The 93,889-nt window shown below is 70.7% G+C and carries 93 protein-coding genes (1 of these 93 only partly in view); 68 read left to right on the plus strand and 25 right to left on the minus strand.

Annotation, left to right across the window (positions count from 1 at the left end):
• Positions 1-287, minus strand: the beginning of a protein-coding gene (locus GPA04_RS10420) for an ABC transporter permease (protein ID WP_156224021.1). The gene continues 559 nt to the left of window position 1, outside the view; the window shows 287 of its 846 coding nt (coding positions 1-287); the start codon lies at positions 285-287; the stop codon falls past the left edge of the window.
• Positions 280-1,059, minus strand: coding sequence for an ABC transporter permease (locus GPA04_RS10425; RefSeq protein ID WP_170299356.1), 780 nt, complete (start codon positions 1,057-1,059; stop codon positions 280-282). Before GPA04_RS10425 ends, GPA04_RS10420 begins: the two co-directional genes overlap by 8 nt.
• Positions 1,060-1,655: 596 nt before the next feature.
• On the opposite strand from GPA04_RS10425, the gene rpsL reads away from it, so the two are divergent.
• The 4 genes from rpsL (at position 1,656) to tuf (ending at position 6,029) form a co-directional block, all read left to right on the plus strand.
• Positions 1,656-2,030, plus strand: a complete 375-nt coding sequence (gene rpsL, locus GPA04_RS10430) for a 30S ribosomal protein S12 (RefSeq protein ID WP_156224023.1) — start codon at positions 1,656-1,658, stop codon at positions 2,028-2,030.
• Positions 2,030-2,500: a 30S ribosomal protein S7 gene (gene rpsG, locus GPA04_RS10435; protein WP_156224024.1), complete on the plus strand. Its 471-nt coding sequence runs from the start codon at positions 2,030-2,032 to the stop codon at positions 2,498-2,500. Before rpsL ends, rpsG begins: the two co-directional genes overlap by 1 nt.
• Before the next feature lie 72 nt (positions 2,501-2,572).
• A complete protein-coding gene (gene fusA, locus GPA04_RS10440) occupies positions 2,573-4,675 on the plus strand; it encodes an elongation factor G (RefSeq protein ID WP_156224025.1) in 2,103 nt (700 codons plus the stop codon).
• Between the two features lie 160 nt (positions 4,676-4,835).
• Positions 4,836-6,029, plus strand: a complete 1,194-nt coding sequence (gene tuf, locus GPA04_RS10445; RefSeq protein WP_156224026.1) for an elongation factor Tu — start codon at positions 4,836-4,838, stop codon at positions 6,027-6,029.
• Between the two features lie 71 nt (positions 6,030-6,100).
• Here the strand turns inward: tuf and GPA04_RS10450 are convergent, their stop codons facing one another.
• Positions 6,101-7,162, minus strand: a complete 1,062-nt coding sequence (locus tag GPA04_RS10450; RefSeq protein ID WP_277754299.1) for a sensor histidine kinase — start codon at positions 7,160-7,162, stop codon at positions 6,101-6,103.
• A 16-nt stretch (positions 7,163-7,178) separates the two neighbouring features.
• A complete protein-coding gene (locus GPA04_RS10455; RefSeq protein WP_156224028.1) occupies positions 7,179-7,862 on the minus strand; it encodes a response regulator transcription factor in 684 nt (227 codons plus the stop codon).
• Between the two features lie 88 nt (positions 7,863-7,950).
• On the opposite strand from GPA04_RS10455, the gene GPA04_RS10460 reads away from it, so the two are divergent.
• Positions 7,951-8,592, plus strand: a complete 642-nt coding sequence (locus tag GPA04_RS10460) for a D-alanyl-D-alanine carboxypeptidase family protein (protein WP_156224029.1) — start codon at positions 7,951-7,953, stop codon at positions 8,590-8,592.
• A gap of 110 nt (positions 8,593-8,702) precedes the next feature.
• Here the strand turns inward: GPA04_RS10460 and GPA04_RS10465 are convergent, their stop codons facing one another.
• On the minus strand, positions 8,703-9,470 hold the full coding sequence (locus tag GPA04_RS10465) for a hypothetical protein (protein ID WP_156224030.1): 768 nt from the start codon (positions 9,468-9,470) through the stop codon (positions 8,703-8,705).
• Between the two features lie 928 nt (positions 9,471-10,398).
• Between GPA04_RS10465 and rpsJ the strand changes: the two genes are divergently transcribed.
• The 26 genes from rpsJ to GPA04_RS10595 all read left to right on the plus strand — a co-directional run bounded on the left by rpsJ (position 10,399) and on the right by GPA04_RS10595 (position 29,225).
• Entirely contained in the window at positions 10,399-10,707 is a 309-nt protein-coding gene (rpsJ, locus tag GPA04_RS10470; protein ID WP_015883628.1) for a 30S ribosomal protein S10, read from the plus strand.
• A gap of 11 nt (positions 10,708-10,718) precedes the next feature.
• Positions 10,719-11,387, plus strand: coding sequence for a 50S ribosomal protein L3 (gene rplC / locus GPA04_RS10475; RefSeq protein ID WP_156224031.1), 669 nt, complete (start codon positions 10,719-10,721; stop codon positions 11,385-11,387).
• Positions 11,384-12,070 carry a 50S ribosomal protein L4 gene (gene rplD, locus GPA04_RS10480; protein ID WP_156224032.1) on the plus strand — a complete coding sequence of 229 codons (687 nt, stop codon included), beginning with the start codon at positions 11,384-11,386 and terminating at the stop codon, positions 12,068-12,070. The genes rplC and rplD overlap by 4 nt, the downstream gene beginning before the upstream one ends.
• Positions 12,067-12,366 (plus strand): 50S ribosomal protein L23, encoded by a 300-nt coding sequence (gene rplW / locus GPA04_RS10485; RefSeq protein WP_156224033.1) that lies wholly within the window; start codon positions 12,067-12,069, stop codon positions 12,364-12,366. The genes rplD and rplW overlap by 4 nt, the downstream gene beginning before the upstream one ends.
• A gap of 33 nt (positions 12,367-12,399) precedes the next feature.
• Positions 12,400-13,230 (plus strand): 50S ribosomal protein L2, encoded by an 831-nt coding sequence (gene rplB / locus GPA04_RS10490; protein ID WP_156224034.1) that lies wholly within the window; start codon positions 12,400-12,402, stop codon positions 13,228-13,230.
• A gap of 14 nt (positions 13,231-13,244) precedes the next feature.
• Complete coding sequence (rpsS, locus tag GPA04_RS10495; protein WP_156224035.1) at positions 13,245-13,526, plus strand: 30S ribosomal protein S19; 282 nt, start codon at positions 13,245-13,247, stop codon at positions 13,524-13,526.
• A 56-nt stretch (positions 13,527-13,582) separates the two neighbouring features.
• A complete protein-coding gene (gene rplV / locus GPA04_RS10500) occupies positions 13,583-13,957 on the plus strand; it encodes a 50S ribosomal protein L22 (RefSeq protein WP_156224036.1) in 375 nt (124 codons plus the stop codon).
• 2 nt (positions 13,958-13,959) lie between these two features.
• The gene (rpsC, locus tag GPA04_RS10505; protein WP_156224037.1) at positions 13,960-14,805 is read left to right on the plus strand and encodes a 30S ribosomal protein S3; all 846 of its coding nucleotides are present in this window, start codon (positions 13,960-13,962) and stop codon (positions 14,803-14,805) included.
• Positions 14,806-14,808: 3 nt separating this feature from the next.
• Positions 14,809-15,225 carry a 50S ribosomal protein L16 gene (gene rplP, locus GPA04_RS10510; protein WP_156224038.1) on the plus strand — a complete coding sequence of 139 codons (417 nt, stop codon included), beginning with the start codon at positions 14,809-14,811 and terminating at the stop codon, positions 15,223-15,225.
• 3 nt (positions 15,226-15,228) lie between these two features.
• Positions 15,229-15,471 (plus strand): 50S ribosomal protein L29, encoded by a 243-nt coding sequence (rpmC, locus tag GPA04_RS10515; protein ID WP_156224039.1) that lies wholly within the window; start codon positions 15,229-15,231, stop codon positions 15,469-15,471.
• Positions 15,472-15,482: 11 nt separating this feature from the next.
• Entirely contained in the window at positions 15,483-15,782 is a 300-nt protein-coding gene (gene rpsQ / locus GPA04_RS10520) for a 30S ribosomal protein S17 (RefSeq protein ID WP_156224040.1), read from the plus strand.
• Between the two features lie 82 nt (positions 15,783-15,864).
• Positions 15,865-16,233 carry a 50S ribosomal protein L14 gene (gene rplN, locus GPA04_RS10525; RefSeq protein WP_156224041.1) on the plus strand — a complete coding sequence of 123 codons (369 nt, stop codon included), beginning with the start codon at positions 15,865-15,867 and terminating at the stop codon, positions 16,231-16,233.
• 3 nt (positions 16,234-16,236) lie between these two features.
• Complete coding sequence (gene rplX / locus GPA04_RS10530) at positions 16,237-16,575, plus strand: 50S ribosomal protein L24 (RefSeq protein ID WP_156224042.1); 339 nt, start codon at positions 16,237-16,239, stop codon at positions 16,573-16,575.
• A complete protein-coding gene (gene rplE, locus GPA04_RS10535; protein ID WP_156224043.1) occupies positions 16,575-17,162 on the plus strand; it encodes a 50S ribosomal protein L5 in 588 nt (195 codons plus the stop codon). Before rplX ends, rplE begins: the two co-directional genes overlap by 1 nt.
• Before the next feature lies 1 nt (position 17,163).
• Complete coding sequence (locus GPA04_RS10540) at positions 17,164-17,349, plus strand: type Z 30S ribosomal protein S14 (protein ID WP_156224044.1); 186 nt, start codon at positions 17,164-17,166, stop codon at positions 17,347-17,349.
• Between the two features lie 77 nt (positions 17,350-17,426).
• Positions 17,427-17,825, plus strand: coding sequence for a 30S ribosomal protein S8 (rpsH, locus tag GPA04_RS10545; protein WP_156224045.1), 399 nt, complete (start codon positions 17,427-17,429; stop codon positions 17,823-17,825).
• 11 nt (positions 17,826-17,836) lie between these two features.
• Positions 17,837-18,376 carry a 50S ribosomal protein L6 gene (gene rplF, locus GPA04_RS10550; protein ID WP_156224046.1) on the plus strand — a complete coding sequence of 180 codons (540 nt, stop codon included), beginning with the start codon at positions 17,837-17,839 and terminating at the stop codon, positions 18,374-18,376.
• Between the two features lie 2 nt (positions 18,377-18,378).
• Complete coding sequence (gene rplR / locus GPA04_RS10555) at positions 18,379-18,759, plus strand: 50S ribosomal protein L18 (protein ID WP_156224047.1); 381 nt, start codon at positions 18,379-18,381, stop codon at positions 18,757-18,759.
• 37 nt (positions 18,760-18,796) lie between these two features.
• On the plus strand, positions 18,797-19,483 hold the full coding sequence (rpsE, locus tag GPA04_RS10560; RefSeq protein ID WP_156224048.1) for a 30S ribosomal protein S5: 687 nt from the start codon (positions 18,797-18,799) through the stop codon (positions 19,481-19,483).
• Positions 19,480-19,665: a 50S ribosomal protein L30 gene (rpmD, locus tag GPA04_RS10565; protein WP_156224049.1), complete on the plus strand. Its 186-nt coding sequence runs from the start codon at positions 19,480-19,482 to the stop codon at positions 19,663-19,665. Before rpsE ends, rpmD begins: the two co-directional genes overlap by 4 nt.
• A gap of 1 nt (position 19,666) precedes the next feature.
• Entirely contained in the window at positions 19,667-20,176 is a 510-nt protein-coding gene (gene rplO / locus GPA04_RS10570; RefSeq protein WP_156224050.1) for a 50S ribosomal protein L15, read from the plus strand.
• A gap of 117 nt (positions 20,177-20,293) precedes the next feature.
• Positions 20,294-21,607, plus strand: a complete 1,314-nt coding sequence (gene secY / locus GPA04_RS10575; protein ID WP_156224051.1) for a preprotein translocase subunit SecY — start codon at positions 20,294-20,296, stop codon at positions 21,605-21,607.
• Positions 21,604-22,182 carry an adenylate kinase gene (locus tag GPA04_RS10580; RefSeq protein WP_156224052.1) on the plus strand — a complete coding sequence of 193 codons (579 nt, stop codon included), beginning with the start codon at positions 21,604-21,606 and terminating at the stop codon, positions 22,180-22,182. The genes secY and GPA04_RS10580 overlap by 4 nt, the downstream gene beginning before the upstream one ends.
• A gap of 322 nt (positions 22,183-22,504) precedes the next feature.
• Complete coding sequence (locus GPA04_RS10585) at positions 22,505-23,995, plus strand: sugar transferase (RefSeq protein ID WP_156224053.1); 1,491 nt, start codon at positions 22,505-22,507, stop codon at positions 23,993-23,995.
• A 124-nt stretch (positions 23,996-24,119) separates the two neighbouring features.
• Positions 24,120-24,545: an FAD synthase family protein gene (locus tag GPA04_RS10590; protein WP_156224054.1), complete on the plus strand. Its 426-nt coding sequence runs from the start codon at positions 24,120-24,122 to the stop codon at positions 24,543-24,545.
• 264 nt (positions 24,546-24,809) lie between these two features.
• Positions 24,810-29,225, plus strand: coding sequence for a DNRLRE domain-containing protein (locus GPA04_RS10595; RefSeq protein ID WP_162458584.1), 4,416 nt, complete (start codon positions 24,810-24,812; stop codon positions 29,223-29,225).
• Between the two features lie 91 nt (positions 29,226-29,316).
• Here GPA04_RS10595 and GPA04_RS21435 read toward each other — a convergent pair whose 3' ends face one another.
• From GPA04_RS21435 to GPA04_RS10620, 5 genes are all read right to left on the minus strand, one after another.
• Positions 29,317-31,377, minus strand: a complete 2,061-nt coding sequence (locus tag GPA04_RS21435) for a glycoside hydrolase family 71 protein (RefSeq protein WP_206674191.1) — start codon at positions 31,375-31,377, stop codon at positions 29,317-29,319.
• Between the two features lie 293 nt (positions 31,378-31,670).
• Positions 31,671-32,930 (minus strand): MATE family efflux transporter, encoded by a 1,260-nt coding sequence (locus tag GPA04_RS10605; RefSeq protein ID WP_162458586.1) that lies wholly within the window; start codon positions 32,928-32,930, stop codon positions 31,671-31,673.
• Complete coding sequence (locus GPA04_RS10610; protein WP_156224058.1) at positions 32,876-33,619, minus strand: CDP-alcohol phosphatidyltransferase family protein; 744 nt, start codon at positions 33,617-33,619, stop codon at positions 32,876-32,878. The genes GPA04_RS10605 and GPA04_RS10610 overlap by 55 nt, the downstream gene beginning before the upstream one ends.
• A complete protein-coding gene (locus GPA04_RS10615) occupies positions 33,616-34,770 on the minus strand; it encodes a glycosyltransferase (RefSeq protein ID WP_156224059.1) in 1,155 nt (384 codons plus the stop codon). Before GPA04_RS10615 ends, GPA04_RS10610 begins: the two co-directional genes overlap by 4 nt.
• Complete coding sequence (locus GPA04_RS10620; protein WP_156224060.1) at positions 34,767-35,333, minus strand: LbetaH domain-containing protein; 567 nt, start codon at positions 35,331-35,333, stop codon at positions 34,767-34,769. Before GPA04_RS10620 ends, GPA04_RS10615 begins: the two co-directional genes overlap by 4 nt.
• 214 nt (positions 35,334-35,547) lie before the next feature.
• On the opposite strand from GPA04_RS10620, the gene gmd reads away from it, so the two are divergent.
• The 4 genes from gmd (at position 35,548) to GPA04_RS10640 (ending at position 44,953) form a co-directional block, all read left to right on the plus strand.
• Positions 35,548-36,576, plus strand: coding sequence for a GDP-mannose 4,6-dehydratase (gene gmd, locus GPA04_RS10625; protein WP_156224061.1), 1,029 nt, complete (start codon positions 35,548-35,550; stop codon positions 36,574-36,576).
• Complete coding sequence (locus GPA04_RS10630; RefSeq protein WP_156224062.1) at positions 36,573-37,556, plus strand: GDP-L-fucose synthase family protein; 984 nt, start codon at positions 36,573-36,575, stop codon at positions 37,554-37,556. The genes gmd and GPA04_RS10630 overlap by 4 nt, the downstream gene beginning before the upstream one ends.
• A gap of 294 nt (positions 37,557-37,850) precedes the next feature.
• On the plus strand, positions 37,851-43,442 hold the full coding sequence (locus tag GPA04_RS10635) for a LamG-like jellyroll fold domain-containing protein (protein WP_156224063.1): 5,592 nt from the start codon (positions 37,851-37,853) through the stop codon (positions 43,440-43,442).
• A gap of 47 nt (positions 43,443-43,489) precedes the next feature.
• Positions 43,490-44,953, plus strand: a complete 1,464-nt coding sequence (locus tag GPA04_RS10640; RefSeq protein ID WP_156224064.1) for a glycerophosphodiester phosphodiesterase — start codon at positions 43,490-43,492, stop codon at positions 44,951-44,953.
• 11 nt (positions 44,954-44,964) lie between these two features.
• Here the strand turns inward: GPA04_RS10640 and GPA04_RS10645 are convergent, their stop codons facing one another.
• Together GPA04_RS10645 and GPA04_RS10650 are read right to left on the minus strand one after the other, a co-directional pair.
• Complete coding sequence (locus GPA04_RS10645; protein ID WP_156224065.1) at positions 44,965-46,188, minus strand: glycosyltransferase; 1,224 nt, start codon at positions 46,186-46,188, stop codon at positions 44,965-44,967.
• Positions 46,189-46,198: 10 nt separating this feature from the next.
• Positions 46,199-47,749 (minus strand): hypothetical protein, encoded by a 1,551-nt coding sequence (locus GPA04_RS10650; RefSeq protein ID WP_156224066.1) that lies wholly within the window; start codon positions 47,747-47,749, stop codon positions 46,199-46,201.
• Between the two features lie 128 nt (positions 47,750-47,877).
• Between GPA04_RS10650 and GPA04_RS10655 the strand changes: the two genes are divergently transcribed.
• The 11 genes from GPA04_RS10655 to GPA04_RS10705 all read left to right on the plus strand — a co-directional run bounded on the left by GPA04_RS10655 (position 47,878) and on the right by GPA04_RS10705 (position 59,403).
• The gene (locus GPA04_RS10655) at positions 47,878-49,395 is read left to right on the plus strand and encodes a tyrosine-protein kinase domain-containing protein (RefSeq protein ID WP_156224067.1); all 1,518 of its coding nucleotides are present in this window, start codon (positions 47,878-47,880) and stop codon (positions 49,393-49,395) included.
• Between the two features lie 3 nt (positions 49,396-49,398).
• Entirely contained in the window at positions 49,399-50,034 is a 636-nt protein-coding gene (locus GPA04_RS10660; RefSeq protein WP_156224068.1) for an arsenate reductase/protein-tyrosine-phosphatase family protein, read from the plus strand.
• A gap of 151 nt (positions 50,035-50,185) precedes the next feature.
• Positions 50,186-52,648 (plus strand): LuxR C-terminal-related transcriptional regulator, encoded by a 2,463-nt coding sequence (locus GPA04_RS10665; RefSeq protein WP_156224069.1) that lies wholly within the window; start codon positions 50,186-50,188, stop codon positions 52,646-52,648.
• Positions 52,645-55,182, plus strand: coding sequence for a LuxR C-terminal-related transcriptional regulator (locus GPA04_RS10670; RefSeq protein ID WP_156224070.1), 2,538 nt, complete (start codon positions 52,645-52,647; stop codon positions 55,180-55,182). Before GPA04_RS10665 ends, GPA04_RS10670 begins: the two co-directional genes overlap by 4 nt.
• Positions 55,183-55,411: 229 nt before the next feature.
• Positions 55,412-55,633 carry a translation initiation factor IF-1 gene (infA, locus tag GPA04_RS10675; protein ID WP_156224071.1) on the plus strand — a complete coding sequence of 74 codons (222 nt, stop codon included), beginning with the start codon at positions 55,412-55,414 and terminating at the stop codon, positions 55,631-55,633.
• A 13-nt stretch (positions 55,634-55,646) separates the two neighbouring features.
• Positions 55,647-55,760 (plus strand): 50S ribosomal protein L36, encoded by a 114-nt coding sequence (rpmJ, locus tag GPA04_RS10680; RefSeq protein WP_156224072.1) that lies wholly within the window; start codon positions 55,647-55,649, stop codon positions 55,758-55,760.
• A 130-nt stretch (positions 55,761-55,890) separates the two neighbouring features.
• Complete coding sequence (rpsM, locus tag GPA04_RS10685) at positions 55,891-56,265, plus strand: 30S ribosomal protein S13 (protein ID WP_156224073.1); 375 nt, start codon at positions 55,891-55,893, stop codon at positions 56,263-56,265.
• A 38-nt stretch (positions 56,266-56,303) separates the two neighbouring features.
• The gene (gene rpsK, locus GPA04_RS10690) at positions 56,304-56,711 is read left to right on the plus strand and encodes a 30S ribosomal protein S11 (protein ID WP_156224074.1); all 408 of its coding nucleotides are present in this window, start codon (positions 56,304-56,306) and stop codon (positions 56,709-56,711) included.
• Between the two features lie 98 nt (positions 56,712-56,809).
• Positions 56,810-57,814 carry a DNA-directed RNA polymerase subunit alpha gene (locus GPA04_RS10695; protein WP_156224075.1) on the plus strand — a complete coding sequence of 335 codons (1,005 nt, stop codon included), beginning with the start codon at positions 56,810-56,812 and terminating at the stop codon, positions 57,812-57,814.
• A gap of 33 nt (positions 57,815-57,847) precedes the next feature.
• Positions 57,848-58,561 (plus strand): 50S ribosomal protein L17, sunset domain variant, encoded by a 714-nt coding sequence (gene rplQ, locus GPA04_RS10700; protein ID WP_156224076.1) that lies wholly within the window; start codon positions 57,848-57,850, stop codon positions 58,559-58,561.
• 122 nt (positions 58,562-58,683) lie between these two features.
• Positions 58,684-59,403 (plus strand): alpha/beta fold hydrolase, encoded by a 720-nt coding sequence (locus tag GPA04_RS10705; RefSeq protein ID WP_156224077.1) that lies wholly within the window; start codon positions 58,684-58,686, stop codon positions 59,401-59,403.
• Between the two features lie 3 nt (positions 59,404-59,406).
• On the opposite strand, the gene GPA04_RS10710 is transcribed toward GPA04_RS10705, so the two are convergent.
• Positions 59,407-60,180, minus strand: a complete 774-nt coding sequence (locus GPA04_RS10710) for an ROK family protein (protein ID WP_156224078.1) — start codon at positions 60,178-60,180, stop codon at positions 59,407-59,409.
• Between the two features lie 56 nt (positions 60,181-60,236).
• Between GPA04_RS10710 and truA the strand changes: the two genes are divergently transcribed.
• A complete protein-coding gene (truA, locus tag GPA04_RS10715; protein ID WP_156224079.1) occupies positions 60,237-61,088 on the plus strand; it encodes a tRNA pseudouridine(38-40) synthase TruA in 852 nt (283 codons plus the stop codon).
• On the opposite strand, the gene GPA04_RS10720 is transcribed toward truA, so the two are convergent.
• On the minus strand, positions 61,081-61,539 hold the full coding sequence (locus GPA04_RS10720; protein WP_241680727.1) for a DUF5709 domain-containing protein: 459 nt from the start codon (positions 61,537-61,539) through the stop codon (positions 61,081-61,083). The genes truA and GPA04_RS10720 overlap by 8 nt on opposite strands.
• 324 nt (positions 61,540-61,863) lie before the next feature.
• On the opposite strand from GPA04_RS10720, the gene rplM reads away from it, so the two are divergent.
• From rplM to GPA04_RS10740, 4 genes are all read left to right on the plus strand, one after another.
• Entirely contained in the window at positions 61,864-62,307 is a 444-nt protein-coding gene (gene rplM, locus GPA04_RS10725) for a 50S ribosomal protein L13 (protein ID WP_156224080.1), read from the plus strand.
• Positions 62,308-62,333: 26 nt separating this feature from the next.
• A complete protein-coding gene (gene rpsI, locus GPA04_RS10730) occupies positions 62,334-62,828 on the plus strand; it encodes a 30S ribosomal protein S9 (RefSeq protein WP_156224125.1) in 495 nt (164 codons plus the stop codon).
• Between the two features lie 112 nt (positions 62,829-62,940).
• Positions 62,941-64,293 (plus strand): phosphoglucosamine mutase, encoded by a 1,353-nt coding sequence (gene glmM, locus GPA04_RS10735; RefSeq protein ID WP_156224081.1) that lies wholly within the window; start codon positions 62,941-62,943, stop codon positions 64,291-64,293.
• Between the two features lie 187 nt (positions 64,294-64,480).
• Positions 64,481-65,203 (plus strand): DedA family protein, encoded by a 723-nt coding sequence (locus tag GPA04_RS10740; RefSeq protein WP_241680728.1) that lies wholly within the window; start codon positions 64,481-64,483, stop codon positions 65,201-65,203.
• A gap of 7 nt (positions 65,204-65,210) precedes the next feature.
• Here the strand turns inward: GPA04_RS10740 and GPA04_RS10745 are convergent, their stop codons facing one another.
• Positions 65,211-66,677: a carboxylesterase/lipase family protein gene (locus GPA04_RS10745; protein ID WP_156224082.1), complete on the minus strand. Its 1,467-nt coding sequence runs from the start codon at positions 66,675-66,677 to the stop codon at positions 65,211-65,213.
• A 1-nt stretch (position 66,678) separates the two neighbouring features.
• On the minus strand, positions 66,679-67,632 hold the full coding sequence (gene coaA, locus GPA04_RS10750; protein ID WP_241680729.1) for a type I pantothenate kinase: 954 nt from the start codon (positions 67,630-67,632) through the stop codon (positions 66,679-66,681).
• A gap of 97 nt (positions 67,633-67,729) precedes the next feature.
• Between coaA and glmS the strand changes: the two genes are divergently transcribed.
• The 7 genes from glmS to rimI all read left to right on the plus strand — a co-directional run bounded on the left by glmS (position 67,730) and on the right by rimI (position 74,594).
• On the plus strand, positions 67,730-69,589 hold the full coding sequence (gene glmS, locus GPA04_RS10755; protein WP_156224084.1) for a glutamine--fructose-6-phosphate transaminase (isomerizing): 1,860 nt from the start codon (positions 67,730-67,732) through the stop codon (positions 69,587-69,589).
• A gap of 13 nt (positions 69,590-69,602) precedes the next feature.
• The gene (locus GPA04_RS10760; protein ID WP_156224085.1) at positions 69,603-70,013 is read left to right on the plus strand and encodes a holo-ACP synthase; all 411 of its coding nucleotides are present in this window, start codon (positions 69,603-69,605) and stop codon (positions 70,011-70,013) included.
• Entirely contained in the window at positions 70,010-71,518 is a 1,509-nt protein-coding gene (locus tag GPA04_RS10765; protein ID WP_156224086.1) for an NAD(P)H-hydrate epimerase, read from the plus strand. Before GPA04_RS10760 ends, GPA04_RS10765 begins: the two co-directional genes overlap by 4 nt.
• 270 nt (positions 71,519-71,788) lie before the next feature.
• On the plus strand, positions 71,789-72,913 hold the full coding sequence (gene alr, locus GPA04_RS10770; protein WP_156224087.1) for an alanine racemase: 1,125 nt from the start codon (positions 71,789-71,791) through the stop codon (positions 72,911-72,913).
• A gap of 2 nt (positions 72,914-72,915) precedes the next feature.
• Complete coding sequence (tsaE, locus tag GPA04_RS10775) at positions 72,916-73,404, plus strand: tRNA (adenosine(37)-N6)-threonylcarbamoyltransferase complex ATPase subunit type 1 TsaE (RefSeq protein ID WP_194238952.1); 489 nt, start codon at positions 72,916-72,918, stop codon at positions 73,402-73,404.
• Between the two features lie 9 nt (positions 73,405-73,413).
• Positions 73,414-74,088, plus strand: coding sequence for a tRNA (adenosine(37)-N6)-threonylcarbamoyltransferase complex dimerization subunit type 1 TsaB (tsaB, locus tag GPA04_RS10780; protein ID WP_156224089.1), 675 nt, complete (start codon positions 73,414-73,416; stop codon positions 74,086-74,088).
• Positions 74,085-74,594 (plus strand): ribosomal protein S18-alanine N-acetyltransferase, encoded by a 510-nt coding sequence (rimI, locus tag GPA04_RS10785; protein WP_241680730.1) that lies wholly within the window; start codon positions 74,085-74,087, stop codon positions 74,592-74,594. Before tsaB ends, rimI begins: the two co-directional genes overlap by 4 nt.
• Here the strand turns inward: rimI and GPA04_RS10790 are convergent.
• Together GPA04_RS10790 and GPA04_RS10795 are read right to left on the minus strand one after the other, a co-directional pair.
• Entirely contained in the window at positions 74,509-75,471 is a 963-nt protein-coding gene (locus GPA04_RS10790) for a permease prefix domain 1-containing protein (protein WP_156224090.1), read from the minus strand. The genes rimI and GPA04_RS10790 overlap by 86 nt on opposite strands.
• Positions 75,468-75,812, minus strand: coding sequence for a PadR family transcriptional regulator (locus GPA04_RS10795; RefSeq protein ID WP_194238951.1), 345 nt, complete (start codon positions 75,810-75,812; stop codon positions 75,468-75,470). The genes GPA04_RS10790 and GPA04_RS10795 overlap by 4 nt, the downstream gene beginning before the upstream one ends.
• Positions 75,813-75,997: 185 nt before the next feature.
• Between GPA04_RS10795 and GPA04_RS10800 the strand changes: the two genes are divergently transcribed.
• Positions 75,998-79,039, plus strand: a complete 3,042-nt coding sequence (locus tag GPA04_RS10800) for an alpha-mannosidase (RefSeq protein WP_156224091.1) — start codon at positions 75,998-76,000, stop codon at positions 79,037-79,039.
• Between the two features lie 33 nt (positions 79,040-79,072).
• Here GPA04_RS10800 and GPA04_RS10805 read toward each other — a convergent pair whose 3' ends face one another.
• On the minus strand, positions 79,073-79,852 hold the full coding sequence (locus GPA04_RS10805; RefSeq protein ID WP_156224092.1) for an SH3 domain-containing protein: 780 nt from the start codon (positions 79,850-79,852) through the stop codon (positions 79,073-79,075).
• A gap of 75 nt (positions 79,853-79,927) precedes the next feature.
• On the opposite strand from GPA04_RS10805, the gene GPA04_RS10810 reads away from it, so the two are divergent.
• From GPA04_RS10810 to GPA04_RS10820, 3 genes are read left to right on the plus strand one after another with little or no spacing between them, the layout of a single operon-like run.
• Positions 79,928-80,794: a sulfurtransferase gene (locus GPA04_RS10810; protein WP_156224093.1), complete on the plus strand. Its 867-nt coding sequence runs from the start codon at positions 79,928-79,930 to the stop codon at positions 80,792-80,794.
• Positions 80,795-80,821: 27 nt separating this feature from the next.
• The gene (gene tsaD, locus GPA04_RS10815; protein ID WP_156224094.1) at positions 80,822-81,889 is read left to right on the plus strand and encodes a tRNA (adenosine(37)-N6)-threonylcarbamoyltransferase complex transferase subunit TsaD; all 1,068 of its coding nucleotides are present in this window, start codon (positions 80,822-80,824) and stop codon (positions 81,887-81,889) included.
• On the plus strand, positions 81,886-83,544 hold the full coding sequence (locus GPA04_RS10820; protein ID WP_241680731.1) for a glycoside hydrolase family 3 N-terminal domain-containing protein: 1,659 nt from the start codon (positions 81,886-81,888) through the stop codon (positions 83,542-83,544). Before tsaD ends, GPA04_RS10820 begins: the two co-directional genes overlap by 4 nt.
• A gap of 4 nt (positions 83,545-83,548) precedes the next feature.
• Here GPA04_RS10820 and GPA04_RS10825 read toward each other — a convergent pair whose 3' ends face one another.
• From GPA04_RS10825 to GPA04_RS10835, 3 genes are read right to left on the minus strand one after another with little or no spacing between them, the layout of a single operon-like run.
• Positions 83,549-84,049 (minus strand): HAAS signaling domain-containing protein, encoded by a 501-nt coding sequence (locus tag GPA04_RS10825; protein ID WP_156224095.1) that lies wholly within the window; start codon positions 84,047-84,049, stop codon positions 83,549-83,551.
• Entirely contained in the window at positions 84,046-84,390 is a 345-nt protein-coding gene (locus GPA04_RS10830) for a PadR family transcriptional regulator (protein WP_241680732.1), read from the minus strand. Before GPA04_RS10830 ends, GPA04_RS10825 begins: the two co-directional genes overlap by 4 nt.
• Positions 84,391-84,447: 57 nt before the next feature.
• Positions 84,448-84,966, minus strand: a complete 519-nt coding sequence (locus GPA04_RS10835) for an rRNA adenine N-6-methyltransferase family protein (protein ID WP_156224096.1) — start codon at positions 84,964-84,966, stop codon at positions 84,448-84,450.
• Between the two features lie 125 nt (positions 84,967-85,091).
• On the opposite strand from GPA04_RS10835, the gene GPA04_RS10840 reads away from it, so the two are divergent.
• The 5 genes from GPA04_RS10840 (at position 85,092) to GPA04_RS10860 (ending at position 89,489) form a co-directional block, all read left to right on the plus strand.
• Positions 85,092-85,826 (plus strand): hypothetical protein, encoded by a 735-nt coding sequence (locus GPA04_RS10840; RefSeq protein WP_156224097.1) that lies wholly within the window; start codon positions 85,092-85,094, stop codon positions 85,824-85,826.
• An 85-nt stretch (positions 85,827-85,911) separates the two neighbouring features.
• The gene (locus tag GPA04_RS10845; protein ID WP_156224098.1) at positions 85,912-86,850 is read left to right on the plus strand and encodes an ABC transporter ATP-binding protein; all 939 of its coding nucleotides are present in this window, start codon (positions 85,912-85,914) and stop codon (positions 86,848-86,850) included.
• A complete protein-coding gene (locus GPA04_RS10850; protein ID WP_156224099.1) occupies positions 86,847-87,605 on the plus strand; it encodes an ABC transporter permease in 759 nt (252 codons plus the stop codon). The genes GPA04_RS10845 and GPA04_RS10850 overlap by 4 nt, the downstream gene beginning before the upstream one ends.
• Positions 87,606-87,618: 13 nt before the next feature.
• Positions 87,619-88,869, plus strand: a complete 1,251-nt coding sequence (locus GPA04_RS10855; RefSeq protein ID WP_156224100.1) for a sensor histidine kinase — start codon at positions 87,619-87,621, stop codon at positions 88,867-88,869.
• Positions 88,866-89,489 carry a response regulator gene (locus GPA04_RS10860; protein ID WP_156224101.1) on the plus strand — a complete coding sequence of 208 codons (624 nt, stop codon included), beginning with the start codon at positions 88,866-88,868 and terminating at the stop codon, positions 89,487-89,489. Before GPA04_RS10855 ends, GPA04_RS10860 begins: the two co-directional genes overlap by 4 nt.
• Here the strand turns inward: GPA04_RS10860 and GPA04_RS10865 are convergent.
• The 3 genes from GPA04_RS10865 to GPA04_RS10875 are packed head-to-tail and all read right to left on the minus strand — an operon-like array spanning position 89,486 to position 92,461.
• Positions 89,486-90,637 carry a glutamate--cysteine ligase gene (locus GPA04_RS10865; protein ID WP_156224102.1) on the minus strand — a complete coding sequence of 384 codons (1,152 nt, stop codon included), beginning with the start codon at positions 90,635-90,637 and terminating at the stop codon, positions 89,486-89,488. The genes GPA04_RS10860 and GPA04_RS10865 overlap by 4 nt on opposite strands.
• 4 nt (positions 90,638-90,641) lie before the next feature.
• Positions 90,642-91,238 (minus strand): pyridoxamine 5'-phosphate oxidase family protein, encoded by a 597-nt coding sequence (locus tag GPA04_RS10870; protein ID WP_156224103.1) that lies wholly within the window; start codon positions 91,236-91,238, stop codon positions 90,642-90,644.
• A 20-nt stretch (positions 91,239-91,258) separates the two neighbouring features.
• Complete coding sequence (locus GPA04_RS10875) at positions 91,259-92,461, minus strand: class I SAM-dependent methyltransferase (protein WP_156224104.1); 1,203 nt, start codon at positions 92,459-92,461, stop codon at positions 91,259-91,261.
• Positions 92,462-92,605: 144 nt separating this feature from the next.
• On the opposite strand from GPA04_RS10875, the gene GPA04_RS10880 reads away from it, so the two are divergent.
• Positions 92,606-93,760, plus strand: a complete 1,155-nt coding sequence (locus tag GPA04_RS10880; RefSeq protein WP_156224105.1) for a branched-chain amino acid ABC transporter substrate-binding protein — start codon at positions 92,606-92,608, stop codon at positions 93,758-93,760.
• Positions 93,761-93,889 lie beyond the last annotated feature (129 nt).

A 93,889-nucleotide genomic window follows, 5' to 3' on the forward strand; every position in this document is an offset into this window, starting at 1 on the left:
TGGCCGACGAGGAGGTCCGCGAGGCTGAAGCTCAGGCTCGCCAGCCCGAACAGCAGCGCGAGGCCGGCGAAGTCGAGCCCGCCGAGCACGCTGATCGAGGAGAAGATCACGTACACCTCGGCGAACTCGATCAGCCCGACACCGAAGGAGCCGAGGACGTCGAGCGCGAACGAGCGTCGGTACGCGAGCTGCGACCTCAGCCGCGACGAGACCAGGGCGCGGTACGGCCCGAGAAGGCCACCGGCCGCCGTCGGCCTCCTCGATCCTGCAGCCGAGAGGTCAGCCACCCTGCACCACCAGCTTGCGCGTCCCGAGGGTCCACACCAGGCGCCCGGCGAGCAGCACCCCGGCGGCCCACGCGATCTGGACCCCGACCACCCCGAGCGCGTCGACGCCGGTGACGCGGCCCATGATCACGTCGATCGGAGCCTGCAGCATCGAGGGGAACGGTGTTGCAGCCGCCACGGCGGCCATCCAGCCCGGGAACCAGTGCACCGGCACGACCAGCCCGCAGAGGATGTTCGAGGTCATGAGGTAGAGCGTCGCGGCGCCACGCATCTCGATCAGCCAGAAGGCCGCGAGGCTGACCAGCCAGCGGCAGGCGAAGGAGACCACGACGGCCAGCACGACGCTCACCATCCCCAGCACGTAGGGGAGCAGCTGACCTGGCAGGGCCAGCCCGGTCACCAGGGCGCCGACGAGCAGCGGCGGGGCGCCCCGCGGGACCAGGCTGAAGGCGGCTCGACCGAGGTCGGCGCAGAGGTAGGCGAGCTGCGGGTCGACGGGGCGGGAGAGGTCGACGGCGATGTCGCCGGAGCGGATCCGGTCCACCAGGTCGTTGGACCAGAACACGTTGACCGGAGCGATCAGCGCCTGCGCCAGCCAGGCGTAGGTGGCGCCCTCGATCGCGCCGTAGCCGGCCAGGGTGCCACCCGCGGCACCGACCGCCCCCATCGTGATCGCGGCCTTGATCAGGCCGAAGACGGTGTTGGTGACAGCGCCGGCCAGTGCCGCGCTGCGATAGGCCGACCAGCGCTTCCACCCCGTCTGCGTCAGCACGGCGAGGGCGGCTACGGACACAAGCGCGAGAACTTACCGGGCCCCGAGGGCTGCGTCAACGGATGGGCGCGAAGGCCCCGAGTGCCGACGTCGATCACGAAGATCGGGCCATCACGACCGAGATCCTCGCGATCGCCGTGACCGCGTGATCGTGACCGTGCACGACAAGCAGTACGCTGACATCGAGCGCGCCGAGGCTCGTCTGGGTGTGGACCCGGGTCGGGTGGTCGGTGTCGATCCCGGTCTCGCTCGCGAATCACTGTGATCTCGGCCTCCCCGGGCGGATTGCTCCCGTCGGCGGCTTCCGAGCATCCCCATCCGTGTTGTACCCTGGACGACGGTGCCCGCTGAGGCGGGCTCTCGCGTGTGCGCAGTTTGGCTCGCGCGTCGCACCTGAGGGGCGACGCAGCGGTCGAGCGGCACGGCGGTCGTCCGACCGGCCGAGCGCACCGACCATCGCTTCGCAGCGGTGACCGGTGCGTCCTGCCAGCCGGCGCGACACGCCCGGGCGCGGGGGTCATGCAACGGCCGGGTAGTAGAAGACAAGACGTAGCGGTACCGAAGAGCAGTACCTCGAGACACGGGACGGAGACCCAGTGCCCACCATTCAGCAGCTGGTCCGCAAGGGCCGCAGCGCCAAGGTCGGCAAGACCAAGACGCCTGCCCTCAAGGGCAGCCCGCAGCGCCGCGGCGTGTGCACGCGCGTGTTCACCACCACGCCCAAGAAGCCGAACTCGGCGCTCCGCAAGGTCGCCCGCGTGAAGCTCTCCAGCGGCATCGAGGTCACCGCCTACATCCCCGGTGTCGGCCACAACCTCCAGGAGCACTCCATCGTGCTCGTGCGCGGCGGTCGTGTCCGCGACCTGCCGGGTGTGCGTTACAAGATCGTCCGCGGCGCGCTCGACACCCAGGGTGTTCGTGGCCGCCAGCAGGCTCGCAGCCGTTACGGCGCCAAGAAGGAGAAGAAGTAATGCCTCGTAAGGGCCCGGCCCCGAAGCGGCCGCTCGCGATCGACCCGGTCTACGAGTCGACCACCGTCACCCAGCTCGTCAACCGCGTGCTGATGGACGGCAAGAAATCGACCGCCGAGCGGATCGTCTACGACGCGCTCGAGGGCGTCCGCAGCAAGACCCAGCAGGAGCCGGCCACGGTTCTCAAGCGTGCGCTCGAGAACGTGCGTCCCACGCTCGAGGTCCGCTCGCGCCGCGTCGGTGGCGCCACCTACCAGGTGCCGGTCGAGGTTCGCACCGCTCGTCAGACCACGCTCGCGCTGCGCTGGCTCGTCGACTACGCCCGCGCTCGCCGCGAGAAGACGATGACCGAGCGCCTCATGAACGAGATCCTCGACGCCAGCAACGGCCTCGGCGCCGCTGTCAAGCGCCGCGAGGACACCCACAAGATGGCTGAGTCCAACCGGGCGTTCGCGCACTACCGCTGGTAGTCCGCCGCGGCCGCCGCGCTGACCCGCGCGTGGCCGCTCATTCGTGCTCAACACCACCAGAAAAGGGCAACCGTGGCACAGGACGTGCTGACCGACCTGAACAAGGTCCGCAACATCGGCATCATGGCGCACATCGACGCCGGCAAGACGACGACGACCGAGCGGATCCTGTTCTACACCGGCGTCAACTACAAGATGGGCGAGACCCACGACGGCGCCTCGACCACCGACTGGATGGAGCAGGAGAAGGAACGCGGCATCACGATCACCTCCGCCGCGGTGACCTGCTTCTGGAACGACAACCAGATCAACATCATCGACACCCCCGGGCACGTCGACTTCACCGTCGAGGTGGAGCGCAGCCTGCGTGTGCTCGATGGCGCGGTCGCCGTCTTCGACGGCAAGGAGGGCGTGGAGCCCCAGTCGGAGACCGTGTGGCGGCAGGCTGACAAGTACAACGTCCCCCGCATCTGCTTCGTCAACAAGATGGACAAGCTGGGCGCGGACTTCTACTTCACCGTCGACACGATCATCAACCGCCTCAAGGCCAAGCCGCTGGTCATCCAGCTGCCCATCGGCGCCGAGAACGACTTCGAGGGCGTCGTCGACCTGGTCGAGATGCGCGCACTCACCTGGCGTGGCGAGACCGAGCTGGGCGCAGCTTGGACCACCGAGGAGATCCCCGCGGACCTCGTCGAGAAGGCCGAGAAGTACCACGCCGAGCTCATCGAGGCCGTGGCCGAGACCGACGAGGAGCTTCTCGAGAAGTACCTCGGCGGCGAGGAGATGACCGTCGCGGAGATCAAGGCCGGCATCCGCAAGCTCACGATCGCCGGCGACGCGTTCCCGGTGCTGTGCGGCTCGGCGTTCAAGAACAAGGGCGTCCAGCCCATGCTCGACGCCGTGATCGACTACCTGCCGACCCCGCTGGACGTGCCCTCGATCGACGGGCGCGACCCGAAGGACGAGGAGAAGGTCGTCGAGCGTCACGCCGACGAGAACGAGCCGTTCTCGGCGCTGGCGTTCAAGGTGGCGGCGCACCCCTTCTTCGGCAAGCTCTTCTACGTCCGGGTGTACTCCGGCAAGATGAGCTCCGGTTCCCAGGTCCTCAACGCGACCAAGGGGAAGAAGGAGCGCATCGGGAAGATGTTCCAGATGCACTCCAACAAGGAGAACCCTGTCGAAGAGGCGCACGCGGGTCACATCTACGCGTTCATCGGCCTCAAGGACGTCACCACGGGCGACACGCTCAGCGACATCAACGAGCCGGTCGTGCTCGAGTCGATGACGTTCCCGGAGCCCGTGATCTCGGTCGCGATCGAGCCGAAGACCAAGGGTGACCAGGAGAAGCTCTCCACGGCCATCCAGCGTCTGTCCGACGAGGACCCGACGTTCCAGGTCAGCCTGAACGCCGAGACCGGTCAGACCGTGATCGCCGGCATGGGCGAGCTCCACCTCGACATCCTCGTCGACCGCATGCGGCGCGAGTTCAAGGTCGAGGCGAACGTGGGCAAGCCCCAGGTCGCCTACCGCGAGACCATCCGCCGCACCGTGGAGAAGCACAGCTACACCCACAAGAAGCAGACGGGTGGGTCCGGTCAGTTCGCGAAGATCCAGATCACGCTCGAGCCCCTCGACTCCGAGGCGGGCGAGATGTACGAGTTCGTGAACGCGGTCACCGGTGGGCGCATCCCGCGCGAGTACATCCCGAGCGTCGACGCAGGTATCCAGGACGCGATGGGCAGCGGTGTCGTGGCGGGCTACCCGATGGTCGGCATCAAGGCCACGCTCGTCGACGGCGCCTACCACGAGGTCGACTCCTCGGAGATGGCGTTCAAGATCGCCGGCACGATGGCGCTCAAGGAGGCCGTCCGCCTCGCGGACCCGTGCCTGCTCGAGCCGATCATGGACGTCGAGGTGCGTACGCCCGAGGAGTACATGGGCGACGTGATCGGCGACGTGAACTCGCGCCGCGGTCAGATCCAGTCGATGGACGACGCGACCGGCGTCAAGGTCATTCGCGCGCTGGTGCCGCTGTCGGAGATGTTCGGCTACATCGGTGACCTGCGGTCGCGGACCCAGGGTCGTGCGGTGTACTCGATGCAGTTCAGCAACTACGCGGAGGTCCCCCGGAACGTCGCCGAGGAGATCGTCGCGAAGACTCGCGGCGAGTAGGGCCAGCGCCCTACCCGCCGGGGGACGCCGTCGGACCAGTGCTGACGGCGTCCCGTACCAACCAAGATCAATCCAGTCGTAGGATCTACAAGGCCCACACTCCGGCAAGCCCGCCGGGAGATGGACACAACACCTACCCGAGTTCCAGGAGGAACCCACAGTGGCGAAGGCCAAGTTCGAGCGGACCAAGCCGCACGTCAACATCGGCACCATCGGTCACGTCGACCACGGCAAGACCACGCTGACGGCGGCCATCACCAAGGTGCTGGCGGACAAGTACCCCGACCTGAACACGTTCACCCCGTTCGACCAGGTCGATAACGCTCCTGAGGAGCGTCAGCGCGGTATCACGATCAACGTCTCGCACGTCGAGTACCAGACCGAGAAGCGCCACTACGCGCACGTCGACGCGCCGGGTCACGCCGACTACATCAAGAACATGATCACCGGTGCTGCTCAGATGGACGGCGCGATCCTCGTGGTCGCCGCCACCGACGGCCCGATGGCGCAGACCCGCGAGCACGTGCTGCTCGCCCGCCAGGTCGGTGTCCCCTACCTGCTGGTCGCGCTGAACAAGTCCGACATGGTCGACGACGAGGACATCCTCGAGCTCGTCGAGGTCGAGGTGCGCGAGCTCCTCACCAGCCAGGAGTTCGACGGCGACAACGTTCCGGTCGTGCGCGTCTCGGGCCTCAAGGCTCTCGAGGGCGACCCGGAGTGGGTCAAGTCGGTCGAGGACCTCATGGAGGCCGTCGACGAGAACGTCCCGGACCCGGTCCGCGACATCGACAAGCCCTTCCTCATGCCGATCGAGGACGTCTTCACGATCACCGGTCGTGGCACCGTCGTCACCGGTCGCGTCGAGCGCGGCAAGCTCAACGTGAACGAGGAGGTCGAGATCGTCGGTATCAAGACCACCGCGATCAAGACCACCGTCACCGGCGTCGAGATGTTCCGCAAGCTGCTCGACTACGCCGAGGCCGGCGAGAACGTCGGTCTGCTCCTGCGCGGCACCAAGCGCGAAGAGGTCGAGCGCGGCCAGGTCGTCGTGAAGCCGGGTTCGATCACGCCGCACACCAACTTCGAGGCCCAGGTCTACATCCTGGCCAAGGACGAGGGTGGGCGTCACAACCCGTTCTACTCGAACTACCGCCCGCAGTTCTACTTCCGCACCACCGACGTCACCGGCGTCATCACGCTGCCCGAGGGCACCGAGATGGTCATGCCTGGTGACAACACCGAGATGTCGGTCGAGCTGATCCAGCCGATCGCCATGGAGGAGGGCCTCGGCTTCGCCATCCGTGAGGGTGGTCGCACCGTCGGCTCCGGCCGTGTGGTCAAGATCCTCAAGTGATCTCCGCCGGGCCTGAGCCCGGCACCCCGCGAAGGGCCCGTCGACCTCGGTCGGCGGGCCCTTCGCCGTACTCAGGCGGCCGCGGCGGGCAGGTGGACGCTCGCGCTCATGCCGCCGTCCACCCGAGCGTCCAGGGTGAGCGTGCCGCCGTGGGCCCGGGTGATGCTCGAGACGATCGCCAGACCCAGGCCGACGCCGGCTGCGGCGTCGTCGCGGACGCGCTCGGAGCCACGCTGGAACGGCTCGGTCAACGTCGACAGGCGCCGGGGGTCGAGCACCTCGCCCGTGTTGGCGACCGTAAGGACCGCCGACTGCGCGTAGCGCGCCACCGTCACCCACACCGTGCCGCGGCCGGGGAGGTTGTGCACGATCGCGTTGTGCACGAGGTTCGTCGTGAGCTGGAGCAGGAGCGAGCGGGACCCGGTGGTCGCGGCGAGCTCGCCCGAGGCCTCGATGGTGATCCCGCGCCGCTCCGCCAGCGGCAGCAGCAGCTCCACCGCTTCCTCGGCGACCAGGGAGAGGTCGAGGGGCTCCCGTTCGACGGGCTTGCCGTCGGTCCGGCTGAGCAGCAGCAACGCCTCGGTGAGCGCGATGGCGCGGGCGTTGACCGCGTGGAGGCGTTCGACGAGCACCTCCACGTCCCGGTCGGGGTCGGTCCGGGCGACCTCCAGCATCGCCTGCGTGATGGCGAGCGGGGTGCGGAGCTCGTGCGAGGCGTTGGCGGCGAAGCGCTGCTGCTCGGCCACCTGGGCCTCGAGGCGGCCCAGCATCGAGTCGAAGACGTCGGCGAGCTCGCGGAACTCGTCCTGGGGGCCGGGCAGCCGGATCCGGTGGCTGAGCGACCCGGTCGCCGCCAGGCGGGTGGCCGCGGTGATCCGGGTGAGCGGCGCGAGCATCCGCCCGGCGAGGACCCAGCCGCCGAGCAGGCCTCCGAGCAGCAGGCATCCCATGGCGACGCTCGCTCGCGGAAGGAACGCGTCGACGAGGTCGGAGCGGTTGGGCACGAAGGGGCCCCTGGTGTTGATCGGACCGTCGGGCACGTACCGGAGCAGGAACAGCCACACGACCGCGAGCAGCAGCGCGCCGGTCAGCGTGACGAATCCCGCGTAGCTCAGCGTGAGCTTTCCCCGCACGCTGAGACCGGGCGCCCTAGCCACCCCTGCGCCCGGCCACCGGTTCCTCGATGCGGTAGCCCACGCCGGGAACCGTCGCGATGACCCACGGCTCACCGAGCCGCTTCCGCAGCGCGGAGACGGTGATCCGCACGGCGTTCGTGAACGGGTCGGCGTTCTCGTCCCACGCGCGCTCCAGCAGCGCCTCGGCGCTGACGACCCCGCCCTCGGCAGCGACCAGCACCTCGAGCACGGCGAACTGCTTCCTCGTCAGAGCCACGTAACGGCCGTCCCGGTAGACCTCGCGCCGGAACGGGTCCACCCGCAGCCCGGCGATCTCGCGCACGGGTGGTCGGGCGTGCGTGCTCCTGCGGTCGAGCGCACGGAGCCTGAGCACGAGCTCCTGCATGGCGAACGGCTTGGTGAGGTAGTCGTCGGCGCCGAGGCCGAAGCCGGTGGCCTTGTCGTCCAGCCGGTCAGCGGCCGTGAGCATGAGGATCGGGGTGCCGCTCCCGGACGCGACGATGCTCGCCGCGACCTCGTCCCCGGAGGGCCCCGGGATGTCGCGGTCCAGCACGGCGACGTCGTAGCGGTTGAGGGCCAGCAGCTCCAGGGCCGAGTCGCCGTCGCCGGCGGTGTCGGCGGCGATCGCCTCCAGGCGCAGCCCGTCGCGGATGGCCTCGGCCAGGAACGGCTCGTCCTCGACCACCAGCACCCGCATGCTGCGAGATCCTACGAGGCGGCGTATATCGGCGGCGTATCGAGAACCGCGTACGGTCCGGCAACACCCTCGCGTGTGCCATGGACGCATGGAGAGAACCACCGCATCGTCCACGCGAGCTCGCGACAGATCGAGGTGGGCCGCCGTCATCGGCCTCGCGACCGCAGCGGCGGCCATCGGGTTGGCGGGCTGCCAGGCGGCGTCGCCGATGCACGACCGCGACCCCGGCGGCGAGGGTGCCACCACCACGACCACCGCGACCGCCGACGGGATCATCGACACCTCCGACGGCGTGCTGCCCGCAGGCGTGTCCGTGCGCGACGACTCCTATCCCGGGGTCGCGCGGCTGGCCCCCGACCTTCTCGAGGCGCTTCGGCTCGCTGCCGCGGACGCGGGCGCCGACGGGGTCGCGGTGCACGTCACCAGCGGGTGGCGGTCCGCGGAGTACCAGGACCAGCTGCTGCGCGAGGCAATCGTGGAGCACGGATCCGCCGCGGAGGCCGCCCGCTGGGTCGCCACGGCGGAGACGTCGGCGCACGTGTCGGGGGACGCCGTCGACATCGGTCCCTACGACGCCATCTCCTGGATGCAGCAGCACGGGGAGGGCTACGGGCTCTGCCAGATCTACGGCAACGAGGCATGGCACTACGAGCTGGTGCCCGAGGCGGTCGACGAGGGCTGCCCACCCCCGTACACCGACCCCACCCAGGATCCGCGGCTGCACGGCTGACACCGCGCCGCCCACCCCGGTCGCGCCGCCCACTCCGGCTGTGCGCACGGCCAGGTAGTACGTTCCAGCCGAGGTAGTACCTGGCACAGTGCTACCTGGGGCAAGGAGTGCTACCTCGAGGTTGTGCGCGGGAGAAGGATGGTCGGTCCCTGCAGCAGTGGCCGCGGCGTGAGCGCCACCCGCGTGGATGGCGGGAACTTCGACAACATCCACATCGCCGCGGCCCGGCGGTCCTTGAGCCGATCCTTCATCACTCGATGTACCGCGACGCCGGTGCTCGCGATGGCGTCTTCCCGGACCTTCTCTGCGGCGATCGCCCGGACGATGCTCTGCGGCTCGTTGCCATACTTGTCGACGCCGTCGTACTCGAACGTGACGGCACGGCTGGACCAGTCCTCGGCGGACTTCAACCACGCCAGATCGCTGAAGTAGGTGGCTCCGTCGATGGACTGCTCCCACTCGAGAACCGGTTCGGGGAGCCCGATCGACAGCGCGAGCCAACGCAGCTGTGATTCCCGTGCTGAGCCGGCGAGCCCGTTCGCGTATGTCAGAACCTCCCTCGCTCGAACGACGTTGCGCCCGGGCCCGATGCCTTGCAGAAGTGCCGTGAGGTGATCGAGCAGCACGGCCTGTCGGGCGAGTGAATCCTCTCGGCGGAACTTGTCGACGTGCGCGAGAGCCTTGAGCGCTGAGTCGACGGTGATGAGCGCGTTCATCGGGGACAGACTGCGTGCGCAGTCGATGATCGTCGTGTCCTCGCGCACAACGGGGAGCCCTGCCACCTCGACGATGTCCGACGGTGTCAGTGCGGGCCGTGCATGCCTGCGGATGTCGCTCTGGCGGGCGCTGCTCGGCTTGGGGATCTGGACGATCTCCACGGTGCCCGGATCGACCGGGCACTCCCAGCCGAAGAGGTTGGCGGCCGTCGCGTGGCTGAACGCGTACAGACCGGTGAGCCGCTTGCTCACGGCGACGCACCTGGCCAGGTTCTGTTGGCGAGCCCGTTGCCACACGGGCGTGGCCGGCCCAGGTGGCGCGTATGCCCCACGGCGTACGCGCTCGATCTCGCCGGTACGCGCCAGCTCTCGCAGCGCTTGGTAGCCGTACTCCTGGGCGGTCAGGACGTGCGGCAGGTTCGGCGGACGCATCGGCGCAGTCTCCACCGGAAGGCGCGGCCGCCGGGGGTTCCGAACCGGGGTGCTGTGGACACGCGCGCATCAGGACCGGCCTGTGGACAACCGCAGCTGCCGAACCAAGCCGAGCCCTGAGCCGAGCGGACACGACCGCGACTCGGCGCCAGGTAGCACGGTCCAGCCGAGGTAGCACCGTGCGCAGTGCTACCTCGGCTGGAGCGTGCTACCTCGGCCGATGTGGGCAGCGCGTGGCAGCCCGATGACGGCTCCAGGCGGGGCGCAGGTGGGTGGCAGGGTGAGGGCCAGCGGCCCGGGTGGGCGGAGTCACAGGGGCAGGTTCGGCACCCGACTTGGGATCGGGCGGATGGTGTGGCAAACTAGTCCGGTTGCCTCGTCCAGAGGTGGGGTTTCGTGCGGCTCGGAAGCGAGTCCGCGATGGAGCCGCCTGGGAGCGAGAGCAACCGCCGGTCTGCTGGACTGGCACGGCACGCCACAGGTTGGTAGCCGAGGCCAGACAGCGAACCACCACAGTCCATCCCGACCACCCTCGCAGGTGCGCAAGCACAGGGCGAGAGGCACGGATGTGCCGCGCAGCAGTATGAGAACCAAGCGCGACACGCCCGAGCGCGGGGGTCGGTCGGAGCGGTACGAAGAGAGAGACACATACGACGCCATGGCGGGACAGAAGATCCGCATCCGGCTCAAGTCCTACGACCACGAGGTCATCGACAGCTCGGCGCGCAAGATCGTCGACACGGTGACTCGCGCTGGTGCGACGGTCGTGGGCCCGGTGCCGTTGCCGACGGAGAAGAACGTGTTTTGCGTCATTCGTTCGCCGCACAAGTACAAGGACAGCCGCGATCACTTCGAGATGCGGACCCACAAGCGGCTGATCGACATCATCGACCCGACGCCGAAGGCCGTGGACTCGCTCATGCGTCTCGACCTGCCGGCTGACGTCAACATCGAGATCAAGCTGTAGAGGTTCGTCTCATGACTTCAACTACCACGTCCGAGCGCGCCGTCAAGGCGCTGCTGGGCACCAAGCTCGGCATGACCCAGGTGTGGGACGAGGCCGGTCGGCTTCGTCCCGTCACGGTGATCGAGGTCGGCAGCAACGTCGTCACCCAGGTCAAGTCCCCGGAGACCGACGGCTACAGCTCGGTCCAGCTCGCCTACGGCCAGATCGACCCGCGCAAGCTCACGCAGCCGCTGCGCGCCCGGTTCGACGCCGCCGGCATCACCCCGCGTCGCCACCTCGCCGAGGTGCGCACCTCGGACGCCGCTGAGTACAGCGTCGGCCAGGAGCTGACCGCGGAGCTGTTCGAGGCCGGAGCGGTCGTCGACGTCGTCGGCACCACCAAGGGCAAGGGCACCGCCGGTGTCATGAAGCGCCACGGCTTCCACGGTGTCGGCGCCTCCCACGGTGCGCACCGCAACCACCGCAAGCCCGGCTCGATCGGTGGCGCCTCGACGCCGTCGCGCGTGTTCAAGGGTCTGCGGATGGCCGGCCGCATGGGCCACGACCGCCAGACCACCCAGAACCTCACGATCCACAGCGTCGACCTCGAGAAGGGCTACCTCCTCGTCGTCGGCCCGGTGCCCGGCCCGCGTGGCGGCATCGTCGTGGTCAAGACCGCTTCCAAGGGGGCCCAGCGATGACCGCCGTCGACATCCTCGACGCCAAGGGCAGCAAGTCCGGCACCGTCGATCTGCCTGCTGAGATCTTCGACGTCCAGGCGAACGTCCCGCTGATCCACCAGGTCGTCGTCGCGCAGCTCGCTGCGGCGCGCCAGGGGACGCACAAGACCAAGAACCGCGGCGAGGTCCGCGGTGGTGGCAAGAAGCCCTACCGCCAGAAGGGCACCGGCCGCGCCCGTCAGGGCTCGACCCGTGCGCCGCAGTTCGCCGGCGGTGGCGTCGTCCACGGACCGGTCCCGCGCGACTACAGCCAGCGGACCCCCAAGAAGATGAAGGCCGCTGCGCTCCGCGGCGCCCTGTCCGACCGCGCACGCGGCGGCAAGGTGCACGTCGTGGCCTCCTTCGTCCAGAACGAGGCTCCTTCGACGGCGGACGCACTCGCGACGCTCTCGGCACTGGCCACCTCGCGCCACGTGCTCGTCGTCGTCTCGCGAGGCGATGAGATCACCTGGAAGAGCCTGCGCAACGTCCCGAGCGTGCACCTGCTGCACCCGGACCAGCTCAACACCTACGACGTGCTCGTCTCCGACGACGTCGTGTTCACCTCGGACGCGCTCGAGACGTTCGTCGCGGGGCCGGCCACCGGCCGTTCCGTGACCGCGTCGGCCAGCTCCGCCGAGGTCGCCGAGGAGGACGCCAAGTGAGCACCATCAAGCACCCGCACGACGTCATCGTCGCGCCGGTCGTCTCCGAGAAGAGCTACAACCTCCTCGATGAGGGCAAGTACACCTTCCTGGTCGACCCCAGCGCCAACAAGACCGAGATCAAGCTCGCGATCGAGCAGATCTTCTCGGGCGTCAAGGTCGCGTCGGTGAACACGATCAACCGCAAGGGCAAGGCTCGTCGCACCCGCTTCGGCCTCGGCCGTCGTAAGGACACCAAGCGCGCCATCGTGACGCTGCGCGAGGGCACCATCGACATCTTCGGCGGAGCCGGCTGAGCCGGGCTGCGCGAGAGGTAGAGGAACAGATCAATGGGCATCCGTAAGTACAAGCCGACGACGCCGGGCCGCCGCGGCAGCTCCGTCGCCGACTTCGTCGAGATCACCCGGTCGACGCCGGAGAAGTCGCTGGTTCGACCGCTCCCGAAGTCCGGTGGCCGCAACAGCGCAGGTCGCATCACCGCCCGTCACATCGGCGGTGGTCACAAGCGCGCCTACCGGCTGATCGACTTCCGTCGTCACGACAAGGACGGCGTCCCCGCGACCGTCGCGCACATCGAGTACGACCCCAACCGCACGGCGCGCATCGCGCTGCTGCACTACGCCGACGGCGAGAAGCGCTACATCATCGCGCCGAACCGCCTCAAGCAGGGGGACCGGGTCGAGGCCGGCGCGAACGCCGACATCAAGCCCGGCAACAACCTGCCGCTGCGCAACATCCCGACCGGTACGGTCATCCACGCGATCGAGCTCCGGCCCGGTGGCGGCGCGAAGATCGCCCGTTCGGCCGGTGCGTCCGTGCAGCTCGTCGCCAAGGACGGCCCCTACGCCCAGCTGCGGATGCCCTCGGGCGAGATCCGCAACGTGGACGCCCGGTGCCGCGCCACGATCGGTGAGGTCGGCAACGCCGAGCAGAGCAACATCAACTGGGGCAAGGCCGGCCGCATGCGGTGGAAGGGCAAGCGCCCGACCGTCCGTGGTGTCGCGATGAACCCTGTCGACCACCCGCACGGTGGTGGTGAGGGCAAGACCTCCGGTGGTCGCCACCCGGTGAGCCCCTGGGGTCAGGCCGAGGGCCGCACCCGCCGTCCCAACAAGCCGAGCGACAAGCTGATCGTCCGCCGTCGCCGCAAGAAGCGCTAAGGAGCAGCCCAGACATGCCTCGCAGCCTGAAGAAGGGCCCCTTCGTCGACGGCCACCTGCAGAAGAAGGTGGACGTTCAGAACGAGAAGGGCACCAAGACCGTCATCAAGACCTGGTCCCGCCGGTCGGTCATCACCCCCGACTTCCTGGGGCACACCTTTGCGGTGCACGACGGCCGCAAGCACGTCCCGGTGTTCGTCACCGAGGCGATGGTGGGCCACAAGCTGGGCGAGTTCGCCCCCACCCGCACCTTCCGCGGGCACGAGAAGGACGACCGGAAGGCGCGGCGCCGCTGACGCGGCTGCCGTACCGACCGATACGTAGACGTCGAACAGACAAGTAAGGACACACGATGGAAGCCAAGGCGCAGGCGCGGTTCGTGCGTGTGACGCCCCAGAAGGCCCGGCGCGTGGTTGACACGATCCGGGGCAAGGGTGCGTCCGACGTGATCACGCAGCTGCGGTTCGCTCCGCAGGCGGCCGCTGAGCCGGTCCGCAAGCTGGTGGAGAGCGCGATCGCTAACGCACGCGTGAAGGCGGACCAGGCCTCGGAGCGGTTCGACGAGGGCGACCTCGTCATCGCTGAGGCGTTCGTCGACGAGGGGCCGACCCTCAAGCGGTTCCGTCCTCGTGCGCAGGGTCGTGCGAGCCAGATTCTCAAGCGCACCAGCCACATCACCGTGATCGTGGCCGATGCCAGTGGCAAGATCTCTGAAGGGGGTCGCTGACCATGGGTCAGAAAGTCAACCCGCACGGTTACCGCCTCGGTATCACGACCGACCACCGCACGCGGTGGTTCGCCGACAGCACCAAGGTCGGGCAGCGATACCGCGACTACGTGAACGAGGACGTGCAGATCCGCAAGCTCATGTCCACGGGCCTCGAGCGCGCGGGCATCGCGAAGGTCGAGATCGAGCGCACGCGTGACCGCGTCCGCATCGACCTGCACACCGCCCGCCCGGGCATCGTCATCGGGCGCCGCGGCGCCGAGGCCGACCGCCTGCGCGGTGAGCTGGAGAAGCTCACCGGCAAGCAGGTGCAGCTCAACATCCTCGAGGTCAAGAACCCTGAGGTCGACGCCCAGCTGGTCGCGCAGGGCATCGCCGAGCAGCTCGCCTCGCGCGTCTCGTTCCGTCGTGCGATGCGCAAGGGCATCCAGTCGGCTCAGCGCGCCGGTGCCAAGGGCATCAAGGTGCAGGTCGCCGGCCGCCTCGGTGGCGCGGAGATGAGCCGCCAGGAGTTCTACCGCGAGGGTCGGGTGCCGCTGCACACGCTCCGCGCGAACATCGACTACGGCTTCTTCGAGGCCCGCACCACCTTCGGCCGCATCGGCGTGAAGGTCTGGGTCTACAAGGGCGACATGACCGAGCGCGAGTACGCGCAGCAGCAGGCGACTGCCGCTCCGCGTCAGCGCCGCAACGACCGTGGCGAGCGTGGCGGAGCCGGCGGTGCGCGCGGCCCTCGTCGCGAGGACGCCGCTCCCGCAGCTGCGCAGGAGTCCGCTCCGGCAGAGGACGTCGTCACGGCGTCCGCCCCGGCAGTGACCGCTGCCCCGACGTCAGAGACGGAGGCCTGAGCCATGCTCATCCCCCGGCGGACCAAGCACCGCAAGCAGCACCACCCGAAGCGCACCGGTCAGGCATCGGGCGGCACCACGATCTCCTTCGGCGACTACGGCATCCAGGCCATCGAGCCCGCCTACGTCACCAACCGGCAGATCGAGGCCGCGCGTATCGCGATGACCCGTCACATCAAGCGTGGCGGAAAGGTCTGGATCAACATCTTCCCGGACCGCCCGCTCACCAAGAAGCCGGCTGAGACCCGCATGGGTTCCGGCAAGGGTTCACCCGAGTGGTGGATCGCCAACGTCAAGCCCGGCCGGGTCATGTTCGAGCTGGCCGGTGTCGATGAAGAGCTTGCTCGCGAGGCCATGCGCCGCGCGCAGCACAAGCTCCCGATGAAGACGCGGTTCGTGAGCCGCGAAGGTGGTGAGTGAGAGATGGCGATCGGTTCCCAGGAGCTTGCTGTCTCCGAGCTCGACGGCATGACGTCGGAGCTGCTGATGGCGGAGCTCAAGAAGACCAAGAACGAGCTGTTCAACCTGCGTTTCTCCTCTGCCACCGGGCAGCTGGAGGACCACGGCCGGCTCAAGGCGGTGCGCCGCGACATCGCGCGCATCTACACGATCCTGCGCGAGCGTGAGCTCGGCATCCGCACCGCGCCGACCGTGGACGCGAAGTGAGCGAGGACAACATGGCAAGCAACACTGTTGAGAGCACCGACAGCGTGGCCACGGCCTCGCAGCGGCCCGACCGCAAGGTCCGCCGCGGCTACGTCGTGAGCGACAAGATGGACAAGACGGTCGTCGTCGAGGTGCAGGACCGCGTCAAGCACGCCCTGTACGGCAAGGTGCTGCGCCGCAACTCGCGCGTCAAGGCGCACGACGAGGCCAACGAGGTCGGCGTCGGTGACCTCGTCCTGATCCAGGAGACCCGCCCGCTGTCCGCGACCAAGCGGTGGCGCGTCGTGGAGATCCTCGAGAAGGCCAAGTAAGCCCCGCGCGGGCCCATAGACCAACACCGTTCGGCAAGGCTCGTGCGAGAGCACGAGAACCGGCACGACAAGGAGTGAAGACATGATTCAGCAGGAGTCGCGACTCAAGGTCGCCGACAACACGGGTGCCAAGGAGATTCTCTGCATCCGTGTGCTCGGCGGCTCTGGCCGTCGCTACGCCGGCATCGGCGACACGATTGTCGCCACCGTCAAGGACGCAATCCCTGGCGGCAACGTCAAGAAGGGCGACGTCGTCAAGGCCGTCGTCGTGCGCACCAGCAAGGAGCGCCGCCGTCCCGACGGTTCCTACATCCGTTTCGACGAGAACGCAGCCGTCATCCTCAAGGCTGACGGCGAGCCGCGCGGCACGCGCATCTTCGGCCCCGTGGGCCGCGAGCTGCGCGACAAGCGGTTCATGCGCATCGTCTCGCTGGCACCGGAGGTGCTCTGAGCCATGGCCAAGATCAAGAAGGGCGACCTCGTCGTCGTCATCGCCGGCCGTGACAAGGGCCAGCAGGGCCGCGTCCTGGAGGTCCGCGAGGACAACCGTCTGGTCGTCGAGGGCGTGCAGCGCGTGAAGCGTCACACCAAGGTGGCGCAGAGCCAGCGCGGCACCCGCACCGGCGGCATCGAGACCGTCGAGGCCCCGATCCACGTCAGCAACGTCATGCTCGTCGACGCCGAGACCAAGCGCGGTACCCGGGTCGGCTACCGCTCCGAGCAGGTCGAGCGCGACGGTCGCACTAAGACCCAGCGGGTCCGTGTGGCCCGGCGCTCCGGTAAGGACATCTGATGACCACCACCGAGATCAACGAGACCGAGCGCGCGCCCAAGATCGCGCCGCGCCTGAAGTCGGTCTACCGCGAGACGATCGCTCCTGCCCTGCGGGAGGAGTTCGGTCACACCAACCCCCACCAGGTCGCCGGCCTCGTCAAGGTCGTCGTCAACATGGGTGTCGGTGACGCGGCTCGGGACTCGAAGCTGATCGAGGGCGCGGTTCGTGACCTCACGCTGATCAGCGGCCAAAAGCCCGTCGTCACCAAGGCGCGCAAGTCGATCGCGCAGTTCAAGCTCCGTGAGGGGCAGCCGATCGGCACGCACGTGACGCTGCGCGGCGACCACATGTGGGAGTTCCTGGACCGGCTGCTCAGCTTCGCGCTGCCCCGCATCCGTGACTTCCGCGGCCTGTCGCCCAAGCAGTTCGACGGCAACGGCAACTACACCTTCGGCCTCAACGAGCAGTCGATGTTCCACGAGATCGACCAGGACAGCATCGACCGGGTCCGCGGCATGGACATCACCGTCGTGACCACGGCCACCACCGACGACGAGGGCCGCTCGCTGCTCCGCCGTCTCGGCTTCCCCTTCAAGGAGAACTGACATGGCCAAGACCGCGCTGATCCAGAAGGCGAACCGCAAGCCCAAGTTCGGGGTGCGCGCCTACACCCGGTGCAACCGGTGCGGACGTCCGCACGCGGTGTACCGCAAGTTCGGCCTGTGCCGAGTGTGCCTGCGGGAGATGGCCCTTGCGGGCGAGCTCCCGGGCGTGACCAAGAGCAGCTGGTAAATCGACGTCGTAGGTCCGCGAAGGACACCGCGATGCGGTGCCGAGTGGAAACCCCGACGAGGAAGGGCTGAGGCCCGATGACAATGACAGACCCGATCGCCGACATGTTGACGCGCTTGCGCAACGCGAACTCGGCGTACCACGAGACGGTGTCGATGCCGTTCTCCAAGTTGAAGTCGCACATCGCGGAGATCCTCCAGGCGGAGGGCTACATCGCCTCCTGGACGGTCGCTGACGCCGAGGTGGGAAAGACGCTGACCCTGAACCTCAAGTTCGGGCCGAACCGTGAGCGCTCGCTCGCGGGGGTGCGGCGGATCTCCAAGCCCGGTCTGCGCGTGTACGCAAAGTCCACCAACCTGCCCAAGGTGCTCGGCGGCCTCGGCGTGGCGATCCTGTCCACGTCCTCCGGTCTGCTGACTGACCGGCAGGCGACCAAGAAGGGCGTGGGTGGGGAAGTCCTCGCCTACGTCTGGTAAGGGAGGCAGATATGTCGCGCATCGGCAAGATCCCGGTGACCGTGCCCTCCGGCGTGGACGTCACGATCGACGGCGCCGCCGTCACGGTCAAGGGCCCCAAGGGGACCCTGTCCCACACCATCCCCGCGCCCATCGTGGTCGACTTCGGAGACGAAGGCGCCCTGGTGGTGACGCGTCCGAACGACGAGCGGGAGTCCCGCTCGCTCCACGGTCTGACCCGCACGCTGCTGGCGAACCTCGTCACCGGCGTGACCGAGGGCTACGTGAAGAAGCTCGAGATCGTCGGTACCGGTTACCGCGTCGTCTCCAAGGGTGACTCCCTGGAGTTCGCGCTCGGTTTCTCGCACCCGGTCGTCGTCGCCGCCCCCGAGGGCATCTCCTTCACCGTGGAGAGCCCCACCAAGTTCTCCGTGGCCGGCATCGACAAGCAGCAGGTCGGTGAGGTCGCCGCGAACATCAGGAAGATCCGCAAGCCCGAGCCCTACAAGGGCAAGGGCGTGCGGTACGCGGGCGAGCAGGTCCGCCGCAAGGTCGGAAAGGCTGGTAAGTAGCCATGGCTGGTATCAAGGGCGTCCGTACCAACGGAGGACGTCGCACCGCGCGTGCGCGTCGACACCTGCGGCTGCGCAAGCGGATCACCGGCACGCCGGAGCGTCCCCGCTTGGTCGTCAACCGCAGCTCGCGCCACATGGTCGCGCAGCTGGTGGACGACACCACCGGCACGACGGTCGCATCGGCCTCGACCCTGGAGGCCGACATCCGTTCGGTCGAGGGTGTCAAGACCGACAAGGCACGCCGCGTCGGCGAGCTGGTCGCGGAGCGGGCCGTCAAGGCCGGCGTGACCGCCGCTGTCTTCGACCGGGGCGGCAACGCCTACCACGGTCGTGTGGCTGCTGTGGCCGACGGTGCTCGCGAGAAGGGCCTCGCCCTGTGAGCATCTCGAAGAACGTCAACGAGCAAAGGAACGCATGATGGCTGCTCCGCAGCGTGGAGGCCGCACCGGCGGCCCGAGCACCGGCACCGCCGGCGGCGGCGACCGCAACGAGCGCTCCGGCGACCGCAACGACCGGCGCGGCGGGCGTGGCGGCGACCGTCGTCGTGACGAGGCTCCGGCGAGCAACTACGTCGAGCGCGTCGTGACGATCAACCGCGTGTCCAAGGTCGTCAAGGGTGGTCGACGCTTCAGCTTCACGGCGCTGGTCGTCGTCGGCGACGGCGACGGCACGGTCGGCGTGGGCTACGGCAAGGCCAAGGAGGTGCCCGCGGCGATCGCCAAGGGTGTCGAGGAGGCCAAGAAGAACTTCTTCAAGGTGCCCCGTATCCAGAACACGATCCCGCACCCCGTCCTGGGTGAGGCAGCGGCCGGCGTGGTGTTCCTGCGCCCCGCCAGCCCCGGTACCGGAGTTATCGCCGGTGGCCCGGTGCGCGCCGTCCTGGACTGCGCCGGGATCCACGACGTGCTGAGCAAGTCGCTCGGCTCGACCAACGCGATCAACATCGTCCACGCCACCGCTCAGGCGCTCCGCAACCTGGAGCAGCCGGAGGCGGTCGCCGCTCGTCGTGGTCTCGCGCTGGAGGACGTCGCTCCGGCGGCGCTGCTCCGGGCGCAGGCCGCCGGCCGGGCGGCCAAGGCTGAGAAGGAGGCTGTGGCGTCATGACCCAGCTCAAGGTGACCCAGACGAAGTCGGGCATCGGCGGCAAGCAGAACCAGCGCGCCTCGCTGCGCTCGCTCGGTCTCAAGCGCGTCGGTCAGACTGTCGTGATCGAGGACCGTCCCGAGTTCCGTGGGATGGTCAACACGGTGGCGCACCTCGTCGCCGTCGAGGAAGTCGAGGACTGACATGGCTACCAAGGACACGTCCGAGGAGACCACCAAGAAGACCGCTGCGGCGCCGTCGGGTGGTGGGAGCTCTCTGAAGGTCCACCACCTGCGTCCTGCCCCCGGTGCCCACACCCGCAAGATCCGCGTGGGTCGCGGTGAGGGCGGCAAGCGGGGCAAGACCGCCGGTCGCGGTACCAAGGGCACGAAGGCTCGCTACCAGGTCCCCGCAGGTTTCGAGGGTGGTCAGACCCCCCTCCACATGCGGCTGCCGAAGCTGCGCGGGTTCAAGAACCCGTTCCGCGTCACGTTCCAGGTCGTGAACCTGGACAAGCTGAGCGAGCTCTACCCCGATGGCGGCACCGTCAGCGTCGAGGACCTCGTGTCCAAGGGTGCTGTGCGCGCCGGCCACAAGGTCAAGGTGCTCGGCACGGGTGACGTCAGCGTCAAGCTCGACGTCACCGCCGATGCGTTCTCGGCCTCGGCGAAGGACAAGATCGTCGCCGCTGGTGGGACCACCTCCCAGATCTGAGCCCGACGGCGGGGCGGCCTCCTCGAGGCCCCCCGCCGTTTCTCGGGTTAGGGTCGGTGCCGACCCCATCGCCACCCAGCCAAGTCCCGCTGCTGGGACCACGCCGCAGGAGGATCATTGCTCGGCGCATTCGTTCGCGCGTTCCGCACCCCGGACCTGCGCCGCAAGCTTCTGTTCTCGTTGGCGATCATGGCGATCTTCCGCGCGGGCTCGTTCATCCCGACGCCCGGCGTCGACTACGGGAACGTGCAGCAGTGCGTCGACCCGATCGGTACCGGTGCGACGCAGGACGTCCTGAGCCTCGTCAACCTCTTCTCCGGCGGCTCGCTGCTCCAGCTGAGCGTGTTCGCGCTGGGCATCATGCCGTACATCACGGCGAGCATCATCGTGCAGCTGCTGCGGGTGGTCATTCCCCGTTTCGAGGCGCTGCACAAGGAGGGCCAGTCCGGCACGGCCGTGCTGACGCAGTACACGAGGTACCTGACGATCGGCCTCGCCATCCTGCAGGCCACCACGATCGTCACGGTGGCGCGCACGGGTCAGCTGTTCCCGGACTGTGCCGTGGCCACCGAGGTCATCCCGAACCAGTCGATCCCGACGCTGCTCCTCATGATCATGACGATGACCGCGGGCACCGGTCTGATCATGTGGCTGGGTGAGCTCATCACCGAGCGTGGTGTCGGCAACGGCATGTCGCTGCTGATCTTCACCGCCATCGCGGCGAGCTTCCCGGGCGGCGTGCAGCAGATCGCGACGTCGAACAACGGCATCGGCAAGGTCATCCTGTTCCTGGCGATCTCGGCACTGGTGATCGTGCTGGTCGTCTTCGTGGAGCAGTCGCAGCGGCGCATCCCGGTGCAGTACGCCAAGCGGATGGTCGGGCGTCGCACCTACGGCGGCAGCTCCACCTACATCCCGATCAAGATCAACATGTCCGGCGTGATCCCGGTGATCTTCGCGTCCTCGCTGCTGGCGCTGCCGGCGCTGGCCGCGCAGTTCTCGGAGGACCAGACCACGGGCTGGGTGCAATGGATCGCGGTCAACCTGCTCGATCCGGGCGCCACGGTCTATCTGGCGGCGTACGGCATCCTGATCATCTTCTTCGCGTACTTCTACACCTCGATCACCTTCAACCCCGACGAGGTCGCGGACAACATGAAGCGCTACGGCGGCTTCATCCCCGGGATCCGGGCGGGGCGGCCGACGGCGGAGTACCTCCAGTTCGTGATCTCGCGGATCACCGCCGCCGGTGCGCTGTACCTGGCGTTCGTGGCGATGATCCCCTCGATCGCGTTCAAGTTCATGGAGGTCAACCAGGTGATGGCCTTCGGTGGCGCCTCGGTGCTCATCGTGGTCAGCGTCGGCCTCGAGACGGTGAAGCAGATCGACAGCCAGCTCCAGCAGCGGCACTACGAAGGGTTCTTGCGATGACGGCGTCGAGCGCCCGGCGGTTGGTCCTCATGGGGCCTCCCGGAGCAGGCAAGGGGACCCAGGCGTCGCGCCTGGCCGAGCACCTCGGCGTCCCGGCGATCTCCACGGGTGACATCTTCCGAGCCAACGTGGCCGAGCGGACCGAGCTGGGCCAGCAGGCGCAGCGGTACATGGACGCCGGCGAGTACGTGCCGGACGAGGTCACCAACGCGATGGTCGCCGACCGGCTGGCGGCCGATGACGCGACCGCCGGCTTCCTGCTCGACGGCTACCCGCGCACCGAGGCGCAGGTGGGGGAGCTGGACCGCATGCTCGAGGCCGCCGGCGTCTCGCTCGATGTCGTCGTCGAGCTCACCGCCGATGTCGACGAGCTGGTCAAGCGACTGCTGGGGCGCGCTGCCGAGCAGGGCCGCTCGGACGACACCGAGTCGGTGATCCGGCGCCGCCTCGAGGTCTACAGCGAGCAGACCGCCGCGCTGGTGGACGTCTACGACGCCCGCGGCATCCTCGTCCGGGTCGACGGGCTGGGGTCGGTCGACGACGTCGCTGCGCGCCTCCTGGACGCCCTGAGCTGACCCGTCCCGCACCCTGTGCGCCTCTCGCCCCTCCGGGGTGAGGGGCGCACGCTGCTTCTGGCCGCTCGGCTCCCACGGGGGTGAGAGGTGGGGGTGAGGGTGAGGGTGATGGTCACCCTCGGTCTTTCTGCTATCCATCCTCCCGTCACCTGGGGCCACGACTCCTGGCGTTGAGCCGCGCTGCTTTGATCTTCCTAGTCGGGGGGTATGGCCGAGAGCCAGGCCCCATTCAGTCGGGAAGTTGGGCGTCGGGGATGTCGGTCAGTAACGAGGCGATGCAGCGGTCCATGGACCGCGCTCTCGCAGCAGCAGGGAGCGTCGCATGACTGTGACGCACCGAGTCGAAGGTCGCGAGCTGACCTACGAGGCGGAGGCAGTGCTGGGCGCGAGCCGCGCCGCAGCCGCCCCCGCACGCCGGGCACTGGCCGGCTGGCGCGGACAGCGCCTCGTCTACCGCTGGGCAGCCGCCGCGCTGGACCTGCTGCTCGTCACCGGCTTCACCACGGTGGTCATGAGCGGCGCCGAGAGCTCGCCGACCAGCGCGCTGCTCCCGCTCGTGATCGGGATCGTCTTCGTCCTGGCCGTCGGGCTGGGACACGGCTACGACAGCCGCCGCGCCGCATCCGGGCTCGACGAGCTCCGGGCGATCGGCTACGGCGCCGTCGCACTGACGGTCTCGGTCCTCGCGGTCGACTTCGTCGGTCTGGCCGAGCTGCGGGTGGTGCCGGCACTGCTCGGCCTGGTCGCAACCGCCGCATCGGTGACTCTGGTCAGGCTGGCGCAGCGCTCGGTCGCACGGAGCCTGCGGGCCCGTGGGTTGTTCCGCCGGCGCACCCTGGTGCTCGGCGGCAGCACGGAGCTCAGCTCGGTGCTGCGCGACCTGCGGGACAGCGGCCGGCATGGTCTCGACGTCGTGGGCGTGTGCCTGCCTGCTGACGACATGAGCACCGGTGACCGCGTGGGAGGCATGCGTGTCTGGGGCAGCGTCAAGGACGCGGCCGAGCTGATCGCCGACAACGGGATCGACGCCGTGGTCATCTCCTCCAACGCCATGGACGTCGACGAGCTGCGCCGGTTCCGGTGGGCGATCGAGGCCTTCGAGACCGAGATCCTGGTCGCGCCGAACCTGAACGAGGTGCTGTCGGACCGGGTCTCGCTCCGTGCGGTCTCGGCCCTCCCGCTGCTCACGGTGACGAGCGGGCCCACCCGGCCGCAGCTGGTCGTCAAGAACGTGATGGATCGGACCCTCGCCTTCCTGATGCTCCTGGTCGCCGGTCCGATCATCGGTGTCGCCGCTGTGCTGGTGCGCGCCACGTCGCCGGGCAAGGCGATCTTCCGCCAGGTCCGGGTCGGCGTGGACGGTCGTCCGTTCACGATGCTCAAGCTCCGGTCGATGGTCGCCGATGCCGAGGTGCTCAAGGCAGACCTCGCGGACGAGGGCAACAAGGGTGACGGCGCGCAGTTCAAGATGGTTGCCGACCCGCGCATCACTCCGGTGGGTCGCGTGCTGCGCCGGTTCTCGATCGACGAGCTGCCTCAGCTGTGGAACGTGCTGCGGGGCGACATGTCGCTGGTCGGGCCGCGGCCGCCGCTGCCGAGCGAGGTCGCCACGTACGACGCGATGGCGGTGCACCGGCTGCACGTGAAGCCGGGCGTCACCGGCCTCTGGCAGGTGAGCGGCCGCTCCGACCTCAGCTGGGAGGAGTCGGTCCGCCTCGACCTGCGGTACGTCGACAACTTCTCGCTGCTGCGGGACCTGCAGATCCTGTCGAGGACCGTTCGCGCGGTCTTCGGAGCCCGCGGAGCCTACTGATGCGCAACCAGCTGCTCGCCCAGGGGAGGGGGCACGACGGCACCCCCCCGACGCCGTCGTGCCCCCGCCCGTGGGCGAGCCGCTTGGATCACGCCCTTGCTCGACCGAATCTCGAAGGATCACCATGACTGTCGGTTACGTCCCAGGCGGCTTCGACCTGTTCCACATCGGCCACCTCAACATCCTCCGTGCGGCACGCGAGCGCTGCGACCGCCTGATCGTGGGGGTGGCCACGGACGAGTCGCTGATGGCCATGAAGGGCCGGGCGCCGGTCATCCCCTTCGAGGAGCGTCTCGACATCGTCGCCAGCCTCCGGATCGTCGACCAGGCGGTCCCGGACCGGTCGCAGGACAAGCGAGCTGCTTACCGGGAGAACCCCTTCGACGTCATCTTCAAGGGCGACGACTGGAAGGACACCGTGAAGGGTGTCCTGCTGGAGCAGGAGATGAGCGAGGTCGGCGCACGCGTCGTCTACTTCCCCTACACCGAGCGGACCTCGTCCAGCACGTTGCGTGCCTTCATGTACGCGACGCTGGGCGAATCCGCCTGAGTGAACGGCCCGGCCGCAGTCGCGGCCATCCGTGCGACGCCGAGCGACAACGGCGCGGACAACCCCTTCTTCACAGTCAAGGTGGACTGAAACTCGAATCGAGGCGTCATGCGTAACCGAATCGTTGGCTTGCTGGGAGTCCTGGCAATGTCGCTTGGGCTGCTGGTGACGCTTCCTGCGACCCCCGCGTCTGCGCTGTCGCCAGACCTGCCGTTCAGTGCGGATGCCGAGGCGACGTGGCAGACCAACGGTGTCGTGTGGGGGATGGCTGAGTCGAACGGCCGCGTGGTCGTCGGCGGCTCGTTCACCCAGATCAGGCCCGGTGCCGGTCAGTCCGGCACGGCGCGGAACGTCGCCGGCGTGGCGATCCTCGACGCCGCCACCGGGACTCCCACGACCTGTCAGCTCCCGCTCACCTACAGCGCCGGCACTGCGATCGCCTACGCGGTCGCGGCGTCGCCGGATGGTGACACCGTCTTCGTCGGCGGGGTGTTCACAGGCATCGGTGGCGTGTCCCGGGCTCGACTCGCTGAGATCGACGTCGTCTCCTGCACGGTGACAGCGTTCCGTGCGCCGTCGATCTCCTCGACCGTCCAGTCGATCGCCGTCGCGGACGACGCGGTCTACATCGGCGGGCGGTTCCAGACCATCGGCGGCCAGCAGCGTCGCAGCTTCGCCAAGCTCAACCGGGCCGGTGCGCTCCAGCCGTTCGTCGCCAACGCCTACGGCGCCACCCAGGACGCGTACTCGCAGACGGTCGTCCCGGACAAGAACGCGCAGGGCACCGCCATGGTGCTGTCCCCCGAGGGAGATCGCCTGGTCATCGGCGGCGACTTCTTCACCGTGAACGGCACCGCGACGCACAGCTTCGCGGTCGTGGACACCGATGACGGCTCGCTCGTCCGGGGATGGCCCGCCAACACCGTCGGCAACACCTCCCGCACCAAGACGCTGGTCTCCGACGGCGTGCGCTTCTACGTCGGCAACGAGGGCTACAACGGGTTCGACGGCAGCATCGCCTACAACTGGAGCGACTACTCGCAGGCGTGGCGGGACAACTGCGCCGGCGCGACCCAGGCGATGCTCGTGCACGACGACGTGATCTTCAAGGCGCACCACTACCACGACTGCGGCGCGATGGGGATGTTCCCGGACGGTCGCCGCATCTATCTCACGGCTTCGCTCGCAGACGACCCGACGCAGTGGCAGCTCGGGTGGTTGCCCGAGCTGAACGACGGCATCGGGGAGCACCTCGGACCGCGTGCGCTCGAGGTGGCCACCGGGTCGAACGGTCAGGAGTACCTCTGGGTCTCCGGCGAGTTCACCCGCGTGAACGGTGCCAACCAGCAGAGCCTGACCAGGTTCAGCGGCAACGACACGGGCGCGCCTCCGACTCCGTCGGCAGCCGCACGCGTGGTCGAGGCCGGTTCGATCCAGGTCAACATCCTCTCGGTCTACGACCGGGATGACTCGGACATCACGTACGCCGTCTATCGCAACGGCGGCGCTGCCCCGATCTGGACCGGCGTGGGGAAGTCCCAGCACTGGTATCGCAACCAGCTCACCTTCGTCGACACGAACGTGACGCCTGGGACCACCTACAGCTATCGCGTTCGGGCGATCGATGCCGCCGGCAACCAGAGCGGCCTCTCGGGAACGGTCAGTGCGACCGCGTCTGCGACCGGGTCCGCGTACGCCGCCGCCGTGCTGGCTGACGATCCCCGGCTGTTCTACCGCTACGACGACGTCAACAACAGCACCTGGGTCATCGACAGCTCCGGCGAGACCGTCGTCGGGTTGAACGGGATCGCGGAGAACGGGGTGAGCCGAACGGCCGCCGGCGCCATCGCGGGCGACCCGAGCCGCAGCGCCACGTTCAACGACACCCCGCCCGACGGCGGCTACAGCCAGTACATCTGGAACGACCTCATCGAGAACGGGCCTACCCAGTACAGCATCGAGACCTGGTTCCGGACCACGTCGACGACCGGTGGCGCGCTCGTCAACTACGGGTCCTACCAGGGGAGGCCGCGCAGCGACAACGGTGATGACCGGACCAGCAACACGGTCGATCGCGTGGTCTACATGGAGAGCACGACCGGCCGGCTCAGGTTCGGAGTCCGCTCCGGACCGGTTCAGACCCTCCGGACCGACGCCGCCTACAACGACGGCCAGTGGCACCACGTCGTCGCGACCCAGGGGCCGGAGGGCATGCGACTGTACGTCGACGGTGCCGTCGTCGGTCAGAACGCCGTGACCGGCAACCAGACCTACCGGGGCACGTGGCACGTCGGTGGTGACAACATCGGCTCCTACCCCAACACCGGTTTCCAGGCGGCGCAGCGCTACTTCGACGGGCAGCTGGACGAGACCGCGGTCTACTACCACCCGCTCACGGCCGAGGACGTGAGCCAGCACTTCACCGCAGCAGCTCCCGACACGACGGCTCCGTCCGTGCCCGGTGTGCCGGAGGCGACGGTGGACGCGGATGATGTCGCGCTGTCGTGGTCAGCGTCCTCCGATGCGGTGGGCGTGACGGGGTACGCGGTGTACCGCGGCACCACGGCGGACTTCACGGCGAACGCCTCGTCGCGGATCGCTCAGGTGACGGGGACCTCGTACACCGATGAGGCCCGTCCGGCGGGTACCTGGTTCTACAAGGTGACCGCGGTGGACGCTGCGGGCAACGTCAGCGGCGCCTCCGCTGCGGGCTCGGCCACGGTCGAGGCTCCTGCTCCGGACACGACGGCTCCGTCGGTGCCAGGTGTGCCAACCGCGTCGGTGGATGACGCTGATGTGGCGCTGTCCTGGTCTGCCTCCTCGGACGCGGTGGGCGTGACGGGGTACGCGGTGTACCGCGGCACCACGGCAGGGTTCACGGCGAACGCGTCGTCGCGGATCGCCGAGGTGACGGGGACCTCGTACACCGATGAGGCTCGCCCGGCGGGTACCTGGTTCTACAAGGTGACGGCGGTCGACGCCGCGGGCAACGTCAGCGGCGCCTCCGGTGCGGGTTCGGCCACGGTGGAGGCTCCGGCCGGTGAACCCGTGGTGCAGACCGTCGGGGCGAGCGCGGACACCATGGTCGCGGCCGTGAGTCCGGGGACCGTGTACGGCACCTCGACTCAGCTCTCGGCTCGCGGACAGACTGCCATCTGGTCGTTCCTGCGGTTCGAGCTGCCGGAGGCACCTGCGGGGTACGCGCTCTCTGGAGCGACCTTGCAGCTGGTCACCTCCACCGACCCGACGGCGACATCGGCGGATGCACATCAGGTGCACCTCGTCGATCAGCCGTGGTCGGAGGCGACGAACTGGAACACGAGGCCGACCGGAGTCGCCTCCGGGGTGCTGGGTGTCCTGACCGGTGCGTCCGCGCTGAGCACCGCTTACACGGTGTCGTTGTCGACGGCCGAGCTGGCGTCCGCGGCGGGTGACTCGGTCACCCTCCGGCTGTCGAGCGCAACCGGCACGGACAACATCCGAGTCCTGTCACGCGAGACGGCTACCACCTCGCGTCGCCCGAGCCTCACCTTGACCTACAGCCCGCTCGGTGGTCCTGACGCCACCGCTCCGTCGGTACCTGCCGGTGTTGCGGCGTCGCTGAGCGGTGCGGACGTCTCGCTGTCGTGGTCGGCGTCCTCGGACGACGTCGGCGTCACGGGCTATGCGGTGTACCGGGGCACCACGGCGGGCTTCGCGGCCAACGCGTCCTCGCTCATCGGTGAGGTCACGGGTACGTCGTTCGTGGACGAGGCACGACCGGAGGGCACCTGGTACTACCGGGTGACGGCGGCCGATGCGGCGGGCAACGTCAGCGGAGCCTCGGGTGCGGCGTCGGTGACGGTCACCGCACCGGAGACGCCGGACACGACGGCTCCGTCGGTGCCGGGTGGTGTCGTGGCCTCGGTCGACGGCGCGAACGTCGCGCTGACCTGGTCGGCCTCGACGGACGACGTCGGCGTCACGGGGTACGCCGTCTACCGCGGCACGACGGCGGCGTTCACCGCCGACGCGTCGTCCCGGATCGGTCAGATCACGAGCACCTCCTACAACGACCCCAGCCGTCCGGAGGGCACCTGGTACTACCGCGTGAGCGCCACGGATGCGGCAGGAAACGTCAGTGGAGCCTCAGCCGGGGTCGCGGCGGTCGTGGCCGGCCCGGTCGGCGAACCCGTGGTGCAGACGGTCGTCACCGATGCGGACACCATGGTCGCCGCGGTGAACCCCGCGAACGTCTACGGGTCATCGACGCAGATCTCCGCACGCAGCAACACGGCGATCTGGTCGTTCCTCAGGTTCCAGCTCCCGGCCGCCCCCGAGGGCTACGTGCTCTCGTCGGCGTCGTTGCGGCTGGTGACTTCGAGCGACCCGACTGCGACCTCCGGCGACGCCCACCAGGTGCACCTGGTCGATCAGCCGTGGTCGGAGGCGACGACCACGTGGGCCAACAGGCCGACCGAGGTGGCCTCGGGCGTGCTCGGTCAACTGACTGGGGCCTCGGCCCTGGTGACCGCGTACACGGTGTCGTTGTCCACGGCGGAGCTGGCAGCTCTCGCCGGTGGACCTGCCACGCTCCGGCTCTCCAGCGAGACCGGCACGGACAACGTCCGGCTGCTGGCGCGGGAGACCGGGAGCGCCGGGAGCCGACCCTCGCTGACGCTCACCTACGTGGAGGAGTGATCCACCCGTGACGACGACAGGGCGCTGGTCATGTGCGTGTGCACATGACCAGCGCCCTGCTCGCGTCCTCAGCGGCCTCGCCGTGCAGCCGTTACCAGCTGCTGGCCGCCCAGTACTGCAGGTCCTGCACGTAGGGCCGAGCGACGACCTCGTGGGGCGACACGAGGGCGGCCACCTCGGCGCCGCCACGGTCGACGGTCACCGAGGCGGTCCCGAGCTCGAGCGGGACCGTGTGGGCAGAGACACCAGCAGGTGCCTCGAACCGCGTCACGGTGCCTCCGACGGTCACCTCGACCGTCGCCGGCGCGGTGAGCCAGACGAGCGCTTCCACGGTGTCACGCGGGGCGGTGGAGGTCCCGCCGAGCGTGGGCGCGCCCATGAGGTTGTGCGAGAACGACGGCCGGGCGTCGACGAACTGCGTGCGGTGGGTCAGCACCACCTCATCGCTCGTGATGGCCGGCGGCGAACCCGTGTGGTACCACGACACGTAGTAGCGCATCAGGTCGAGGAACGCGGTGCCGTGCGCCATCGAGGGGGCTACCTGGGTCGACTCGCTGTAGTCGTTCCACGTCACGATCTGCACGTAGTCGGCACCCTGCGTGATCGCCCGCTCCCACTGTGCTCGGACACCTGCGGTGTTCGAGGCCTCGGCCCAGCGCGCGTCCTTGTAGCGGATGTCCTGAACCGCTACCGGCTCCATCCACGTACGGTCGAGCGCAGCGGCGCGCGCGGCGTAGTCGGGGCGCGTCAGCGCACCGTGCTCGGTCCGGGTGCCCCAGTTGCTGAATCCGTCAGCGATCGGGGCGAACGAGCGCATGTTGGCGTCACTGGCGTCCAGGAAGAGGGCCTGGAAGGTGATCGGCAGGCCGTGCTTGCTCTCGAGCGAGGCGATGACCTGCTTCCACCAGCTCACCGGCTTGCCCTCGGCCTTGAAGGACGACAGGAGATACTCGCCGTCCTCCTCCTGGTAGGCGGAGTCGTACTCGTAGAGCTGGCTGAGCAGAGCCGCTACCGACTCCGGCGAACCGTCGGAGAAGGTTGCAGTGGCGTCCACCATGGGCACGACGTAGAAGTCTCCGACCTGGTCCGCTGCTTCCATCACCTGAAGAGCGGCGGTCCAGTTCCTGCCCGAGCTGCTCAGCAGGTCCAGGGTCCAGCCGTCGATGCCGGCCGACTGCGCCTGCTCGATCTCGGTGACGAAGTTCGCCACCTCCCAGTCACCCTTGGAAGCACCAGGAGACAGCGGGCGGTCCCGCAGCAGGCCACCCCACTCGGCGAACTTGCCGTTCTCACCGGAGGGGTCGAGGTAGTTGCGCGCGTAGTAGTCCGAGTCGGCAGGCTTGTTGTCCAACGAGAGCGGGTACGGCGTGAAGTAGTGCGCGAACACCAGGGGACCCCCGTCGGGACGGGGCGCCGGCTCCGGCTCGCTGGGGGCGCCAGGCGCGGGCGCAGGCTCCGGCTCCGGTTCGCCGGGGGTGACCGGCTCGGGGTCGGGCTGAGTGGGCGTCACAGGAGCCGGCTCGGGCTCGGTCGGAACCACCGGCTCCGGCTCGGGCTCAGGTGTCGGCGCGGGCACGGAGGGCGTGACGGGCGCTGGGGCCGCCGCCGGCGTGAGCGAGAGCTCCAGGCGCGGTGCATCGGCGCCGTGGCGCTCCAGCAGCAGCCTGATGTAGCGCTGCACGAACTCCAGACGAAGTCCGAACGTGCCGTCGGTCGAGATCGCCTCGACGTCGACCGGGATCCTCAGCTCTGCACCGGGTTGCGGTGCGGGGCTGGGCTCAGAGACGGCCGGCCCCGTGCGCTCGGGCTGATTCGATCGGGTGAGGGTCGAGGAGCTCCAGTCGGCGGAGGTCGGGTAGACGACGACGCCCGGCTGGGTGGCGGTCGTCGAGCGAACGCGCAGGACCAGGGTCGCGGAGGTGACGGCATGACCTTCGAGGGACTGACCGTCGAACTTCAGGTAGGTCCGGTCCTGACCGGCTGTGACGCTGAGGCCGTTGATCCGCTGGGGCGTGTCGGGTGCCCGGCTCGTCGTCCAGCCGGCATCGGCCGCTCTCAGGGTGGCGCTCGGGGCGTCCGCGGCGGCGGTCGTCGCGGTGACCGCGGTCCTGGCTGCGGGTGTGGAGGCCTGCGCAGCCGAGAAGGTCGACACGACGAGGGCTGCCACAAGAGTGCAGACCAGCGTGACGATCCTGCTGGGCAACGACCGGGAGAGGGCGGCGTACCGGGTGGTCGTCGCTCGGTGGGCTGGGGGCCTCGGGGGCGCAGGAGGGTGCGTCCGGATGGGGCTCACAAGGGGGCTCGCATTCTGTCGAGTTGATGCGTGCGCCGTCCCCGCGCGGCAATCCATCATCTGTCGATGAAAGGCCGACTATATAACGAATCAGTAACGTGTGGAAGCAGCGTTCGGCGATGTCTCATCCGCCGCCGATGGCGCACGCGCGCTCAGGGTTGCGCTCGCCGTGCGCGACGCTCCCACACGCCGCCGATCAGCACCGACAACGCGACTGCCGCGGCGAAACCCCATGCCGCTCCGGTTGTCGAGATCATGACCGCCAGCAGCAGCGGGAGCACCAGTGTCAACGCGGCGAGCGTGCCTCGCATCGCCGTCGACGCCGTGTGGCGGGCGCGTGCGCGAAAGTGCGCGAGCAGCACGGTGTACGCGATCATCGCGACGCCTTGAACCGCGTACGGCCACCGCAGCTCCGCGGCTGCGGTCCAGGTCTCCCCGAGGACCAGGACACCCCAGGAGTCGGGAAGGAGCAGCACCGCTGCACCCCACCCGACGCCGAGCGCCCCGAGGATCAGGGTCGTCTCGCGCAGACGCGCCCGGTACCGCCGCGGCTCCTCGGCGCGGACCAGCTCGGGAACGACGGCGATCCGGACGGCGTTGAACGCTGTGTTGAGCGGCGAGAAGAGCAGCGACGCCCCGCGGAGGGCGGCGACACCCGCCACACCGATCGGCCCGGTCAGCACGAACCACACGACGGTGTTGGAGAGGTTGAGGCTGGCGTACTCACCCGAGAACCGGATCGCGATGTCACGGTTCTGTGCCAGCCATCGGACGCCGTGTACGGGCCGAGCCACCAGGCGAGCTCGGATCAGGGCCACCGTTGCCGCGACCCCGCCGCCGAGGACCCAGACCGCCACCAGGAGCCACGCATCGGCGTCGGTGGTGACGAGCCACACCATGACGGGCACCGCAGCGAGGACCCAGACGACGTCCGAGACCAAGGCGTCCCCGGAGCGCTTGCGAGCGATCAGCACGTAGCGCGCGATGTCCTGCGCGAAGATGATCGGACCCGCGGCCAGGAGCGCGATCCACACGCGGACGTCCCCACCGGCGACGACACCACAGACGCCGAGCACCAGTGCCGCGAGAGCGCCGACGCTCACCGACACGCCCGCTGCCGCGTCGTCGACCCCGCGCGGCCGCGTCCCGACGCCCGAGAACCGCACCAGCAGCACCTCGCCCACGAGCGAGCGCTGGAAGCCGAGGAAGAACAGCAGGACCACGTATCCGAGGCTGAACCGCCCGAACTCCTCCGGCGTGGTCACGTTGGCGACGAGCGTGACCAGTGCGAAGTTGGAGAGGCTGGAGACGACCTGGTCGAGGATCGTGACGTAACGAGAGTGGGCGAAGCCCCGCATCACGATGTCGCGGCGCGCGCGGCGGCGTCCTCGCGCCGCAGCGTGCGATACCACTTCGTCAGCAGCATGGTGGTGGTGCCGAGCTTGGCCAGCGTGGCCAGCGCGTAGACGACCACGAAGACGCCCGTGAACGGCACGAGCAGATACATCCAGCAGATCACGCCGTAGTCGACGGGAAGCATCAGCGCGGACCGCAGCCGGGATCGGCCGGTGACCGTGGTGCTGGCCGCCGTCGTCGTCAGCTTCTCGAAGAGGCCGCCCGCGAAGAACGTCGCGGACGCCGCCACCACGAAGAGTGTGCAGAGCGCGAACGCGAGGGGCGGCTCCACCACATCGGTGCGCAGCAGGTACGCCAGTGTGGCGATGTGCAGCAGCACGATCCGGATGCCGTCGATCACGTGGTCGAGCCACTCACCCGAGGCTGAGCCGCCCCCGCGCAGCCGAGCCAGCTGGCCGTCAGCGGAGTCGAAGAAGAACCCGATGACGAGACCGAGACCCACCAGGAAGCCCCAGGCCGCGCCGTCGGCCCAGAGGAACAGCGCGAGGATGCCGGCGAACGTCAGCGCGGCGCCGATCATGGTGAGGTGGTTGGGCGTGGTCCCGCGGGGTGCGGCTGCCGCGATGACGCGACCGACGGGGCGGTTCACCGCGAGCGTGTAGAGCGGGACCCCGGTCTTGCGCTTCTGCGCGTCTCTCAGGTGCCGGAAGCGATCTCCGAACGTGCCCAGCGCGGCGTCCGTCATTCAGCCAGTCCTCCACTCTCGGTGCCGGGCCGGTCTCCGAGAGCCCTGCCGGAATAGTAGTGCTCCAGGAGATCGCCGACGTGCCCCACTGAGAAGGCTGACTCGATGGCGCGACGTCCACGCCGACCGAGCGCTCGGCGCTCCTCGTCGTCGGCCAGCAGCGTCCCGAGCGTCGTGGCCAGGGCGGCACCGTCGTCGCCGCCGGGTGCTTCGGGGAAGGCGGCGACGGCGTCACCCAGACGGTCGGCGATGTGACAGGTCGCGGAGATGACGGTGGGCGTCCCGGTCGACAGGGACTCGAGCACCGACATGGGGAACGGTTCCTGAAGGCTCGGCAGGACGTAGAGGTCCGCGCGCGCGATGCGGTCACGACCCGTGCCGGGCGGCACCGATCCCTCGTAGCGCACGCGCTCGCCCAGGCCCCACGCGGTGATCAGGCGCGTGAGCTCGGGCAGGTCGCCCTCGTCCGGCCCGACCACCACGAAGTCGGCGTCGACGCCCTCCGACAGCAGGCGGCGCGCCGCAGCCGCGAACAGGAGCACGCGCTTGCGTGGCTGCAGGCGCGCAAGGAAGAGCACCTCCGGGCGGGCGCGATCCTCGCGGGGCGCCACCTCGGGGAGCGAGACACCGTTGGGCAGGTCGAGGATCCGCGTACGCGGCTCGACCGCGAGCAGACGTTCGCGGTCGACATCCGTCAACGAGAACGTGCCCGCGGCGGCGGCCAGCGTCGGGCGGACGACGAGATCGCTCACCCGCCCCTGCGGTCGCCGGTCGGGCTTGACCATGCCGTGCGGCTGCAGGAACAGGAGCGGCTTGTCGGCCCCGCGCAACGCGTACGCCACCGGCGTGGTGATGAGGTCACGCGCGAGATGCACGTGCACGACGTCGAAGTCCCCGCGGCGGCGGAGCAGCTGGCGCCGAAGGCCGGGCGCCACCAGGCCGCTGAATCCCATCGGCAGGAGCTGTCGCGTCTCGAACAGGTGCACGTCGACGCCGGGCAGCTCCAGGGACACCTGTCCGTCCCACCCTGCGAAGACCTCGACCCGGTGGCCGCGGCGAGCCAGCTCCGTCGTCTGCTCCGAGAGCACGGCCACAGGTCCACCGAAGGCTCCGTCGGCGCTGATGTAGGTGAGGACGTGCGCGATCCTCATTCGTCGTCGGTTTCGAATCGCTGGCCGACGACGATCGCGGCCGGCGAGGAGACGATGGCGTTGGCCGGGATCTTGCCCCGCACGACCGTCAGGGGCGAGATCACGGCTGACCGGCCGATGTGCGCACCACCCAGCACCACGCACCTCGACGTGAGCCACACGCCGTCCTCGATGACGATGGGGTTCGTCACCAGTGCCATGTCGGTCCGGAACGCGTGAGCACCCGTCGTGAGATACGTCTCCTGGGACACCGACACGTCGCTGCCGATCGTGATGCGGTCCCGGTTGTGGAACCAGACCCCGTCACCGATCCAGCACCGGTCACCGATCTCGAGGTTCCAGGGAGACTTCACGCGCAGCCGTGGCCGCATGATGACGCCGCGACCGATCTTCGCCCCGTAGCGCCGCAACGCCCACACGCGCAGACGCGAGCTGATCTGCAGGCGGTTGGACACCAGGAGCAGCTCGACCAGGGACCAGCTGAAGGTCACCCACGCCGGTCTCCGGAGCGGCTCGGGCGCGCCCGGTGCCTGGGAGAGATCGATGACCCGGATCGCTGGCATGCTCCTTTGTACCGTGGTGGTACCTCGGACGCTAGCGGGCGCGCTCGGCCACCTGTTGGTCCGGTCTCCGAGCAGGACGGCCGGCCGGCGCGTGATTCGCAGGGAGGCCCGATAGGCTGCGCCCTGCAGGGACACAGGTTCTTCGTGCGTGCGGACTCGTAGGAGCGCGTGCTGCGCTGCGCCTGCGGTCAGGGGCACCCGAGAGGAATGACACGTGAAGCGGGCTTTCATCACCGGTATCACCGGGCAGGACGGTTCTTATCTGGCGGAGCTGCTTCTCGGAAAGGGATACGAGGTCCATGGTCTGATCCGCCGAGCGTCGACCTTCAACACCTCGCGGATCGATCACCTGTACGTGGACCCGCACGAGCCCGAAGCGCGTCTGTACCTGCACTACGGCGACCTCAGCGACGGCGCCCGGCTGGCCACGCTCCTCGCCGAGATCAACCCTGACGAGGTGTACAACCTCGCGGCGCAGTCGCACGTGCGTGTCTCCTTCGACGAGCCCGAGCACACGGCCGACACGACCGGTACCGGCACCATCCGCGTCCTCGAGGCCGTGCGTGCCTCGAAGATCGAGACGCGCTACTACCAGGCATCGTCGTCCGAGCTGTACGGTGCGACGCCGCCGCCGCAGAACGAGGAGACGGCCTTCTACCCGCGTTCGCCCTATGCGGCGGCCAAGCTCTACAGCTTCTGGATCACCAAGAACTACCGCGAGGCCTACGACCTCTTCGCGGTGAACGGGATCCTCTTCAACCACGAGTCGCCACGGCGCGGCGAGACGTTCGTGACGCGCAAGATCACGCGTGCGGTCGCCGCCATCAAGGCCGGACGACAGGACCACGTCTACATGGGCAACCTCGATGCCGTCCGCGACTGGGGCTACGCGGCCGAGTACGTCGAGGGCATGTGGCGCATGCTGCAGGCGGACACGCCCGACGACTACGTCCTCGCGACCGGCGTGGGCACCTCGGTGCGGGAGTTCCTCGTGACCGCCTTCGAGCACGCGGGGCTGAACTGGGAGGACCACGTCCGGTTCGACGAGCGCTACCTGCGGCCCACCGAGGTTGACGCCCTGATCGGTGATCCCAGCAAGGCCGAGGCCGAGCTCGGGTGGAAGGCCAAGGTGCATCCGCTGGACCTGGCTCGCCTGATGGTCGACGCCGACATCGAGGCGCTGCAGCACGCAGGCCAGCCGTGGATCGACCGGGTTCCGCTGGAGGGTTGGCCGCTTCGATGACCGATGACCGCGACAAGGTCGAGTTCGCACCGGCTGCGCTCGACCGGACCGCACCCTTCTACGTCGCCGGGCACAGCGGCCTGGCCGGCAGCGCCGTGTGGCGAGCGCTCGAGGGCGCCGGCTTCACCCGGCTCGTCGGACGCCGATCCTCCGAGCTCGACCTGCGTGACCGCGACGCGGTGCTCACCTTCATGCGCGAGGCGAGGCCTCGCTACGTGGTGCTCGCGGCCGCCAAGGTCGGCGGGATCCTCGCGAACAGCACCTACCCGGTCGACTTCCTGAGCGAGAACCTTCGCATCCAGACGAACGTGATGGACGCCGCCCTGGAGGTCGGCGTCGAGCGTCTCGTCTTCCTCGGGTCGTCCTGCATCTATCCCAAGTTCGCCGAGCAGCCGATCCGGGAGGACAGCCTGCTCACCGGGCTCCTGGAGCCGACGAACGATGCGTACGCCATCGCGAAGATCGCGGGCATCATGCAGGTCCAGGCGGTCCGCCGGCAGTACGGGCTGCCGTGGATCTCGGCGATGCCGACGAACCTCTACGGCCCGAACGACAACTTCTCCCCGATGGGGTCGCACGTGCTCCCCGCGCTGATCCGCCGCTATGACGAGGCGGTGCGGAGCGGAGCCGAGACCGTGACGAACTGGGGGAGCGGCAACCCGCGTCGCGAGTTCATGCACGCCGACGATCTCGCCGCCGCGATCCTCCACCTGATGGAGCACTACGACGGGCCCGAGCACGTCAACGTCGGGACGGGCTCGGACGTGACGATTCGCGAGATCGCGGAGGCCATCGCTGCGGCCGTCGGGTTCACGGGCGCGACCGAGTGGGACACGAGCAAGCCGGACGGCACACCGCAGAAGCTTCTCGACGTCACCAAGCTCCGCCAGTCGGGCTGGGAGGCGACGATCGACCTGCCGGAAGGTCTCCGGCGCACCATCGACTGGTACCAGAGTCGAGGCGAAGCCGTCCGAGGCTGACTCCCTCGACACCACGGCTCACCCTGCGGCTGCCCGTTCTCACCCCGTCGGGGTGAGCGGCGCAACCGTAGTCACCCCCCAGATCGTCCGAGTGCTCGAAGCGCCAACAGTTGAATGGGCTCCATTCGGCCGGTCCGTCGGACGCGGCTATGGGTGAGTAAAGGTCGGGGTGCAGTCGCGATGGCTGAGTCGGTGCAGAGCAGCACAAGGGTTTCGGACCGTTCCACAGGGGCGGTCCTTCGTCGTCGGCTTCCGAGGGTGTTCGCCTCCGTCGCAGCCATGCTCGCGTTGGTCGTGAGCGGTATCACGCTCGGGCAGGCCGCACCGGCGGCGGCGCTGACCCCGGGTGTGGCCTTCAGCGCCGACGACCTCCCGACGTGGCAGACGAACGGTGTGGTCCGAGCGCTCGCCGCGTCACACGGACAGGTCGTCGCGGTCGGCGAGTTCACCCAGATCCGGCCCGGCGCAGGTCAGAGCGGAACCGCCCGGAACGTCACCGGTCTCGCCATCTTCGACGCCGCCACCGGTCAGCCCTCGACGTGCCAGCTGCCGGCCACGCTGTCGGGCGGGACGGCCCGCCTCTACACGGCCGAGGCCTCGCCCGACGGTGAGACGGTGTTCGTGGGCGGCAACTTCAACAGCATCGGCGGGGTGGGGCGGACGCGCCTGGCGGAGATCGACCTCGAGACCTGCTCGGTGACGTCGTTCTCGGTCAGCGGCATCTCCTCGTTCGTGTACTCCCTCGAGGTCACCGACGACGCCGTGTACTTCGGCGGGATGTTCCAGAGCGTCTCCGGACAGGAACGTCGGAGCTTTGCGAAGGTGAGCCGCGCCGGGGTGCTCGATGCCGGCTGGGTCGCCAACGCGGTCGGCAACATGGAGGTACGCCCCGAGCCGGGCATCGAGTGCCGCACGACGGCGGATGCCAACTCGCGCGGCACGGCGATCGAGGTCTCGCCGGACGGCACCCAGCTCGTGCTGGGCGGCCCGTTCTTCACCATCAACGGGACCAACACGCACAGCATCGCCGTCGTCGACGCGCTGACGGGTGCCGTGGTCCGCGGATACCCGAGCAACCCGAACAGCTGGGGTGCCGGGAGCAACGTCATCCACCCGTGCTCGTTCACCAAGGCGATCGAGTCCGACGGCTCGTACTTCTACATCGGCAACGAGGGCAGCGGTGGCGGCGTCTTCGACGGCACGGCTCGGTTCAGCTGGGTCACGCACGACCAGGACTGGCGAGACACGTGCCTCGGCGCGGTCCAGGCCCTCTTGGTCAAGAGCGGCTACCTCTACCAGGCCCACCACCACCACGACTGCTCGTCGACGGGCCAGTACCCCGACGGTCGGCGCATCTTCCTGAGCACTACGGCGGTCGACGACCCGATGCAGCAGCAGGTCGGCTGGTTCCCGACCCTCAACGACGGCACCGGCGAAGGCATCGGTGGCCGTGCCCTGGTGACCGCGACGGTCAACGGCGTCGAGTACCTGTGGGTCGGCGGCGAGTTCACGCGGGTCAACGGCGCGGCCCAGCAGGGTCTGACGCGGTTCGACGGCAACGACACGGGGAGCCCGCCCACGCCGCAGGTCGTCGTGCAGGCGGTCACGAGCGGCGCGATCCAGATCACGACCAGGTCCGTGGTCGACCCGGACGACGGCCCGCTCACCTACATCCTCTACCGCAACAACGTCCAGATCGGCGAGCCTGTCGTGGCCACGTCGAACTGGTGGACCCGGCCGCAGGTGACCTTCGTCGACACGGACGTCACACCCGGGACCTCCTATCAGTACCGCGTGCGCGCCGTCGACGCGGCCGGCAACCAGAGCGCGCTGTCCGCCCTGCGCACCGGGGTGGCCACAGCTGCTGGATCCGCCTACGCGGCCGCCGTCATCGGCGACGATCCGACGCTGTACTGGCGTTACGACGACTCCGGCTCCTGGGTCATCGACAGCAGCGGTGCCGGCGGCGCCGGCAAGAACGGTCTCGCCCAGAACGGCGTGACCTACGGCGCGGGCGCCCTCCCGGGCGACGCGAGCAGCAGCGCCAGCTTCGACGGCACCGGCCAGTACGTGTGGAACGACCAGATCGCCTACGGTCCGAGCGCGTTCTCGATCGAGACCTGGTTCAAGACCCCGTCGACCTCCGGTGGTGTCCTGGTCGGTTACGGCAACGGCCGACCGAGGACCGACAACGGCAACGACACGACCAGCTCGAACTACGACCGCCTCGTGTACATGGACGCCACGGGCCGGGTCCGGTTCGGTGTCTACAGCGGCGGCGTCCAGAGCGTGCGCAGCGACGCGGCCTACAACGACGACCAGTGGCACCACCTCGTGGCCACCCAGGGCACCTCGGGCATGCGGCTGTACATCGACGGCGTCGAGGTCGGCTCCAACGGCTTCACGGGCAACCAGCAGTACTTCGGCACCTGGCGCGTCGGCGGCGAGAACCTCAACGGCTGGCCGGACAACGGCGGCAACAGCGTGGCCTCGCGGTTCTACGACGGACTTCTCGACGAGACGGCGATCTACGAGCACCCGCTGACGCACGCCCAGGCCATCGCTCACTTCCGTGCCGGTGGTGGCGAGATCGACGTGAACGACGCCCCGGCGGACGCCTACGGGGCAGCCGTCTACGGCGACAACCCCTCGATGTACTGGCGGCTCGACGAGCCGAGCGGCTCGACGGCGCTGGACGCTTCCCTCATCGGCGCCCGCGACGGCGTCGTCGGAGCCGGGGTCACCCGGGTCAGCGGTGGTGTGAGCGACAGCGGTGCCGTGCAGACGCCCGGCTCGAACTCCGGCGGCAGCGGTCTGGTCTCCACGGCGCAGGTCGGCGCACCCGGGACGTACTCCCTGGAGCTCTGGATCAACACGACCACGACCACCGGTGGCAAGATCATCGGGTTCGAGAACAGTGCGACCGAGACCGGCAGCTCGTACGACAAGCACGTCTACATGCTCAACGACGGGCGGCTGCGGTTCGGTGTCTACACCGGCAGCGCGCAGGTCATCACGTCGACGCAGCCGTTCAACGACGGCCAGTGGCACCACGTGGTCGCGACGCAGGGCAGCTCCGGCATGCGGCTCTACGTCGACGGCGACCTGGTCGCGCAGGGTTCGGTCACGAGCTCCGAGACCGGTGCCGGGTTCTGGAGGATCGGCGGCGGCAACCTGGGCAGCTGGCCCGATCAGCCGAGCAGCAGCTACTTCGCCGGACGTATCGACGAGGTCGCGGTCTACCCGGTGGCGCTCACGCAGGAGCTGATCAGCAACCACTACGTGATCGCCCTCGACGACAGCACCGCGCCGACCGTCCCCGCGGGCCTGACGCACGTCGGCACCTCGACGGCCCAGCTCACCTGGACGGCGTCCACCGACGCCAACGGGGTGGCCGGGTACCGGGTGCACCGTGGCGACACGGCGGACTTCACCGCCTCGGCGGCGACCCTCGTGGGTGACATCACGGGTACGACGTGGACCGACCCCGACGAGCAGCCCGGAACTCGGTACTACCGGGTGACGGCGTACGACGCCGCCGGCAACGAGAGCGCCGCCAGCGCCGTGCTGCAGGTCACGCTCGACGACGTCACGGCGCCCTCGGTCCCGGCAGCGCTGTCGACGTCGGCAGCCGGCACCGATGTCATGCTCACCTGGACCGCCAGCTCCGACAACGTGGGTGTGGACCACTACGTGCTCTACCGGGGTGACGCCGCGAACTTCGACGTCGCCGATGCCCTGGAGGTCGGACAGACCGGCGCAGCCGGCTACACCGAGAGCGGCGTGCCGGAAGGCACCTGGCACTACCGGGTCGTGGCTGTCGACGCAGCGGGCAACACCAGCGCTGCCAGCGCCTCGGCCGCGGTCGTCGTCGACATCGACACCGATGCACCGCAGCCTCCCGGGGATCTGGTCACGAGCGTCGCCTCGAGCGGTGTGGTGACGCTGTCCTGGACGGCGTCGACGGACGACATCGGCGTGGTCGGTTACCGCGTCTACCGAGGCGCGACCGCCGACTTCGTGGCCAACGCCTCCAGCCTCGTGGCCGACGGCGTCACAGCCCTGACCTGGGACGATGTCGACACGACGCTGGGGGAGCGCTTCTACCGCGTCGCTGCCTACGACGCGGCGACCAACCAGAGCGCTCCGAGCGCGGCGGTCTCGGCCACGGTGTCCGACGTCGCGGCACCCTCCACACCAGCCGGACTGGGCACCGTGGTGACCGGTTCCGACGTGCAGCTGGCCTGGACCGCCTCGACGGACAACATCGGGGTGGACCACTACCTGGTCTATCGGGGCCCCACGGCGGGCTTCCCCATCGCGGGCCTGACGCCGACCCAGGTGCTCACCACCGACCACACCGACACCGGGCTCGCAGACGGCACCTACCACTACCGTGTCGTGGCGGTGGACGCCGCCGGCAACGCCAGTGCCCCGTCGTCCTCGGCGGTCGCCGTCGTCGACACCTCGGAGCCGGAGGAGCCGGTGGAGCCCGTGACCCTCTCCGCTCCTGCGGTCGCGGACACGATGGTCGCCCAAGCCGCTCCGTCGACGCTGTACGGGACCAACACCCAGCTGTCGTCCCGCAGCCCTGCGAGCGGGTCCACGATCGAGTCGTACCTGAGGTTCGAGCTTCCCGCGGCGCCCGAGGGGCTGCAGCTCACGGGGGCCAGCATCCGGCTGACGACCTCCAACGACCCCACCGCGCACTCGACCGGTGCCCATCAGCTGTCCCTGCTGACCGGGGAGTGGAGCGAAGCGACGACGAGGTGGAGCAACCGCCCGACGACGGGCTTCGGCGCTCAGGTCGGCGAGGTGACGGGTGCGGTCGCGCTGAACACGACCTACGACACGCCGCTCGACGCCGACGTGCTCCGGCCGCTCTCCGGGACGACGGTGACGCTGGCGCTGACGAGCACCTCGACGGACAACCTCAGACTGGTGTCTCGTGAGGGAGCGGGCGCCGACCGGCGTCCTGTGCTGGTGCTCGACTACACGCCGGTCTCGGACCCCGAGCCCGACCCCGAGCCAGAGCCCGACCCCGACCCGGAGCCCGAGCCCGAGCCGGACACCACGGCACCGTCAGTCCCGACGTCGGTGACCGGATCAGCGACCGCGGCGGGCGTGGCCACGCTCGGGTGGTCGGCGTCGTCCGACGACGTGGGTGTGGTCGGGTACGCCGTCTACCGGGGGGCCACGTCGGACTTCGTCGCTGACAGCGCCAGCCAGGTCGGTTCGACGGCGACGCTGACGTTCTCCGAGACCGGCGTCCCCGCCGGCACCTGGTACTACCGGGTGGCGGCGATCGACGCGGCCGAGAACCTCGGTGCGGCCAGTGATGCTGTCGAGGTCGTGGTTCCGGCCCCCTCGGCCGAGCCCGTGACGGTCGTCGTGCCCACGGCGGCTGACGCAATGGTCGCCCAGGCCGCCAGCACCACGAGCTACGGCGCGGCGAACTATCTGTCGACCAGGACCGGTGGCACGACGGCACTGATGAGCTATCTGGCGTTCGAGATCCCGCAGGCTCCGGCGGGCGCGGTGCTCACCTCGGCCGAGCTGCGTCTTCGGACGACGTCTGCCTCGGGCTCGGACTCGGCGCAGCCCCACGACGTCGGGCTGATCACGGACAGCTGGACCGAGTCGAGCATCACGTGGGCGAGCCGACCGACCACCACTGGTCAGAGCGTCGGAACCTTGACGGGCTTCACGGGCATCAACGCGGCCTACTCGACCGCTCTCGATGCGGCAGCCATCGGTGGCCACGGAGGTTCGACCGTGACGCTCGTCCTCAGTGCCACGGGGGCCGACAACCTGCGGCTGTGGTCGAAGGAGTCGACGACGAGCGCCTACCGCCCTGTGCTCGAGCTGACCTACAGCTTCGAGTGAGCAGGCTGCCCGCGGCCGGGCGGCTCTCGACTACGTATCGTCAGGTCATGATCGAACGCGAGCTCACACGCCGCGGCTTGCTCGCGGGAGGGTTCGGCGCGCTGCTGCTCGCGGGCTGCACGCCGACGTCGCAGACTCCGACGCCGACCGTCACCAGCGGTCCCCAGGAGAGCGAGGACGCGACACCCCGGGTCGCTCGTGTCACCGATCTGATCGGTCAGCCGTCGTTCGTCGTCGCTCACCGGGGGAGTGGTGACAACTGGCCGGAGCACACGTTGACGGCCTACCAGAACGCCGTGGCAGCCGGGGCGGACGCCGTCGAGATCTCCGTCTGCGCCACGTCCGACGGCGTGCTGGTCTGCCATCACGACAAGTCGGCGAGACGTGTCCTCGGCGTGGACCAGCCGATAGCGGAGATGTCATGGGCACGCCTCCACGAGCTCACGGTCGATGCTCGTCCGTGGCTGGGTCCTGACACACCTCTCGAACCGGTCTCACGCCTCGACGACGTGCTCGCGGCGCTGGGCGAGGACGTGCTGGTGTTCATCGAGGACAAGCAAGGCACGAACACGCGTGCGCTGCTCGACCTCCTCGACACCCAGCCGCGCGCCACGGAGCGTTTCGTGTGGAAGCAGTGGGCGCAGGCCGCGCAGATCGCGGTCGCCAAGGAGCGCGGCTACGTCGCCTGGGGGTACCTCGACGTGGAGCCGACGGATCGGTTGGACGAGCTCGCGTCCACCTTCGACATCCTCGGCGTCCCGGTGGCGATGCACGACGACGACATCGCCGAGGTGGTCGCCACCGGCGTCCCGGTGATGGCGTGGGAGGTGCATCTGCACGACGACGTGACACGCCTCGCCGAGCTGGGCGTCGCCGGTCTCATGTGCTCCAACGTCGAGTACCTCTTCGGAGACGGCCCGGCGAGCACGGACACGTTCGCCGGCGGGCGCCGCGCTGCGGGGGACCTGCCGGCGGACTACGACCGCATCGGCTGGGCATCCCAGCCCACGCTGGTCCCGGACCGTGCTGCGTTGCGGATCGAACGGGCCGGGTCGACGAGCTACCTGATGGGCTCGCTCGCGACGCCCGCAGGCGTCACACGTGAGGTGGAGGTCACGATCCGGTGGCCGGAGGCCCTGCCCCCGACCGGGCGCGCCGGTCTCGTCCTGGCCCTGACCGGCGACGCCAACGGCGGCGACGGCGATCGCGGCCTCAGCAGCGGCTACGAGCTCTCGCTCGACGGCACGGGCCTGCTCGAGCTCCGCGCGCGTGATGCTGGACGCACCGCGGAGACGCTGGGGTCGGTCCACCTCGCCGTCCCGCGAGCCGGGGACCCGATCCCGCTCGCCGTCGAGGTCGACCAGCACCACATCCGCGTCAGGCAGAGCGGTGGCGCGCTCCTCCTCGAGGTGCCCGACGAGAGGTGGCGCGGCTCGTGGCTGCGGCTGTTCAAGGACTACGAGACAGCCCAGGCGGTGGAGTTCTCCGCCGTGTCGGTGCTGCTCGACTGACGCGAGTCCGGTCAGCGTGCGATCGCGCTGGTCAGCACGTCGTGGAAGGCGTCGAGCGCGGCGTCGATGCGGAGGTGGTCGTCCCGGAAGGTGCGCCCGGCCTCCCCGTGACGGCGGGCGCGCGACGGGTCGGCCGCGAGCGACTCGGCGGCCTCGACCAGGGCGACCGGGTCGCCGGCGTCGACGCACGGTCCCGCGCCGGCGGAGGTCATCTCGTCGTGGGTGATGCTCGCAGGGCTGACCGCGGCGATCACCGGGAGCCCGGTGGCGAAGTAGGTGGTGAGCTTGCTCGGAACCGCCATCTCGGTGAGGTCGGGCAGCTCGTTCACGAGCAGGATGTCCGCCGAGGACAACGCGCTCTCGAACCGACCGTCCGGCAGAGGGTCGACGAACTGCAGCCGCGAGCTCGCGCCCATCGCCTCCAGCGCGGCGCGCTGGTTGCCGTCACCCATCAGCACGAACCGCAGCCGCGAGCCGCGCCGCTCCGCCTCGCGCGCGGCGTGCACGACGTTCTCGAGCCCCTGCTTCGCACCCATGTTCCCGGCGTGCAGGACCACGACGTCGTCATCGCTCCAGCCCAGCTCACGCCGCAACCGCTCGTCGCGTCCGTGACCGTCCATCGAGACGTGCGACCAGTTGCGCACGACATCGATCGGTGACGTGATGCCCAGGTCGGCGAGCACCGTCCGGAACCGGTCGTGGATCACCACGACGCGCGCCGAGGTGTTGCCGAGTCCACGTTCCAGCGCCGCGATCAGGCGTACCCCGCGCGAGCCGCCACCCGTCTCCTTGACCCCCAAGGTGTAGATGTCCTGCACCCAGGTGACCGTGGGGATCCTCTGGAGTCGCGCACGCAGCGCGACGAGCCGTGACGAGAGCAGCGCCGGGCTCACCAGCACCACCACGTCCGGCCTGCTCCACCGGCTGAGCACGCTGCGCACGCCGAAGCTCACCTCGGAGAGTGCGCGATGAACGGCGCCGTGCCGGCGCGGGACGTAGTGAGCCAGGCGAGTGACGGCGACGCCGTCGATCTGCTCGTGCCGCCGCCACCCCCCGTACCCCTCGGCGATCCGCCAGGCAGGGTAGTGCGGATGTGTCGTCAGGACCCGAGCCCGCCAGCCACGGCCGACGAGGGCGCGCGCCATGCCGGCGGTGTACGGCGCGATGCCGGTGGGTTCGGGGGCGTAGTTGATCCCGATGATCAGGACCTTGCCACCAGCCGCTCCAGGACGCATGCGGGCCAACCTATTGCACCGGGCTGCGCTCGTGCGGCCGCGGCATCTCCTCCTCCGTGCCGGCACCCGCGACGTCGTGGGCATCGCGCGCCGCATGTGCCCCCCGCACGGCGAGGATGCACGCGATCGTCAGGGCGAGTGCGCCCGTCGCCTGCAGCAGCGAGCCGCGCAGCAGGATCGTCATGTACACGGGGAAGATCGCGCCGGCCAGCGCCCACACGCCGCCCTGCGCGAGAGCGGGGATGATCCGCGTGTCCATCGCCCGCAGCACCGCGCCCAGGATCAGGAAGACGATGACGACGGCGACGACGCCGCCGTTCACCACCGCCTCCGCCCACATCGGGGCCGAGAGGTTGTCGAAGGAGTAGCCCCGGTACTCGGCGAGGAGCGAGCCGGTCCCGGTGGGCTTGCTCGGCCAGAGGGACCGGGGGACCCAGAACAGGACGCTCCCCAGGAGCTGGCGTCCCGGCACCACGAGACCGTCGATCCAGAACGACAACGAGTTGGAGATCTGCCAGAAGGCGTCGTAGTCGGCGTTGCCGAGGTACTCGGCGAAGAACCCGGCGCGCGAGGCCGTGCCGTCGGCGCGACGGAACGCATCGGCGATCGGGAACACGAAGAGGAACCCGCCGATCACGGCGAGCATCGTCAACCGCGCCCGTCGGCGCGTGGCAACGGCACCGGCGAAGGCGGCGAGCGCGAACGCGACCGTCCCGAACGTGTAGCGGGCGCTCGCGACCGGGTTGACGATCATCAGCAGCACGAACGCACCGAAGAGAGCAGCCAGGCCCGCACGGCGACGGTTGATCGCCGAGAAGGCGGTGCGCCTGATCTGGGCGAGAGCGCCGACGCTGACCAGCAGCGGGTAGATCCCGCTCGCGAAGATCACCTCGCGCATGGCCGGGTCCGGCCATGCCGCCTCCTTGGCGGCTGCCGACGCCTCGCGGCTGCCCAGCAACGCGGTCGCCCCGATCTTGGAGAGCACGTAGGCGCTCAGCACGAGCGCCACGCCGAACATCGCGACCGACCTGAAGGTGCTGACCAGGCGGACCTCGGCAGACCTCACCCGGTGACCCACGTGCTCGCGCGCGATCCAGGCCAGCCGCCCCACCTCGTAGCAGACGACCCCCAGCGCCACCACACCGGCGGTGATCATGTCGAAGCCGTTGTCCATGCCCGGGGTCGTCGTCGCGATCAGCCCGGACCGCATCTGCGCCGTCGGTGCGATCCCCATGAAGATGTACACGAAGAGCCAGAAGAAGAAGTCGAACAGGCGAGGCGTCCCGCCCACCCAGAGCAGCGACAGCCGCAGCCCGGCCCAGATCATGATGACCAGGGTGACGATCCACGCCTCGCTGCGCCCGACGTCGACCACCTCGGAGACGAGCATGGCGGGCAGGGCCGCCGAGAGCACCAGGATCGAGAGGGTCCGGATGACGATCCGAGTCGCGCGACCGATCGCGGCGTTCTCCTGCGCCGAGCGGTCGACCGGCGTCGGCACGGAGGAGGACGCGCTCTGCGCGCCGCCGTCCGGCGAGTCGTCCAGGTGAGTGCGCGTCATGAGCCTTGCCGGTGCGAGCAACAGGGGCGACCGGGTGCGATCGCCCTGCCGTATCATCACACGGGGGTGGGTTAGTGAACGCGACAGTTCTGGCCCCGGACGCGTGACTGAGGGGCGGTGAGGGGCGCGTGGACTCCAAGAGTGTGCTCAGGCTGGTGCGCTACCACTGGCTGGTCATCGTCGTCTGCGCGGTGCTGGGAACCGTCATCGGTGGAGCGCTGTCGGTGGTGGCCGAGCGTGAGTACACCGCGCGGTCCGAGGTGTTCGTGACCGTCACCGGCGGCACCACCACCGGCGAGGTCGCGCAGTCCACGAACTACTCCCAGCAGCAGGCACGCAACTTCAGCGCGGTCGCCACGCGGGAGATCGTGCTCGAGGACGTCATCGAGTCCCTCGACCTCGAGATGACGCTGTCCGAGCTCCGCCGCACCGTGACGACGTCGGTCCCGCTCAACACCACGGTGATCGCGATCTCGGTCACCGACGGGTCGGCGGAACGCGCCGCCGAGATCGCGAACGCCATCGCGACCCGACTGGCCGAGGTGGTCCCCGAGCTGACTCCGAATGTCGACGACACCTCGCCGGTCCGGCTGCAGATCATCGAAGCCGCCAGGCCGCCTGCGGCGCCGTCCGCGCCGGACACCAAGCTCTACGTGTTCATGGGGCTGCTCGCCGGGCTGGTGGTCGCAAGCATCGTCGTCGTGCTGCGCGGCATCATCCATGCGCGCGTCCGCACCCCCGAGCAGATCACCGAGCTGATCGGCGCCACGGTGATCGGGTCGATCAGCAAGTCGCGCGCCGCCATCCAGCACCCGATGGCCCTGACGAGCGACACCCAGGTGCTGCGGGCCGAGGAGTACCGCCAGCTCCGCGCCAACCTGCGGTTCCTGCAGGTCGGGGAGGACCACAAGGTCTTCGTCGTCACCTCCTCGATCCCCTCCGAGGGCAAGAGCTCGACGGCGGCCAACCTCGCCGCTGCGCTCGCTGCGTCCGGGCAGTCGGTGTGCCTGATCGAGGCCGATCTGCGCCGTCCGTCGCTGGCTGACATCCTCGACCTGCCCGAGGGCGTCGGCGTCACCTCCGTGCTCATGGGTGAGGTGACGCTGGACGAGGCTCTCCTCGACTGGGGCTCCGACGGCATGAAGGTGCTGCTCGCGGGCGACATCCCGCCCAACCCGAGCGAGCTCCTGGAGTCGGACGAGACCGTCGCGATGATCGAGAGCCTGAAGGCTCGTTTCGACACGGTCATCGTCGACTCGCCGCCGCTGAATCCTGTCGCCGACGCTGCGGTGCTCGCGCGCAGGTTCGGTGGCGTCATCCTCGTCGTCGGGTCCCGGCGGGTCAGCACCCAGGACCTGCGCCGCGCCGCCGAGCGGCTGGCCGCCGTCGGTGCCTCCGTGGAAGGTGCGGTCCTCAACCTCGCGTCCGAGCGCGAGGTCGGCACCTACCGCTACGGGTACGCCTCGCACACCACGCAGGGGACGGTCCCGCGCCACGCCTCCCGCCGCTCGTCCTCCTCCTCCGACACGGGTGGTCGCGCCGCTCGCTCTGACACGAGGCTGGTCTCGTCGGTGCGCGACGGTGCCCACGCCGAGGCCGAGGTGTACGACCGGCAGGCGGACCACGTCGCGAACAAGAGGTCGTGATCATTGCTGCGCGATCCACAGGCCAACGGCACGACAGCTGATCGCGCGGCGCACGCGCGTCCGGGCTCCGATGCGGCGCGGCTGGACCACGTGCTGTTCGTCTGCACCGGGAACGTGTGCCGCTCGCCCTACATGGAGATGGTCGTCACCGCAGCGCTCGCGGCCGGCGGGACCTCGACCGTGCGTGTCGGGTCAGCCGGCACCGCCGCCCTCGAGGGCCACGCGATGTCGGCCCCGATCCTCGCTGCGCTGAAGGCTCGCGGCATCGACGGCTCGGACTTCCGTGCCCGGCAGCTGACCGCGGGCATGCTGCAGCGCTCCGGCATCATCGTCACGGCCGCGCGCGAACACCGTCGCTGGGTCACGCGGCTCGACCCCTCGGCTGCCGCGCGCACCTTCACGCTGTTCCAGGTGTCACGCCTGATCGGAGCGGTCGACCGCGACGCGCTCGCCGAGGCGGACGGTCTCGACCACGTGGTCCGGCTGCTGAACGCTGCGCGAGGCGCAGGTGGAGCGGGGTCGTCGGGGGACGACATCGAGGACCCGTGGCAGCGGTCGGCGCGGATCTACCGCCGGGTGACACGACGGATCGACACGGCGATCGAGCCGTTCGCGCAGGCACTGGTCGGGCAGCCCTGACCGTTCCTCGAGCGCGCTGCACGAGAGGAATGCACCATGACGCGCGCTCGGTGTGGATAACCGCCCCCCGAGGCCGGACGCAGGTCTATCATGCGTCGTTGGGACCTACCTGCCTGCGGCCATTCGCACCGGGGTGATTCGGGGGTGAAGGATGGGCACAGCCGCTCCGCCGTCAGGCGAAGCAGCCGTTGCTGCGCCCCCGGGGCGGTCGCGCGCGACCGCCGAGGTGCCCGAGCACGTCCTCGCAGCGCTCCGCTCGCGCCGCCCGCTCGCGGTTCTGCGAGGTCCCCGCGGCTACGGGAAGACCGCGGCGATCCGGCGCTGGCTCGCAGAGCTTGACGACGGCGTGCCGGTCCTGTACCTGACCCTCACCGAGGACTCCAACGAGCTCGCCGGGTTCTGGCGCGAGTTCCGCGCCTTCCTCGACGCCCACGGTGTCCCGGTCGCAGACCGCGGTGACGACCGCTGGTCGGTGGTCAGCACCCTCGTCGAGCACCCGGGCCGCCTGCTGCTGGTCATCGACGACTTCCACGAGGCCGGGCTCGACGACGGCGCGGCGAGCATCGACGACGACCTCGTGGAGATCGTCCGCCAGAACGACCGGATCGACCTCGTCATCGGAACCCGCACCTACCGCACGCTCGAGACCACCGGGATGCTGTCGGTGGACGGTGTCGTGCTCGGACCGGACGCCCTCAAGATGAGCGGGCGCATGGTGCACGCGCTCGCGCAGCGCCTGGGGGTCGAGATGACCCTGGACGAGGCCGAGGAGATCGCGATCGACACCGGCGGCTGGCCCTCCGCCATCCGCGCCGGCCTCGTGCAGTCCGGCACCAGCGGGACCTTCGACGCCGGGCTGGTCGACGACTACATCGTCAACCTCATCTCCGACCTGCGGTTCCCGAGCGTGCGGGCGTTCCTGCTGCGCACGGCGGTCCCGGAGCGTTTCACCTCCGACATGGCGGTGCTGATCGCGCCGTCGATGACGCTGCGGATCCTGCGGAACCTCCGCAACGCCGGCATGCTCGCCGAGAACCGCACCAGCGACGGGCGGATGTACTCCTACGCCCCTGCGGTGCGGGCAGCCCTGCTGCGGCTGGGGCGCGAGCTCGAGCCCGACACCGTGCGGGAGGTCCACCGCACCCTCATGGAGGTCGCCGCCGGGGCGCGCGACCTCGGCCGCGCGCTGATCCACGCGATCGAGGCGGCCGAGTACGACACGGCGCTGCAGATCATCGAGCGGGAGTGGTCCACGCTGCTGGCCTCGAGCCCTGTGGTCCTGGTGCAGGCGGCCAACCGCTTCCCGCCCGAGATCGCGGCCCGTGAGCCGCGGCTACGCATCGCGCTGAACGATCTGCACGCAGCTCCCAACGCCGACTCCTCGCCGTTCACCGTCGACGCCGGGTCAGCGTTCGCAGCCGAGCTGTCCGCGCACCTGAACGCGCCCGTCGGAGCGAGCTCGGAGGAATCGCTCGCGCTGCTGCAGTGGGGCATCACCTGCCTGCTGGTGGGCAACCTCGATGCTGCCAGCTACGCCTTCAACCGCGCCCGCACCCTGGGACTGGTGGGCGGCGGTCCCGACGAGACCGTCGAGCTCGCCGCGCTCGGTCTCGCGCTCAGCCACGCCTTCGAGGGCGAGCCGGAGCTCGCGATCCGCTGGCTCGACGATCCTGGTGTCCTCGACCGGCTGGGACAGATTCGCGAGGTCGACGGCCGTGACATCGTCGTCGTCGTCGCCCAGCTCGCGCGGGCGATCGCGCTCACCGACATGGTGGATCCCGGCGCGCAGGCCGCCGTCGCCGATCTCACCGAGCCGGGGCACCGGGACGACCTGTGGGCAGCGACCGTGTTCGCCCGCGCTCACTTCGCCGTCCTCAGCGGTGAGCGCTCAGAGATCTCCCGAATGTCTAACGAGGTCCGTGCCGCGATGCGGCACGTCTCGCGTGGCTCGCTCATCGAGGTCGTGCTGGCATCCGAGCTCGTCGAGCTGCTGATCGTCGACGACGCCGTGGACGTGGCCCAGCAGGTCGTCAACAGGTTCCCCGGCTCCGCCATCTCCTGGGCCGCCGAGGCCAAGGTCGCGCTCGCCGGCCGTCGCTATCCCGAGGCGATCGCCGCGGCCAACAAGGCCATCGCCATACCGCAACGGTCCTGGCGCACCACGGTCGAGTGCCACGTCGTGCTCACCAGCGCACACCACGCCATGGGCGACGAGGGCGCGGCCCAGGAGGCGTTCCGCCACGCGGTCCGCATGGCGCAGGGGATCGGGCAGCGCCGGCCTTTCCTGCTGATGCCGAAGTTCCTCTTCGACGGCTTCGCCGGTGACGACGAGAAGGTCGCGGCGCTCTGGCCCGGACCCCGCACCCGCTCCGACGAGGCCGCCGCAGCACCCACCGCGAGCTCCCCGGGTGACCTGCCCACCCTCACGGCGCGTGAGATCCAGATCCTCCGAGCGCTCGAGTCCCACCCCGGCCCCGTGGGCATCGGGCAGGACCTGGGGCTCTCGGCCAACACGGTCAAGACCCACCTCCGCGCGATCTATCGCAAGCTGGGTGTGAGCAGCCGCGTCGAGGCGCTCGCCGCCATCGGTGCCGGCGGCGGGAGGTCGACGTGAGCAGCGGCGTCACGATGCTCCGGCCCGCGCACGCGGCGCGCCACCAGAGCGACCCCCGCACCCGTGGCCTTCCCCGCCTGCCGCGCGGATACGTGCCGCCTCGCGCCGTGCTGCGACTCGCCGCCGGGCCGTTGCCGCCGCTCACCGTCATCCAGACCCCACGAGCGTTCGGCAAGACCGCTGCGGTGTCGTGGCTGCTGCGGGGCGACGAGGACCAGCGGCTCGACCTCGTCTGGGTCAACCTGCCGCACCGCGTCGTCGAGCGGGACGAGTTCTGGGAGACCGTCACACGACGTCTGCGTGACGCCACCCTGGACGAGGACGACTGGGCGGCGCTGGACCGCTCGCTGGCTCGTCGCAAGCGCCGCCTCGTGCTCGTGGTCGACGACCTGGACCGGGTCCCGGACACCCTCGTCGACGCCGAGCTCGGCGCGATCGTCAGCCAGAACGAGCAGATCCACGTGATCGCCCTGATGCGCCAGCCGCGGCCGATCCACCTCCACGCCGTGCAGCTCGACGGCGAGGTCCTGCACTGCGACGACCTGCGGCTTCTGACCGACGACACCGTGCAGATGGCCGAGAAGATCGGGGTGAGCCTCTCCCGGGAGGAGGCCGACCAACTGGGCGAGCTGCTCTGCGGATGGCCGGCGCTGCTGCGGCTGGTGATGGCCGAGCCGATACGGGTCCTCGACGGAGTGGTGCAGATCGACCAGGGCCTGGTCGACCGGTTCATCCGCATGCTGCTCGAGGACCTGCCCGACCCGGACTCGCGGCGTCTGCTGCAGGTACTCGCGGTGCCCGAGCGGCTGCCGACCGAGCTCGTGTACGACCTGGTGGGTCGCGCCAGCTGGGAGAAGATCGTCGGTTTCCTCACCGACCTCGGTCTGGGTGCCGAGAAGACCGGAGGGGAGAGCCGCAGCAACCCGATCCGCGTCGCCGCCGCCACGATGCTCGCCGAGGACGAGCCCGAGGTGTTCACCGACATCAGCCGCCGTGCGGCCGAGTGGTTCAGCAGCCACGACGAACCGGCGATCGCGCTGCGCCACGCGGTCGCGGCGCAGGAGTGGGCACTGGTCGCCGACCTGATCGAGCACAACTGGGCCCTGCTGCTCGCCGAACGGCCCACGCTGATGCGCGACGCACTCGATGCGCTGCCCGCCGAGGTGATCGGCAACAGCGCGCACCTGATCGTCGCCCGCGACTACATCCTCAACATCGCCACCGAGGATCGCGCGCGCAGCGCCTACGTCTCAGGACTGCTGGTGCCGCACGGGGCCGCGCTCGCGCGCAGCAGACGCCGGCTCTCGCTGCGCGAGGTGCTGCGGCTGCACTCGACGGGGTTGTACGACGTCACCCACTCGCTCGTCGAGAGCCGGGACCTGGCGTCGGCGATCACCGCGAGCGGCTGGTCCGACGACGTCGTCGCGGCCGTGCCACGGCTGCTGCTGGAGTGGGCGATCTCCCATCTGCTGGACTCACCCGGCGTCAGCGCGCCCTACGCCTTCGCCGAGGCCGCGGAGTGGGCCGACCAGGTGGGCGACGACGTGGTGCGGCGCGAGGCCGCCGCGGGCGCCGCGCTCAGCCACACCGCGATCGGCTACCCGGCTGCCGGGCGCGCCTGGCTCGACCTGCTGGACACGCTGCCCAACCCGCCCGAGGCCGAGCTGGCGGCGACGATGGAGCCGCTGGCCCGTGCGCTCCTGGCGCACCAGGTGCGGGGTTCGACCGACTCCTGCCACATCCTCGAAGGGCTGCAGATCCCGCCGCCGCTCGCCGACCTCGAGGTGCTGCGCGTCGTGCTGCACGCGGACACCCTGCTGCGCAGCGGCCGCGCCAACGAGGGCATCCGGCTGCTGGAGTCCTATCGCGTCCAGCCGCCGACCTACGGTGCCACGAGCCTCGCCGAGAACTTCCTCGTCAGCACCCGCGTCGAGGCCTACCTGTCGACCAACCAGGTGGAGCGCGCCCGGCGGCTGCTGCTGGAGGTGGACCCCGAGGGCAAGCGTCACCGTGCGGCCTGGGCCCTGGTCTCGTTCCAGTCGGGGGAGTACACCCAGGTGATCGACTCGGTCATCGGCGACGACCTGGTGCCGCGGCAGACCTTGACGCTCGCGCTGCTTCGTGCGTGCTCGGCGCTGCGGCTGCAGCAGCGTGCGGTCGCGCTCGACGCGTTCCAGACGGCGGTGAGCACGACCACGCAGACCAGCATGCTGCGGCCGTACCTCATGGTGCCGCGGGCGGATGTCCTGGAGCTCGCCGGCGACGACGTCGAGGTGCGCGAGCTGCTCGACCGGCTGGACGGCCGCGCCGGCCTGCTGCCCGAGCCCCAGGACGGCAGCGGGCTCTCGCCCCGCGAGATGCAGGTGCTCGAGGTCGTGGCCACGGGTGCGTCCTTCGCCGCCGTCGCCAGCCGGCTGTTCGTCTCGCCCAACACCGTCAAGTCCCAGATGCGCGACATCTACCGGAAGCTCAACGTGCGCGGCCGCGACCACGCCGTGGAGCGGGCGCGCGAGCTCGGGCTGCTGCGTCGTTGAGGCCTGCTGTCGAGCGGACACCTCCAGCGCCAGAGGGGCCCGATCGAAACACGCCCGTGGATGCCGTATGATTACCCGTTGGGTGTGGGCCGGTCCGTGCATGCGGACGTCTCGAATGCCTACCGCCCGTGGTCGGTCTCTCTCACAGCGTTCGCGTACGTGAGGTGCTGAGCCGCGTGGTGGTCGGAGAGCGCCCACAGCAATCAACCCCGTCAGGACTAGCGAGGATATGGCCAAGAAGGACGGCGTCATCGAGATCGAGGGCAGCGTTGTCGAAGCGCTGCCCAACGCGATGTTCCGCGTGGAGCTGAGCAACGGCCACAAGGTGCTCGCGCACATCTCGGGCAAGATGCGGCAGAACTACATCCGGATCCTCCCCGAGGACCGGGTCGTGGTCGAGCTGAGCCCGTATGACCTGTCCCGCGGTCGCATCGTCTACCGCTACAAGTAACGAAGGCACAGTCATGAAGGTCAAGCCGAGCGTCAAGAAGATCTGCGACAAGTGCAAGGTGATCCGCCGTAACGGCAGCGTCCGTGTGATCTGCGAGAACCTTCGCCACAAGCAGCGCCAGGGCTGACACCCCAGCCCGAGCACCACAGCGTCTCGTCAACGTCGAGCGATCGACGTCCACCCCCGGTCGGAGGCCGGGGCCCGGACATCACCGGGAGGACGAGGCGGAGGACCTCCGAAACTCACCAGGAGTGAAGTTGGCACGACTCGTCGGCGTCGATCTCCCCCGCGAAAAGCGGCTCGAGATCGCGCTCACCTACATCTACGGCGTCGGGCGCACCCGCGCCGCCGAGACGCTCACCGCGACCGGCCTCAGTGGCGACGTCCGGGTCAAGGACCTGAGCGACAACGACGTGGTCGCCCTGCGCGACTACCTCGAGGCCAGCTACAAGCTCGAGGGTGACCTGCGCCGCGAGGTCGCCGCGGACATCCGCCGCAAGGTCGAGATCGGCTGCTACCAGGGTCTGCGTCACCGCCGCGGGCTCCCGGTCCGCGGTCAGCGCACGAAGACCAACGCGCGTACGCGCAAGGGCCCGAAGCGCACCGTGGCCGGCAAGAAGAAGACCCGCTGAGCTCCCCTCGTCGGTAGCGAAGACCTAAGGACCAACACATGCCTCCCAAGACTCGTCAGGCCGCGGGCGCTCGTAAGCCCCGCCGCAAGGAGAAGAAGAACGTCGCCGTGGGCCACGCCTACGTCAAGTCGACGTTCAACAACACGATCGTCTCGATCACCGACCCCGCGGGCGCCGTCATCGCCTGGGCCTCCTCCGGCCAGGTCGGCTTCAAGGGCTCGCGCAAGTCGACCCCGTTCGCCGCTCAGCTCGCCGCCGAGGCGGCCGCCCGCAAGGCGCAGGAGCACGGCATGAAGAAGGTCGACGTCTTCGTCAAGGGCCCCGGCTCCGGCCGCGAGACCGCGATCCGTTCGCTCCAGGCCACCGGCCTCGAAGTCGGCTCGATCTCCGACGTGACGCCCCAGGCTCACAACGGCTGCCGGCCGCCCAAGCGTCGCCGCGTCTGACCCACGCAGCTCATCTCGCAGTACCCCCTCGTCCGGACCGATGGGCGAGGGGTTCTTGCGGCGTCATATAGCGGATGCCGCGCGAAAGGACAATCACCGTGCTCATCGCACAGCGCCCCACCCTGACCGAGGAGTCGGTCGACGAGTTCCGCTCGCGGTTCATCATCGAGCCGCTCGAGCCCGGCTTCGGATACACCCTCGGCAACTCCCTGCGCCGGACCCTGCTGTCCTCGATCCCCGGTGCGGCTGTCACCTCGATCCGCATCGACAGCGTCCTGCACGAGTTCTCGACGATCTCCGGAGTCAAGGAGGACGTCACCGAGCTGATCCTCAACATCAAGAACATCGTCGTCTCCTCGGAGAACGACGAGCCGGTCGTCATGTACCTGCGCAAGGCCGGTCCGGGCACCGTGACCGCGGGTGACATCACCCCGCCGGCCGGCGTCGAGATCCACAACCCGGATCTGCACATCGCGACGATCAACGGCAAGGGCAAGCTCGAGATCGAGCTGACCGTCGAGCGTGGCCGTGGCTACGTGTCCGCCGCGCAGAACAAGTCCTCGGACGCCGAGATCGGCCGCATCCCGATCGACTCGATCTACTCGCCGGTCCTCAAGGTCACCTACAAGGTCGAGGCCACCCGCGTCGAGCAGCGCACCGACTTCGACAGGCTGATCGTCGACGTCGAGACCAAGAAGTCGATCAGCCCCCGCGACTCGCTCGCCTCGGCCGGCAAGACGCTGGTGGAGCTGTTCGGTCTCGCCCGTGAGCTCAACTCCGAGGCCGAGGGCATCGAGATCGGCCCCTCGCCGACCGACGCCGCGCTCGCCGAGGACCTGGCGATGCCGATCGAGCAGCTCGACCTGACGATCCGCTCCTACAACTGCCTCAAGCGCGAGGGCATCCACACCGTGGGTGAGCTCGTGGCCCGCAGCGAGGCCGACCTGCTCGACATCCGCAACTTCGGTGCGAAGTCGATCACGGAGGTCAAGGAGAAGCTGGTGGGGCTCGGCCTGTCGCTCAAGGACAGCCCGGCCGACTTCGACCCGTCGCTCGTCGTGGGTGCCTACGACGACGGCGACGACTACGACGACTACAACTGACGCTCGCTGCGCAGCTGACGAACTGGAGCAACCATGCCTACCCCCACCAAGGGTCCCCGCCTCGGCGGCGGCCCGGCCCACGAGCGGCTGATCCTCGGGAACCTCGCGCAGGCTCTCTTCGAGCACGGCAGCATCAAGACGACCGAGGCCAAGGCCAAGCGCCTGCGCCCGCTCGCTGAGCGTCTGATCACCAAGGCCAAGCGCGGCGACCTGTCCGCGCGCCGCCAGGTGCTCGCCGTGATCTCCCGCAAGGACGTCGTGCACACGCTGTTCGCCGAGATCGCCCCGGCGATGGCGGAGCGTCCGGGTGGCTACACCCGCATCACCAAGGTCGGTCCGCGCAAGGGCGACAACGCCCCCATGGCGGTCATCGAGCTCGTGACCGAGACGTACAGCCCCAAGCAGGCGACCGTCAAGGAGGCCGAGGCTGCCGCCAAGCGTGCCGCCAAGGACGAGCCGGCGGACGCCGTCGTCGAGGACGAGGTCGTCGAGGACGAGACCGTCGAGGACGACGCCCCCGCGGAGCTCGCGGGCGCGGTGCGTACCGACGAGGCCGGTGCCGACGCACCCGACGACGAGCACCAGATCAAGGGCAACGAGGACTCGATGAAGTACCACGTGCCCGGCTCGCAGTGGTATGACGCCACGCAGGCCGAGGTCTGGTTCGCGACCGCCGAGGACGCCGAGGCCGCGGGCTTCGAGCCCGCCGGTGGCGCAGACGCGCAGGAGGTGTCCGAGGAGGACTGAGTCCACCTCGGCCGAGGCCGTGACACACCAACGTCACGATCTCGTCGACGGGCCCGCCGCGGGGTAACCCCCTGCGGCGGGCCCGTCGCTGTCTACGCTCCTCGTCCGTAGCATGGCGACCCATGGCGTCGGTCGTGCTGGTTCACGGGATCAGGACGTCGAGCACGATGTGGCGGGTGCAGTCGCGTGCGCTCACCGCTGCGGGGGTCGAGCACGTCGCCGTGGATCTGCCGGGCCACGGGCGGCGCGAGGGCGAGCCGTTCACGCTGGCCGGTTGCCGCGAGGTCCTGGACGCCGCCGTCGGGTCGCTGCGGCCGCCCCACGTCGTCGTCGGGTTCTCGCTGGGCTCCTACGTCGCGATCGACTGGGCCGGCACGACGGCGGAGCCGCCGTCGGCCCTGGTGCTCGCCTCGGCGGGCACGCGGCCTCGAGGGGTGGGCCTCGCCGGCTACCTCGCGGTCGCGCGGGCGATCGGTCGCCTCCCGGACCGTGGCCTGGGACTGCACACCTTCCTCGCCCGGCGCGTGCTCGACGGCGAGACGGTCGCCGATCTGATGGCCGGCGGTGTGGCCCTCGACGCGATGGTGCCCACCCTGCGGGCGGTCGGAGGCCTGGACGTCCTCGAGACGCTGGCGCGGCTCGAGACGCCGATCTGGTTCGTCAACGGGACGCTGGACCACTTCCGCGCCGAGGAGCGGCTGCTGCTGCGGGCCGCGCGCCACGCCACGCTGCAGCTGATCCCGCGCGCCGGGCACCTGGTCGCGCTCGACCAGCCGGAGGCGTTCAACGACGTGCTGATGGACGTCATCGAGCACGTCGACCTGCGCCCGGCCGGGCCGTGAGGCTCAGCCGGCCTGCCCCGGCAGCGACCAGACCCGCACGCCGCCGACGATCCCTGCCGAGTTCGGGACGATGACGACGTCGTCGCCCAGCTTGTCCAGCACGGTCCCCACGATCCTGCGGGAGTTGCCGCCACCCACGTACAGCCGGTCCCACAGGTACATCGGGCGCATCATGTCGATCACGCGACGCACCCGGCGCGACCACATGGCGTCGCCGAGGCGCAACCGCTCGTGCTCGCCGATGTACTCGTCGTACGTCAGGCCCCAGCGCACCGGGCCCTGGCTGAGCTCGACGTGGGGAGCCAGGCGGCCGCCGTCGTACAGGGCGTTGCCCAGCCCTGTGCCGAAGGTGAGCATCAGCTCCAGACCCGTCCCGGCGATGACCCCGGCGCCGTGCACCTCGGCGTCGTTGAGCACGCGAGCGGGCAGGCGCATCCGGTGCTCGAGCGCGCGGCGCATGTCGAACCCCGCCCAGGCGTCGACGAGCTCGGGCAGCACCCGGGTGCGCGGACCCGAGCGGGTCACGTAGTGCGGCGTCGCGACCACGACGCCGTGCCGGATCATCCCCGGCATGCCCACGGTGAGACGGCCGGACTCGGGCAGCTGACCGGCGAGGTCGGCGATCACCTCGACCAGCCGGTCCGGGGGGAGCGGGTACGGGGTCACGGTCCGGACCGGCTGCGCCAGCATGGTGCCGGCGGCGTCCAGCACCGACGCCTTGATCCCGCCGCCACCGCAGTCGACGGCGAGGGTGGGAGGTGCGGAGGTCTCGGTCACCGGCTCAGCGTAGGCGCCGGGCTCGTGGGCCCCGCGCCGAGCAATACCCTGGCCGGGTGAGCGAGTCGGTCGTGCGGGTGCGCCTGGATCTTGCCTATGACGGCGCAGGCTTCGTCGGCTGGGCCGTGCAGCCGGGATTGCGCAGCGTGCAGGGCGAGATCGAGACGGCGCTCGCCACCGTGCTGCGTCTGGACGAGCGGGCGCCGCTGACTGTCGCCGGGCGCACCGACAGCGGTGTGCACGCGCGTGGGCAGGTCGCGCACGTGGACGTGCCGACCGCCGCGTTCGAGGCGGCGCCCGGCAGGAGCGAACGCACACCCGAGGAGGCGCTGGAACGACGCCTGGGCGGCCTGCTGCCGGCCGACATCGTGATCCACCGGGCCAGCCGCGCGCCCGACGGCTTCGACGCCCGGTTCTCAGCGATCTGGCGCCGGTACAGCTACACGGTCGTCGACCCGGGCGGCCGGCGGGACCCCTGGCAGCGCGGGTCGCAGCTCTGGCACCCGCGGCCGCTCGACGTGGCCGCGATGGACAGCGCAGCACGACGCCTGGTCGGCGAGCACGACTTCCTCGCCTACTGCAAGCCGCGCGAGGGTGCGACGACGATCCGCACGCTGCTCGACTTCGGCTGGCGCCGGCTGGACCGGACCGTGCAGGCCGAGGTCCGTGCCGACGCGTTCTGCCACTCGATGGTGCGGTCGCTGGTCGGAGCGTGCCTCGCCGTGGGGGAGGGGCGGTGGCAGGTCGACCGCCCCGAGGAGCTGCTGGCGCGGGCGCAGCGTGACAGCACCGTCACCGTGGTGCCGCCGCACGGGCTCGTGCTCGAGGAGGTCGCCTACCCGCCCGCGGACCGGCTCGCCGACCGGGCCACCGTCGCCCGGTCGATGCGCGCACCCACGGTCAGGTGAGGTCGACGTCCGGCTCAGGCTCGGTGAAGACGTCGACGGACTCCTGGTCGTCGCTCTCGCGCAGCTCGGGCTGCAGGTGGACGGCGGCCTCCTCGGCGCTCGCTGCGCCGCCGGCGAAGCCCGCGTCGGTCGCGATGGCGTCGGTGCCGCGGCCCGCGTCGTCGATGTCCTCCAGCCGGCCCGCGCGGTCGACCTCGCGCTCGCCGGCGGCCTGACCCGGCTCCGACTCCCAGACCTCGGGCTCCTCGGCCCGCAGCTGCTGCGCGGTCTCGTCCTCCGGCTCCAGCCCGCCCATCTGGGCGATCGGGTCCCGGTCGGGAGGCGAGTACCCCTCGTCCAGCCCGTCGTCGAGACCGCGGTCGAGCAGGGTGTCCTCCTGCGGGAGCTGGTTGTGGTCTCCCTCCGATCCCATCGAGGGGTCGTGCGAGGTCGCAGGTGTGTTCTCACTCATGCGACCAGTCTGCCGCACGGTGCTCGCGGTGGCGCCGGCAACGCCTGCCGAAAGCGGCGCGAGGGACCGTGCGCGAGCCCACATCAGGCTCGCTTTGACCGTAGTCCCGGCGGCAGGTACTGTGGGACGTCGTTGTGCGTGCACATGGTGCATGCGGTGATCTAGCTCGAGTTCCCACACCGCTGCGTCCGTGTCCGCCCGCGAAAGACCACAGCTCCTTCCCCGGTCCGCGTGCGTCCGCTCACGATCACCTTCTCGGTACGTGAGTCCGGCGCGGGTGAGACCGGATGAGGGGAACTACATCAGATCGAAGGTTCACGACCCGTGCGTACGTTCACCCCCAAGGCCAGCGAGGCCGAGCGCCAGTGGTACGTCATCGACGCTACCGACGTCGTCCTCGGGCGTCTGGCGACCCAGGCAGCCACCCTGCTGCGTGGCAAGCACAAGCCGACCTTCGCACCGCATGTCGACGGCGGTGATTTCGTCATCATCATCAACGCCGACAAGGTCGCCCTGACCGGCAGCAAGCGCGATGACAAGATCGCCTACAGCCACTCCGGCTACCCGGGCGGCCTCAAGGCGACGAGCTATGCCCAGCTGCTGGCGACCCGCCCCGACCGCGTCGTCGAGAAGGCGATCCGCGGCATGCTCCCCAAGACGACCCTCGGGCGCGCTCAGCTGCGCAAGCTCAAGGTGTACACCGGCGCCGAGCACCCGCACAGCGCGCAGCAGCCCCAGACGTTCGAGATCACCCAGGTCGCGCAGTAAGCGTGCCTGACACCAAGGAGTCCACCGTGGCGCAGACCACCATCGACACGACCACCGAGTCCGCCGAGGGCAGCGAGCTGACCTCCTACACCTCGGAGTCCGCCGCACCCGAGGGCCGCGGCACCTCGCTCACCGCCCCCGGCGCCGCTCTCGGCCGCCGCAAGGAGGCCGTGGCGCGTGTGCGTCTCGTGCCCGGGACGGGCGAGTTCAAGGTCAACGGGCGTCCGCTCGAGACCTACTTCCCGAACAAGCTGCACCAGCAGCTCGTGAACGCGCCGTTCACGGTGCTCGAGCTGCAGGGTCGCTTCGACGTGATCGCGCGCATCAACGGTGGCGGCACCTCCGGCCAGGCCGGTGCGCTGCGTCTGGCGATCGCTCGCGCGCTCAACGTGATCGACACCGACAGCAACCGCGCCACGCTCAAGAAGGCCGGCTTCCTCACCCGTGACGCTCGCGTCACCGAGCGCAAGAAGGCCGGGCTCAAGAAGGCCCGCAAGGCTCCCCAGTACTCCAAGCGCTGATCGGCGCGGGGTCGGCTCTGCCGACCCCGCCATCCAGCGCCCGCCGAGGCCCTGGCGCTACCATGCGCCGGGGCCTTTGCTCTGTCTGCGTCGATGACGTCGAAAGGTGGCCATGAGTCGACTGTTCGGGACCGATGGTGTCCGAGGCCTCGCCAACCGGGAGATCACCGCTGATCTCTCCCTCGCACTCGGGTCCGCCGCCGCGCGCGTGCTGGCCCAGCAGGGAAGCTTCGAGGGCCACCGGCCGCGCGCGATCGTCGGCCGAGATCCCCGGGTCTCCGGCCAGTTCCTCGCGGCCGCGATGGTGGCCGGCCTCGCCGCCGCCGGCGTCGACACCGAGGACCTGGGCGTGCTGCCCACCCCGGCGGTCGCCTACCTCACCGGCGCCGAGAACGCCGACCTGGCCGTGATGATCTCCGCGTCGCACAACCCGATGCAGGACAACGGCATCAAGTTCTTCGCCCGCGGCGGCCACAAGCTGGACGACGCCGTCGAGGACGCGATCGAGGTCGCGCTCGCCCAGGACTGGGAGCGCCCCACCCACGGTGGCGTGGGCCGCATCACCACCAACCGGGGCTCCTCGGGCGAGCGCTACGTCGAGCACCTGCTCGGCACGCTCAAGCACGACCTCACGGGCCTGCGCATCGCCGTCGACTGCGCCAACGGTGCGGCGAGCGAGGTCGGCCCGGTCGCGCTGCGCGAGGCGGGCGCCGACGTCGTCGTCATCAACGCCTCACCGGACGGCCGCAACATCAACGAGAAGTGCGGCTCCACCCACCCCGAGCAGCTCCAGGCCGTCACGGTGGCCTCCGAGGCGCACCTCGGTGTCGCGTTCGACGGTGACGCCGACCGGTGCCTCGCGGTCGACAGCACCGGCGCCCTCGTGGACGGCGACCAGATCATGGGCGTCCTGGCCACCGCGCTCAAGGAGCGCGGCGACCTGGCGGGCGACACCCTGGTCGTCACCGTGATGAGCAACCTGGGGCTGCTGATCGCCATGCGCGAGGCCGGTATCGCGACCGTGCAGGCCGGCGTCGGCGACCGCTACGTGCTCGAGGCGATGCGCGCCGGAGGTTTCAGCCTCGGCGGCGAGCAGTCCGGTCACCTGATCATGGCCGATCACGCCACGACCGGGGACGGCGTGCTCACGGCGCTCCAGCTCGCCTCACGTGTCGCCCAGACGGGACGGTCCCTGGCCGAGCTGGCCTCCGCCGTCGAGCGGTTGCCGCAGGTGCTGGTCAACGTGCCGGGCGTCGACAAGGCGCGGGTGGCCTCCGACGAGGTGCTCGGAGCCGCGATCCGCGCCGCCGAAGGGCGTCTCGGCGACACCGGTCGGGTGCTGCTGCGCCCCTCCGGCACCGAGCCGCTCGTGCGCGTCATGGTGGAGGCCGCCACCGCCGAGCAGGCCCAGCGCGAGGCCGATGAGCTGGCCACCACCGTGGCCGACCGGCTGGCCCTCGTCTGATCCAGGACGCGGCGGAGGCGCCGTGTCCGCCTGGAGGATGACGTCCGGACCGACGAGACGGTCCTGACGGGGGAGGCGCCCGGGGGACAACCCCCACCATGATCAGGGAATACCAGATGGTGCGATGACATCGGTCGCACCTAGCGTTGCACCTGAACGGGACACAGTGGTGGAGGGACTGGACAACATGCTCGAGGGAATCGCCGATGCCGCAGCCTCCGTGGCTGCCTGGATGGCGAGCCTCGGTGACGTTGTCCTCGCCGTCGCAGCCACGCCGTGGAGCCTCGTGCTCATGGTCGTGTTCACGATCATCGACGGGTTCTTCCCGCCGATCCCGAGCGAGAGCGTGGTCATCACGCTCGCCAGCCTCTCGATGACCGGCGACGGTCCGCCGCTGTGGGCGATCCTGCCGCTCGCCGCGGTCGGCGCCTTCGTCGGGGACGTGATCGCCTTCATGATCGGCACCAAGGTGCCGCTGCGGGATCTGCGCGTCTTCCGCGGCAAGCGCGGCGCCCGCACGCTGGCCTGGGCCGAGCGCACGCTGGAGCACCGCGGCGGTGCGTTCATCCTCGCGGCGCGCTACATCCCGATCGGCCGGGTCGTGGTCAACATGTCGGCAGGCGCCCTCGACTTCCCGCGCCGCCGGTTCATCCTGTTCGCCGGTATCGGCGCCGTGTGCTGGGCGATCTACTCGACGCTGCTCGGTGTCGGAGCGGGCGCCGTGCTCCACGACCAGCCGATGCTGGCCGTGGGTGTCGGCATCGTCCTCGGCATCGTGCTGGGCACCGTGATCGACATGGCGATGCGCAAGCTGTTCGGCGCGCCCGCCGAGGCGCCGGCTCCGCCGACGGCACCCGTGGCGGCCGAGGGTTCCGAGGGCGAGCGCGCGTCGATCGTCGACGCGGCCTGATCGCCGCTCAGAGCACCTCGAGCGCCAGTCGCTCGAACCGGTACGGGTCGCGGCCCACCCAGCTCGTCTCGTCGTAGACCTTGGCCACCGGTGCGTCCGGCCGGTACTCCGGCCAGGGCACGACGGCGGAGCGGACGAACGCCGCGATGTCACCGCTCATCTCGCTCGCCAGGGCGAGCGGCGGGTGGTCGCCGGCGATCCGCTCGACACGGTCGCCGTCGAGCACAGCCCAGGCGAACGGCAGGTCGATGCAGTGACGCGCCGGGCCGTCAGCCGGGTGCCACCGGAAGTCCCACACGGCCACCGGGGCACCGGCCCGCACGCGTGCCGCGGCGACCTGGAGCACACTCGTGCGGAAGACCCGGTCGGTCAGCGCCTGTCCGAGGAGCGCGGCGGCCGACTGCCCGGGGTACGCGCGCGGATAGGCGCGCGCGAGCGGCGCCGGCAGCCCGGCGGCTCCGAGCACCGGTGCCGGCGTGGTGCGCCCGAGCGCCTGCTCCAGCAGTGCGGTCGCGGGGTTGAACTCGTGGCTCGTCGCCCCGATGAGCATCGGCCGTGCGTCGGGCTCGGCGAGCGCGGCCAGCGGCTCGGGCACGAGGTCGGTCCCGACGATCGGGCCGACCGGCGTCAGCGCTCCGCGGCGGCTCAGCGCCCGGTGCAGCTGGGTGAGGCTCGACCAGACCCCGCCGGCGTCGAGGCCGCGGTCGGCCGTGGCGAGCCGCTCCCGCGAGAGCGTGCGCCACCCGGCCAGGGTGTTCTCGATCCCCAGCTCGCGGGACAGGCGAGCGCCGAGCCGGGCGGCCTCGGCCGGTGTGATGTCGGGCAGCGGCGCGGAGTGCACCACGGCGGCGCGGAACAGCTCCCGCGCCCGGGGCGAGGACAGCAGCGACAGCACCAGCCCGCCGCCGGCGCTCTGCCCGCCGATCGTCACCTGGGCCGGGTCGCCACCGACGCCGGCGATCTCCTCGGACACCCACCGCAGCGCAGCCAGGCAGTCCAGGACGCCACGGTTGTCCGGAGCCCCGGGGATGTGGCCGAAGCCCTCGAGCCCGAGCCGGTAGGTGATGCTGACGACCACGGCTCCGGACCGGGCGAGCTCGGCGCCGTCGAACCAGCCGCCGTTCGGGGTGCCGCTGACGTAGCCGCCGCCGTGGATCCAGACGTAGACGGGCAGCGGACCGGTGCGCTCGAGCGGCGCGGTGATGTTGAGGTTGAGGACCTCCTCGCCGGGCGTCGGGGGCTCCGGTATCGAGGAGGTGACCGACTCCGGGGGCAGCAGCGGCGTCGGACCGTACTCGGTCGCAGCCCGGACGCCCTCCCAGCCCAGGTGCGGCTCCGGCTCCGCGAACCGCAGGTCGCCGATCGGGGCCGCCGCGTACGGGACGCCACGGAACCGCACGAGTCCGGCCTCGGCGTCCACAGCGCCGCGCAGCACCCCCGACCGGGTGGTCAGCAGCTCGCGGTCGGTTGCCATCTCAGATCCTCCGCAACCGCACCCGACTGATCCGGTGCTCGGCGTCCTTGGTCAGCACGAGGGTGGCACGGCCGCGCGTCGGAAGCACGTTCTCGACCAGGTTGGGTTCGTTGATCGAGGACCAGATCTCCAGCGCCCGGTCACGGGCCTGGGCGTCGGTGAGGTCGGCGTAGCGGTGGAAGTACGAGCGCGGGTCGGCGAACGCGGTCGAGCGCAGGTCCCCGAACCGCTCGACGTACCAGCGCCGGATGTCGGCGACGTCGGCGTCGATGTAGATCGAGAAGTCGAAGAAGTCGCTGACGGCGAGCGAGGCCTCACCGGCGGTGCTCACCCGCGCCGGCGCGAGCACGTTCAGACCCTCGACGATCAGCACGTCGGGGTTGCGGACCGTGACCCGCTCCTCCGGCACGATGTCGTAGGTCAGGTGGCTGTAGACCGGGGCCGACACCTCGGCGGCGCCACCCTTGACCTCCTCGAGGAACCGCAGCAGCGCGCGGCGGTCGTAGGACTCGGGGAAGCCCTTGCGCTCCATCAGCCCGCGGCGCTCCAGCTCGGCGTTCGGGTAGAGGAAGCCGTCGGTCGTGATCAGCTCCACCCGCGGGGTCTGCGGCCAGCGCCGCAGCATCTCGCGCAGCAACCGGGACGCCGTCGACTTGCCCACGGCCACCGACCCGGCGACCCCGATGACGAACGGCGTCGCGTGCGTCCACTGCCCGAGGAACGTCGAGGTGGCGGTGCGCAGCTGCTGCGAGGCCTCGACGTAGAGCGTGAGCAACCGTGACAACGGCCGGTAGCCGGTGTCCACCTCGCGCAGGTCGATCGGGTCACCCAGACCACGCAGGTTGTCGATGTCCGCCTGTGTCAGGGGCAGCGGTGTCGCCTCGGCGAGGCTGCTCCACTCGGTGCGGTCGAACTCGACGAACGGGGCGTCGTCGCCCGTCTCGACCTCTGTCACGGGGACACACTCTGTCACTGAACCGTGCTCCGACGCACATCGGGACCCTGCGCTGCGATGCGAGGAAGGGGAGGGCGCCGCGGTTACCCTTGCCATCATGTGCGGCATCGTGGGATACGTCGGCCCTGCCACGCCCAGCGGGCGTCCTGAGGAGGTCGTCCTCGAAGGTTTGCGACGGCTGGAGTACCGGGGGTACGACTCGGCGGGGGTCGCCATCGCCACCCCGGAAGGGCTGGCGAGCGCCAAGAAGGCGGGCAAGCTGACCAACCTGCTCGAGGAGCTCGACGCGCGTCGCATCCCCGAGGGCACCTCCGCCATCGGGCACACCCGGTGGGCCACGCACGGCGGCCCGACCGACGCCAACGCGCACCCGCACCTGGCCGGCGGCGGCAAGCTGGCGCTGATCCACAACGGCATCATCGAGAACTTCCACCAGCTCAAGCGGGAGCTGATCGAGCAGGGCGTGGTCTTCCTCTCGGAGACCGACACCGAGGTCGTCGCCCACCTGCTGGCTGCCGCGCACGCCGAGACCGGCGACATCACCGCTGCGATGCGCGCGACCGTCGCCCGCCTCGAGGGGGCGTTCACGCTGCTGGCGGTGCACGCCGACCAGCCCGGCACCGTGGTGGGCGCGCGCCGCAACAGCCCGCTCGTGATCGGGCTCGGCGACGGCGAGAACTTCCTCGGCTCCGACGTCTCGGCCTTCATCGCCTACACCCGTGAGGCGATGGAGATGGGCCAGGACCAGGTCGTCACCATCACGGCGGACAAGGTCGAGGTCACCGACGCCGAGGGCAACCCGGCGCAGGCCAAGACCTTCACCGTCGACTGGGACGCGAGCGCCGCCGTCAAGGGTGGCTTCTCCTCCTTCATGGAGAAGGAGATCCACGACCAGCCGCAGGCGGTCGCCGACACCCTGCTGGGCCGCGCTGCCGAGGACGGCCGGCTCGTGCTCGACGAGATGCGGATCTCGGAGTCGGTGCTGCGCAGCGTCGACAAGATCGTCGTGATCGCGTGCGGCACCGCCGCCTACGCGGGGCACGTGGCCAAGTACGCGATCGAGCACTGGTGCCGGATCCCCACCGAGGTGGAGCTCGCGCACGAGTTCCGCTACCGCGACCCGGTCGTCAACGAGCGCACGCTCGTGGTCGCGATCAGCCAGTCCGGCGAGACCATGGACACGATCATGGCGGTCCGGCACGCCCGCGAGCAGGGTGCGAAGGTGCTGGCGATCGTCAACACCCACGGGTCCACGATCCCGCGCGAGTCCGACGCCGTGCTGTACACGCACGCCGGGCCGGAGGTGGCGGTCGCGTCGACCAAGGCGTTCCTCGCGCAGATCACCGCGTGCTACCTGCTCGGGCTCTACCTCGCCCAGCTGCGTGGCAACAAGTTCCCCGACGAGATCGCCGAGGACCTCGCCCAGCTGCGCGCCATGCCCGAGAAGGTGCAGCGGATGGTCGACGCCGCCGAGCAGGTCCGCGAGGTGGCGCGGGAGATGAAGGACGTGCCCACGGTCCTGTTCCTGGGCCGGCACGTCGGGTTCCCGGTCGCGCTCGAGGGCGCGCTGAAGCTCAAGGAGCTCGCGTACATCCACGCCGAGGGCTTCGCGGCCGGCGAGCTCAAGCACGGACCGATCGCCCTGGTCGAGGAGGGGCAGCCGGTCTTCGTGATCGTGCCCTCGCCGCGTGGCCGCGACCAGCTGCACGGCAAGGTGATCTCGAACATCCAGGAGATCCGGGCGCGCGGTGCGCGCACCCTCGTGATCGCCGAGGACGGCGACGACGGCGTCGAGCCGTTCGCCGACTACGTGTTCCGGGTCCCGCAGACCCCGACGCTGCTCGCTCCGCTCGTCACCGTGGTGCCGCTGCAGATCTTCGCGGCCGAGCTCGCCAGCGCCAAGGGGCTCGACGTCGACCAGCCGCGCAACCTGGCCAAGTCCGTCACGGTGGAGTGAGGCGGTCCCGGCGATGACCTCCGACGGCGGTGCGCCCCCAGCCGGGTTCCGGCCGGGTGCGTACGTGGTCGGGGTGGGCATCGACGTCGTGGACGTCACCCGCTTCATGCTCGCGCTCGATCGGGCACCGCGGTTGCGCGAGCGGCTGTTCACCCCGCCCGAGCGGGACCTGCCCCCCAACTCGCTGGCCGCGCGGTTCGCGGCCAAGGAGGCCATCGCCAAGGCGCTGGGGTCGCCCGGCGGGATGCGGTGGCACGACTGCACCGTGCACCGCGTGCCCGGTGGCGCGCCGCGCGTGGAGATCGAGGGCACGGTGGCCGAGGTCGCCGAGCGGCTCGGCGTGACGCACTGGCACCTGTCGATCTCGCACGACGGCGGCATCGCCTCCGCGATCGCGGTCGCCAGCGGGGGTGGTGCCGCATGATCCGCGGCTACCCCGCCGAGGCGATCCGGGCCGCCGAGGCACCGGCGCTCACAGCCGGTGAGCCGCTGATGCTGCGGGCCGCGGCGGCCGTGGCGCAGACCGTGCGGTCGCTGCTGCCGGACCCGAGCGCAGACACCGCGACGGACCCGGTGGTGCTGGTGCTGGTCGGCGGTGGCAACAACGGCGGTGACGGGCTGTTCGCGGCCGCGGACCTCGCGACGACGACCGAGGTGGTGGTCGCGCTCGTCAAGCCCGACGCGCACGACGCCGGCCTCGAGGCCGCCCGCGCGGCGGGGGTCGACATCCTCGACGTGAGCCGACCGGGAGCCGAGGGCTGGGAGGCACTGCTGGACGTCGCCGACCGTGCCGACGTCTGGGTCGATGCCCTGGCCGGCATCGGTGCGAGCGGTGCGCTGCGTGGGGCGGCGAGGGACGTCGTCGAGCGGCTGCGGCCGCTGGCCGACGCGGCACCGGTGCCGCCGAGAGTGGTCGCGGTCGACATCCCCAGCGGCGTCGACGCCGACACCGGCGCCGTGGCCGGCCCGGTGCTCGCCGCCGATCTCACGGTGACCTTCGGAGCCGCGAAGGCGGGGCTGCTGCTGCCACCGGGGGAGCGGCTCGCCGGTGAGGTGCAGGTGGTGACGCTGGGGCTGGAGGAGGCGATCGCCGCGCAGACGCCCGCGGTGGCCCGGTTGCTCGATGCCGATGTCACCGACCTCTGGCCGGTGCCCGGGGTCGCGGACCACAAGTACACGCGCGGCGTCGTCGGGGTGCTCGCGGGCTCGGAGGCCTACCCGGGCGCGGCGGTGCTGTGCGTCGGGGGTGCGCTGCGGACCGGCTGCGGCATGGTGCGTTACCTCGGACCGGCGCGAGCCGAGCAGCTGGTGCTGTCGCGGTGGCCGGAGGTCGTCACCGCGCCTGGCCGGGTGCAGGCATGGGTGGTCGGACCAGGCGTCGGGCCCGACGACGACCCCCGACGAGAGGAGATCACGGCGACGATCCAGGTGGCCGTGCGTGACGCCGTCGGGCTGGTCGTCGACGCCGGGGCGCTCGACCTGCTCCCCGCCGCCGAGGAGCTGAGCGACGCGCGGGCGGTGCTGACGCCGCACGCCGGTGAGCTGGCGGCGTTGCTGGCCGGGCACGGCGAGGACGTCGAACGAGCCGACATCGAGACCGACCCGGGGCGCTGGGCCGCTCGGGCGGCCGAGCTGACCGGCGCGTGCGTGCTGCTCAAGGGTGCGACGACGGTCGTGGTCGCGCCCGACGGCGAGACCTACAGCCAGGCCGACGGAACCGGATGGATGGCCACCGCCGGGGCCGGCGACGTCCTCGCGGGCATCCTCGGCGCCCTGCTGGCCGGCCTCCCGGAGGTGCCGGTCGCGAAGGTGGCGGCACTGGCCGCCCTGGTCCACGGACGCGCGGGCCGCACCGCCAGCAACGGCGCCCCGATCACCGCCGGCGACATCGTCACCGCCCTCCCGGCCGCCCTCCGCCCCCTTCTCTGATTTCAACGCACTTTCGACCAACACGGTTTCACCGCACTTTGTCGGGCTGACGTCTCGCCGTGCTTCGCGGGTGAGCGTCGTCGACGCGGGGTTCCGGTCGGCACAAGCACATCGGAGCAGCGGCGAACCGGCTCGGCCCAGAAGTGCGGTGAAACCGTGGATCGGTCGAAAGTGCGGTGAAAGCGAGGATCGGTCGAAAGTGCGGTGAAAGCGGGGGTAGGTCGAAAGTGCGGTGAAAGCGGGGGTGGGGTGGGCTGGCAGGATGGGGCGGTGAGGTCTTTCCCGGCGCGGGCCACCGTCGACCTGGCGGCGATCCGCGCCAATGTCCAGCGGCTGCGTGAGTACGCCGGGGCCGCGGAGGTGATGTCGGTCGTCAAGGCCGACGCCTACGGGCACGGGCTGGTCCCGGTCGCCCGGGCGGCCCGGGAGGCCGGCGCGAGCTGGCTCGGCGTGGCCCAGCTCAGCGAGGCGCTCGCGCTGCGCGGCGCCGGGGACACCGGTCGGTTGCTCGCGTGGCTGTACGCGCCCGGCGCCGGGCTGGCCGACGTCGTCCGCGCCGACGTCGACCTCTCGGTCCCGGCGTCGTGGGCGCTCGCCGAGGTGCGCGCCGCCGCCGCCGAGGTGGGCAGGCCGGCGCGGGTCCACCTCAAGGTCGACACGGGCATGGGGCGGGGCGGGCAGTTCCTGCCCGAGTGGTCCGCGCTGCTGCACGAGGCCGTCGTGGCGCAGCAGGAGGGTCTGGTCGAGGTGGTCGGCGTCTGGTCGCACCTCGCCCGCGCCGACGAGGTCGACCACCCGAGCGTGCGCGCGCAGCGCGACGTCTTCGACGAGGCCGTCCGCCTCGCCGAGGCCGCCGGAGCCCACCTCGAGGTGCGCCACCTCGCCAACTCCGCCGCCACCCTGACCGAGCCGGCGGTGCACTACGACCTGGTCCGTCCCGGACTCGCCACCTACGGGCTCTCCCCGCTGCCGGGCACCGAGCCCAGCCGCCTCGGCCTGCGCCCGGCGATGCGCCTGGAGGCCCGGCTCGCGCTCGTCAAGCGCGCGCCGGCAGGCCAGGGCGTCTCCTACGGGCACACCTACACGACCCGCACCGACACCCAGCTCGCCGTCGTCCCGCTCGGCTACGGCGACGGCGTGCCACGCCACGCCAGCAACGCGGCCGAGGTCCAGGTCGGTGGCCACCGCTACCGCATCGCCGGCCGGGTCTGCATGGACCAGCTCGTCCTCGACATCGGCGAGGCGAGCGCGGTCGCCGGTGACCGCGTGGTCCTGTTCGGCCCCGGCGACGACGGCGAGCCCACCGCAGCCGAGTGGGCCGAAGCCGTCGGCACCATCAACTACGAGATCGTCACCCGGGTGGGCGCCCGGGTGCCGCGGGAGTACCTCGGATGAGCATGGACGATCACAGTGCCCCGAACGTCGTGGACCTGCCGGACGCCGAGGCCACCCGGGCGCTGGGGGAGCGGCTCGCGGTCCTGCTGCAGCCCGGGGACCTCGTGGTGCTCGTGGGCGACCTCGGGGCGGGCAAGACGACGCTGACCCAGGGCATCGGCGCCGGCCTCGGCGTCCGCGGCCAGGTCGCCTCGCCCACCTTCATCATCGCGCGCGCCCACCCCTCGCTCGGCGAAGGCCCCGACCTGGTGCACGTCGACGCCTACCGCCTCGGATCCCTCGAGGAGGTGGACGCGCTCGACCTCGACTCCTCCCTCGAGGACTCGGTCACGGTCGTCGAGTGGGGCGAGGGCCTGGTCGAGCATCTCAGCGAGGACTGGCTGGAGGTCCGTCTCGAGCGGCCCCGCGGCGGGGAGGGCGCCGCCGACACCCGCACCGCGGCACTGCTCGGGCACGGGCCGCGGTGGGCCGGGATCGCGCTGCCCTCCTAGAGTGACCCCATGCGTTGGTTGGCGATCGATACCTCGGGCGGCACCACCGTGGGCGTCGTCGAGGCGCCCGACGGCGGAGCCCTCGTCGAGCTGGCCTCCCACGTCAACCCCGACCCTCGTGGGCACGTCGAGGCGCTGACCCCGATGATCGGGCGCGCACTGGCGGACGCGGAGCTGACCCCCGGCGAGGTGGACGCGGTCGTCGTCGGCACCGGGCCGGCCCCCTTCACGGGGCTGCGGGTCGGGATCGCGAGCGCCAGCGCGTTCGCCCGGGGGGTTGGCTGCGTGGTGCGCGGTGTGTCCTCGCTCGACGCCATCGCCTGGTCCACCCACGGGTCGGTCGTGGTCGCCACCGACGCCCGGCGGCGTGAGGTGTACTGGGCGGCCTACGCGGGCGGGCTCGGGCCGGCCGACCATGCCTGGCGGGTTCAGGAACCTGCTGTCGGACCGCCGTCGGACGTCCTCGACTGGGTGACCGCGAACCGCGGCCAGGTCATCGGACCTGCGACGGCGATCTACCCCGAGCTCGCGAGCGAGGGCAGCGCGGAGGCCACCGTGACCCCGATGGGGCTGGTCGGGGTGGCGTGCGCCAGCATGCGGGTCGGCACGCCCACGCCGCTGACGCCGTTGTACCTGCGCCGCCCGGACGTGCACGTCGGGGCCGGGCGCAAGCGCGCGACGTGAGCGAGGCGGTGCTCCGGCCGTTGCGGCTCGAGGACGTGGACCGGGTCCTCGAGCTCGAGGTGACGCTGTTCGGGCTGGGTGCCTGGACCCGGGGCATGTACGAGAACGAGCTGAGCACGCCGGGCCGGACCTACGTCGCGGTCGAGGAGGACGGTGTGCTGGTGGGGTACGCCGGTGCGAACCTGGGGGAGGAGAGCCACGTCATGACGATCGGCGTCGCTCCGCAGGCTCGCCGGCGCGGCTACGCCTCGAGGATGCTGTCCGAGCTCATGGCGACGGCCCGCCGCCACGGCGCGACCTCGATGCTTCTCGAGGTGCGCGCCGATGACGACGGGCCGCAGGGCCTGTACCGGAGGTTCGGCTTCGAGCAGATCGGTGTCCGACCGGGCTACTACCAGCTAGAGGGCGCGGATGCCGTGGTCATGCGGGCACCGCTTGCTGCCCCTCCTGGACTCCCCGGCGACGAGCCGCCCGGACGAAACCCGCCACGACCTCCCACAGCGTGATCACGGCGATCGTGACCGCCGCGATCGTGTCGCCGACCTCGGTCCGGCCCTCCCAGCCGAGGTGGGCGATCAGCTCGGGGTTGAGCACCTGGTGCTGCAGCAGCAGCGGCAGGGTCACGGCGGCGAACGCCAGAGCGAGCACCGCAGAGGTGCTCGCGGTGGCCCAGGTCCAGCCGCGGCGGTAGACCGAGACGGCCTGCACGCCCTCGGCGGCCAGCAGCACGAGGATGATCGCCAACCACGGGCTCCACAGGTCGGGGTTGATCATCGCGATCCTGCCCTCGTCGCCGATGAACGGCGACCCGACGTGCTGCCAGAGCAGCGCGGCGGTGGCGACGGCGAGCGCGACGAGGGTAGCGATCAGGTCGGCCCGCCTCGAGCTGCCGCCGGGCGTCTGGGGCAGCATGTCGGGGTTCCAGGTGTCCGAGACCTGGGGCGCCACCCGCTCCAGCACCGCGAAGACGAACGTGGTCCAGAACCCCACGTGCACGGCGACCGAGAACATCGAGGCGATGCCGCCACCGATGACGTCGCCCGCGTCGCCACCGGCGCTGAGCTGGGCCAGCGCCGTGATGAGACCGACCACGGGCGCCGACGTGCTGACCGCGATCAGCAGGATGCGCAGGTAGGTGTAGAAGTAGCGCGGGCCGATCAGGTGCGTGGGTCGCTGCCGGTACTCGGCGCTCAGCAGCAGCGGGTCGCCGAGCTCGGTCAGCGCCTGCCGTTCGGCCCCCGCCGCGTCGTGGCCCTCGGCGATCAGGGCGGCGACGGTGTCCTCGATCCGTTCCCGCAGCTCGAGCCCGAGCTCCTCGCGCTCGGTCGGCTCCTGCACGAACCGCGTCGCGGCGTGCACGTAGCGGTCGGTCAGGGTGTTCATGGTGTCTCCTCTGTCAGGGCGCGCAGGCTCTGGTCGAGCCTGCGCCAGTCGGTCATCAGGTCCTTGGCGAGCCGGGTGCCGGCTTCGCTGGTGCGGTAGAACTTGCGCGGGCGCGCCTCTTCGGTGTTCCACTCGCTCGTCAACAGGCCCTGCTTCTCGAGCCGCCGCAGCAGCGGGTAGAGGGTGTTGGCGTCGACGGCGATGCCCTGCTCGGTCAGTGACTCCAGCAGGGCGTAGCCGTACCCGGGCTCGCGGAGCACCACGAGGGCTGCGAGCACGACCGTGCCGCGCCGCAGCTCTTGCAGGTGCCCCGCGATGATGTCGGGGTCGTTGTTGGTCACGCGTCACACCATAGTGTGTGTGACACAGCATTGCAACAGGGACATCGTTGCGACAGGCAAGACCCGGCCGCGTGGCGTGGCCTGGTCGACGATGGGTGAGACGTTCCCCGTAGGGTCGTGCGCGTCGCTCAACGCTGACAGGATTGATCCCGCAACTCACCGCGAACCCGAGCACAGGAGCCGGAATGCACCGCCACGAGCCGATCGACGCCCAGCGTGTCGCCCGCCATCTCACCCAGCGCATCGCGCCCGCCGCGACGAGCGTGGTGGTGCCGTTGGAGGTGGAGGTGTGGGAGCCGGTCGCTGCCTCGGGGGTGCCGGGGCAGGCCGAACCCGTCCCGGTGGCCGAGGGGCTCGCCGCGCAGTACGAGCCGTTCGAGGTCGGCACCACCTGGGGCCCGCCGTGGGGGACCACCTGGTTCCGGCTGACCGGGGAGGTCCCGCCGGAGGACCGGAACGGCGACCTCGAGGTCGTCGTCGAGCTCGGCTGGTCGGACGGCTCGCCCGGGTTCCAGTGCGAGGGCACCGTCTACCGGCCCGACGGCTCGATCATCAAGGGCATCCACCCGCGCAACACCTGGATCCCCGTCGAGCTCGACGAGGCGGGCCGCTTCCAGGTCTACCTCGAGGCCGCGTCCAACCCGATCATCAGCTCCTGGGCGACCACCGAGCGCGGCGACGTGCTCACCAGCGACGCCAAGCGTCAGTACGAGCTCTCGCGCGCCGACATCGTGCGGGTGCACCGGGAGGTCCGCGAGCTCGTCGCCGACGTCATCACGCTCGAGGGTCTCGTGCGCGACCTCCCGGCGGACTCGCACCGTCGCGCCGAGGTCCGGGTCGCTCTCGACCGCGCGATGGACGCGCTCGACATCCAGGACGTGCCGGCCACCGCGGCCGCTGCGCGCGAGCGCCTGGCCGGGGTGATGAGTCGCCCGGCCGAGGGCAGCGCCCACCACGCGATCGCCGTCGGGCACGCGCACATCGACTCCGCCTGGCTGTGGCCGGTCCGCGAGACCCGCCGCAAGGTCGCGCGCACGATCGCCAACGTGCTCCGGCTCGCTGACGACGGCCAGCCGATCGTGTTCGCGTTCCCGGCAGCACAGCACTCGGCATGGCTGCAGCAGGACCACCCCGACCTGTTCGCTCGGCTGCAGGCCGCGGTCGCCGCGGGGGTCGTGGTCCCGGTCGGCGGCATGTGGGTGGAGTCCGACGCCAACCTGCCCGGCGGCGAGGCGATGGTGCGGCAGCTCGTCGAGGGCGCCGTGTTCTTCGAGGAGGCCTACGGCTACCGCTGCCAGGAGGTGTGGCTGCCGGACTCCTTCGGGTACTCGGGCGCGCTGCCGCAGCTGGCCCGGCTCGCGGGTGCGCGCTGGTTCCTCACGCAGAAGATCTCCTGGAACCAGGTCGACGACTTCCCGCACCACTCCTTCCACTGGGAGGGCATCGACGGCACCCGGATCTTCACGCACTTCCCGCCGGTCGACACCTACAACTCCGACCTCTCCGGCCCCGAGCTGCACCACGCCGCCACGAACTTCCGTGACAAGGGTGTGGCCGGCACCTCGCTGGTCCCGTTCGGGCACGGCGACGGCGGTGGCGGCCCCACCCGGGAGATGCTCGCCCAGGCGGTGCGCACCGCCGATCTGGAGGGCTCGCCCCGCGTCACGGTGACGACGCCGCAGGCCTACTTCGAGGCCGCGGAGGCGGAGTACACCGAGCCGCCGGTCTGGGTCGGTGAGCTCTACCTCGAGATGCACCGCGCCACCTACACCAGCCAGGCGCGGATCAAGCGCGCGAACCGCACCGGCGAGCACCTGCTGCGCGAGGCCGAGCTGTGGGCGACCACGGCCGCGGTGCGGGCGGGCTACAGCTACCCCGCCGAGGAGCTGCAGGAGCTGTGGCGCACGGTGCTGCTGGGCCAGTTCCACGACATCCTGCCGGGCAGCTCGATCTCGTGGGTCTACCGGGACATGCTCGCCGAGCACGCCCGCGTGCAGGAGCGTCTGCACGAGATCATCGCCGAGGCGCAGCAGCTGCTGGCCGGCGAGGGCGAGACCGCCGTCGTCTTCAACGCCGGGCCGCTGGCGCGGCGCGGTGTCCCCGCGCTGGGAGGCGCGGTCGCTGACCAGGCGAGCGCCGCCGTCGAGGTCTCGGAGACCGGCGAGGGCTACGTCCTCGAGCACGAGGCCCTCAGGGTGGTCATCGACCGCGACGGGCTCGTGAGCAGCATCTGGGACAAGGCGGCCGCGCGCGAGGTCGTGCCGCCGGGACAGCGGGGCAACCTGCTGCAGCTGCACCAGGACTTCCCGAACCAGTACGACGCGTGGGACGTCGACCCGTTCTACCGCAACAACGTGGTGGACATCGCGACGGCGGAGGCGGTCGAGACCTCCTCGGACGCGACCTCGGCGACCGTGACCGTGCGCCGCACGCTCGAGGGCCGGCCGATCACCCAGACCGTGACGCTGCGCGCCGACGCACCAGGCGTGCACATCGGGGTCGAGGTGGACTGGGCCTCGAAGGACAAGTTCCTCAAGCTCGGGTTCCCCGTCGACGTGCACACCGACCACGCGCGCTACGAGGTCCAGATGGGCCACCTGACCCGGCCCACCCACACCAACACCTCGTGGGACTTCTACCGGTTCGAGGTGTGGGCGCACCGCTGGCTGCACGTGTCCGAGCCGGGCTACGGCGTCGCGCTGGCGAACGAGGCGACCTACGGCTACGACCTCACGCGTCACGCGCGCGAGGGCGGTGGCACCTTCCACATGCTGCGAGCGAGCCTGCTCCGGGGCCCGGGGTACCCCGACCCGCGCACCGACCACGGGACGCACTCCTTCGGCTTCGTGCTGGTGCCGGGGGCGGGCGTCGAGGACGCCATCGCCGCCGGTTACGCCTCGAACCTGCCGCTGCGGGAGGTCACCGGCTCACCGGTCGAGCCGCTCGTCACGGTCGACGGCGGCCCTCTCGTCGAGGCGGTCAAGCTCGCCCAGGACGGCAGCGGGGATGTCGTCGTGCGTCTCTACGAGCCGCACGGCGCGCGCGCGACGGCGGCCCTGGCGGCCTCCTTCGACGTGGCCGAGGTCACCGAGGTCGACCTGCACGAGCGCCTGCTCACGGACGAGAGCATCGTGGCGCCGTCGGCGATCGACGAGGTCGACGGGGCCACGGTGCGGCTCCGGCTGCGCCCGTTCCAGGTGGTCACCCTGCGGTTGCGACGGGCCTGACGCGCGGGGCTGCGCCTGGGCCGGTCGACCGGCTCAGGCGCAGTCCCCGGTCCCGGCCGCGCCGCGGGCGCAGAGCTGGGTGGCGGTCACCCTCGTGACCGTGAAGGTGGTGCCCGCCTGCGCGGCGACCACGAACAGCCGAGCGCCGCGCACCGAGTCGTCGCCGGGGACCAGCACGTCCACGCGCGCCTGCAGGTTCTCCTGGACCACGACCGGGCCGTAGACGACGATCGCCTCCGCGGTCCCGGTCCGGTCCCACGCCGCGACCACGGCGTCGATCAGGGCGCCGCGGCTCTCGCCCGTGGGGGCGGGGTCGAAGGTGTCGGTGACGTCGCGGCTCGCGCCCGGCTCGGCGACGTAGCGCGAGATCACCCACCCGACGTCCTCGCCCGCGCGGACCTGGAACCAGATGCCGGCGCTGCCACCCAGGTCGCGGTTGCGGCCCGTCGCCGTCAGCGGCGTGTCCGGGGCGAGGCGGGCGATCGAGTCGAACTCGATGCCGGGGCCGAGGCGGAGGTTGAGGATCTCCTCGGAGGAGACGCCGACGATCAGCAGGCTCGTGCCGGCCTCCGGGTACCCGTCGAGCGGCGTGCCCGGGAGGTCCTCCTCGGCGGGCGGGGTGGGGGCGGCCTCGGTCGGCTCCGCCGAGGCGGTGGCGTCCTCGACCTCCTGCTCGGTGGGCGTCGGGGAGGAGGTGAGCTCCGTCGTCGGGCTCTGCTCCGGGCTCGGGTCGGTGGCCAGCCAGCACGAGCTGAGCAGCCCCGCGAGGAGAAGCGCCGTGGCGGCGGCGACCGGCACCCGTGCTCGCTGCATGGCGTCAACCTACGCGTGGACGGCGCTGCCGCCTACGATGGCGGGCGGAGTGTGACCCGATCCGAAGGGGGCGTGATGACGCAGGAGAGCATGCGCAAGGCGGTGCTCGTGGACGCCGAGGAGCTGCGCACGCTGCTCGTGGAGGAGCCCCGGCTGGTGCTGCTGGACGTGCGGTGGTCGCTGGCGGACCCCGACGGGCACCGCGCCTACTGCCTCGGCCATCTGCCGGGCGCGCTGTTCGTCGACCTCGATCACGACCTGTCGTCCACCCCGACCACCGAGCAGGGACGGCACCCGCTGCCCGATCTCGAGGACCTGCAGGCGGCCGCGCGCCGCTGGGGGATCGACGACGGCGACCCGGTGATCGTCTACGACGACTCCGGCGGCACCTCGGCCGCGCGGGCCTGGTGGCTGCTGCGCTGGGGCGGCCTGAGCGACGTCCGCATCCTTGACGGTGGCCTGCAGGCCTGGATCGCCGACGGCGGGCTGCTCGAGGACGGCGACGTGCAGGTCTCGCCGGGCTCGGTCGTGCTGACGCCCGGCCACATGCCGGTCGCGGAGGCCGACGACGTCGCCACGCTCCCCGCGCACGGCGTGCTGATCGATGCCCGCGCCGGCGAGCGCTACGTCGGCGACGTGGAGCCGATCGACACCCGCGCGGGCCACGTGCCCGGTGCCGTCAACATCCCGACCACCGACAACCTCCGCGAGGACCAGACCTTCAAGTCCGACGAGGAGCTCGCCGACCAGTTCGCCGCCGCCGGCGTCGAGAAGGAGACCGAGGTCGCGGTGTACTGCGGTTCCGGCGTGACCGCGACGCACGAGATCGCCGCCCTCGAGACCATCGGCGTGCACGCCGCCCTGTACCCGGGGTCGTGGTCGCAGTGGTCCGCCGACGACGCGCGCCCCGTCGCCACCGGGATCGAGCGCCCCACCGCCTAGGGCCCACGGGGAGCGTAGGGTGCTCGGGTGTCTGATGCGCCACTCGTGCTGGGGATCGAGAGCACCTGCGACGAGACCGGGGTCGCCCTGGTCCGGGGGCTCGACCTCCTCGCCGACGTCACCGCCTCCTCGATGGACGACCACGCACGGTTCGGCGGGATCGTGCCCGAGGTCGCCTCGCGCGCGCACCTCGAGGCCTTCGGCCCCACCCTGGAGGCGGCGCTCGAGCAGGCGCAGGTGCGGCTCGAGGACGTCGACGCCGTGGCCGTCGCCGCAGGTCCGGGGCTGAGCGGGTCGCTCGCGGTCGGGGTCGCCTCGGCCAAGGCGCTGGCGCTCGGGCTGGGGGTGCCGCTGCACGGGGTGAACCACGTCATCGGGCACGTCGCCGTCGACGCGCTCGTGCACGGTCCGTTCCCCGAGACCTTCCTGGGTCTCGTCGTCTCCGGCGGGCACTCCTCGCTGCTGCGGGTCAACGACATCGCCACCGACGTCACCGAGCTCGGGCAGACCCTCGACGACGCCGCGGGCGAGGCCTTCGACAAGGTCGGGCGGCTCCTCGGGCTGCCCTACCCGGGCGGTCCGCACGTCGACCGGGCCGCCGCGGACGGCGACCCCGCGGCCTTCGCCTTCCCCCGCGGGCTCTCCCGCCCCAAGGATCTGCAGCGTCACCCCTACGACTTCTCCTTCTCCGGGCTGAAGACCGCGGTCGCCCGGGTGGTCGAGGGCTTCGAGGACCGCGGCGAGCAGGTCCCCGTGGCCGACGTCGCCGCCTCGTTCTCGGAGGCGGTCGCCGACGTGCTGGTCACCAAGACGTTGCGGGCCTGCGAGATCAACGAGATCGGCACGGTCGTCGTCGGCGGCGGGTTCTCCGCCAACTCCCGGCTCCGCTCGCTGGCCGCGGACCGGTTCGCCGACGCCGGGATCGAGCTCCGGATCCCCCCGATCCGGTACTGCACCGACAACGGCGCGATGATCGCGGCGCTTGGCTCCGCCGTCGTCCGGGCCGGGCTCGAGGCCTCGCCGATGGACTTCACCATCGACTCCCAGATGCCGTTGACCCAGGTGGTGATGGGCGCGACGGAGAGCGCCGCGTGACGCGGCGCGCCGCGGTCGCTGCGCTCGCAGCCCTCCTCGTGCTGGTCGGGTGCACCGCGCCCGACGGCGGTGGCGAGCCGACGTCCGCTCCGAGCACGGAGGAGCCGACGTCGCCGTCCCCGACGCCCTCCCCGACACCGGATCCCGCCCTGTCCTGGGGGCCGACCGAGGCGGACCTCGAGCAGGCGATGGCCGACGCGGCCGCGCTGAGCGACGAGGCCGCCGCCGGGCAGGTCCTGATCGCGCGGTACGGAGGGACCGATCCGACCGTCCCGGCCACGCTGGTCTCCGACCTCGGCCTCGCCGGTGTCATCCTGTTCACCGAGAACGTCGCCTCGCTCGACCAGGTGGTCGCCAGCAGCGAGGCGGTGCAGGCCGCGGCCGCGTCGACCCGCGACTGGCCCGCGGTCGTCGCGGTCGACAACGAGGGCGGCGTCGTGCAGCGGCTCTCGGCGGCGACCGGGCCGTGGACCACCTTTCCGCCGTTCATGGCGGCCGGCGCCGCCTCCGGCGAGCCGGACGTGGTCGCGGCCGCGTACGAGGCGATGGGGCGGGAGCTGCTGGCGAGTGGCATCACGCTCAACTTCGCACCCGATGCCGACGTCACGGTCGGCCCCGCCGACGTCACGATCGGGAGCCGGTCCGCGAGCTCGGACCCCCAGCGAGCGGCCGACGCCGTGGTCGCGGCGCTTGACGGCTTCGCCGCCGGCGGGGTCCTCACCAGCATCAAGCACTTCCCCGGGCACGGGAGCCTCGGCGTGGACTCCCACGACGCGCTCCCCGTCCTCGAGGTCCCGACGGCGGAGCTCGCCCAGCGCGATCTCGTCCCGTTCGCGGCGGGCGTGGACGCCGGCGCCCCGATGGTGATGGTCGGGCACATCGCCGTCACCGACTGGGACCCGGGCGTGCCCGCCTCGCTCTCGCCGACGGCCTACACCTACCTGCGTGAGCAGCTCGGGTTCACGGGGGTGGCGGTGACCGACGGGCTCGACATGGGAGCCCTCACGGCCGAGTACACCGACGGGCAGATCGCGGCTCATGCCCTGATCGCCGGCGCCGACCTGCTGCTCAGCCCTCGCGACGTCCACGCGGCACGGGACGGGATCCTCGCTGCGCTCGCGGACGGCTCGCTCAGCCGTGAGCGTCTCACCGAGGCGGCGGGTCGGGTGATCGCGCTGATGCGGTGGCAGCAGCAGCTGGCCGTGCAGGCGGACGTGGACGCCGACGACATCGGTGCCGCCGGGCCCGCGGTGGCCTCGCTCGCCGCCGCTGCCGTGACGGTCGTGGCCGGGTCCTGCACCGGTGCGCTCGCCGGCCCGCGGATCCACGTGCGCGGTGGCAGCACCGACGACTGGGACGCCTTCACCGCTGCCGCCGAGGCGGCCGGGCTGCAGGTGGTCCCGCTCGAGCAGGAGGCGGACACCGAGGTGCGGCTGCTGGTCGAGGGCTCGGACGCCGCCGCGGCTGCCGACGTGGCGATCGCGCTCGACTCGCCCTCGGTCCTGGCGGGCTCGCCGGCTCCGACGCTGATCGCCGGTTACGGCCGCACGCCCCAGACGATGGCGGCGCTCGCCGAGGTGCTCGCCGGGTCGGCGAGCGCGCCCGGGCGGCTCCCGGTCGCCGTCGGCGAGCTCCCGGCCTCCGCCTGCTCCTAGCGCGTCATCGGCGGGCGAGCCGCCAGGCGCGGGCGCACAGCAGCAGCGCGAGCACGGACGCGACGAAGATCGGCCAGGACCAGCCGGCCAGCTCCCACGACAGCTCGCCCTCGGTGGCGGTGGTCAGCACGCGGATCCCCAGGAAGCTGCCCTCGGCCGTGCCGCCGCCCACGCCGAGCAGTGCGTCGGTCATGCCGAACAGGTAGCCCATGCCGGCGAGCATCGCCACGAGCAGCACCGCACCCGCGCCGAGCACGCCCAGGGACCAGGAGGGTCGGCGCCGGGGCTCGGCCTCGACGAGCTCGCGCGCGAGCACGCGCGGTCGGCCCATGTCCTCGATGGCCTGGACCATGCCCACGTCGGCGGCGGCGTCCGCGAGGGTCACGCGCAGCTCGGTCAGCACCTCGCGGCGCCGCCGGCGGCTCATCGGGTCGAGCCAGAGCTCGACGTCCTGCAGGTAGCTCCAGCGCCGGAGCCGATCGGTCAGGGTCAGGGTGGCGCTCATCGGAGCTCCTCTCGTTGCGCGGCGACGGCCGACACGACCACGCCCAGGTCGCCCCAGGCGGCGAGCGCGTCCCGGAAGTGGGCCTCGCCCGCCGCTGTGGGGCGGTAGTACTTGCGGGCGGGCCCCGACGGCGAGGGGACCAGTCGCGAGGTCAGCTTGCCCTCGCGCTCGAGCCGGCTCAGGGTGGGGTAGACCGTGCCGGTGGCGATGCCCGTCAGGCCTGCGGCCTGCAGCCGCGTGACCAGCTCGTACCCGTAGGACTCGGCGGCGCCCAGCAGCCCGATGACCAGCATCGGCAGCACGCCCTTGAGGAGCTGCGGGTCCCGCTCGAACGTGGTCACGGTGGAAAGTTATGCCTACTAGTGGGCAATGTCAACTAGTGCCGGGCTCGGGCACGCTCAGCGGATCTGGAGGACCGCGGCGTCGACGCGCGGCGGCGGGCGGAAGGCGGAACGCGGGACCGCGAGCCCGAGGTCGAGGCGGCGGCGCCGCACCCGGCGCCGGTCGGCCCACTGCCGGGCGGCGGCGCGTTGCAGCACGAGATCGGCGCTGAGCAACGACGGGGCGGCCAGCAGCGACCGGACCAGGTCGGTCGAGCCGCCGAACGGCGGGTTCGCGACCACCCGGAAGGGTCGCCGGGGCAGCCGGAGGTCGGCCAGGCCGACCTCGAGCACGCGCACGTCGGCATCGCCGAAGCGCTCCCGCAGCGCCGCGGCCCTGCGCGCGTGCAGCTCGACGGCGAGCACGCGCGCGCCCGCCGCGACCAGGGGTGCGGTCAGCGCGCCGTCGCCGGCGCCGAGGTCGAGGACGAGGTCGCCACGGCGAACGCTCGTCGCCTCGACGACGCGTTCGGCCCAGTCAGAGCGGAGCGGGTGCCAGCCCCACGAGCGTCGCGATCCCGAGCGGTTCCCGGACACGACGCACCATCGCGGTCATGATTGCCATGGATCTGACCGTAGGCTGATCCGACCGACCGACGCACGGTGTTATCTGCCGCTGATCGCCGCGGTCGGGATGAACTCGTCGTGGAGGAGACCTCGAAGTGAATGCGTCGGAGCGCCGTGCGGGCTATCTCGATGACCTGGGCGGTCTGCTGCGGCCCTTGACCGCGCTGCAGCGCATCGAGGTGATCGACGGCGTTCGCGACCGCATCGACCGCGCCGTCGCCGACCTGGGTCGCGAGCCCACGGGCGAGGACATGGAGCAGATCCTCGAGCGGGTGGGCAGTGTCGAGTCGGTCGCCACGGCAGCCCTGGCGGCGCACGCGCCTGCCCCGGCGGTCGCCGGTACGGCCGGCGTGACGAGCAGCCAGCCGGCCACGCGCGTCGAGGACAAGCCGGCGCCCCGTCCGGTCCGCAACTTCGACCTGTCCAGCATCCCCGCGATGGACTGGCCCGACGAGCCGGCGCCACGGCCGGCGATGACCCGGCGGTGGCTGCCCTTCGTCGTGCTGGTGCTGATCGGCATCGGCTCGTTCTTCCTGCTGTTCCTGCTGCCCGCGCTGGCCCTGATCGTCGGGGCGATCCTGCTGTGGATGTCTCCGTTGTGGACCACGGGGGAGAAGGCGATCGGCACCGCGGTGCCCGCCATCGGGCTCGGCGCCTTCCTGCCGCTGCTCGCGCTCGGCGCCGGGTCCGAGGGGAACGCGATGCTGGCGATGATCGGTTTCGTGGGTGCGATCCTCGGTATCGCGGCGCTGATCTGGGTCGGTGTCCGGGGCATGCGGGCTGCCCGTAAGGTCGACCAGCAGCACCCCGCTCCGCGGAAGAAGCGCTAGCAGCACCGGAATCCACCGATCGGTTGATCGCACGCGCGCCACCTGCGCGATGCCGTGACCGGGCGACCAGCTCGATGCTGGAGCCATGACAACGGAAGCGAGCAGCCCGGCCGTCCTGGTCGAGGGGCTGCGCAAGACCTACGGCGCCAAGGTCGCCGTCGACGACGTGAGCCTCGCCGTCGAGCCCGGAGAGATCTTCGGCATCCTCGGACCGAACGGCGCCGGCAAGACGACGACCGTCGAGTCGATCGCCGGCCTGCGCGTCGGCGACGCCGGAAGGGTCAGGATCCATGGGCTCGACCCGTGGACCGAGCGCGACGCCGTCGTGCGGGTCCTGGGCATCCAGCTCCAGGAGAGCGCCCTGCAGCCGAAGATCGCGGTGCGTGAGGCGCTCGAGCTGTGGACGGCGTTCTACGACGACCCGGTGCCCTGGCAGGACCTCGCCGACCAGCTCGGCCTGACCGAGCACCTCGACCGGCGCTTCGGCATGCTCAGCGGTGGCCAGCAGCAACGGCTCTCGATCGCCCTCGCGCTCGTGGGGCGGCCGCGGGTGGCGATCCTCGACGAGCTCAGCACCGGCCTCGACCCGCGCGCCCGCCGCGAGGTGTGGCAGATCGTCCGTAACCTGCGCGCGACCGGCGTCACCATCCTCCTCGTGACCCACTCGATGGAGGAGGCGCAGCAGCTCTGCGACCGCATCGCGATCATCGACCGCGGGCGGGTCCGCGCGCTCGGCACCCCCGAGGAGCTGGTCCGGTCCGGCAGCGCCGCGACCATCACGACCTTCGAGGTGAGCGCAGCACCCGACCTCGAGGCCCTGCGCGCGCTCGACGGCGTGGTCGACGCCCGGCTCGAGCAGGGCCAGGTCGTCGTCGAGGGCGCCGAGGACGTCGTGCTGTCCGTGCTCGGTGCGCTGGCGGCACAGCAGGTCGCGCCCCGCCGGCTCCGTGTGGTGGCCGGATCCCTCGACACCGCATACCTCGACCTCACCGACGACACCTCTGCGAAGGCGGACGCATCATGACCCAGACCCTGATCAGCCGCGGGACCGCGGCGGTGTTCCGGACCGAGACCCGCCTGTTCGGGCGCGAGCTGGGCTCGCTGTTCTGGATCGTGGCCTTCCCGGTGGTGCTGGTGTGCGTGCTGGGGTTCGTGCCGACCTTCCGCGACGTCGACCCCGACCTCGGGGGCCTGCGCGTCATCGACATCTACGTGCCGATCGGCATCCTGCTCTCGATGATCATGGCGTCGATCATGGCGATGCCGCCGGTGGTGTTCGGCTACCGCGAGGCCGGTGTGCTGCGCAGGTTGCAGACCACGCCGGTGCGGCCGCTGACGCTGCTCGGCGCACAGGTGGTGCTGCACGGCGCGGCGGTGGCCGCCTCGACCGTGCTGCTGCTGGTGGTGGGTCGGCTGCTCTTCCAGACCCCGTTGCCGCAGGCTCCCGGCTGGTACGCGCTGGCGTACCTGCTCGCGCTGCTGGCGACCTTCGGCCTCGGTGCGATCGTGACGGCTGTCGCGCCCAACGCCAGGGTCGGCACGGCGATCGGGATGGTCGTGTTCTTCCCGTCGATGTTCACGGCCGGCGTCTGGTTCCCCGTCCAGGGGATGGGTGGGCTGCTCCAGCAGATCGTGGAGCTCACCCCGCTGGGCGCGGCCTCGCAGGCGCTGTACCAGGCGATGGCCGGCGGGGTGCCGGACCTTGCGCACCTGCTCGTGATGGTCGGGTGGGTCATCATCACGTTCGGCGTTGCCAGCCGCACCTTCCGCTGGCAGTGAGAGGCTGAGGGCCGTGACCGCGCCACCCACTGCCGAGCAGTGGGAGCGGTGGCTGAGCAGGCTGCCGTTCCCGACGCTCGCCGTCGCCACGGTCATCGCGCTGGCGGCGGCTCCCGCCGTGGGCGCCTCGACGCCGTCCGCGCGGCTGCTCGCGCAGATCGCCCTGGTGCCGGTCACCGCCCTCGTGATGTGGTGGTGGACCGTGCGCCGCCCGGCCGGCGAACGCAGCGCGTCAACGGGACGGGTGTACTACGGCGTCCGGACGGCTCTCGCGCTCGCTCTCACCCTGCTCAACCCGCTCTTCTGCATCTTCGCGTGGGTGGGCTACATCGACGCCTACGACTACTTCGGCCGCCGCGGCCGCTGGCTGGCGCTCGGCGTCACCGCGTTCATCATGGCCATCGGTCAGAGCGGCGGGATCCCGGTGGGGATGTCGTGGCATCTGGCGTTGCTCGTGGGGCTGTTCGGGGTCAACTTCCTGCTCGCCGGTGTGCTCAGCCGGTACAGCAGCATCGTCTTCGAGTCGAACGAGCGGCGGGCGCAGGAGATCACCGAGCTCGAGGCGCTCAACGACGAGCTCGAGCTGGCGCTGGCCGAGAACGCCAGGCTGCAGGCGACGGTGGTCGCCCAGGCCCGCGAGTCCGGTGTGCAGCAGGAGCGGCAACGACTGGCGCGGGAGATCCACGACACGATCGCGCAGTCGTTGGCAGGCGTGCTCGCCCAGCTGCAGGCAGCGCAGGAGGAGGCCGAGCCGGCCGCCGTCAAGCACCGGGTCGACCGCGCCGCAGCGCTGGCGCGCGAGGGGCTTGCGGAGGCGCGCCGGTCGGTGATGGACCTGGTTCCCGCGCCGCTGAGCGCGGCCACCCTGGAGGACGCGATCTCCACGCTCGTCAGCTCCTGGGCCGCGCGGCACGAGATCCGTGCGGAGGCGACGGTCGTGGGCGAGGCCCGGCCGCTGCACCCCGAGGTCGAGGCCACGGTGCTCCGGATCGCCCAGGAGGCGCTGTCCAACGTGGGCAAGCACGCCGACGCCGGCCGGGTGGCCGTGACGCTCACCTACGACGAGGACGAGGTGATCCTCGACGTCCGCGACGACGGCGTCGGGTTCGACCCGAGCCACGCGGCGCAGCCGACCTCCTTCGGGCTGCGGGGCATGCGGCAGCGGGCCGACCGGCTCGCGGGGGTGCTGGAGGTCGAGGCAGCGCCGGGCGCCGGCACGGCGGTGTCCGCGCGGCTGCCGGCGCTGGGACGGAGCGCAGCATGATCCGGATCGTCGTGGCCGACGACCATCCCGTGGTGCGCGACGGCGTCGCGTCCACGCTGTCGGCGACGGCAGGTCTGGAGGTGGTCGGGCAGGCGCAGAGCGGGCCCGAGGCGGTCGACCTCGTGGCGGCGCTCGAGCCGGACGTCGTCGTCATGGACCTGCGGATGCCGGGTGGGAACGGCGTCGAGGCCGTGCGCGAGCTGCGGCGCCGGGGCAGCCGGACCCGGGTGCTGGTGCTGACCACCTACGACACCGACTCGGACACCGTCGCCGCGATCGAGGCCGGAGCCACCGGCTACCTGCTCAAGGACGCCCCCACCGAGACGCTGGTGGAGGCGGTGCGCGCCACCGCGGCCGGCGAGGCCGTGCTCTCACCCGCGGTGGCCAGCAGGCTGGCCTCGCACGTGCGCAGCCCCGAGCGGAGCGCCGCGCTGAGCGCCCGCGAGCGCGAGGTGCTGGCGCTGGTCGCCCAGGGTCGGTCGAACCGGCTGATCGCGCGCGAGCTGTTCGTCAGCGAGGCCACGGTCAAGACCCACCTCGTGCACATCTACACCAAGCTCGGGGTCGCGGACCGGGCCGCCGCCGTCGCCACCGGGTACCGGCAGGGGATCCTCACTTAGGGTTCGGTCCGGATCGGGTGGCCGCTGCGGAACTCCTGGACCAGGTGGGCGACGACGTGCTCGAGCGCGCCGTCGTGGGCGGCCGCGACCTCGCGCTGCCGCTGGTACGAGGCGCCGCCGCGGGTGAGGGTGAGCACACCCTCGAGCTCGTCGACGCAGCCGAGGTCGGCCGCCACGGGGCGGAGCTGGCCGATCAGGCGCTCCAGCGAGTCCGTGACGAGCTCCTCGTTGCCCGCCTCGTCGAGGATGACGATCGCCTCCAGCCCGTACCGTGCCGCCCGCCACTTGTTCTCGGTGAGGAACCAGGGCGTGATGGTCGGGAGGGTCTCACCGGCGTCGAGCCGTCGGGAGAGCCACTCGACCAGGCAGTGCACCAGCGCCACGAGCGAGGCGAGCTCGGCACGGTTCGTGACGCCGTCGAAGATCCTCATCTCGATCGTTCCGAAGGCGGGAGAGGGCCGGATGTCCCAGCGGACCTCGTCGAAGGAGTCGATGACGCCGGTGTGGAGCATGTCGTCGACGTACCGCTCGAGCCGCGCCCAGTCCGTGATCTCGGTGAACGGCAGCCCCGCCGTCGGGAGCTGCTGGAACAGCAGCGCGCGGTTGGAGGCGTAGGAGGTGTCGCGGCCGTCCCAGTAGGGCGAGCTGCACGAGAGCGCGAGCAGGTGCGGGTAGTACGTGAGCAGCGCGCCGAGGATCGGCAGCACCTTGTCGCGGCGCTCCACCCCGACGTGCACGTGCACGCCGTAGATCAGCATCTGCCGCCCCCACCACTGGGTGCGGTCGATCAGGGTGGCGTAGCGCGCCTTGTTGGTCACCTTCTGGTTCGCCCAGTGCCCGAACGGGTGCGTGCCCGCGCACATGAGCTCGACCCGCAGCCGGTCCGTGACGTCGCGCACGAGCGCCACGCTGCGGTCCAGGTCGGCCATCGCCTCGGGCACCGTGCGGCACACGCCGGTCACCAGCTCCACGGTGTTGAGGAGCAGCTCCTGCCGGATCGTGGGGTGCTGGGAGCCGTCCGCGGGCGCCACCGCGTCGAGCACGGTCTGCGCGACCTGCCGCAGGTCGCCGGTGTCGGCGTCGACGAGGGCGAGCTCCCACTCCACGCCCAGCGTGGAGCGCTCGGAGGCCGCGAAGTCCAGGGTCACCGGGTCATCTTGACGCGCGCTCGGGCTCCGATGGTGCACGTTCGCTGATCGACCGCTCCTCGAACGCCGGCAGCCCGTCGATGCTCGTGGTGTTCTTGAGCGCGCGGTAGGCCCGGACGCCGTCGGCACCACGACGCTCCATGTTGCCGATCAGCATGTCGCGCTCGCGGGCACCCTCGAACAGCGGCAGCCCGTAGCCGCAGGAGTCGGAGACCCGTTCGACGTCCACGACGATCACCGCACGCGCGGCGATCGTCTCCGGGAACCGTGGCTGCCAGTCGGCGAACTCCTCGTCGTCGACGGAGACCACCCGGCCGTGCCCGTGCAGCCGCACGATCTTCGGCTGGCGCTCGAACGAGCAGAACATCACCGTGATGCGGCCGTTCTCGCGCAGGTGCGCGATCGTCTCGGCGCCGCTCGCGGTGATGTCGAGGTAGGCGACCGTGCGCTCGTCGACCACCGCGAAGGTGCCGTCGATGCCCTTGGGGGAGACGTTGACGTGGCCCTCGGCCGACAGCGGCGCCGTCGCCACGAAGAACACGTGCTGCGCCTCGATGAACGTCTGCAGCCTCGGCGTGATCGCCTCGTAGACCTTTCCCACGCGCTCAGCCTCGCACGACCTCAGCCCCGCAGCGGTTCGACGACGATCACGCTCTGCTTCCCGGCGAGCCGGGTCAGCACGATGGTCGCGTCCGCGGAGCCCTTGAGACCCAGCTGCTGACGCAGCTGGTCCGGCACGACGGCGGTGCCTCGCTTCTTGATCGTCACGCGCCCCACGTCGCGGTCGCGCAGGTACGCGCGGAGGCGCTTGAGGCCGAAGTCGAAGGAGTCGAGCACCCGGAACCCGGTGGCCCAGGGGGTGGGGCGCTCCGCCGTCGTCGTGATGTACGCGATCGAGGGGTCCACGAGGGTGCCCTCGAGCTCCTCGGCGACCCGGGCGACGAGGCCGGCGCGGATGACGGCGCCGTCGGGCTCGTAGAGGTGGCTGCCGAGCGGGCCGGCGGCGGCCTGGGTGGCCGCGGCGTCGGCGTCGCCCGGCTGGCTGAGCAGGTGCGTGCCTCGCTTGCCGAGGAGCAGCGCGCTCCGGCCCGATCCCTCCGGGGCGAGCGGTCCGAACCAGAGCCCGGCCTCCACGACGTCGCCGTCGACGCTCACCCACTGCGCATGGGTCTCGCTCGGCAACGCACGGTAGGGGATGCCGGGGCCGACCTTGAGGCCGAGCGCCGGGACGGTGGCGCGCAGAGCGAGGAGCGTGTCGAGGTCGGGGGAGTAGGCCCGCGGGTCGAAGACACGGTTGCCGGAACGGGTGCGGCGAGCAGGGTCGGCGTAGACGGCGTCGACACCCTCGGCCTGCAGGTCGATCGCGAGCGCGTCACCCCGGCGGACGGTCGCGCTGTCGAAGGCGCGCAGGTTGACCGCGGCCACGGTGGCCGTGACCTCGTCCTGCTCGACCGCCAGCACAGGCACGCCCAGACCGGCGAGCGCCATCGCGTCGCTGCCGATGCCGCACCCGAGGTCGGCGACCACGGTGGCGCCCGCGGCCGCGTAGCGCTGTGCGTGCCGGGCGGCGACCTGCAGCCGTGTCGCCTGCTCGAGACCCTCGGGCGTGAACAGCATCTCGTCGGCGAAGTCGCCGAACTTGGCGCGAGCGCGCGTGCGGAGCCGGCTCTGCGTCATGACCGCCGCGACGAGGTCAGGATCCACACCGCGGTCCCGCAGCCCGGACGCCAGCTGCAGGGCGCCGTCCTCGTCGTACGGGGGCATCCTGGACAGCAGGCTCCACCCCTCGGGTGTCAGCAGCTGTTCGACCGCGCGCACGTCCACGGCTCATGATCCTGCCAGGATGCGTTACGAGTGGGTAACGACTGCGCACGGCGGTGACGGCGACCCGACCGGCAGTGTTAGGTTCCAGCCCACCAATCCGATCGGGCGCTGTCGCCCGAACTCGACCTCCCGCGGAGGAACCGAATGTCTCGATCCACGACCATCTGGCGGACCGCAGGGCTGTTTGCGGCCGCCGGCCTCGCGCTCGCCGCGTGCGGCACCACCGGCGGCGGCGACGGCGACGGTGACGGCGACGCCACCGGCGGCGAGGGCGGCACCGACTGCTCCGGCGTCATCGCCTACGTCGGCCCGCTGACCGGTCCTGCAGCGAACCTCGGCATCAACATCGTCAACGGCTCGACGCTGGCGCTCGAGCAGTTCCAGGAGGCGAACCCCGACTGCGAGGTGACGATCGAGGAGTTCGACACCCAGGGTGACCCGGCGCAGGCGACCACCGTGGTCTCGGAGATCGTGAGCAACGACGACATCGTCGGCGTCGTCGGCCCCACCTTCTCGGGTGAGACCGGTGCCACCGGACCCGTGTTCGCCGAGGCCGGTCTGGTGACGGTCTCGCCGTCCGCGACCAACCCGGACCTGGCCGGCAACGGGTGGGACACCTTCCACCGCATCATCGGCAACGACGCGACGCAGGCTCCCGCCGTGGCCGACTACCTCACCGGCATCGACGCGCAGGGTGTGTTCGTCATCGACGACGCCTCCGAGTACGGCGCGGGCCTGGGCGCGGGTGTGGTCGAGGCACTCGGCGACCTCGTGGTCGGTACCGAGACCATCCAGGTCGGCGACACCGACTTCGGACCGGCGGTCACGGCGGTCAACGCCTCCGGCGCCGAAGCGATCTACTTCGCGGGCTACTACGCCGAGGCCGGTCTGCTGGTCAGCCAGCTCCGCGCGGGTGGCTACGACGGTCTCTTCATGTCGGGTGACGGCTCGCTCGACCCGGGCTTCGTCGAGGCGGCCGGCGCCGCCGCCGACGGCACGGTGCTGACCTGCCCGTGCGCTCCTGCTGACGACGAGTTCGCTGCCGCGTACGAGGAGTCGGCCGGCCAGGCCGCGGGCACGTACTCCACCGAGGGCTTCGACGCCATGAACATCTTCCTCCAGGGTCTCCTCGAGGGGAACACCGACCGCGAGTCGATGCTGGAGTGGGTCAACGGCTACGACGCCGAGGGCATCACCAAGCACATCCAGTTCGACGAGACCGGTGAGGTCGCAGAGGTCGTGGTGTACGCCTACCCGGTCGAGGGCGGCGAGATCGGTCTCGGCGAGCCGATCGAGTAGCAGCTCGGCCCGGCCGGGCATCGATCGCCCGGCCGGTGCTCATGACCACCGGTGGTCGGGGGACCGAACGGTCCCCCGACCACCCTTCATTCGCGGGGGGGCCCGCCCCGGCGCGACCCGGACGTCTTC

The organism is Pseudactinotalea suaedae, assembly GCF_009733815.1.
Classification (GTDB): domain Bacteria; phylum Actinomycetota; class Actinomycetes; order Actinomycetales; family Beutenbergiaceae; genus Pseudactinotalea; species Pseudactinotalea suaedae.

Bases quoted from the DNA above. Each gene is read 5' to 3' on its own strand.
- GPA04_RS10760 (WP_156224085.1), top strand. From the start codon at position 69,603: ATGACCTCCGACGGCGGTGCGCCCCCAGCCGGGTTCCGGCCGGGTGCG.
- GPA04_RS10580 (WP_156224052.1), top strand. From the start codon at position 21,604: ATGACGGCGTCGAGCGCCCGGCGGTTGGTCCTCATGGGGCCTCCCGGA.
- GPA04_RS10590 (WP_156224054.1), top strand. From the start codon at position 24,120: ATGACTGTCGGTTACGTCCCAGGCGGCTTCGACCTGTTCCACATCGGC.
- GPA04_RS10720 (WP_241680727.1), bottom strand. From the start codon at position 61,539: ATGAGTGAGAACACACCTGCGACCTCGCACGACCCCTCGATGGGATCG.
- GPA04_RS10860 (WP_156224101.1), top strand. From the start codon at position 88,866: ATGATCCGGATCGTCGTGGCCGACGACCATCCCGTGGTGCGCGACGGC.
- rplF (WP_156224046.1), top strand. From the start codon at position 17,837: ATGTCGCGCATCGGCAAGATCCCGGTGACCGTGCCCTCCGGCGTGGAC.
- rpsK (WP_156224074.1), top strand. From the start codon at position 56,304: ATGCCTCCCAAGACTCGTCAGGCCGCGGGCGCTCGTAAGCCCCGCCGC.
- GPA04_RS10595 (WP_162458584.1), top strand. From the start codon at position 24,810: ATGGCTGAGTCGAACGGCCGCGTGGTCGTCGGCGGCTCGTTCACCCAG.
- rpmD (WP_156224049.1), top strand. From the start codon at position 19,480: ATGACCCAGCTCAAGGTGACCCAGACGAAGTCGGGCATCGGCGGCAAG.
- GPA04_RS10705 (WP_156224077.1), top strand. From the start codon at position 58,684: ATGGCGTCGGTCGTGCTGGTTCACGGGATCAGGACGTCGAGCACGATG.
- rplD (WP_156224032.1), top strand. From the start codon at position 11,384: ATGACCGCCGTCGACATCCTCGACGCCAAGGGCAGCAAGTCCGGCACC.
- GPA04_RS10810 (WP_156224093.1), top strand. From the start codon at position 79,928: ATGACGCAGGAGAGCATGCGCAAGGCGGTGCTCGTGGACGCCGAGGAG.
- glmS (WP_156224084.1), top strand. From the start codon at position 67,730: ATGTGCGGCATCGTGGGATACGTCGGCCCTGCCACGCCCAGCGGGCGT.
- rpsE (WP_156224048.1), top strand. From the start codon at position 18,797: ATGGCTGCTCCGCAGCGTGGAGGCCGCACCGGCGGCCCGAGCACCGGC.
- GPA04_RS10630 (WP_156224062.1), top strand. From the start codon at position 36,573: ATGACCGATGACCGCGACAAGGTCGAGTTCGCACCGGCTGCGCTCGAC.
- rplC (WP_156224031.1), top strand. From the start codon at position 10,719: ATGACTTCAACTACCACGTCCGAGCGCGCCGTCAAGGCGCTGCTGGGC.
- rpmJ (WP_156224072.1), top strand. From the start codon at position 55,647: ATGAAGGTCAAGCCGAGCGTCAAGAAGATCTGCGACAAGTGCAAGGTG.
- tsaB (WP_156224089.1), top strand. From the start codon at position 73,414: ATGCGTTGGTTGGCGATCGATACCTCGGGCGGCACCACCGTGGGCGTC.
- GPA04_RS10455 (WP_156224028.1), bottom strand. From the start codon at position 7,862: ATGCGGGTGCTGGTGGTCGAGGACGAGCCGTTCCTGGCCGAGGCCATC.
- GPA04_RS10800 (WP_156224091.1), top strand. From the start codon at position 75,998: ATGCACCGCCACGAGCCGATCGACGCCCAGCGTGTCGCCCGCCATCTC.
- GPA04_RS10745 (WP_156224082.1), bottom strand. From the start codon at position 66,677: ATGGCAACCGACCGCGAGCTGCTGACCACCCGGTCGGGGGTGCTGCGC.
- rpsG (WP_156224024.1), top strand. From the start codon at position 2,030: ATGCCTCGTAAGGGCCCGGCCCCGAAGCGGCCGCTCGCGATCGACCCG.
- GPA04_RS10805 (WP_156224092.1), bottom strand. From the start codon at position 79,852: ATGCAGCGAGCACGGGTGCCGGTCGCCGCCGCCACGGCGCTTCTCCTC.
- GPA04_RS10585 (WP_156224053.1), top strand. From the start codon at position 22,505: ATGACTGTGACGCACCGAGTCGAAGGTCGCGAGCTGACCTACGAGGCG.
- GPA04_RS10645 (WP_156224065.1), bottom strand. From the start codon at position 46,188: ATGCGTCCTGGAGCGGCTGGTGGCAAGGTCCTGATCATCGGGATCAAC.
- rpsQ (WP_156224040.1), top strand. From the start codon at position 15,483: ATGGCAAGCAACACTGTTGAGAGCACCGACAGCGTGGCCACGGCCTCG.
- rplP (WP_156224038.1), top strand. From the start codon at position 14,809: ATGCTCATCCCCCGGCGGACCAAGCACCGCAAGCAGCACCACCCGAAG.
- GPA04_RS10610 (WP_156224058.1), bottom strand. From the start codon at position 33,619: ATGACGGACGCCGCGCTGGGCACGTTCGGAGATCGCTTCCGGCACCTG.
- GPA04_RS10540 (WP_156224044.1), top strand. From the start codon at position 17,164: ATGGCCAAGACCGCGCTGATCCAGAAGGCGAACCGCAAGCCCAAGTTC.
- rplR (WP_156224047.1), top strand. From the start codon at position 18,379: ATGGCTGGTATCAAGGGCGTCCGTACCAACGGAGGACGTCGCACCGCG.
- glmM (WP_156224081.1), top strand. From the start codon at position 62,941: ATGAGTCGACTGTTCGGGACCGATGGTGTCCGAGGCCTCGCCAACCGG.
- rplX (WP_156224042.1), top strand. From the start codon at position 16,237: ATGGCCAAGATCAAGAAGGGCGACCTCGTCGTCGTCATCGCCGGCCGT.
- GPA04_RS10615 (WP_156224059.1), bottom strand. From the start codon at position 34,770: ATGAGGATCGCGCACGTCCTCACCTACATCAGCGCCGACGGAGCCTTC.
- rplB (WP_156224034.1), top strand. From the start codon at position 12,400: ATGGGCATCCGTAAGTACAAGCCGACGACGCCGGGCCGCCGCGGCAGC.
- rpsS (WP_156224035.1), top strand. From the start codon at position 13,245: ATGCCTCGCAGCCTGAAGAAGGGCCCCTTCGTCGACGGCCACCTGCAG.
- GPA04_RS10825 (WP_156224095.1), bottom strand. From the start codon at position 84,049: ATGAGCGCCACCCTGACCCTGACCGATCGGCTCCGGCGCTGGAGCTAC.
- GPA04_RS10740 (WP_241680728.1), top strand. From the start codon at position 64,481: ATGCTCGAGGGAATCGCCGATGCCGCAGCCTCCGTGGCTGCCTGGATG.
- rpsJ (WP_015883628.1), top strand. From the start codon at position 10,399: ATGGCGGGACAGAAGATCCGCATCCGGCTCAAGTCCTACGACCACGAG.
- rplQ (WP_156224076.1), top strand. From the start codon at position 57,848: ATGCCTACCCCCACCAAGGGTCCCCGCCTCGGCGGCGGCCCGGCCCAC.
- GPA04_RS10650 (WP_156224066.1), bottom strand. From the start codon at position 47,749: ATGACGCGCACTCACCTGGACGACTCGCCGGACGGCGGCGCGCAGAGC.
- rplV (WP_156224036.1), top strand. From the start codon at position 13,583: ATGGAAGCCAAGGCGCAGGCGCGGTTCGTGCGTGTGACGCCCCAGAAG.
- rplO (WP_156224050.1), top strand. From the start codon at position 19,667: ATGGCTACCAAGGACACGTCCGAGGAGACCACCAAGAAGACCGCTGCG.
- infA (WP_156224071.1), top strand. From the start codon at position 55,412: ATGGCCAAGAAGGACGGCGTCATCGAGATCGAGGGCAGCGTTGTCGAA.
- tsaE (WP_194238952.1), top strand. From the start codon at position 72,916: ATGGACGATCACAGTGCCCCGAACGTCGTGGACCTGCCGGACGCCGAG.
- GPA04_RS10640 (WP_156224064.1), top strand. From the start codon at position 43,490: ATGATCGAACGCGAGCTCACACGCCGCGGCTTGCTCGCGGGAGGGTTC.
- GPA04_RS10665 (WP_156224069.1), top strand. From the start codon at position 50,186: ATGGGCACAGCCGCTCCGCCGTCAGGCGAAGCAGCCGTTGCTGCGCCC.
- rplE (WP_156224043.1), top strand. From the start codon at position 16,575: ATGACCACCACCGAGATCAACGAGACCGAGCGCGCGCCCAAGATCGCG.
- rplN (WP_156224041.1), top strand. From the start codon at position 15,865: ATGATTCAGCAGGAGTCGCGACTCAAGGTCGCCGACAACACGGGTGCC.
- GPA04_RS10460 (WP_156224029.1), top strand. From the start codon at position 7,951: ATGGAGAGAACCACCGCATCGTCCACGCGAGCTCGCGACAGATCGAGG.
- GPA04_RS10620 (WP_156224060.1), bottom strand. From the start codon at position 35,333: ATGCCAGCGATCCGGGTCATCGATCTCTCCCAGGCACCGGGCGCGCCC.
- rpsC (WP_156224037.1), top strand. From the start codon at position 13,960: ATGGGTCAGAAAGTCAACCCGCACGGTTACCGCCTCGGTATCACGACC.
- GPA04_RS10845 (WP_156224098.1), top strand. From the start codon at position 85,912: ATGACAACGGAAGCGAGCAGCCCGGCCGTCCTGGTCGAGGGGCTGCGC.
- GPA04_RS10790 (WP_156224090.1), bottom strand. From the start codon at position 75,471: ATGAACACCCTGACCGACCGCTACGTGCACGCCGCGACGCGGTTCGTG.
- GPA04_RS10850 (WP_156224099.1), top strand. From the start codon at position 86,847: ATGACCCAGACCCTGATCAGCCGCGGGACCGCGGCGGTGTTCCGGACC.
- GPA04_RS10880 (WP_156224105.1), top strand. From the start codon at position 92,606: ATGTCTCGATCCACGACCATCTGGCGGACCGCAGGGCTGTTTGCGGCC.
- rpsH (WP_156224045.1), top strand. From the start codon at position 17,427: ATGACAATGACAGACCCGATCGCCGACATGTTGACGCGCTTGCGCAAC.
- GPA04_RS10765 (WP_156224086.1), top strand. From the start codon at position 70,010: ATGATCCGCGGCTACCCCGCCGAGGCGATCCGGGCCGCCGAGGCACCG.
- rpmC (WP_156224039.1), top strand. From the start codon at position 15,229: ATGGCGATCGGTTCCCAGGAGCTTGCTGTCTCCGAGCTCGACGGCATG.